The 109,191-nt window shown below is 54.9% G+C and carries 122 protein-coding genes and 1 rRNA gene; 87 read left to right on the top strand and 36 right to left on the bottom strand.

What is annotated here, in order from left to right; translation table 11 throughout:
- Positions 1-43 precede the first annotated feature (43 nt).
- Together glpG and ACLGE8_RS04655 are read left to right on the top strand one after the other, a co-directional pair.
- Entirely contained in the window at positions 44-874 is an 831-nt protein-coding gene (glpG, locus tag ACLGE8_RS04660) for a rhomboid family intramembrane serine protease GlpG (protein WP_410996813.1), read from the top strand.
- A gap of 17 nt (positions 875-891) precedes the next feature.
- On the top strand, positions 892-1,650 hold the full coding sequence (locus tag ACLGE8_RS04655) for a DeoR/GlpR family transcriptional regulator (RefSeq protein ID WP_333495563.1): 759 nt from the start codon (positions 892-894) through the stop codon (positions 1,648-1,650).
- A 77-nt stretch (positions 1,651-1,727) separates the two neighbouring features.
- Here the strand turns inward: ACLGE8_RS04655 and ACLGE8_RS04650 are convergent, their stop codons facing one another.
- Both ACLGE8_RS04650 and malT read right to left on the bottom strand, forming a co-directional pair.
- The gene (locus tag ACLGE8_RS04650) at positions 1,728-3,095 is read right to left on the bottom strand and encodes a glycoside-pentoside-hexuronide (GPH):cation symporter (RefSeq protein WP_410996811.1); all 1,368 of its coding nucleotides are present in this window, start codon (positions 3,093-3,095) and stop codon (positions 1,728-1,730) included.
- Between the two features lie 221 nt (positions 3,096-3,316).
- Positions 3,317-6,022 carry an HTH-type transcriptional regulator MalT gene (malT, locus tag ACLGE8_RS04645; RefSeq protein ID WP_368299612.1) on the bottom strand — a complete coding sequence of 902 codons (2,706 nt, stop codon included), beginning with the start codon at positions 6,020-6,022 and terminating at the stop codon, positions 3,317-3,319.
- A 622-nt stretch (positions 6,023-6,644) separates the two neighbouring features.
- Here malT and malP point away from each other — a divergent pair.
- Positions 6,645-9,035 carry a maltodextrin phosphorylase gene (gene malP, locus ACLGE8_RS04640; protein WP_410996809.1) on the top strand — a complete coding sequence of 797 codons (2,391 nt, stop codon included), beginning with the start codon at positions 6,645-6,647 and terminating at the stop codon, positions 9,033-9,035.
- 9 nt (positions 9,036-9,044) lie between these two features.
- Complete coding sequence (gene malQ, locus ACLGE8_RS04635; RefSeq protein ID WP_410996807.1) at positions 9,045-11,129, top strand: 4-alpha-glucanotransferase; 2,085 nt, start codon at positions 9,045-9,047, stop codon at positions 11,127-11,129.
- Positions 11,130-11,285: 156 nt separating this feature from the next.
- On the opposite strand, the gene gntT is transcribed toward malQ, so the two are convergent.
- The 3 genes from gntT to gntX form a co-directional block, all read right to left on the bottom strand.
- Complete coding sequence (gene gntT / locus ACLGE8_RS04630) at positions 11,286-12,602, bottom strand: gluconate transporter (protein WP_035892130.1); 1,317 nt, start codon at positions 12,600-12,602, stop codon at positions 11,286-11,288.
- Positions 12,603-13,051: 449 nt separating this feature from the next.
- The gene (nfuA, locus tag ACLGE8_RS04625) at positions 13,052-13,627 is read right to left on the bottom strand and encodes a Fe-S biogenesis protein NfuA (RefSeq protein WP_106925116.1); all 576 of its coding nucleotides are present in this window, start codon (positions 13,625-13,627) and stop codon (positions 13,052-13,054) included.
- Between the two features lie 58 nt (positions 13,628-13,685).
- Positions 13,686-14,360, bottom strand: a complete 675-nt coding sequence (gene gntX / locus ACLGE8_RS04620; RefSeq protein WP_410996805.1) for a DNA utilization protein GntX — start codon at positions 14,358-14,360, stop codon at positions 13,686-13,688.
- 38 nt (positions 14,361-14,398) lie between these two features.
- Between gntX and bioH the strand changes: the two genes are divergently transcribed.
- Together bioH and ACLGE8_RS04610 are read left to right on the top strand one after the other, a co-directional pair.
- Complete coding sequence (gene bioH, locus ACLGE8_RS04615) at positions 14,399-15,169, top strand: pimeloyl-ACP methyl ester esterase BioH (RefSeq protein ID WP_410996803.1); 771 nt, start codon at positions 14,399-14,401, stop codon at positions 15,167-15,169.
- Positions 15,170-15,290: 121 nt separating this feature from the next.
- Positions 15,291-15,560 (top strand): YdgH/BhsA/McbA-like domain containing protein, encoded by a 270-nt coding sequence (locus tag ACLGE8_RS04610; RefSeq protein ID WP_185669002.1) that lies wholly within the window; start codon positions 15,291-15,293, stop codon positions 15,558-15,560.
- Between the two features lie 51 nt (positions 15,561-15,611).
- Here ACLGE8_RS04610 and feoC read toward each other — a convergent pair whose 3' ends face one another.
- The 5 genes from feoC to greB all read right to left on the bottom strand — a co-directional run bounded on the left by feoC (position 15,612) and on the right by greB (position 21,775).
- On the bottom strand, positions 15,612-15,848 hold the full coding sequence (gene feoC / locus ACLGE8_RS04605; protein WP_410996800.1) for a [Fe-S]-dependent transcriptional repressor FeoC: 237 nt from the start codon (positions 15,846-15,848) through the stop codon (positions 15,612-15,614).
- A gap of 8 nt (positions 15,849-15,856) precedes the next feature.
- On the bottom strand, positions 15,857-18,175 hold the full coding sequence (gene feoB, locus ACLGE8_RS04600; protein ID WP_410996798.1) for a Fe(2+) transporter permease subunit FeoB: 2,319 nt from the start codon (positions 18,173-18,175) through the stop codon (positions 15,857-15,859).
- Between the two features lie 28 nt (positions 18,176-18,203).
- A complete protein-coding gene (gene feoA / locus ACLGE8_RS04595; RefSeq protein ID WP_052282977.1) occupies positions 18,204-18,431 on the bottom strand; it encodes a ferrous iron transporter A in 228 nt (75 codons plus the stop codon).
- A 437-nt stretch (positions 18,432-18,868) separates the two neighbouring features.
- Positions 18,869-21,202 carry a Tex family protein gene (locus ACLGE8_RS04590; protein WP_410996796.1) on the bottom strand — a complete coding sequence of 778 codons (2,334 nt, stop codon included), beginning with the start codon at positions 21,200-21,202 and terminating at the stop codon, positions 18,869-18,871.
- Positions 21,203-21,301: 99 nt separating this feature from the next.
- The gene (gene greB, locus ACLGE8_RS04585; protein WP_035892118.1) at positions 21,302-21,775 is read right to left on the bottom strand and encodes a transcription elongation factor GreB; all 474 of its coding nucleotides are present in this window, start codon (positions 21,773-21,775) and stop codon (positions 21,302-21,304) included.
- Positions 21,776-22,005: 230 nt separating this feature from the next.
- Here greB and ompR point away from each other — a divergent pair, with 230 nt between their 5' ends.
- Entirely contained in the window at positions 22,006-22,725 is a 720-nt protein-coding gene (ompR, locus tag ACLGE8_RS04580; RefSeq protein ID WP_001157751.1) for a two-component system response regulator OmpR, read from the top strand.
- Entirely contained in the window at positions 22,722-24,074 is a 1,353-nt protein-coding gene (gene envZ, locus ACLGE8_RS04575) for a two-component system sensor histidine kinase EnvZ (RefSeq protein ID WP_410996794.1), read from the top strand. Before ompR ends, envZ begins: the two co-directional genes overlap by 4 nt.
- 205 nt (positions 24,075-24,279) lie before the next feature.
- Here the strand turns inward: envZ and pckA are convergent, their stop codons facing one another.
- Complete coding sequence (pckA, locus tag ACLGE8_RS04570) at positions 24,280-25,896, bottom strand: phosphoenolpyruvate carboxykinase (ATP) (protein ID WP_410996792.1); 1,617 nt, start codon at positions 25,894-25,896, stop codon at positions 24,280-24,282.
- Between the two features lie 368 nt (positions 25,897-26,264).
- Here pckA and ACLGE8_RS04565 point away from each other — a divergent pair, with 368 nt between their 5' ends.
- Complete coding sequence (locus ACLGE8_RS04565) at positions 26,265-27,983, top strand: DUF4153 domain-containing protein (protein WP_410996790.1); 1,719 nt, start codon at positions 26,265-26,267, stop codon at positions 27,981-27,983.
- Between the two features lie 84 nt (positions 27,984-28,067).
- Here the strand turns inward: ACLGE8_RS04565 and hslO are convergent, their stop codons facing one another.
- The 4 genes from hslO to ACLGE8_RS04545 form a co-directional block, all read right to left on the bottom strand.
- The gene (hslO, locus tag ACLGE8_RS04560; RefSeq protein ID WP_185668993.1) at positions 28,068-28,946 is read right to left on the bottom strand and encodes an Hsp33 family molecular chaperone HslO; all 879 of its coding nucleotides are present in this window, start codon (positions 28,944-28,946) and stop codon (positions 28,068-28,070) included.
- A gap of 23 nt (positions 28,947-28,969) precedes the next feature.
- A complete protein-coding gene (gene hslR / locus ACLGE8_RS04555) occupies positions 28,970-29,371 on the bottom strand; it encodes a ribosome-associated heat shock protein Hsp15 (protein ID WP_185668992.1) in 402 nt (133 codons plus the stop codon).
- A gap of 10 nt (positions 29,372-29,381) precedes the next feature.
- Complete coding sequence (gene yrfG / locus ACLGE8_RS04550; protein ID WP_220440243.1) at positions 29,382-30,050, bottom strand: GMP/IMP nucleotidase; 669 nt, start codon at positions 30,048-30,050, stop codon at positions 29,382-29,384.
- A gap of 68 nt (positions 30,051-30,118) precedes the next feature.
- Positions 30,119-32,266: an intracellular growth attenuator family protein gene (locus ACLGE8_RS04545; protein WP_410996787.1), complete on the bottom strand. Its 2,148-nt coding sequence runs from the start codon at positions 32,264-32,266 to the stop codon at positions 30,119-30,121.
- 303 nt (positions 32,267-32,569) lie between these two features.
- Between ACLGE8_RS04545 and nudE the strand changes: the two genes are divergently transcribed.
- Complete coding sequence (nudE, locus tag ACLGE8_RS04540; RefSeq protein ID WP_333495579.1) at positions 32,570-33,133, top strand: ADP compounds hydrolase NudE; 564 nt, start codon at positions 32,570-32,572, stop codon at positions 33,131-33,133.
- 114 nt (positions 33,134-33,247) lie between these two features.
- Here the strand turns inward: nudE and mrcA are convergent, their stop codons facing one another.
- Entirely contained in the window at positions 33,248-35,800 is a 2,553-nt protein-coding gene (mrcA, locus tag ACLGE8_RS04535; protein WP_410996785.1) for a peptidoglycan glycosyltransferase/peptidoglycan DD-transpeptidase MrcA, read from the bottom strand.
- Between the two features lie 119 nt (positions 35,801-35,919).
- On the opposite strand from mrcA, the gene ACLGE8_RS04530 reads away from it, so the two are divergent.
- The 12 genes from ACLGE8_RS04530 to trpS all read left to right on the top strand — a co-directional run bounded on the left by ACLGE8_RS04530 (position 35,920) and on the right by trpS (position 45,961).
- Positions 35,920-36,699: a pilus assembly protein gene (locus tag ACLGE8_RS04530; RefSeq protein WP_410996783.1), complete on the top strand. Its 780-nt coding sequence runs from the start codon at positions 35,920-35,922 to the stop codon at positions 36,697-36,699.
- The gene (locus tag ACLGE8_RS04525; protein WP_410996781.1) at positions 36,696-37,235 is read left to right on the top strand and encodes a PilN domain-containing protein; all 540 of its coding nucleotides are present in this window, start codon (positions 36,696-36,698) and stop codon (positions 37,233-37,235) included. The genes ACLGE8_RS04530 and ACLGE8_RS04525 overlap by 4 nt, the downstream gene beginning before the upstream one ends.
- The gene (locus tag ACLGE8_RS04520; RefSeq protein WP_410996779.1) at positions 37,222-37,689 is read left to right on the top strand and encodes a hypothetical protein; all 468 of its coding nucleotides are present in this window, start codon (positions 37,222-37,224) and stop codon (positions 37,687-37,689) included. Before ACLGE8_RS04525 ends, ACLGE8_RS04520 begins: the two co-directional genes overlap by 14 nt.
- Positions 37,679-38,113: a HofP DNA utilization family protein gene (locus tag ACLGE8_RS04515; protein WP_410996777.1), complete on the top strand. Its 435-nt coding sequence runs from the start codon at positions 37,679-37,681 to the stop codon at positions 38,111-38,113. The genes ACLGE8_RS04520 and ACLGE8_RS04515 overlap by 11 nt, the downstream gene beginning before the upstream one ends.
- Positions 37,995-39,227 carry a DNA uptake porin HofQ gene (gene hofQ, locus ACLGE8_RS04510; protein WP_410996775.1) on the top strand — a complete coding sequence of 411 codons (1,233 nt, stop codon included), beginning with the start codon at positions 37,995-37,997 and terminating at the stop codon, positions 39,225-39,227. Before ACLGE8_RS04515 ends, hofQ begins: the two co-directional genes overlap by 119 nt.
- Positions 39,228-39,508: 281 nt before the next feature.
- The gene (gene aroK / locus ACLGE8_RS04505; protein WP_185668982.1) at positions 39,509-40,030 is read left to right on the top strand and encodes a shikimate kinase AroK; all 522 of its coding nucleotides are present in this window, start codon (positions 39,509-39,511) and stop codon (positions 40,028-40,030) included.
- A gap of 56 nt (positions 40,031-40,086) precedes the next feature.
- Positions 40,087-41,181, top strand: a complete 1,095-nt coding sequence (gene aroB / locus ACLGE8_RS04500; protein ID WP_220440252.1) for a 3-dehydroquinate synthase — start codon at positions 40,087-40,089, stop codon at positions 41,179-41,181.
- A gap of 84 nt (positions 41,182-41,265) precedes the next feature.
- Positions 41,266-42,555, top strand: a complete 1,290-nt coding sequence (gene damX / locus ACLGE8_RS04495) for a cell division protein DamX (RefSeq protein WP_410996772.1) — start codon at positions 41,266-41,268, stop codon at positions 42,553-42,555.
- A 109-nt stretch (positions 42,556-42,664) separates the two neighbouring features.
- The gene (gene dam, locus ACLGE8_RS04490) at positions 42,665-43,498 is read left to right on the top strand and encodes an adenine-specific DNA-methyltransferase (RefSeq protein ID WP_410996770.1); all 834 of its coding nucleotides are present in this window, start codon (positions 42,665-42,667) and stop codon (positions 43,496-43,498) included.
- Positions 43,499-43,532: 34 nt separating this feature from the next.
- Complete coding sequence (gene rpe, locus ACLGE8_RS04485) at positions 43,533-44,210, top strand: ribulose-phosphate 3-epimerase (RefSeq protein ID WP_410996768.1); 678 nt, start codon at positions 43,533-43,535, stop codon at positions 44,208-44,210.
- On the top strand, positions 44,203-44,964 hold the full coding sequence (gph, locus tag ACLGE8_RS04480; RefSeq protein WP_410996766.1) for a phosphoglycolate phosphatase: 762 nt from the start codon (positions 44,203-44,205) through the stop codon (positions 44,962-44,964). The genes rpe and gph overlap by 8 nt, the downstream gene beginning before the upstream one ends.
- On the top strand, positions 44,957-45,961 hold the full coding sequence (trpS, locus tag ACLGE8_RS04475) for a tryptophan--tRNA ligase (RefSeq protein ID WP_395596892.1): 1,005 nt from the start codon (positions 44,957-44,959) through the stop codon (positions 45,959-45,961). The genes gph and trpS overlap by 8 nt, the downstream gene beginning before the upstream one ends.
- Positions 45,962-46,031: 70 nt before the next feature.
- Here the strand turns inward: trpS and ACLGE8_RS04470 are convergent, their stop codons facing one another.
- From ACLGE8_RS04470 to tsgA, 5 genes are all read right to left on the bottom strand, one after another.
- Positions 46,032-46,205, bottom strand: coding sequence for a DUF4223 family protein (locus ACLGE8_RS04470; RefSeq protein WP_410996764.1), 174 nt, complete (start codon positions 46,203-46,205; stop codon positions 46,032-46,034).
- Between the two features lie 229 nt (positions 46,206-46,434).
- Positions 46,435-47,808, bottom strand: coding sequence for a siroheme synthase CysG (cysG, locus tag ACLGE8_RS04465; protein WP_410996762.1), 1,374 nt, complete (start codon positions 47,806-47,808; stop codon positions 46,435-46,437).
- Between the two features lie 127 nt (positions 47,809-47,935).
- Positions 47,936-48,262, bottom strand: coding sequence for a nitrite reductase small subunit NirD (gene nirD, locus ACLGE8_RS04460; protein ID WP_410996760.1), 327 nt, complete (start codon positions 48,260-48,262; stop codon positions 47,936-47,938).
- Positions 48,259-50,802 carry a nitrite reductase large subunit NirB gene (gene nirB / locus ACLGE8_RS04455; RefSeq protein WP_410996758.1) on the bottom strand — a complete coding sequence of 848 codons (2,544 nt, stop codon included), beginning with the start codon at positions 50,800-50,802 and terminating at the stop codon, positions 48,259-48,261. The genes nirD and nirB overlap by 4 nt, the downstream gene beginning before the upstream one ends.
- A gap of 403 nt (positions 50,803-51,205) precedes the next feature.
- The gene (gene tsgA, locus ACLGE8_RS04450) at positions 51,206-52,387 is read right to left on the bottom strand and encodes an MFS transporter TsgA (protein WP_410996756.1); all 1,182 of its coding nucleotides are present in this window, start codon (positions 52,385-52,387) and stop codon (positions 51,206-51,208) included.
- A 278-nt stretch (positions 52,388-52,665) separates the two neighbouring features.
- Here tsgA and ppiA point away from each other — a divergent pair, with 278 nt between their 5' ends.
- The 3 genes from ppiA to ACLGE8_RS04435 all read left to right on the top strand — a co-directional run bounded on the left by ppiA (position 52,666) and on the right by ACLGE8_RS04435 (position 55,190).
- A complete protein-coding gene (ppiA, locus tag ACLGE8_RS04445; RefSeq protein ID WP_185668972.1) occupies positions 52,666-53,238 on the top strand; it encodes a peptidylprolyl isomerase A in 573 nt (190 codons plus the stop codon).
- 86 nt (positions 53,239-53,324) lie between these two features.
- On the top strand, positions 53,325-53,888 hold the full coding sequence (gene pabA, locus ACLGE8_RS04440; RefSeq protein ID WP_410997121.1) for an aminodeoxychorismate synthase component 2: 564 nt from the start codon (positions 53,325-53,327) through the stop codon (positions 53,886-53,888).
- 84 nt (positions 53,889-53,972) lie between these two features.
- Positions 53,973-55,190, top strand: coding sequence for an aspartate aminotransferase family protein (locus tag ACLGE8_RS04435; protein WP_410996754.1), 1,218 nt, complete (start codon positions 53,973-53,975; stop codon positions 55,188-55,190).
- Here the strand turns inward: ACLGE8_RS04435 and ACLGE8_RS04430 are convergent.
- Both ACLGE8_RS04430 and crp read right to left on the bottom strand, forming a co-directional pair.
- The gene (locus ACLGE8_RS04430) at positions 55,183-57,258 is read right to left on the bottom strand and encodes a YccS/YhfK family putative transporter (RefSeq protein ID WP_410996752.1); all 2,076 of its coding nucleotides are present in this window, start codon (positions 57,256-57,258) and stop codon (positions 55,183-55,185) included. The genes ACLGE8_RS04435 and ACLGE8_RS04430 overlap by 8 nt on opposite strands.
- A 54-nt stretch (positions 57,259-57,312) precedes the next feature.
- Complete coding sequence (gene crp, locus ACLGE8_RS04425; protein WP_000242758.1) at positions 57,313-57,945, bottom strand: cAMP-activated global transcriptional regulator CRP; 633 nt, start codon at positions 57,943-57,945, stop codon at positions 57,313-57,315.
- Between the two features lie 304 nt (positions 57,946-58,249).
- On the opposite strand from crp, the gene ACLGE8_RS04420 reads away from it, so the two are divergent.
- Positions 58,250-58,654, top strand: coding sequence for an OsmC family protein (locus tag ACLGE8_RS04420; RefSeq protein WP_333495592.1), 405 nt, complete (start codon positions 58,250-58,252; stop codon positions 58,652-58,654).
- Positions 58,655-58,755: 101 nt separating this feature from the next.
- On the opposite strand, the gene ACLGE8_RS04415 is transcribed toward ACLGE8_RS04420, so the two are convergent.
- The 3 genes from ACLGE8_RS04415 to ACLGE8_RS04405 form a co-directional block, all read right to left on the bottom strand.
- On the bottom strand, positions 58,756-59,619 hold the full coding sequence (locus ACLGE8_RS04415; protein WP_410996743.1) for a phosphoribulokinase: 864 nt from the start codon (positions 59,617-59,619) through the stop codon (positions 58,756-58,758).
- A 66-nt stretch (positions 59,620-59,685) separates the two neighbouring features.
- On the bottom strand, positions 59,686-59,904 hold the full coding sequence (locus ACLGE8_RS04410; protein ID WP_185668968.1) for a YheU family protein: 219 nt from the start codon (positions 59,902-59,904) through the stop codon (positions 59,686-59,688).
- A complete protein-coding gene (locus ACLGE8_RS04405) occupies positions 59,901-60,923 on the bottom strand; it encodes a hydrolase (RefSeq protein WP_410996741.1) in 1,023 nt (340 codons plus the stop codon). The genes ACLGE8_RS04410 and ACLGE8_RS04405 overlap by 4 nt, the downstream gene beginning before the upstream one ends.
- A 248-nt stretch (positions 60,924-61,171) precedes the next feature.
- Between ACLGE8_RS04405 and mdcA the strand changes: the two genes are divergently transcribed.
- The 8 genes from mdcA to mdcH all read left to right on the top strand — a co-directional run bounded on the left by mdcA (position 61,172) and on the right by mdcH (position 68,222).
- Positions 61,172-62,827 carry a malonate decarboxylase subunit alpha gene (gene mdcA / locus ACLGE8_RS04400; RefSeq protein WP_000948510.1) on the top strand — a complete coding sequence of 552 codons (1,656 nt, stop codon included), beginning with the start codon at positions 61,172-61,174 and terminating at the stop codon, positions 62,825-62,827.
- Positions 62,827-63,684: a triphosphoribosyl-dephospho-CoA synthase gene (locus ACLGE8_RS04395; protein ID WP_410996738.1), complete on the top strand. Its 858-nt coding sequence runs from the start codon at positions 62,827-62,829 to the stop codon at positions 63,682-63,684. The genes mdcA and ACLGE8_RS04395 overlap by 1 nt, the downstream gene beginning before the upstream one ends.
- A gap of 9 nt (positions 63,685-63,693) precedes the next feature.
- Positions 63,694-63,993, top strand: a complete 300-nt coding sequence (gene mdcC, locus ACLGE8_RS04390) for a malonate decarboxylase acyl carrier protein (protein ID WP_410996736.1) — start codon at positions 63,694-63,696, stop codon at positions 63,991-63,993.
- Positions 63,986-64,819, top strand: coding sequence for a biotin-independent malonate decarboxylase subunit beta (locus ACLGE8_RS04385; RefSeq protein ID WP_185668963.1), 834 nt, complete (start codon positions 63,986-63,988; stop codon positions 64,817-64,819). The genes mdcC and ACLGE8_RS04385 overlap by 8 nt, the downstream gene beginning before the upstream one ends.
- Positions 64,819-65,619 (top strand): biotin-independent malonate decarboxylase subunit gamma, encoded by an 801-nt coding sequence (gene mdcE / locus ACLGE8_RS04380; protein WP_410997119.1) that lies wholly within the window; start codon positions 64,819-64,821, stop codon positions 65,617-65,619. The genes ACLGE8_RS04385 and mdcE overlap by 1 nt, the downstream gene beginning before the upstream one ends.
- Positions 65,620-65,745: 126 nt before the next feature.
- A complete protein-coding gene (locus tag ACLGE8_RS04375; protein WP_065356474.1) occupies positions 65,746-66,705 on the top strand; it encodes an AEC family transporter in 960 nt (319 codons plus the stop codon).
- 3 nt (positions 66,706-66,708) lie between these two features.
- Positions 66,709-67,329 (top strand): malonate decarboxylase holo-ACP synthase, encoded by a 621-nt coding sequence (locus ACLGE8_RS04370; protein ID WP_410996734.1) that lies wholly within the window; start codon positions 66,709-66,711, stop codon positions 67,327-67,329.
- Complete coding sequence (gene mdcH / locus ACLGE8_RS04365; RefSeq protein WP_410996732.1) at positions 67,326-68,222, top strand: malonate decarboxylase subunit epsilon; 897 nt, start codon at positions 67,326-67,328, stop codon at positions 68,220-68,222. The genes ACLGE8_RS04370 and mdcH overlap by 4 nt, the downstream gene beginning before the upstream one ends.
- A gap of 131 nt (positions 68,223-68,353) precedes the next feature.
- Here mdcH and ACLGE8_RS04360 read toward each other — a convergent pair whose 3' ends face one another.
- Both ACLGE8_RS04360 and ACLGE8_RS04355 read right to left on the bottom strand, forming a co-directional pair.
- Positions 68,354-69,292, bottom strand: coding sequence for a LysR family transcriptional regulator (locus ACLGE8_RS04360; protein WP_410996730.1), 939 nt, complete (start codon positions 69,290-69,292; stop codon positions 68,354-68,356).
- 16 nt (positions 69,293-69,308) lie between these two features.
- Positions 69,309-71,216 carry an ABC transporter ATP-binding protein gene (locus ACLGE8_RS04355; protein WP_410996728.1) on the bottom strand — a complete coding sequence of 636 codons (1,908 nt, stop codon included), beginning with the start codon at positions 71,214-71,216 and terminating at the stop codon, positions 69,309-69,311.
- A 171-nt stretch (positions 71,217-71,387) separates the two neighbouring features.
- On the opposite strand from ACLGE8_RS04355, the gene kefG reads away from it, so the two are divergent.
- From kefG to slyD, 4 genes are all read left to right on the top strand, one after another.
- On the top strand, positions 71,388-71,939 hold the full coding sequence (gene kefG / locus ACLGE8_RS04350; protein ID WP_410997117.1) for a glutathione-regulated potassium-efflux system ancillary protein KefG: 552 nt from the start codon (positions 71,388-71,390) through the stop codon (positions 71,937-71,939).
- A complete protein-coding gene (gene kefB, locus ACLGE8_RS04345) occupies positions 71,939-73,744 on the top strand; it encodes a glutathione-regulated potassium-efflux system protein KefB (RefSeq protein ID WP_410997115.1) in 1,806 nt (601 codons plus the stop codon). Before kefG ends, kefB begins: the two co-directional genes overlap by 1 nt.
- 9 nt (positions 73,745-73,753) lie before the next feature.
- Positions 73,754-73,954 carry a YheV family putative zinc ribbon protein gene (locus ACLGE8_RS04340; RefSeq protein ID WP_035894371.1) on the top strand — a complete coding sequence of 67 codons (201 nt, stop codon included), beginning with the start codon at positions 73,754-73,756 and terminating at the stop codon, positions 73,952-73,954.
- A 96-nt stretch (positions 73,955-74,050) separates the two neighbouring features.
- Entirely contained in the window at positions 74,051-74,653 is a 603-nt protein-coding gene (gene slyD / locus ACLGE8_RS04335; protein WP_035894370.1) for a peptidylprolyl isomerase, read from the top strand.
- 64 nt (positions 74,654-74,717) lie between these two features.
- On the opposite strand, the gene ACLGE8_RS04330 is transcribed toward slyD, so the two are convergent.
- Positions 74,718-74,936 carry a protein SlyX gene (locus ACLGE8_RS04330; RefSeq protein ID WP_035894369.1) on the bottom strand — a complete coding sequence of 73 codons (219 nt, stop codon included), beginning with the start codon at positions 74,934-74,936 and terminating at the stop codon, positions 74,718-74,720.
- 222 nt (positions 74,937-75,158) lie between these two features.
- Between ACLGE8_RS04330 and fkpA the strand changes: the two genes are divergently transcribed.
- From fkpA to bfr, 11 genes are all read left to right on the top strand, one after another.
- On the top strand, positions 75,159-76,001 hold the full coding sequence (gene fkpA, locus ACLGE8_RS04325) for an FKBP-type peptidyl-prolyl cis-trans isomerase (protein ID WP_410996725.1): 843 nt from the start codon (positions 75,159-75,161) through the stop codon (positions 75,999-76,001).
- A 165-nt stretch (positions 76,002-76,166) separates the two neighbouring features.
- Positions 76,167-76,889 carry a transcriptional regulator gene (locus tag ACLGE8_RS04320; protein WP_035894367.1) on the top strand — a complete coding sequence of 241 codons (723 nt, stop codon included), beginning with the start codon at positions 76,167-76,169 and terminating at the stop codon, positions 76,887-76,889.
- Positions 76,889-77,275 (top strand): sulfurtransferase complex subunit TusD, encoded by a 387-nt coding sequence (gene tusD / locus ACLGE8_RS04315; protein WP_410996723.1) that lies wholly within the window; start codon positions 76,889-76,891, stop codon positions 77,273-77,275. Before ACLGE8_RS04320 ends, tusD begins: the two co-directional genes overlap by 1 nt.
- Positions 77,275-77,634, top strand: coding sequence for a sulfurtransferase complex subunit TusC (gene tusC / locus ACLGE8_RS04310; protein ID WP_410996721.1), 360 nt, complete (start codon positions 77,275-77,277; stop codon positions 77,632-77,634). The genes tusD and tusC overlap by 1 nt, the downstream gene beginning before the upstream one ends.
- A gap of 7 nt (positions 77,635-77,641) precedes the next feature.
- A complete protein-coding gene (gene tusB, locus ACLGE8_RS04305) occupies positions 77,642-77,929 on the top strand; it encodes a sulfurtransferase complex subunit TusB (protein WP_410996719.1) in 288 nt (95 codons plus the stop codon).
- 124 nt (positions 77,930-78,053) lie between these two features.
- The gene (rpsL, locus tag ACLGE8_RS04300) at positions 78,054-78,428 is read left to right on the top strand and encodes a 30S ribosomal protein S12 (RefSeq protein WP_000246815.1); all 375 of its coding nucleotides are present in this window, start codon (positions 78,054-78,056) and stop codon (positions 78,426-78,428) included.
- 90 nt (positions 78,429-78,518) lie between these two features.
- Positions 78,519-78,989: a 30S ribosomal protein S7 gene (rpsG, locus tag ACLGE8_RS04295; protein ID WP_035894363.1), complete on the top strand. Its 471-nt coding sequence runs from the start codon at positions 78,519-78,521 to the stop codon at positions 78,987-78,989.
- 96 nt (positions 78,990-79,085) lie between these two features.
- Complete coding sequence (fusA, locus tag ACLGE8_RS04290) at positions 79,086-81,200, top strand: elongation factor G (protein WP_123650843.1); 2,115 nt, start codon at positions 79,086-79,088, stop codon at positions 81,198-81,200.
- A 69-nt stretch (positions 81,201-81,269) separates the two neighbouring features.
- A complete protein-coding gene (gene tuf / locus ACLGE8_RS04285) occupies positions 81,270-82,454 on the top strand; it encodes an elongation factor Tu (protein ID WP_046491013.1) in 1,185 nt (394 codons plus the stop codon).
- A gap of 185 nt (positions 82,455-82,639) precedes the next feature.
- Positions 82,640-82,834 carry a bacterioferritin-associated ferredoxin gene (gene bfd / locus ACLGE8_RS04280; RefSeq protein WP_035894970.1) on the top strand — a complete coding sequence of 65 codons (195 nt, stop codon included), beginning with the start codon at positions 82,640-82,642 and terminating at the stop codon, positions 82,832-82,834.
- 72 nt (positions 82,835-82,906) lie between these two features.
- Positions 82,907-83,383, top strand: a complete 477-nt coding sequence (bfr, locus tag ACLGE8_RS04275) for a bacterioferritin (RefSeq protein ID WP_185668953.1) — start codon at positions 82,907-82,909, stop codon at positions 83,381-83,383.
- Here the strand turns inward: bfr and ACLGE8_RS04270 are convergent.
- Complete coding sequence (locus tag ACLGE8_RS04270) at positions 83,367-83,840, bottom strand: prepilin peptidase (RefSeq protein WP_410997113.1); 474 nt, start codon at positions 83,838-83,840, stop codon at positions 83,367-83,369. The genes bfr and ACLGE8_RS04270 overlap by 17 nt on opposite strands.
- Positions 83,841-84,218: 378 nt before the next feature.
- On the opposite strand from ACLGE8_RS04270, the gene rpsJ reads away from it, so the two are divergent.
- The 31 genes from rpsJ to ACLGE8_RS04115 all read left to right on the top strand — a co-directional run bounded on the left by rpsJ (position 84,219) and on the right by ACLGE8_RS04115 (position 99,049).
- Positions 84,219-84,530, top strand: coding sequence for a 30S ribosomal protein S10 (gene rpsJ / locus ACLGE8_RS04265; protein ID WP_001181005.1), 312 nt, complete (start codon positions 84,219-84,221; stop codon positions 84,528-84,530).
- 32 nt (positions 84,531-84,562) lie between these two features.
- Positions 84,563-85,192 carry a 50S ribosomal protein L3 gene (gene rplC / locus ACLGE8_RS04260; RefSeq protein ID WP_035894971.1) on the top strand — a complete coding sequence of 210 codons (630 nt, stop codon included), beginning with the start codon at positions 84,563-84,565 and terminating at the stop codon, positions 85,190-85,192.
- Between the two features lie 10 nt (positions 85,193-85,202).
- Positions 85,203-85,808, top strand: a complete 606-nt coding sequence (gene rplD / locus ACLGE8_RS04255) for a 50S ribosomal protein L4 (RefSeq protein WP_003031119.1) — start codon at positions 85,203-85,205, stop codon at positions 85,806-85,808.
- Positions 85,805-86,107 (top strand): 50S ribosomal protein L23, encoded by a 303-nt coding sequence (gene rplW, locus ACLGE8_RS04250; RefSeq protein WP_000617546.1) that lies wholly within the window; start codon positions 85,805-85,807, stop codon positions 86,105-86,107. Before rplD ends, rplW begins: the two co-directional genes overlap by 4 nt.
- A 17-nt stretch (positions 86,108-86,124) precedes the next feature.
- Positions 86,125-86,946 carry a 50S ribosomal protein L2 gene (gene rplB, locus ACLGE8_RS04245; RefSeq protein ID WP_035894977.1) on the top strand — a complete coding sequence of 274 codons (822 nt, stop codon included), beginning with the start codon at positions 86,125-86,127 and terminating at the stop codon, positions 86,944-86,946.
- Between the two features lie 16 nt (positions 86,947-86,962).
- Positions 86,963-87,241, top strand: coding sequence for a 30S ribosomal protein S19 (gene rpsS / locus ACLGE8_RS04240; RefSeq protein ID WP_001138117.1), 279 nt, complete (start codon positions 86,963-86,965; stop codon positions 87,239-87,241).
- Between the two features lie 14 nt (positions 87,242-87,255).
- Entirely contained in the window at positions 87,256-87,588 is a 333-nt protein-coding gene (gene rplV / locus ACLGE8_RS04235) for a 50S ribosomal protein L22 (RefSeq protein WP_035894978.1), read from the top strand.
- Positions 87,589-87,605: 17 nt separating this feature from the next.
- Positions 87,606-88,304, top strand: coding sequence for a 30S ribosomal protein S3 (rpsC, locus tag ACLGE8_RS04230; RefSeq protein WP_006817277.1), 699 nt, complete (start codon positions 87,606-87,608; stop codon positions 88,302-88,304).
- A gap of 12 nt (positions 88,305-88,316) precedes the next feature.
- Positions 88,317-88,727, top strand: coding sequence for a 50S ribosomal protein L16 (gene rplP / locus ACLGE8_RS04225; RefSeq protein ID WP_035894979.1), 411 nt, complete (start codon positions 88,317-88,319; stop codon positions 88,725-88,727).
- A complete protein-coding gene (gene rpmC / locus ACLGE8_RS04220; RefSeq protein WP_002919754.1) occupies positions 88,727-88,918 on the top strand; it encodes a 50S ribosomal protein L29 in 192 nt (63 codons plus the stop codon). Before rplP ends, rpmC begins: the two co-directional genes overlap by 1 nt.
- Positions 88,918-89,172 carry a 30S ribosomal protein S17 gene (rpsQ, locus tag ACLGE8_RS04215; protein ID WP_035894980.1) on the top strand — a complete coding sequence of 85 codons (255 nt, stop codon included), beginning with the start codon at positions 88,918-88,920 and terminating at the stop codon, positions 89,170-89,172. The genes rpmC and rpsQ overlap by 1 nt, the downstream gene beginning before the upstream one ends.
- 163 nt (positions 89,173-89,335) lie before the next feature.
- Positions 89,336-89,707: a 50S ribosomal protein L14 gene (gene rplN, locus ACLGE8_RS04210; RefSeq protein WP_000613954.1), complete on the top strand. Its 372-nt coding sequence runs from the start codon at positions 89,336-89,338 to the stop codon at positions 89,705-89,707.
- Between the two features lie 10 nt (positions 89,708-89,717).
- Entirely contained in the window at positions 89,718-90,032 is a 315-nt protein-coding gene (gene rplX, locus ACLGE8_RS04205; protein ID WP_035894981.1) for a 50S ribosomal protein L24, read from the top strand.
- Between the two features lie 14 nt (positions 90,033-90,046).
- Positions 90,047-90,586, top strand: a complete 540-nt coding sequence (gene rplE / locus ACLGE8_RS04200) for a 50S ribosomal protein L5 (RefSeq protein ID WP_064541635.1) — start codon at positions 90,047-90,049, stop codon at positions 90,584-90,586.
- Positions 90,587-90,600: 14 nt separating this feature from the next.
- On the top strand, positions 90,601-90,906 hold the full coding sequence (rpsN, locus tag ACLGE8_RS04195; protein ID WP_035894983.1) for a 30S ribosomal protein S14: 306 nt from the start codon (positions 90,601-90,603) through the stop codon (positions 90,904-90,906).
- 30 nt (positions 90,907-90,936) lie between these two features.
- Positions 90,937-91,329, top strand: coding sequence for a 30S ribosomal protein S8 (rpsH, locus tag ACLGE8_RS04190; RefSeq protein WP_003031127.1), 393 nt, complete (start codon positions 90,937-90,939; stop codon positions 91,327-91,329).
- Positions 91,330-91,341: 12 nt separating this feature from the next.
- Entirely contained in the window at positions 91,342-91,875 is a 534-nt protein-coding gene (rplF, locus tag ACLGE8_RS04185; RefSeq protein ID WP_333495607.1) for a 50S ribosomal protein L6, read from the top strand.
- A gap of 9 nt (positions 91,876-91,884) precedes the next feature.
- A complete protein-coding gene (gene rplR / locus ACLGE8_RS04180) occupies positions 91,885-92,238 on the top strand; it encodes a 50S ribosomal protein L18 (RefSeq protein WP_000358960.1) in 354 nt (117 codons plus the stop codon).
- A gap of 14 nt (positions 92,239-92,252) precedes the next feature.
- Complete coding sequence (rpsE, locus tag ACLGE8_RS04175) at positions 92,253-92,756, top strand: 30S ribosomal protein S5 (RefSeq protein WP_015962744.1); 504 nt, start codon at positions 92,253-92,255, stop codon at positions 92,754-92,756.
- Positions 92,757-92,759: 3 nt separating this feature from the next.
- Positions 92,760-92,939 (top strand): 50S ribosomal protein L30, encoded by a 180-nt coding sequence (rpmD, locus tag ACLGE8_RS04170; protein ID WP_003863301.1) that lies wholly within the window; start codon positions 92,760-92,762, stop codon positions 92,937-92,939.
- A gap of 3 nt (positions 92,940-92,942) precedes the next feature.
- The gene (gene rplO / locus ACLGE8_RS04165; RefSeq protein WP_035894986.1) at positions 92,943-93,377 is read left to right on the top strand and encodes a 50S ribosomal protein L15; all 435 of its coding nucleotides are present in this window, start codon (positions 92,943-92,945) and stop codon (positions 93,375-93,377) included.
- 7 nt (positions 93,378-93,384) lie between these two features.
- Positions 93,385-94,716: a preprotein translocase subunit SecY gene (gene secY / locus ACLGE8_RS04160; protein WP_035894987.1), complete on the top strand. Its 1,332-nt coding sequence runs from the start codon at positions 93,385-93,387 to the stop codon at positions 94,714-94,716.
- Between the two features lie 31 nt (positions 94,717-94,747).
- Positions 94,748-94,864, top strand: coding sequence for a 50S ribosomal protein L36 (gene rpmJ / locus ACLGE8_RS04155; RefSeq protein WP_000868187.1), 117 nt, complete (start codon positions 94,748-94,750; stop codon positions 94,862-94,864).
- A 146-nt stretch (positions 94,865-95,010) separates the two neighbouring features.
- The gene (gene rpsM, locus ACLGE8_RS04150) at positions 95,011-95,367 is read left to right on the top strand and encodes a 30S ribosomal protein S13 (protein ID WP_013364454.1); all 357 of its coding nucleotides are present in this window, start codon (positions 95,011-95,013) and stop codon (positions 95,365-95,367) included.
- Positions 95,368-95,383: 16 nt separating this feature from the next.
- The gene (gene rpsK / locus ACLGE8_RS04145) at positions 95,384-95,773 is read left to right on the top strand and encodes a 30S ribosomal protein S11 (protein ID WP_001029758.1); all 390 of its coding nucleotides are present in this window, start codon (positions 95,384-95,386) and stop codon (positions 95,771-95,773) included.
- A gap of 33 nt (positions 95,774-95,806) precedes the next feature.
- Positions 95,807-96,427: a 30S ribosomal protein S4 gene (rpsD, locus tag ACLGE8_RS04140; RefSeq protein WP_185668950.1), complete on the top strand. Its 621-nt coding sequence runs from the start codon at positions 95,807-95,809 to the stop codon at positions 96,425-96,427.
- A 25-nt stretch (positions 96,428-96,452) separates the two neighbouring features.
- Positions 96,453-97,442, top strand: coding sequence for a DNA-directed RNA polymerase subunit alpha (locus tag ACLGE8_RS04135; RefSeq protein ID WP_002919219.1), 990 nt, complete (start codon positions 96,453-96,455; stop codon positions 97,440-97,442).
- Between the two features lie 40 nt (positions 97,443-97,482).
- Positions 97,483-97,869 carry a 50S ribosomal protein L17 gene (gene rplQ / locus ACLGE8_RS04130; RefSeq protein WP_035894993.1) on the top strand — a complete coding sequence of 129 codons (387 nt, stop codon included), beginning with the start codon at positions 97,483-97,485 and terminating at the stop codon, positions 97,867-97,869.
- A gap of 109 nt (positions 97,870-97,978) precedes the next feature.
- Positions 97,979-98,347: a DUF1992 domain-containing protein gene (locus tag ACLGE8_RS04125; RefSeq protein WP_410996664.1), complete on the top strand. Its 369-nt coding sequence runs from the start codon at positions 97,979-97,981 to the stop codon at positions 98,345-98,347.
- Between the two features lie 2 nt (positions 98,348-98,349).
- Positions 98,350-98,763 carry a Zn(2+)-responsive transcriptional regulator gene (gene zntR, locus ACLGE8_RS04120; RefSeq protein WP_410996662.1) on the top strand — a complete coding sequence of 138 codons (414 nt, stop codon included), beginning with the start codon at positions 98,350-98,352 and terminating at the stop codon, positions 98,761-98,763.
- A 70-nt stretch (positions 98,764-98,833) separates the two neighbouring features.
- Positions 98,834-99,049: an alternative ribosome-rescue factor A gene (locus ACLGE8_RS04115; RefSeq protein WP_410996660.1), complete on the top strand. Its 216-nt coding sequence runs from the start codon at positions 98,834-98,836 to the stop codon at positions 99,047-99,049.
- Here the strand turns inward: ACLGE8_RS04115 and mscL are convergent, their stop codons facing one another.
- From mscL to def, 5 genes are all read right to left on the bottom strand, one after another.
- Positions 99,050-99,460: a large-conductance mechanosensitive channel protein MscL gene (gene mscL, locus ACLGE8_RS04110; protein WP_185668947.1), complete on the bottom strand. Its 411-nt coding sequence runs from the start codon at positions 99,458-99,460 to the stop codon at positions 99,050-99,052.
- 148 nt (positions 99,461-99,608) lie between these two features.
- On the bottom strand, positions 99,609-100,985 hold the full coding sequence (trkA, locus tag ACLGE8_RS04105; protein ID WP_395597273.1) for a Trk system potassium transporter TrkA: 1,377 nt from the start codon (positions 100,983-100,985) through the stop codon (positions 99,609-99,611).
- A gap of 21 nt (positions 100,986-101,006) precedes the next feature.
- Positions 101,007-102,296: a 16S rRNA (cytosine(967)-C(5))-methyltransferase RsmB gene (rsmB, locus tag ACLGE8_RS04100; RefSeq protein WP_410996658.1), complete on the bottom strand. Its 1,290-nt coding sequence runs from the start codon at positions 102,294-102,296 to the stop codon at positions 101,007-101,009.
- A gap of 53 nt (positions 102,297-102,349) precedes the next feature.
- Complete coding sequence (gene fmt / locus ACLGE8_RS04095; protein ID WP_410996656.1) at positions 102,350-103,297, bottom strand: methionyl-tRNA formyltransferase; 948 nt, start codon at positions 103,295-103,297, stop codon at positions 102,350-102,352.
- 14 nt (positions 103,298-103,311) lie between these two features.
- The gene (gene def / locus ACLGE8_RS04090; RefSeq protein ID WP_410996654.1) at positions 103,312-103,821 is read right to left on the bottom strand and encodes a peptide deformylase; all 510 of its coding nucleotides are present in this window, start codon (positions 103,819-103,821) and stop codon (positions 103,312-103,314) included.
- A gap of 129 nt (positions 103,822-103,950) precedes the next feature.
- On the opposite strand from def, the gene dprA reads away from it, so the two are divergent.
- The 6 genes from dprA to ACLGE8_RS04060 are packed head-to-tail and all read left to right on the top strand — an operon-like array spanning position 103,951 to position 107,742.
- Positions 103,951-105,075 carry a DNA-protecting protein DprA gene (dprA, locus tag ACLGE8_RS04085; protein WP_410996652.1) on the top strand — a complete coding sequence of 375 codons (1,125 nt, stop codon included), beginning with the start codon at positions 103,951-103,953 and terminating at the stop codon, positions 105,073-105,075.
- Complete coding sequence (smg, locus tag ACLGE8_RS04080; RefSeq protein WP_123650834.1) at positions 105,047-105,520, top strand: DUF494 family protein Smg; 474 nt, start codon at positions 105,047-105,049, stop codon at positions 105,518-105,520. Before dprA ends, smg begins: the two co-directional genes overlap by 29 nt.
- A gap of 26 nt (positions 105,521-105,546) precedes the next feature.
- The gene (locus ACLGE8_RS04075) at positions 105,547-106,101 is read left to right on the top strand and encodes a type I DNA topoisomerase (RefSeq protein WP_185668942.1); all 555 of its coding nucleotides are present in this window, start codon (positions 105,547-105,549) and stop codon (positions 106,099-106,101) included.
- On the top strand, positions 106,094-106,666 hold the full coding sequence (gene tsaC / locus ACLGE8_RS04070; protein ID WP_410996649.1) for an L-threonylcarbamoyladenylate synthase type 1 TsaC: 573 nt from the start codon (positions 106,094-106,096) through the stop codon (positions 106,664-106,666). Before ACLGE8_RS04075 ends, tsaC begins: the two co-directional genes overlap by 8 nt.
- A gap of 3 nt (positions 106,667-106,669) precedes the next feature.
- Positions 106,670-107,488, top strand: coding sequence for a shikimate dehydrogenase (gene aroE, locus ACLGE8_RS04065; protein ID WP_410996647.1), 819 nt, complete (start codon positions 106,670-106,672; stop codon positions 107,486-107,488).
- Positions 107,485-107,742, top strand: coding sequence for a DUF1488 domain-containing protein (locus tag ACLGE8_RS04060; protein ID WP_410996645.1), 258 nt, complete (start codon positions 107,485-107,487; stop codon positions 107,740-107,742). The genes aroE and ACLGE8_RS04060 overlap by 4 nt, the downstream gene beginning before the upstream one ends.
- On the opposite strand, the gene ACLGE8_RS04055 is transcribed toward ACLGE8_RS04060, so the two are convergent.
- On the bottom strand, positions 107,718-108,272 hold the full coding sequence (locus ACLGE8_RS04055; protein ID WP_410996643.1) for a gamma carbonic anhydrase family protein: 555 nt from the start codon (positions 108,270-108,272) through the stop codon (positions 107,718-107,720). The genes ACLGE8_RS04060 and ACLGE8_RS04055 overlap by 25 nt on opposite strands.
- Before the next feature lie 467 nt (positions 108,273-108,739).
- On the opposite strand from ACLGE8_RS04055, the gene ACLGE8_RS04050 reads away from it, so the two are divergent.
- Positions 108,740-109,191 (top strand): 16S ribosomal RNA (locus ACLGE8_RS04050); the annotation flags it as partial.

Genomic DNA, 109,191 nt, shown 5'->3' with positions numbered 1-109,191 from the left:
GTATATACTGTCCCCTTTTGTGTGGAATAGAAGCGACCTGCTGATGTTGATGATCACCTCTTTTACTAACCCGCGCGTAGCCCAGGCTTTTGTTGACTATATGGCAACGCAGGGCGTTATTCTGACTATCCAGCAGCATACGCGTAGCGATGTCTGGCTTTCCGATGAGTCCCAGGAGACGCGCGTGCGCGACGAACTGGAACGCTTCCTGGCAAACCCGGCCGACCCCCGTTATCTGGCGGCTAGCTGGCAGTCCGGCCAGACTAACAGCGGCCTGCACTACCGTCGTTTCCCGTTCCTGGCCACGCTGAAAGCGGGCGCAGGGCCGGTGACGATGGCCATCATGGCGGCCTGTATTCTGGTCTTTATCCTGATGAGCGTGATTGGCGACCAGCCGGTGATGCTCTGGCTTGCCTGGCCGTACGATGATTCGCTGAAATTTGAGCTCTGGCGCTACTTTACCCATGCGTTAATGCATTTCTCATTCGTCCATATCCTCTTCAACCTGCTATGGTGGTGGTATCTCGGCGGCGCGGTAGAAAAGCGCATTGGCAGCGGCAAGCTGGTGGTGATTACCGTGATAAGCGCGCTGCTGAGCGGCTTTATTCAGCATCAGTTCAGCGGCCCGTGGTTCGGCGGACTGTCCGGCGTGGTGTATGCCTTAATGGGCTACGCGTGGCTGCGCGGCGAGCGCGACCCGCAGAGCGGCATCTTCCTGCCGCGCGGGCTGATTCTCTTTTCACTCATCTGGCTGGTGGCCGGGTGGTTTAACGTTTTTGGGATGTCAATTGCGAACGGCGCGCATGTCACCGGGCTGGTGATTGGTCTGGCAATGGCCTTTGTCGACACGCAAAATGTGCGCAATCGAGCATAATTTTCCAGGGATTCATCATGAAACAAACACAACGTCATGACGCGATAATCGAGCTGGTCAAACTTCAGGGCTACGTGAGTACGGAAGAGTTAGTGGAGCATTTTTCCGTTAGCCCTCAGACCATTCGTCGCGATTTGAATGACCTTGCGGAGCAGAAAAAAATTCTGCGTCACCACGGTGGGGCGGCGCTGCCGTCCAGCTCGGTGAACACCTCATGGCACGACCGTAAGGCCACCCAAGCGGAAGAAAAAGAGCGAATCGCCCAGAAGGTGGCAAGCCAGATCCCAAACGGCTCGGCGCTGTTTATCGATATCGGTACCACCCCGGAAGCGGTGGCCCATGCGCTGCTCAACCATAGCGATCTGCGAATCGTCACCAACAACCTGAACGTGGCGAACACGTTGATGGCGAAAGAGGACTTCCGCATTATCCTGGCAGGCGGCGAACTGCGCAGCCGGGATGGCGGCATCATTGGCGAAGCGACGCTCGACTTTATCTCCCAGTTCCGCCTTGATTTCGGCATCCTCGGGATCAGCGGCATCGACAGCGATGGTTCACTGCTGGAGTTTGATTATCATGAAGTGCGTACCAAGCGCGCGATTATCGACAACTCCCGCCACGTGATTCTGGTCGTCGACCATTCGAAGTTTGGCCGTAACGCGATGGTGAATATGGGCAGTATTAGCCTGGTGGATGCGGTCTTTACCGATGTTCTGCCGCCGCCGGGTGTGATGCAGGTGATTGCGGAAAACGATGTGCAGCTTGAGCTTTGCTAAATCAGGTAGCCCGGCCGAATGAAGTGACGCCGGGTTTCCCCGGAGTTGGCGCTCGCGCGCCTCGTCCGGGCTACAGGTTATGACATCTGCTGCTGGAATTTGCCCTGGCTTAGATCGGTGACGATATGGTTCATGCGATCCTCCGTCAGGCGGTAGTAGCGGATGGAAATAGCGGTAATCAGATAGAAGATAGCCGGCAGTACCGTAAACAGGATTAATACCCCGCGGACCGCTTCTGCTGACTGCTGTTCAACTCCCGCCTGATAGCCATAGAACGCCAGACCCCAGCCGGTGAGCGCACCGCCGATGGCGACGCCCAGTTTGATAATAAAGATATTCGCCGCCACGTTCATACCGGTGATACGGCGCTGGGTTTTCCATTCGCCATAGTTGTTGGCATCGGTAATCATTGACCACTGCAGCGGGGCGTTAATGCCCTGAAGAATATTAAGGACAACGTGGACGATAAACGCCGGCATCCAATATTCGGTTGGCAGAATCAGGAACAGTAAACCGAATAAGGCGCTGAGTACGTTTATCCACACCGAGGCGCGGATTTTACACATCCAGGAGCCGATATATTTCGCCATCAGGCTACCCACAACGGCAGCAATGGTGGTTGCCAGCATAAAGATGGAAATAACGCTGCTGCCCTGATGCAGAATATATTGTACGAAATAGACCAGTAGCCCGCCGCGAACCACCACGCCGCAGAGCATCGCCAGGTTATATACCGACAGCACGCGCCACTGATCGTTTTTCATCAAAATACGCACGTCGCGCAAAATGTTCAGGTTCTCCTCTTTCACCGGCGTAATACGTTCGCGGGTGGTCATAAAGCAGATCAGGAACATGATGCAGCCGATAGCGCCGAAAATCCCCATCGCCCACTGCATACCGGAGGCTCTATCGCCCGGTGCAATCAGATCTGCCAGCGGGAGAATCAGCGCGGTACCCATTGCACCGCCAATCGGTGCCACGGCAAAGCGCCAGGACTGCAGCGACAGGTTTTCCCGAGGGTCGGCGGTAATGGCCGCGCCCAGCGAGCAGTAAGGAATATTAATCGCGGTATACATTAATGTCATAAATATATACGCGACAACGGCGTAGACAATTTTCCCGGTTTGTTCAAAGTTCGGCGTGGAATATACCAATACGCAGCTGACGGCAAATGGAACGCAAATAATCAAAAGCCAGGGACGGAAGCGGCCCCAGCGGCTTTTGGTCTGGTCCGCAATCGCCCCCATAATAGGGTCGGTAATGGCATCCAATACCCTGACGACTAAAAATAACGTCCCCATTATCGCTGGGGGTAATCCATAGATGTTCGTATAGAAATAAGCAAGAATGGCAACGGAGGAATCAAAGACGATATGGCTGGCGGCATCGCCAAGGCCAAATCCGAACTTCTCTTTATTACTGATTTTTTCGGTTAATGCCGACATAGGGTCACCTTTTTATTATTACGTGCCAACATACGACATCATTTATAAAAGGTGGCTCTGAGCCTGAGTATTCTAATTTTTCACTTTAGGCTTATGTTAATTCTCTAATGTGACGCAGCTATCTCTTTGCTATTTGGCGTTGGCAATGCCGGATGGCGGCTATGACTTATCAGGCCTACAGCGTATGTAGGCCTGATAAGCGCAGCGCCATCAGGCATAAATTACACGCCGTACCCCATCATCTTCAGCAGTTTCTGGGCATGCTGTACCGCATCCTGACGATGCGCCACGCCGAGCTTCTGATAGAGGTTGCGGATATGCGTTTTGATGGTCGTGGCGGCCACGTCAAGCTCACCGGCAATCTGCTCGTTGCTGTAGCCCGAATAGATAAGCCCCAGCACCTGCCATTCACGCTGGGTGAGCGGGCTGGTGCGGATAAGCTCCGGTACTTCCGGATGGTTGAGCAGGCGCTCAACAAAGCTTTCGTCGAAGTGGGCAAACTTGTGACGATGGTGCTGGTTAATCTCGCGCAGAATGCGCTGGGCGCGGTGCTGATCGAGCTCTGGCAGCGTATTTAGCTGAATCAGCTGGCGCAACTGCTGCGCCATCGCTTCGCCCTCAATCACGAAGTGGCTGATAAAACCGGTGCGGTTGGCAAGTTGCAGCGCTTCCAGCAGTACGCGCTGGGCTTCATTCTTATTCCCCGCCTGCCAGTGGAGCTGGTTCAGCAGCAGCAGGTTGCGGTTGAGATCGCTCATCAGGCGCAGCCCGCGAGCGTTTTCGTTTAACTCTTCCAGCACCATTTCGGCAGAGTCGAACTCGCCGAGCAGGATCTGCGCGCGGGCAATGTTACGCCACTGGCCCTGCAGGAAGTGGTTATTGGCAAACTCTGGCTTCGGCGTATGGCGCAGCCAGTTAGCCGCCGCTTTTTTGTCGCCGACCATCTGCCAGTAAATGACCCGTACTTTATCGGCGTTGGAGACCCAATCGCTGTGGTATGTGCCGTTGCCGAGCAGGTTTTCCAGACGGTTCAGGTAGTTGCGGGCATTATCCAGATTGCCGCGCGCCAGCGAGCACTGCACCTGCAGCGTCAGGCACTGGAGCTGTTGCTGCGGCTGGAAGCCGCTCAGCACTTCAATGCCGGTGCGGGCGGCGGTTTCGGCCTCATCGAGGCGCGCCCATGCCCACAGCAGCTGCGCGCGGATGCGCAGCAGGAATTCGTGCATCGGTAGCTGTTCAAGATGCTGTTCGTGGATCAGCTGGAAGCCTTTCTCCTGGCACTCCCAGGCGGCCTGCAGGAAGCCCTGTGCGAACAGGATTTCACTTTGCTGGATCAGACTCCACAGCGCGTAGTGCCAGATATCGTGGCGACGCGCCATCTGTTCGGTTTGCTGCATCACGGCAATTGACTGACTCAACAGACCTTTGCAGTGCAGCACCTCACCGTGCACCGAGGTGGCAACGATGCGGCTGTAGAAGTTCGCCAGCGGCAGCTCTTCAAGCGCTACCGTTGAGAGACGTTCGGCTTCGTCCTGATCGCCGTCGTTAATCGCCACCTGGGCGCGCAGGGCGTTGAAATCGCCATGCAGGGAGGTATCCATTTCGAAGGTCATCTCCTGCTCGGCGCGGGCCAGCAGGGTGTTGACTTCGCTGTAGCGGTGCTGGCTTTGCATCAGCCAGGCCTGCAGCAGCACCAGACGCGGGTTCTCCAGCAAACTTTCCCACGGCAAGGCAGAGAGCGACTCTTCCAGCAGGGCAAGCTCGCTATGGTGGAACAGGCCCCAGGCATGGTTGAGCAGAATATCGCGCAGCATTTTCGGGTCGCCCGCCGCCAGCGCGTGATGGATAGCTTCACTTGGGAAGCCTTGCGCCATCCAGCTTTCCGCCGCGGCGCGGTGAATGTCCGGTAGTTCAGCCGCCAGTTCCCACTGGCAGCGCTGACGCAGGAAACTACAGAATAGCGGGTGGTAGTTAAACCATTCGCCGGAATTATCCATACGCTGCACGAACAGCCCCTGGCGCTCGATCTCTTCCAGACGCATTTGGCCGTTTTCTTCGCCGGTCACGCGGGCAATCAGTGAGTCGTTCATCGAACGCAGCAGCGAGCTTTTCAGCAGGAAGTTACGGGTGTCCGGGTCAACGTTATCCAGCACTTCATCAACCAGATAGTCGGACAAGTGGCTGGCGTTAATGCCCGCCAGGCGACGCGCGGAGTGCTGCGTAGCGTTGTTACGCTGACGCGCGGAGAGCGCAATCAGCTGAAGGGCGGTGGCCCAACCGGCAACGTCATCGCACAGACGGCTGCTTTCCGCGGCCTCAATCGGCGCGGCTAAGCGGCAGTCGAAGAACTGTTTGGTTTCCGCATGGGTAAACGACAGCTGTTGGCTGCCAATTTCCAGCAGTTGGTCACGCACGCGCAGGTTGGCAATGCCCAGCTGCGGCAGATTGCGCGACAGCACCACCAGCGTCAGATTCTCTGGCTGATGGCGCAGGAAAAAGCGCATCGCATCGTGGATGACAGGGTTCGTTATCAAGTGGTAGTCATCAATGACCAGGTATAGCGGGCGTTGCCATTCGCTTAATTCAATAAACAGCTGAGAGAATAGCGAACTCAGGCTAGCGTACTGGCGCTTTTGCACCATATTTTCGCTGGCCTCGCAGTGGCCTCCCGTTGCCTGCTGGATAGCGGCAATGAGGTAACTGGCAAAACGCTCCTGCTGGTTATCGCCTTCATCGAGAGAGTACCAGCCGAGGTCGCTCATCCCTGCTGCCCATTGTGAAATAAGCGTTGTCTTTCCATAGCCAGCCGGACTGGTAATCAGCGCCAGACGATAATTGTTCGCGCCTGAAAGTTTCGCCAACAGTCTGTCGCGCACCACGGTGTGATCGAGACGGACGGGTCGACTGAGTTTTGACGGAATCAACATAGCTAATCACTTCACTGTGAGGATTGGAAAACGAGATTTTTTTTGCGCTTCGTAATTAATCCATACAAAGGTCGGTCAAATGACTATGTATTGCAAGTTATGTCCTGTTTTGATGTCTGTGAATTTGCTATATGTCACACTTCTTTCTATTTAATACCATCCTCGTAGAATGCGGCCCAGAGCGCGTAAACGCTGGGTTACATAACTCCTTGTAGTTACGTACGAAATAATATTTGAGCAAGAACTCAAATAACCCACGTCTAAAGATGTTTCAGCAAACGTAAATTTCCGTAGAAACAATGCGTATTAATTTGTTGCTTATTTTCGCGATGAAACCATATCCTTATTTGCATATTTACTGCGAAACGCTATTTCATTTTATGACCTGGCGCGAAGATATCTCTGGCGAAATCCTCGACGCTGGCCTTCTGAACAAGGACGGTCTGGGCTGGATGAAAATCGAGCGAATTTGCCGCCAGCGGCTAACGTTATAGTGGCGGCGATCACACTTTTCGCTCATCCCTGCGACTCCTCCCTGTCTAATCCAGGACGGGATGAGGAAGTCCCTCATTCAGCCAGGCACACTAACGCCAATGTCTATGTAAAAGGATTCGAATTCGCTATGTCACAGCCTACCTTCAATCACGATTCATTCCAGGCTGCCCTGACGCGTCAGTGGCAGCGATTTGGCTTGCAGGCCGCTACCGAAATGACGTCTCACCAATGGTGGCAGGCTGTGAGCGGCGCGCTGGCAGAACAGCTCTCTGCACAGCCGGTAGCGAAACCGGCTAAGGATCAGCGTCATGTGAACTACATATCGATGGAGTTCCTGATTGGTCGTCTGACCGGCAACAACCTGCTCAACCTCGGCTGGTACGAAGGGGTGAGCGACGCGCTGAAAGCCTACAACATCAACCTGACTGACCTGCTGGAAGAAGAGACTGACCCGGCACTCGGTAACGGTGGTTTGGGCCGTCTGGCAGCCTGCTTCCTTGACTCGATGGCGACCGTTGGTCAGTCGGCGACCGGCTACGGTCTGAATTATCAGTACGGTCTGTTCCGTCAGTCCTTTGACGACGGCCATCAGATGGAAGCGCCGGACGACTGGCAGCGCGGCAGCTACCCGTGGTTCCGCCACAACGCGGCGCTGGATGTGCAGGTGGGCATCGGCGGTAAAGTGGTTAAAGGGGAGTGGCAGCCGGCGTTTACCATTACCGGTGAAGCCTGGGATCTGCCGGTGCTGGGCTACCGTAACGGCGTGGCACAGCCGCTGCGTCTGTGGCAGGCCAGGCACGCGCATCCGTTTAACCTGACCAAATTCAACGACGGCGATTTCCTGCGCGCTGAGCAGCAGGGTATCGACGCCGAAAAACTGACTAAAGTTCTCTACCCGAACGACAACCACACGGCGGGTAAAAAGCTGCGCCTGATGCAGCAGTACTTCCAGTGCGCCTGCTCCGTGGCCGATATTCTGCGCCGTCACCATCTGGCGGGCCGCAAGCTGCATGAGCTGGCTGACTATGAAGTTATCCAACTTAACGATACGCACCCGACCATCGCCATTCCTGAGCTGCTGCGCGTGCTTATTGATGAGCACCAGATGAGCTGGGACGACGCGTGGGCGATTACCAGCAAAACCTTCGCCTATACCAACCACACTCTGATGCCAGAAGCGCTGGAGTGCTGGGATGAGAAGCTGGTGAAAGCGCTGCTGCCGCGTCATATGCAGATTATCAAAGAGATTAACGACCGCTTTAAGAAGCTGGTTGATACCACCTGGCCAGGCGATGAAGCCGTCTGGGCGAAGCTTGCCGTGGTGCACAACAAGCAGGTACGCATGGCGAACATGTGCGTGGTGAGTGGTTTTGCGGTCAACGGCGTCGCGGCGCTGCACTCTGACCTGGTGGTGAAAGATCTGTTCCCGGAATATCACCAGCTGTGGCCGACCCGTTTCCATAACGTCACCAACGGCATTACCCCACGTCGCTGGATCAAACAGTGCAACCCAGCGCTTGCCGCGCTGCTGGATAAGTCGCTGAAGAAAGAGTGGGCCAACGATCTCGATCAGCTGATCAACCTGGAAAAATATGCGGACGACGCGAAATTCCGCAAGCAGTACCGCGACATCAAACTGGCGAACAAAGAGCGGCTGGTGAAGTTTGTCAAAGCGCGTACCGGCATTGAGATTTCCAGCCACGCGATTTTTGATATCCAAATCAAACGTCTGCACGAGTACAAACGCCAGCACCTGAACCTGCTGCACATTCTGGCGCTGTACAAAGAAATCCGTGAAAACCCGGAAGCTGACCGCGTCCCGCGCGTATTCCTGTTCGGGGCGAAGGCGGCACCGGGCTACTATCTGGCGAAGAACATCATCTTTGCTATCAACAAAGTGGCCGAAGCTGTCAACAACGACCCGAAAGTGGGCGACAAGCTGAAAGTGGTCTTCCTGCCGGATTACTGCGTGTCGGCGGCAGAGATGCTGATCCCGGCGGCGGATGTCTCTGAGCAGATCTCCACCGCAGGTAAAGAAGCCTCCGGCACCGGCAACATGAAGCTGGCGCTCAACGGCGCGCTGACCGTCGGTACGCTGGACGGTGCGAACGTCGAAATCGCCGAGCAGGTCGGTTCCGAAAACATCTTTATCTTCGGCCATACCGTCGAGCAGGTGAAAGAACTCAAGGCCAAAGGCTACGATCCGCTGAAATGGCGTAAAGCCGACAAGCTGCTGGACGCGGTGCTCAAAGAGCTGGAAAGCGGCAAATACAGCAACGGTGACAAGCACGCCTTCGACCAGATGCTGCACAGCATGGGCAAGCAGGGCGGTGACCCGTACCTGGTGATGGCGGACTTTGCCGCTTATGTCGAGGCGCAGAAGCAGGTCGATGTGCTCTATCGCGACCAGGAAGCGTGGACCCGTGCGGCGATCCTGAACACCGCTCGCTGCGGCATGTTCAGCTCCGACCGTTCTATCCGCGATTATCAGAAACGTATCTGGCAGGCAAAACGCTAAGGACAGGCCATGGAGAGCAAACGCCTCGATAATGCCGCGCTGGCGGCGGGTATCAGCCCAAACTACATCAATGCCCACGGCAAGCCGCAGTCTATTGTTGCCGACACCAAACGGCGTTTGCTTGACGCGATGCATCATACCGCCGCCACGGATGTGGCGGCCACGCCGGTGCCAAACGTCATGATCTGGACGTTTGGCAAGAAAATGACGCTGGCGGTGGAGGGGAAGGGTGAATTTAGCTGGCTCCTCACCACTGAAGAGGGCAAGCAGTATCACGGCCAGGCGACGGGCGGTAAAACGCTCAGCCTGCCAACCCGGCTGCCGGAAGGGTATCACTCGCTAACCCTGACTCAGGGCGACGAGCGCTGGCACTGCCGGGCGATTATCGCGCCCGAGCGCTGCTATGAGCCGCAGCCGCTGAAAGAGGCGAAGAAGCTGTGGGGCGCCTGCGTGCAGCTCTATACCCTGCGTTCGGAAAAAAACTGGGGTATCGGCGACTTCGGCGACCTGAAGTCGATGCTGCCGGAAGTGGCGAAGCGCGGCGGGTCGTTTATCGGCCTCAACCCGATTCATGCGCTCTATCCGGCGAACCCGGAAAGCGCCAGCCCATACAGCCCGTCCTCACGCCGCTGGATGAACGTTATCTATATCGACGTGAACGCGGTGGAAGACTTTGTGCTGAGCGACGAAGCGCAGGCGTGGTGGAAACTGCCAGCAACCCAGAAGAAGCTGCAAGCCGCCCGCGATGTCGAGCAGGTGGACTACACCGCGGTGACCGAGCTGAAAATGACGGCGCTGCGCATGGCATGGAAACGCTTTGCCCTGCGTAACGATGAGCAGATGACCACCTTCCGCTACTTTGTCGATAAAGAAGGGGAGAGCCTTTACTGGCAGGCGGCGTTTGACGCGCTGCACGCCCATCAGGTTAAAGAAGATAAACTGCGCTGGGGCTGGCCAGCCTGGCCGAAGGCGTATCAGACGATTGAAAGTCCGGACGTGCAGTCGTTTTGTAAAAAGCACGCCGACGACATCGATTTCTATCTGTGGCTACAGTGGCTAGCCTATACCCAGTTTGCCGAGTGCTGGGAGACCAGCCAGCGCGATGCGATGCCGATTGGACTCTATCGTGACCTGGCGGTGGGCGTGGCCGAAGGCGGCGCGGAAACCTGGTGCGACCGCGAACTGTACTGCCTGAAAGCTTCCGTAGGCGCGCCGCCGGATATCCTCGGCCCGCTGGGACAGAACTGGGGCCTGCCGCCGATGGACCCGCATATCATCGCCGCGCGTGCCTATGAGCCGTTTATTGAACTGCTGCGCGCTAATATGAAGCACTGCGGCGCGCTGCGTATCGACCACGTGATGTCGGTGCTGCGTCTGTGGTGGATCCCATACGGTGAAACCGCCGATCACGGCGCTTACGTGCAGTATCCGGTCGATGCGCTGCTGTCGATTCTGGCGCTGGAGAGTAAACGTCATCGCTGTATGGTGATTGGTGAAGACCTCGGCACCGTGCCGGTGGAGATTGTCGGTAAGCTGCGTAAGAGCGGGGTTTACTCGTACAAGGTGCTCTATTTCGAAAACGACAGCGAGAAGAACTTCCGCGCGCCGAAAGCCTATCCGGAGCAGTCGATGGCTGTGGCGACCACCCACGACCTGCCGACGTTGCGCGGTTACTGGGAGGGGGATGACCTGGCGCTCGGTAGCACCTTAGGGCTTTATCCCGATGCGGATGTGCTGCGTGGGCTGTATCAGGATCGCGCGCGTTCGAAACAGGGGCTGCTGGACGCGCTGCATAAGCACGGCACGCTGCCGAAGCGCACAGGGCGTAAGGCTTCACTGATGGCGATGACGGCAACGCTGAGTCGCGGGATGCAGCGCTATATTGCGGACAGCAACAGCGCCCTGCTGGGACTCCAGCCGGAAGACTGGTTGCAGATGTCCAGCCCGGTCAACATCCCAGGCACCAGCTCCGAGTACCCGAACTGGCGGCGCAAGCTCTCCACGTCGCTGGAAGCGATGTTTGCCGACGACGGTGTGAACAAGTTGATTAAAGATTTGGATAAGCGCCGAAAAGCGGCGAGTAAGAAGAAGTAACCTGTAATCCGGCCGAGCAACAATTTGTAGGCCGGATAAGGCAACGCCGCCATCCGGCGATGTGCGCCGTCATTGCCTGATGGCGATATGCTTATCAGGCCTACCAATAAAAATGCCGGGGCAAGCCCGGCATTTTTGTATTGAGAGTTCGTGGTGTTACACCACCATCCCCAGCAGCAAACAACCCACCAGACCGCAAACCGAGATAATGGTTTCCAGCATCGACCAGGACTTGATGGTCTCGCCGATAGTCAGGTTGAAGTACTCCTTGAACAGCCAGAAGCCTGGATCGTTCACGTGGGAGAAGATAACGGAGCCGGAACCGACCGCAATAACCATCAGCTCAGGGCTGACGCCGGTGGTGGCAATCAGCGGTGCGGCGATACCGCCTGCGGTAATAGCTGCAACGGTCGCGGAACCCAGCGCAATACGCAGTACGGCAGCGATAGACCAGGCCATAAACAGCGGAGAAACGTTGGATTCGTGCATGATAGACGCGATGTACTTATCAACGCCGGAGTCGACCAGTACCTGCTTGAAGGCACCGCCGCCGCCGATGATCAGCAGCATCATGGCAATAATTTTAATGGAGGAGATCAGCGTATCGTTGATGTCATCCATAGAGCGGCCACGGTTCAGACCGAAGGTGAAGATAGCAATCAGCACTGCAATCAGGGTCGCCATTACCGGGTCGCCGAAGAACTCAGCGGCAGGCAGCAGGGCGTGGCCTTTTGGCAGCACCATTTCCGCGATAGCGCGCAGCGCCATCAGGATGACCGGCACCAGAGAGGTCCAGACGCTCACGCCGAAGGATGGCATCTCTGCATCGGTGAAGGTTTTCGGGTTGTGCAGACCTTCCGGGATGGGCTTGTCGATGCTTTTCAGGCAGCGCGCATAAACCGGGCCCGCCAGAATAACGGTCGGGATAGCCAGCAGCGTACCGTACAGCAGGGTTTTACCCATGTCTGCGTGGAAGATAGTGGCGATAGCGGTTGGGCCCGGGTGCGGCGGCAGGAAGCCGTGGGTCACGGAGAGCGCCGCCGCCATTGGCACACCGACGTACAGCAGTGGAATACGGGCGTTTGCCGCGATGGTGAACACCAGCGGCAGCAGCAGCACGAAGCCCACTTCATAGAACAGCGCGAAGCCGACGGTGAAGCCGGTCAGTACGACGGCCCACTGAATGTGCTTGCGACCAAACTTGTCGATAAGCGTGGTGGCAATACGCTGCGCGCCGCCGCAGTCCGCCAGCATCTTACCGAGCATAGCGCCGAAGCCCATAATCAGCGCCAGGCTGCCGAGGGTGCCGCCAACGCCGTTTTTAATGGAGACGATAACTTTGTCCAGGGGCATGCCCTGCATTAATCCGACGGCGAGTGCCACCAGAACCAGAGCGATAAACCCGTTCATTTTGAAACGGATCATCAGCAGTAATAAGAGGATAACCCCGATAGCTACGATGATTAATGGCATAATTTATCCAGCCTTTAATTTGTTATGGGTAACGTCACTGTTGCTGCGACAACGTCCAATTGCCCCTACAGAGGGAATAGGTACTGACTTCTTAACACCACCGTATGTTTATGACTCAGACAAAGGATAGCTGGCTATTTATTTAACGCGGTGGTGTGTGTTGCGATGATACGGGTAACATGTAGAGGTTGAGAATAACCCCAGGCATGGAAATGTGAAATCTGCGACGGTAGTCAAATTATTGGTAGGGTTATTGCCGTGTTTCAAGCGGGAATGTGCGAGGGATGTTGCGCGGTAACATGGTAGCCCGGCCAAGCGAAGCGCCGCCGGGAAAGACTCCAGAGCCACCCCGGGGTCGGCGTAAACGCCTCGCCCGGGCTACCGGTGAGAGTCGCGCTTGTTTGTAGCCCGGCCAAGCGAAGCGCCGCCGGGACAAGCACGAAGCTAACTTAGTAGTAAGAGTGCTCGCCGCGCTGGTGCTCGGTCAGATCGCGCACGCCTTTGAGGTCAGGGAATTCAGCCAGCAGCTGCTTTTCGATCCCATCTTTCAGAGTGACGTCGATCATCGAGCAACCGTTACAGCCGCCGCCAAACTGCAGAATGGCATAGCCGTCGTCGGTGATTTCCATCAGCGACACACGTCCGCCGTGGCCGGCCAGCTGTGGGTTAACCTGCGACTGCAGCATGTATTCAACGCGCTCCATCAGCGGGGCATCATCAGACACTTTACGCATTTTCGCGTTTGGCGCTTTCAGGGTCAGTTGAGAACCCAGCTGATCGGTGACGAAATCGATTTCCGCATCTTCCAGATACGGAGCGCTCAGTTCGTCGACATAGGCGGTGAGCTGTTCAAATTTCAGTGCAGTATCACTTGCTTCCACCGCATCCGGCGGGCAATAAGAAACGCCGCATTCTGCGTTAGGCGTACCAGGGTTAATCACAAATACACGGATTTGTGTCCCTTCTTCCTGATTTTGCAGAAGTTTGGCAAAGTGCGCTTGCGCAGTATCGGAAATACGGATCATAGCTTTGACCTAATAGTTGACTACTTTAGTTGGTTATAATACGCCCATCGCTGGGGGTCTACAAGGTGCGACACAGACACCATACCTGAACGCTCGCCGCGCCATTTCGCAAAAGAAGCCGGGAAATCTCAGCAACGGTGCTGCCCGTGGTGACCACATCATCCACAATAACCATATGGCGACCCTGCACCGGTAATTCAAGCTGGAACGCATTTTTCAGGTTCTGCTTGCGCAGCCTGGCGCTCAACTGGTGCTGGGTGGCGGTAGGGCGTACGCGGACGATCGTTCGTGGGGTAAATTCACAGGGCAGCCATTTCGTCAGCACCCGACACAGCAGCTCGCTCTGATTATATCCGCGCCGCCAGTGACGGCGCTGCCACAATGGGACGCTGATAAGCTGCTGCGGCATCGGCCACGCACTGCTGCGTCGCACGGCTAACAGCAGCAGACGCGCCAGCGCGGGGGCTAGCTCCGGCTGGCCGCTGAACTTGAAGTGGTGGATCAACGTGCTGAGCGGCGGTTGATAGTCGTTCACGGTCACCAGACGCTGCCAGGGCGGCGGCTTTTGCAGGCAGCGCCCGCACGGCGCGTTGGCGAGCCCTGAAGGCAAACCGCACTGCGGGCAGCGACAAATCCCACTTTCCACCGCGCGAGTACAGCGCGAGCAGATGCCCCACGCGGGCAGCGCTAGCGGCATTTTGCATAGCCAGCACGAGCCGTGGGCTGTTAGCATAATCCCTCCTTGAACCAATAAAATGAGAACAATAGCTGATGAACGACATCTGGTGGCAAACCACGGGCGAAGGAGATTGTCATCTTGTGCTGCTGCACGGCTGGGGGCTGAATGCTCAGGTCTGGGATTGCATTACGCCGGAATTAAGCTCGCATTTTACGCTGCATCTGGTCGACCTGCCGGGCTATGGCCGCAGCGGTGGGTTTGGTGCACTTTCGCTGGAAGAGATGGCGGAGTGCGTGCTGGAAAAAGCGCCGGTAAAAGCTATCTGGCTTGGATGGAGTCTGGGGGGCCTGGTGGCAAGCGAAGTGGCATTACGCCACCCGGAACGCGTCGAGGCGTTGGTCACCGTCGCATCGTCTCCTTGCTTTAGCGCGCATGACGCGTGGCCCGGCATTAAGCCTGAGGTGCTAAGCGGGTTCCAGCAGCAGCTCAGCGAAGACTTCCAGCGCACCGTCGAGCGCTTCCTGGCGCTGCAAACGTTGGGCACCGAAAGTGCCCGTCAGGATGCGCGCGCGTTGAAACAGACGGTGCTGTCCTTGCCAATGCCCTCTTCCGAGGTGCTGAACGGTGGGCTGGAGATCCTCAAAACCGCTGACCTGCGCCAGTCACTCACCGCGCTGACGATGCCGTTCCTGCGACTTTACGGTCGACTTGATGGATTAGTTCCGCGCAAGATTGTGCCGCTGCTGGATGCCCAGTGGCCGCAGAGTGAATCGCTGGTGTTTGATAAGGCTGCCCATGCGCCATTTATTTCGCATCCACAGGCGTTTTGCGAGTCGTTGATTGCGCTAAAAAAGCATCTTTAAAATAATTTTTTACCCGACGTGGTAAATGGCAAATTTGTAGCAATACTTAACTTGTTGCAGTGGCTGACTCTTTCAGTAAGCCACCGTTACCTACAAAAATAACTGAATGGAGTGTAGGCCTATGAAACTTGTTACAGGTATTGTTGCATCTCTGGTTATTGGTTCTCTTTCATTTGGCGCATTTGCCGCCAAGGAAATTACTAAAGAAGACGTTGCGAAGATGAAGCTGACTAAAATCGGCAACATTACCACGTCAAAAACGACGTCGCCGATGGACGCGAAGCACGATCTGTCGAAAAAAGCGGATGAGCTGGGCGGCAAGTACTACGTGATTATCGCGGGTCAGAAAAACGAGAAAAACGTTCACGGTAACGCGGACGTCTATAAGTAAGTAGGGTCGAACATGTTATTCCCGGCGTTGTGTTAACGCCGGGAATACGTTTTAGCGTAGCGCCCACCACTGACGTAAGCAGGCTTTTCCTTCCGGGCAGCTTTTGCAGCTACCGGTCAGACACCCATCTGGTTCTTCGTCAATCTTCATGACTTTCCCCATGGCTTCCAGGCGGCTCAGCATGGCATCGATCATCGCCTGCGGCGTCTGCAGTTGGGCGCTGAGCTGTGAGGCTTCCATGCGTCCCTGCAGTGCCAGCATATCGCGTACTTCAATCAATGATGCCATGCTGACTCCTAGTGACAATCGCCAGCTGGGCTAGAGCAGCATGAGGTTGGCGTTTTACGCGCCGCCAGCAGTGAGACGTCCACCCGGCTACGAGCGCGGCGCAGCAGGCCGATAACCACCACGTTGAACAGAATTACCGCCAGGATGCACACCAGGCTGTAGCGCGGATGCTGGCTAAAGCTCACAGCCTGGTAGTACAGCGTCGAGAGCGAGTAGGCGACGTTCAGGCCCCACAGAACGGAGAAGGACATCCAGCCGCGGCTCGACTCACGGGCAATCGCCCCCATCACCGAGATGCAAGGAATGTAGAGCAGGACGAAAATCAGGTAGCTGTAGGCTGCCGCCGCGCTGCCAAACTTGCTGCTCATCACGCCCATCGCCCCGGTTTCCATCTCACCGTCGCCTTTGCTGGCTTCGATTGGGTTAGCCAGCACGCTCAGGCTAAAGGTGTCTTTCAGCCCCTGCCAGGTTTCATCAGCCGCTGCTAGCAGTTCTTCACCGAGGCTGAACTCCTGAGGGTTGAACTCTTCATTCTGAATGTTTTCGGCGGTATAGAGGGTGTTCAGCGTACCGACCACCACTTCTTTCGCCATCGCGCCGGTAAACAGACCCACGGTGGCCTGCCAGTTATCTTCGTGCACGCCAATCGGTTTGAAGATTGGGGTGATGACACGGCTGACGGAGGCCAGCGCCGAATCGTTGATGTTGTCGACGATTTTGCCGCTGAACGAGAAGCTGTTCAGCGCGCTCAGGAAGATACTGACGATAACGATAACTTTACCGGCGCGCAGCACGAAGCCTTTCAGGCGCTGCCAGGTCTGGATAATCAGGCTCTTAATGTGCGGTACGTGGTACACCGGCAGTTCCATCACGAACGGCGACGCTTCACCGCGCATGATGGTGTATTTGAGCATCAGGCCGGTCAGGATGGCGATAACGATACCCAGCACGTACAGAGAGAAGACCACCAGCGCGCCGCCCTGGCCGAAGAAGGCCGCAGCGAAGACGGCGAAGATAGCCAGACGCGCGCCGCAGGACATAAACGGCGCCATCATGATGGTCATCAGACGTTCACGCGGGGCATCCAGGGTACGTGCGCCCATCACCGAAGGCACGTTACAGCCGAAGCCGACGATCAGCGGCACAAAGGATTTACCCGGCAGACCCAGAGACTGCATCAGGCGGTCCATCACGAATGCCGCACGCGCCATGTAACCGGAGTCTTCAAGGAAGGAGAGGAACAGGTACATCATGCCGATTTGTGGCACTAACGGCAGCACGGTGTTGATACCACCGCCGATACCCTGCGCCAGGAAGACCGTCAGCCAGTCCGGGAAGTGTAGTTGGTAGCCAATCCACTGAATACCGTGGATAAAGATAGCAACAGAGCCGCCGTCAAAGATCGGCTGCAGCGCGCCGCCGATGTTGATAGCCAGCAAGAACATCAGGTACATGACGAACAGGAAAATCGGTAAACCCAGCACGCGGTTGAGGACGATTTTATCCAGCGCGGCGGTAAAGCGGCTTGGCTCGGCGGTCAGGGTGTTACTGACGGCGTCGCAAATCGCGGCAATGCTCTGATAGCGGGCGTCAGCGATATGCAGCGCCGGGTCGTCCATCTCTTCGCTCAGATGCGCCAGGGAAACATCCAGCTTGTGCGCGGCGTCGCCGGCGTAGGCGCGGCTATAGATATCGCCTTCGAGCATCTGCATGCCAAGCCAGCGGCGCTGACGTTCAGGGATCTCCTGAGCCATCTCTTTTGCCAGGTTATCGGCTTCACGCAGCAGCGGCTGCGGGTAGTGCACCAGCTCAATTGGCTGGTTGCCCTGATGGCGGTCAATCGCCATTTTCAGCGCTTCAATTCCGCGAGCGCGGGTGGAAACCAACGGCACAACCGGGCAGCCGAGGCGTGCCGAGAGTGCATCCACGTCGATGCGGATTTGCTGTTTCTCGGCAATGTCGAGCATGTTCAGCGCGACCACGCACGGAATGCCCAGTTCGAGCAGCTGCAGCGTCAGGTAGAGGTTACGTTCGAGGTTAGAGGCATCGACCACGTTAATCAGCAGGTCGGCATCACCGCTCAGAATATAGTGGCAGGCAATCTGCTCATCCAGCGAGGTTTGCGAGGAGATGGTGGTCAGCGAGTAGGTACCCGGCAGGTCGACGAGGGTGACCTGATGGTCGGTGGTGGCGAACGCGCCTTCTTTGCGCTCTACCGTTACCCCGGCCCAGTTGCCTACGCGCTGGCGCGCGCCGGTGAGCTGGTTGAATAAGGTTGTTTTGCCGGAATTAGGATTACCAATTAAACCGATGGTTAATTTTTTCATATTTCAGACTCTTAGTACCGGGCTGGGGTTATTGCGCGACGGCTTCTAATTCAATAAGCGCGAGATCTTTCTTACGCAATACCAGGCTAACGCGACGGGTTTCAATATGAATAGGGTCGCCGAGTGGCGCTACGCGAACCACATTAAAGGACGATCCCGGCAGCATGCCCAGGGACAGCAGTTTCTGACGATAAGCTGGGCTAATTTCGCGGGAAAAACCGACAATCTTCCACGCAGTATCAGGTGTAAATTGCATATAACCTACTTGTGTATCGCTAGCTGAACGAGGGGAGCACCGCGCGCTGCCTGGCGGCAACCGGGGCGTCGTCAACGAATAAAGAAATAAAGCCTACTGAAAATGATGATAATGAGAATGGTTTTTATCATCAATACATATTATGCGATCGGCGGGAATTTCGAGCGGAATTTGCACTTTTTTTGATATGACGCAAGCAACTCATTGTAGCCGTAAATGAATTAAATATTATTTTCGTCGCTTAATGTTTAATTAAAGTTTCATTGGTTAATAAAATAAAACATGATGACGCTTATTATTAAAAGCTGATAGGAAGATAATAATGACTGAGGCCTGCCAAATAAGCGGTAGCCCGGGCGGGGCGTTTTAACGCCGACGCCGGGGAGGCTCTGGAGCCTTCCCGGCGTCGCTAAGCTCGGCCGGGCTACTTTTTACGATTAGCGTTTTTTACCCATGGCGGCTGCCAGCGCGTCCATCATGGCGCTGTTGCCTGCCGGTTGCGCTTCGCGACCGCGAGGTTTTGCGGCTTTCGCGGCCGGGCGGCTGTTGCCCTGGCTGCGATCGTTACCGCCGCCGCGACGGGCGTTGGTTTCGCCCGGCTGCTCGTCAAGACGCATGGTCAGCGCGATGCGCTTACGTTGCAGATCCACTTCCAGCACCTTCACTTTGACGATATCGCCCGCTTTCACCACGGTGTGTGGGTCTTCGACGAACTTATCCGCCAGCGACGAGATATGGACCAGACCATCCTGATGCACGCCAATATCCACGAACGCGCCAAAGTTGGTGACGTTGGTGACGGCGCCTTCGAGGATCATCCCCGGCAGCAGGTCGTTCATGGTTTCCACACCGTCGGCAAACTTCGCGGTTTTGAACTCAGGACGCGGGTCGCGGCCCGGTTTTTCCAGCTCTTTGATGATGTCGGTAACGGTTGGCACACCAAAACGATCGTCGGTGAATTCAGAGGCTTTCAGATTTCTGAGCTCATTACTGTTGCCCATTAAATCCTTCAGCGCTTGCTGCGTCGCCGCCAGAATACGTTCGACCACCGGATACGCTTCCGGGTGAACGGTTGAAGCATCCAGCGGGTTATCACCGTGGTTAATACGCAGGAAGCCCGCGCACTGCTCAAACGCTTTTGGCCCCAGACGGCTCACCTTCAGCAGCTGCTGGCGGTTCTGGAATTGACCGTTCTCATCGCGCCAGGCGACGATGTTCTGCGCCATCATGCGCGTCAGGCCCGCCACGCGGGTCAGCAGCGCTACAGAAGCGGTGTTCAGGTCTACGCCGACGGCGTTAACGCAGTCTTCCACCACCGCATCCAGCTTACGCGCCAGTTGAGTCTGACTGACGTCGTGCTGATACTGGCCAACCCCGATAGATTTCGGGTCGATTTTCACCAGCTCTGCCAGCGGATCCTGTAGACGACGGGCGATAGATACCGCGCCGCGCAGAGAAACGTCGAGGTCCGGGAACTCCAGCGCAGCCAGTTCGGAGGCCGAGTAGACGGAAGCGCCCGCTTCGCTGACGATCACCTTCTGCGCGGTGACTTTCGGGAACTGCTGCTGCACGTCGAGGAAGAAGCGCTCGGTTTCACGAGATGCCGTCCCGTTACCGATAGCCACCAGTTCAACGTTGTGCTTTTCACACAGCGCGGCAACGGCAACCGCCGCTTTCGCCGCCTGACCGGTATGTGGATAAATGGTGTCGGTGGCGACCAGCTTGCCGGTGCCGTCAACCACCGCCACTTTTACGCCGGTACGCAGGCCCGGATCGAGACCCATGGTGGCGCGCAGGCCAGCCGGTGCCGCCATCAGCAGGTCGTGCAGGTTACGAGCGAAGACGTTGATGGCTTCATCTTCCGCGCGTTCGCGCACGGTGCCCATCAGCTCGGTTTCGAGGTGCATCAGCACCTTGATGCGCCAGGTCCAGCTCACCACGCCTTTACGCCAGCTGTCCGCCGGGGCGTTATTCAGGCGCAGGCCGAGGTGATCGATAATAATCTGTTCGCAGTAGCTCTCTTTCGGCGGCTCGTCGAACTGTGGGTCGGCGTTGAGAGAGAGCTGCAGCACGCCTTCGTTTCGCCCGCGGAACATGGCCAGCGCGCGGTGGGAAGGGGTGGTTGAAATCGGTTCGTGATGGTCGAAGTAGTCGCGGAATTTCGCGCCTTCCTCTTCTTTACCGCTGACCACTTTGGCGACCAGGTGGGCGTTCTTCCACAGATAGTCACGCACTTTAGCCAGCAGGCCTGCGTCTTCTGCGAAGCGTTCCATCAGGATGTAACGCGCGCCGTCGAGGGCCGCTTTGGTATCCGCGACGCCTTTATCGGCATCGATAAATTTGGCCGCTTCGGTTTCCGGGTCGTGAGACGGCTCGCTCCACAGCAGGTCTGCCAGCGGCTCAAGGCCCGCTTCAATGGCAATCTGCCCGCGGGTGCGGCGCTTCTGTTTATACGGTAAGTAGAGGTCTTCCAGCTCGGTTTTGTTGAGCGTGCCGTTGATGGCTTTTTCCAGCGCTTCGGTCAGCTTACCTTGCTCACCGATGGATTTCAGAATGACCTGACGGCGGTCTTCCAGCTCACGCAGATACCCGAGGCGGGTTTCCAGATTACGCAGCTGCGTATCATCCAGTCCGCCGGTGATTTCCTTACGATAACGTGCAATAAACGGCACGGTGTTCCCTTCATCAAGCAGGCGAACGGCGGCTTCCACCTGTTCGGCTCTGGCCTGAAGTTCACCCGCAATAATGCGGCAGAGCGAATCATTCATCATGGCTTGGTTTCACTGTTAGGTCATAAAATCAGGGGACAGTTATACGGATTGACTGGCAAAAATGCCAGTCATCAGCGGGGGCTTCGGATTGTTCCGGCCTTATTTTACGTATTCGATCTCATTCACGTACCAGCTTGCTTCGCCGGCTGGGGTGTTGACCACTGCCAGATCGCCAACCTCTTTTTTCAGCAGCGCGCGGGCCATCGGTGAGTCGATGGAGATATAGTCCTTGCGACCAAAAATCTCATCGTAGCCAACGATACGGAAACGCTTGGTGTCGCCGTCGTCGTTTTCAATCTCAACCCAGGCGCCGAAAAAGACTTTGCCTTCCTGCTGCGGCGAGTAATCGACAATGCGCAGATTTTCCAGGCACTTGGTTAAATAACGAACGCGTCGGTCAATCTCTCTTAAGCGTTTCTTATTATACTGATAGTCAGCATTCTCACTGCGATCGCCAAGGCTTGCGGCCCAGGTCACCTTCTTTGTGACCTCCGGGCGCTCTTCGCGCCAGAGATAATCCATCTCTTTTTTGAGCTTTTCGTACCCTTCACGGGTGATTAACTGTGTTTTCATGTTCCGTGCTTACCTGGCTGCCGAAGAAAGAATACGCACAATACGTATTACGTGAGTATGCCGACAGAATAAATAATGTGTATTAAGATTCATTGTATACTTAACTCGCTGTTAAATATGCTTTGTAACAATTTAGCCTGGAATTTATACCAGATTTAGCTGGTCGCAAGCGCAGGCTTTTTTGAGAATACATGCTGAATAATTGTTGCGAACCTTTGGGAGTAAAAACAATGCAAGAGAATTATAAGATTCTTGTTGTGGATGACGATATGCGCCTGCGCGCGCTGCTGGAACGTTATCTGACCGAGCAGGGTTTCCAGGTTCGAAGCGTAGCTAACGCCGAACAGATGGACCGATTGCTGACTCGTGAATCATTCCATCTGATGGTTCTGGATTTAATGCTGCCAGGCGAAGACGGTCTGTCGATTTGCCGTCGTCTGCGTAGCCAGAGCAACCCGATGCCGATCATCATGGTGACGGCGAAAGGGGAAGAAGTTGACCGTATCGTGGGCCTGGAAATTGGCGCCGACGATTACATTCCGAAACCGTTCAACCCGCGTGAACTGCTGGCCCGTATTCGTGCGGTGCTGCGTCGTCAGGCGAACGAACTGCCGGGCGCGCCTTCTCAGGAAGAAGCGGTTATCGCCTTCGGTAAGTTCAAGCTGAACCTCGGTACTCGCGAAATGTTCCGCGAAGACGAGCCGATGCCGCTCACCAGCGGTGAGTTTGCGGTGCTGAAAGCGCTGGTTAGCCACCCGCGTGAACCGCTGTCTCGCGACAAGCTGATGAACCTGGCCCGTGGTCGTGAATACTCGGCAATGGAGCGTTCTATCGACGTGCAGATTTCTCGCCTGCGCCGCATGGTGGAAGAAGATCCGGCTCACCCACGCTACATCCAGACCGTTTGGGGTCTGGGCTACGTGTTCGTCCCGGACGGCTCTAAAGCATGAGGCGACTGCGCTTCTCGCCTCGAAGTTCATTTGCCCGCACGTTACTGTTGATTGTCACCCTGCTGTTTGTCAGCCTGGTGACAACCTACCTTGTGGTGTTGAACTTCGCGATTTTGCCAAGCCTGCAGCAGTTTAATAAGGTCTTAGCTTATGAAGTCCGTATGCTGATGACCGATAAACTGCAGCTGGAGGACGGCACGCAGCTCGTCGTGCCGCCGGCATTTCGCCGCGAGATCTATCGTGAACTGGGTATCTCACTCTATTCCGATGAAGCCGCAGAAGAGGCCGGTTTACGCTGGGCTCAGCATTACGAGTTCTTAAGTCAGCAGATGGCCCAGCAGCTGGGCGGGCCGACTGAAGTTCGCGTTGAAGTCAATAAAAGCTCCCCGGTGGTCTGGTTGAAGACCTGGCTGTCGCCCAATATTTGGGTGCGCGTGCCGTTAACCGAGATCCATCAGGGAGACTTCTCTCCGCTCTTCCGCTATACCCTGGCAATTATGCTGCTGGCGATAGGCGGCGCATGGCTATTTATCCGTATCCAGAACCGACCCCTGGTCGACCTGGAGCACGCTGCGCTGCAGGTCGGTAAGGGCATCATTCCTCCGCCGCTGCGTGAATATGGTGCGTCAGAGGTGCGTTCGGTGACTCGAGCCTTTAACCATATGGCCGCGGGCGTGAAGCAGCTTTCCGACGACCGTACGTTACTGATGGCCGGTGTCAGCCATGACCTGCGCACGCCGCTAACGCGTATTCGTCTGGCGACGGAGATGATGGGCGAAGAAGATGGTTATCTTGCCGAATCAATCAATAAAGATATTGAAGAGTGCAACGCCATCATCGAGCAGTTTATTGACTATCTGCGTACCGGTCAGGAGATGCCGCTGGAGTTTATCGATCTCAACACGGTGCTGGGTGAAGTGATCGCAGCGGAAAGCGGCTATGAGCGCGAAATTGATACTGCATTGTTCGACGATGAGATCCCGGTTAGGGTGCATCCTCTGTCTATCAAGCGTGCGCTGGCCAATATGGTGGTGAACGCCGCGCGTTACGGCAACGGCTGGATTAAAGTCAGCAGCGGTCGTGAAGCGCATCGCGCCTGGTTCCAGGTGGAAGATGATGGCCCGGGCATTAAACCCGAGCAGCGTAAGCACCTGTTCCAGCCGTTTGTGCGTGGCGATAGCGCCCGTACCATCAGCGGAACGGGGCTGGGGCTGGCGATTGTGCAGCGTATTATCGATAACCACAACGGGATGCTGGAGTTGGATACCAGCGAACGCGGTGGCTTGCTGATACGCGCCTGGCTGCCGGTACCGGGAAGTCGTCCGCCAACGCCGACGAAAGAGAGCTAAAAAAACCGCTGGGGGAGACCCCGGCGGTTTTTGTTTGTGTGGTGCGGTGTGCTGTCGCGGCGGCGCTTCGCTTGGCCGGGCTACGATGCGGGTCTTGTAGGCCTGATAAGCGTAGCGCCATCAGGCAATTCGATGCCGATTGCCGGATGGCGGCGTAAACGCCTTATCCGGCCTACAAACGCCAGGTAGGTCAATTCAGCGTTAATTACAGCTTCGGCCCTGCGCTCACCAGCGCGGCGCCTGCCGGAGTATCGGTGTATTTCTCAAAGTTCTCAATGAACAGCTTCGCCAGCGCTTGCGCTTTTTCCTGCCACTGTTCCGGCGAACCGTAGGTGCTGCGCGGATCGAGGATGTGGGTGTCTACGCCCGGCAGTTCGGTTGGGATCTGCAGGTCGAACATAGGCAGGGTGAAGGTTTCAGCGTTGTCCAGAGAACCGTTGAGGATGGCATCGATAATCGCGCGCGTATTCTGGATTGAGATACGTTTGCCGGTGCCGTTCCAGCCGGTGTTGACCAGGTAAGCCTGTGCGCCAGCGGCCTGCATGCGTTTTACCAGCACTTCAGCGTACTGCGTTGGGTGCAGCGACAGGAAGGCTGCGCCGAAGCAGGCGGAGAAGGTTGGGGTTGGCTCGGTGACGCCGCGCTCGGTGCCCGCCAGCTTCGCGGTGAAGCCAGAGAGGAAGTGGTACTGCGTCTGATCGGCGGTGAGGCGCGATACCGGCGGCAGAACCCCGAATGCATCGGCGGTCAGGAAGATAACCTTGGTCGCGTGACCCGCTTTCGACACCGGCTTCACGATATTGTCGATGTGGTAAATCGGGTAGGAGACGCGGGTGTTTTCGGTTTTGGAACCATCGTCGAAGTCGATAGTGCCATCGGCCAGCACCACCACGTTTTCCAGCAGCGCATCGCGGCGAATCGCGTGATAGATATCAGGCTCTGCAGCTTCGGAGAGCTTGATAGTCTTCGCGTAGCAGCCGCCTTCAAAGTTAAATACGCCGTCATCGTCCCAGCCGTGTTCGTCATCGCCAATCAGACGACGTTTCGGATCGGTGGAGAGGGTGGTTTTACCGGTGCCGGATAGGCCGAAGAAGACCGCCACGTCACCTTTTTCGCCGACGTTAGCCGAGCAGTGCATGGATGCGATTCCCTGCAACGGCAGCAGGTAGTTCATGATAGAGAACATCCCTTTTTTCATTTCGCCGCCGTACCAGGTCCCGCCGATCAGCTGGATGCGCTCTGTCAGGTTAAACGCGACAAAGTTTTCCGAGTTGAGGCCCTGTTCTTTCCACTGTGGGTTGGTGCATTTTGCGCCGTTCATCACGATAAAGTCTGGCTTGAAGGTCTTCAGCTCTTCATCGGTTGGGCGGATAAACATGTTCTTCACGAAGTGCGCCTGCCAGGCGACTTCAGTAATAAAGCGGACGGACAGGCGAGTGTCTTCATTCGCGCCGCAGTAGGCATCGATGATGAACAGGCGCTTGCCGGACAGTTGCTGGGAGACCAGGCCTTTTAGATGTTGCCAGATTTCAGGCGACAGCGGTTTGTTGTCATTTTTGCCGTTACCCTTATCAGACCACCATACTGTGTCGCGCGTTGTGTCGTCGCGAACGATATATTTGTCCTTTGGAGAACGGCCGGTAAAGATACCGGTATCGACAGAAATTGCACCCAGGTTCGTTAAGACACCGCGCTCATAACCTTCCAGGTTAGGATCGAGTTCTTCTTGATACAATGTATCGTAGTCGGGGTTGTAGACGATATCCTGTGCGTCGTTAATACCATAAGCCTTGAGGTCCTGCGGGGTTATACCGTTGCGCATTTCACTGCTCCTTAGCCAATATGTACTGCTATAAATTCTATGGGTATTTTAGGGGTGTTGACCGCGACCAGGCTCATAGATTTACGTATCCCGACAAACGTCTTACTTACGAAAACATTGTGACTCCTGTCACGAAGCGACAGGGATTATGACAGGAAAAGCCCCGCAATTGGCACGAATGTTCTTAAATGGTTACAAAATGGTTTAATGAACGGCGTAAATGTGAAATTAATCGCATTTATGAAAGAAAATTACGTAATGCTTTCAGAGAAAAAATCGATTCACCACGCTGTACAAAATTTGACTTTTAGGTGCTGATCGGTACGCGAAACGCGTTTTTTCTTCACTTCTGGAACGGGAATATCGATATGGATGCTGTGACTCCTCTTTCTCCCCCCACGCGCTGGGGTATGGTGCTAACCGGCGTCATACAAGGGCTCTTGTGCTATTTACTAACAATGTATCTGATCCCTACAAACAGCGGCTGGATGTTTTACGCCTTGCCGGGAAGCCTGGCATTATCTTCTGTGCTGCTGTTTACTGTGGTCTCCTTCAAACAGCGCGCGCTGTGGTGCTGGCTAGCGGTGGTGCTGGTGGTGGTATTGGGGATGGGAGGCTGGCTTAAGTTCAACCTCAACGAGGAAGAACACTGGCGGCAGTACGATGCGCTATGGACCTACGGCTGGTGCCTGCTGCTGATGGCGCTGCTGGCCCTTCCGTGGATGCAGTTTCGCCTTCAACCTCCGCCCGGCGTGGCGCGTTATGCGCACTTTTATGCCCAGCAGTGGCAGAACGCACTGACGCTGCTGCTGATTGGTGTCGCCAACGGCCTGGTATGGCTGGTTTTGCTACTCTGGGGCGGGCTGTTTGAACTGGCCAATATTACCTTCTTTTCGCACCTGTTCTTCGATACGCAGTGGTTTGTCTTTATCTGCATTGGCCTGGTGACCTCGCTGGCGGTGATCCTTGCCCGCCAGAATGAACGACTGATTGCCGCTATCCACAAACTGCTGGCGCTGATTGCCACCGGACTACTACCGCTGGTATCGCTGCTGGCGCTGCTGTTTCTGGTTACGCTGCCGTTTGCGGGCGTGACGGTCATTTCCGAACGTTTTTCCGCCGCGGGGCTGCTCTCGGCGCTGGCCTTTGTGCAACTGCTGCTGACGGCGATGGTTTGGGAGCCAAACAAGACGCGCCTGGCTTATCCACGGCCACTGCGTGGCCTGATTCTGGCCGCTGTGATGCTCTCGCCGGTATACGTGCTGATTGCCGCCTGGGCGCTGTGGGTGCGCATTGGACAGTATGGCTGGACGTCAGACCGTCTTCACGGCGTGCTGGTGGTGGTGGTTCTGCTGGTCTGGTCGGTGGGCTATTTGCTGAGCCTGCTCCGTCGCCGCGACGATCCCTCCTCTGCACTCGGAAAGGTGCATCTGTCGGTATCATTGCTGGGACTGGTGCTGCTGGCGCTACTGTATACGCCGGTGCTGGACAGCTGGCGCATCAGCGTGAATAGCCACATGGCGCGTTACTACAGCGGGAAAATCAATGCCGACCAGGTCAGCCTGTACATGCTGTCGCACAGCGGCAAGCCGGGGCGCGAGGCGCTGCTTGAGCTTCAGAAAGATAACGAGTTCACCAAAGATGCGAAGCGTCAGCAGCAGCTTAAGCGCCTGCTGAGCGGCGATCTTAGCCCGACGGTAAAACTGACTGCCGCCGTGTTGGCGAAAAACGTGCTGGTGCTGCCGGGCAGTACACCACCGGATGATGCGCTATGGACGGCGGTGATTGAGCGTCGTTATCTGGTGGAATCTTGCGGTGAGCCTGATAGCTGCGTGCTGGCGAGCCAGGATCTGAACAGTGATGGCAAGGCGGAGCAGGTGCTGTATGCCTTTGGCGATCGTACCGTTCTGGTCTTTGGTCAGGGTGATAAGGGCTGGGAATATAAAGCGAGTGCGTCGCTGCCATCCGGCGTGAACAAGGCGAAACTGCTGCAGGCAGCGAATGATGGGACGTTAGGTTCGAAACCGAAGGCGTGGCAAGATATTACGCTGGGGGATGAGACGGTGGTGCTGGAGTATCGGCGCTGATTTTCCCCGGCGGCGCTGCGCTTGGTCGGGCTACGATGAGATGTAGCCCGGTCGAACGAAGTGACGCCGGGAAAGGCTCAGAACTTAATGAACCTGCGGGTCAGATGGTGCCGCGTTATTGCGGATTTCCGCAATATCCATCGCGTTGAACACATAGTGGCTACCGCAGTAATCACAATGCATATCAATTTCGCCTTCTTCTTCGAGGATGCTGTTAATTTCCTCGTCCGGCAGGGTTTTCAGCGCACCGGCGCAGCGTTCACGTGAACAGGTGCACTTGAACTCCACGTCCTGCGGATCGTACAGAGTGACTTCTTCTTCGTGGTACAGACGCCACAGTACATCGTTAGCCGGCAGCGTGAACAGCTCTTCGGCCTTGATGGTGTCGGTCAGTGCCGCCAGGTGTTCGAAATCTTCCGGCTGCGCGTTCTGTGCAGGCATAACCTGCAGCAGCATCCCGCCCGCCGCTGGCTTACCGTCTGATTCGCCGGTACGGATAATCAGACGGGTTGGCAACTGCTCAGAGCGCTGGAAGTAATCTTCCAGGCAGGCCGCCAGCGTATCACCTTCCAGACCCACGACGCCCTGATAGCGCTCGCCTTCGGCAGGCGTAATGGTGATCACCAGATAGCCGTTGCCGATAAGCGTTTTCAGGTCGGCGTCTGCCGGAATATCGCCCTGCACGCGCGCGACGCCGCGCAGCTGCTGGTGGTTGTTACCGTTGATCACCGCCAGCGTCATTGGGCCATCGCCCTGCAGCTGCACGGTGATATCGCCGTCAAATTTCAGCGTTGCGGTCAGCAGGCTGGTGGCGACCAGCAGCTCGGACAGCACATTTTTCACCGGCTGCGGATAGTTATGGCCTGCCAGGATCTGTTCGAGCGTTTCGGATACGGTGACCAGTTCGCCACGCACGGCGTAGTTTTCAAACAGATAGCGATGTAATTGATCGTGTTGAGTCATAATTTTCTCTCTTGGGGTGGCAGTTATTCACTGTCGCCGTATTTAAATCTCATCAGGTCGCGCCGCTCTTTTTTATCCGGCCGTCTGTCCGGATGCGGCATGGTCAGCGCATTTAGCTTGCGCGCCAGGGCGACTTTTTCGCGCTTCTCGATACTTTCCGCCGTCTCTTCATAAAGCGAGACCGCCTCCGTCGCCGGACGCCGCTGCTCGGTGATGCCTTTCACCACCACGGTGCGCTCATCGTTTCCCTGGCGAAGCGTCAGCTGGGCGTTCAGTTCAACCACTTTGCTGGGCTTGCTGCGCTGCCCGTTGTAGTGAACCTTACCGCCTTCAATCATCTCTCGGGCCACGGCGCGCGTTTTATAAAACCGCGCGGCCCAGAGCCACTTATCAAGCCTGACGCCTTCGGTAGACTTCTCTTTCATGGTCGCTCCTTCACTGCAGTGAGGGGATCAGACGACGGTAATCGTTAAGCGCGGGATGACGCAGGTACTGCTTTTCCGCAAGGCCGGAGTCGGGGTTGGTCACACCGAGGCAATAGCGGATCCCAAAGTGGGCGGCGGCATCCAGGATGGGTTCGCTATCGTCAATAAATAACGTGCGCTCGGCATCCAGACCCGTATGTTCCTCAACTGCCCGCCATAACCGCTGATCCTCTTTCGGATAACCAAATGTATGGGTGGAAAGTAATAAATCAAGGTGCTCGCCGAGACCGGTGTGTTCCAGCTTCACCGCCAGGTTGTGCGGATGGGCGTTGGTCAGCAGGATGCGGCGCTTGCCGCTGGCTTTCAGCGCGTTCAGGAACGGAATGGTATCTTCACGCAGCACCGCGCGCGGCCCTTGTTCGCTGGTCATCGAACAGATATCGAGGCCCAAACGATCGCTCCAGTAATCCAGACAGTACCAGTTTAGCGTATGTTGCACCGCATGGTACTCCTGGCGAATGGCTTCCTGCGCCGCTTGCGGCGTAATCCCAAGCTTGGCGCCGTAGGTTTCCGGCACCAGCTTTTGCCAGAAATAGTTATCGAAAGCGAGGTCGAGCAGCGTGCCATCCATGTCCAGAAGAACGGTATCTACCTCGCGCCAGGCGATATCAAAATGCATGGTGGGTCTCCAGACGGAAGAAATGCGCGACAGATTAACATAACCTGTCGCGATGATGACTATGAGGCTTAGTGCGTTGGAAAATCAGACTTGAACTCTTCAGGGGCGGAAAGCAGCACGGGGTTGGTGCAGCTCTCATAATATTTCTGAATGTCAGCCAGACGTTCACGATGGCGATGATAGCGGCGCAGCGCCTGTATACCGTTGTATACCGCACAAACAATCATTGCGAGCATCAGCAGCGTGGTGGCCAGATAATGCCACAGCCCGCTGCTGTCCGGCATCCGGTGCAGGTTGATGTGCTGCGTGCCGTTGGCGTCGGTATAGAGATTGGTGACGATCCCTTCGGCATGGAATGGCGTATGCATCAGCATCCCCGCCAGCCGTTGAAACTCTCCCCACTGCTCGCTGGCTGGATAGTCGTACAGCATGGTGTTGGGATAAGGCTGGCTGACGAAATCACTGCCTTCATCGCTGGTGATCAGGAAACCGCCCGGAGCCGGGCTGTTCAGCGCCTGCGCCGCGCGTGCGGTTTCGCGCAGAATAAACGGCGCGGTGGAGGTATCGACCAGGTTGTCCAGCGACTCGGCGCTGACCGGGCGCAGCAGAACGTTGACGCCGTCGAGCTTGCCGGAGTTGGCGCGCTTCACCAGCGCATCCCAGTCGCGGGTGTTGCCGAGGTTCACCAGCGCATTTTTCAGGCGCACACAGTCATCGGCGGCGGAACAGAGATCTTTGGTTTTCAGCACGATATCGGCGAAGTCGTCCAGCAGCACCATACCGGATTTCTGAATAGCCGAACGCAGCGCGGGGCTAACGCGCGAATCATCATCCGCCGTTGGGTGTAACTGACGGTTGACAGCCTGCACCAGCGCAGTCGCCTTATTGACGGTTTCTGATTCCGGCAGCGGCAGGCGAGGGGCATCGTTCCAGATAATTTGTGAACAGTCGAACGGCAGGAACGGTGAGCTCTCCTGTGCCGTCCAGGTTCCCGGCGAATGGATGTTACACATCCCCGTTCCGCTGATGTGCAGCGTATCGCCGACGCGGACGCCCGTCTGCTGCAGCTGGCGAACGTCTTTGGCCTCAATGGTTTGCGCACCTTTAAGCCAGGAAAGGGTAAATTTGAACGGCATGTTCAGCGGCACGCTGACCCACATCATGATGGCTACCAGCAGTGCGCCGCCGCCGATAACGACGCTGCGCAGCCAGTGCTGGAGCGGGAAGTTTTTGACTTCATCATGCAGGGAGAGAAAACGTCCCTGGCGCACCACGTGTCTATCCAGATAGATATCAATATCCGTTTTCTGTCCCAGATCCTGGGCCACAAACGGCTGCCAATGGCGAGGGTAGATTAAGTCGATGATCCCAAGAGAGATGTTATTGATCTGTTCCTGATCGTTCTCACCGAACAGACCCCAACGCTTTGGCGTACCGCGCAGGCAGTGGATCTCACGCAGCGATGACCTGGTCGGTGGCGCAAATAGCCCCCATAGCCCGGCGCACAGCAACAGAACCGCGATGCCGAAAATCCACGGCGTAAACACTGCCGGGGCGATCAGGCCGCAGTAGAAGAGAATGAAGGCGGCGACGATCAGCAGCGCTTCTCGCAGGCCGTCAGGGCGGCTAAGGGCGTGCTCTTCATGGGTTTCCTGGCGAATGTTGAGCAGCTCAATCTGCTCACTCTCTTCACCGCGGATAGAGGCCTGAGTCGAAGAGGATGGCTCCAGGGCAAAGCTTTTATTTTCAGGCGAGTAGCTCTTAAGCGAATGACCGTTCAGGCCAATGACCAGCGGCACGTCGTCGGTGGCGATAAGCTCAATACTGTTCTCATCGGTAATGTGCTGTTCCCAGAACGGCGGCAGATGCACTTCCACGGAGTCGAGGAAATAGCGCCACTTATTAGGATCATCGGTGGTGATGCCGTAGCGGGTAATGGCGCGCGTCAGCGTAAAAACGGTGTTGCTCTGCGGCGTGAGCGTCAGCGCCGCAGGGGCGATAGTCGCGCCGGACGCCGGCATCTGCTGATCCTGATTAAGATAGCTAAGGTAGTTTTCAACGCCCTGGCGCTCTTCATCGGTGAGTTTCCGCGTGGTGGCACCTGGAAATTGGTGCAGCCACGGCAGTTGAAGACGTTTCGTCCGTTTACGCAAGAGCCAACCGACCAGCACGGCGCAGACCAGTATCGCTACGGTAAAGATCATCAGTGTGCCCATGCTTTTCCCATCATACTTATTTTAGAGGTCTCTTCGTTGCCTGCTTTTCGTATAAACCATTGGCACGTATTACACATTTACAAAAAGAGTCGATAGACTCTCGCAAAACGTAAGCATAACAAACCCATCGGCCAGCGAGTATCAGTAAATTCTCAATTGTAATTCAACCTCTTGACATTTATCCATAAATGAGAGATGAGAAGCAATAGGTTGCAACAATGTAAATAAAACGCGTTATGCATTGCTGGAACGGCATCGCTATCGCACAATGATAAAAGTCATTACAGCAAAGACCCCGGCCCAATGAGCAAATCATTACAGAAACCTACCATTCTCCATGTTGAAACCGTCGCGCAGTCACGCCTTTTTAACGTGGAAAGCGTTGATTTAGAGTTCAGCAATGGCGTACGTCGCGTTTATGAACGTATGAAACCGTCCTCGCGCGAAGCGGTGATGATTGTGCCGATTGTCGACGACCACCTGATTTTAATCCGTGAGTATGCGGTGGGCACCGAGTCCTATGAGCTTGGCTTTTCGAAAGGGCTTATTGACCCAGGCGAAACGGTAATGGAAGCGGCGAACCGCGAGCTGAAAGAAGAGGTGGGTTTCGGTGCGCATGAGCTGACGTTCCTGAAAAAGCTCGGCATGGCGCCGTCCTATTTCTCTAGCAAAATGAATATTGTCGTGGCGGAAAATCTCTATCCGGAATCGTTACCGGGTGATGAGCCAGAGCCGCTGCCGCAGGTCCGCTGGCCGCTGGCGAACCTGATGGCGCTGCTGGACGAGCCGGACTTTAACGAAGCGCGCAACGTCAGTGCGCTGTTCCTGTTGCGCGAGTGGCTAAGAGAACAGGGCCGATTGCCATAGGAATGTTGTAGCCCGGCCAAGCGAAGCGCTGTCGGGAAGACCCCGGAGTCGGTGCTGCGCACCTCGTCCGGGCGACGAGCGAGCAATAAAAAAGGCGCCGATGGCGCCTTTTTCTTAGAACAACTCGTGGGTTTCCCCGTTATCTATCACTTCGGTTCCCACCTCGTGAACCGCCTGCTGCGTAGGCTGCGTTCCGTCGATGAAGTACTCCTCGCGGCTGCTGCCCCCGTTGGCTAACTGCCCGGTGCTGCGGTCGATGTTGACCGTGACCACGCCCGGCGGTGGCGTGAGCGGCTGCTCAGGTACGCCTGCCAGAACCTGCTTCATAAAGGCATCCCATGCAGGCTGCGCACTCTTCGCGCCACCCTCGTAGCCAGAGATCTGGTCTTTGATAGCACCAGATGCCGTCGTGCGTCCCAGATCGCGACGATGATCGTCAAAGCCAATCCACACTGACGTTACCACGCCCGGACCGTAGCCGGAGAACCAGGCATCTTTCGAGCTGTTGGTGGTACCGGTTTTACCGCCGATATCACGACGGCCCAGGTCACGCCCGGCGCGCCAGCCGGTACCCTGCCAGCCCGGTTCGCCGAAGATATTGGTGTTTAGCGCGCTCTTAATCAGGAACGACAGCGGCGTGTTGATCACGTGCGGTGCGTATTCCTGAGCGCCGGTCTGAGCAACCAACTGCTGATTAGCTTGTTCAAGTGCCGGCATCGGTACGGTGGAATTCTGCGGCATCTGGGAGACAGCGACATCTTCAACGTCATTGTTTTCCAGTACGTTAGACTTCTGCGTATCGCCATAGATAACCGGGATATTGCAATCAGGGCAGGCAATTTTCGGTTTCGCTTCGAACAGCACGCCGCCCTGGTCGTTTTCAATCTTGCTGATGTAGTACGGGTCCACCAGGAAGCCGCCGTTAGCCATCACCGCATAGCCGCGCGCGACCTGCAGCGGGGTAAAGGATGCAGAGCCCAGCGCCAGTGATTCGGTATGCACGATGTTGTTCGCCGGGAAGCCGAAACGCTGCAGATATTCTGCCGCGTAATCCACGCCCATCGCGCGCATCGCGCGTACCATCACCACGTTCTTCGACTGCCCCAGACCCTGACGCAGACGGATTGGACCGGCGTACTGTGCCGGGGAGTTTTTCGGCTGCCAGTCGGAACCCGCACCGGCATCCCAGCGGGAAATTGGCACGTCGTTAAGCATACTGGCGAGGGTCAAACCTTTGTCCATCGCGGCGGTGTAGAGGAACGGCTTAATGTTTGAGCCGACCTGACGCAGCGCCTGGGTGGCACGGTTAAACTTGCTCTGGTTGAAATCGAAGCCGCCAACCAGCGCAATAATGGCGCCGTTCTGCGGGTTGATGGATACCAGCGCGGAGTTTACGTCCGGCACCTGTGCCAGCCACCAGCTATCGCCATTCTGACGAACCCAGATCTGCTGGCCCGCTTGTACCACATCGGTCACTTTACGCGGGGTTGGGCCTTGTGCGGTGTCCGAACGGTACGGACGCGCCCAGCGCATCCCTTCCATGGCTAATGACACCGAAGTGCCATCTGCCAATTGAACGGTCGCTTCCTGAGGATTGGCGGCGGTGACGACGGCAGGTACTAACGGGCCATAGGACGGCAGTGGACGCAGCGACGCACGAATTTTTTGGCTATCCCACGGGGTTTCGCCTGCTTTCCACAGCACGTTTGATGGGCCGCGATAGCCGTGACGCATGTCGTAATCCATCACGTTATTGCGCAGCGCCTGCTGTGCCGCCTGCTGGTTCTTGCGGGTGATGGTGGTGTACACGCGATAGCCATCTTCATAGGCCTGCTCGCCGTACTGCTTAACCATATCCTGACGCACCATCTCCGTTAAGTACGGGGCTGAGAAGACAATCTCCGGGGCGTGATAGTCGGCATCAATCGCTTCGTTACGCGCCTGGTCGTACTGTGCCTGAGTGATATAGCCTTCGCTCAGCATGCGCGACAGCACCACGTTGCGGCGTGCGGTGGCGCGATCCAGCGAGTAGAGCGGGTTAAAAGTGGACGGTGCTTTCGGCAGACCGGCAATCACCGCCATCTCGCTCAGAGTGAGCTGATCGACAGGTTTCCCGAAATAGACCTGAGCGGCTGCACCCACGCCATACGCGCGGTAGCCGAGGTAAATCTTGTTCAGGTACAGCTCAAGAATTTCGTCCTTGCTCAGCATTTGCTCAATGCGAATGGCGAGGAACGCTTCCTTTACTTTACGCATCAACGTCTTTTCAGGGCTGAGGAAGAAGTTACGCGCGAGCTGCTGGGTAATGGTACTGGCACCCTGCGACGCATGGCCGGAGAACATCGCCACGCTTGCCGCACGGAAGATACCGATGGGGTCAATCCCGTGGTGCTCGTAGAAGCGGCTATCTTCGGTCGCAATAAACGCTTTCACCATTTCTGGTGGGATCTGGTTGAGGGTCATAGGAATACGGCGTTTTTCACCGTACTGCGCGATGAGTTCACCGTCCGCGCTATAGACCTGCATTGGCACCTGCAGGCGCACGTCTTTGAGCGTCGCCACGTCGGGCAACTGAGGCTCAATATATTTGTAGAGGCCGTAGACCGAGCCTGCTCCCAGCAGAATGCAACAGACTGCAAGGATGAATAAATACTTTACGAACTTCACCGGAGATTTCCCATTAAGTGTCATTTGGGCAGTTTATAAACAAACGCGCGGTAGTATAAAGGCAAGCCAGATGCATTGATATAGCCGTCACCGCGAGGTGACGTAAGGATGATCGTGAAATGGCTTTCAGATGCTGGCAAATGGGTCTTCATATTCAGCAGGATAACGTCTTTATCGTTGCGCTTCAGCGTACTCGCAGCGGCTGGTCCCTTCGCCGCTGGTGGCAACTGCCGCTACCGCCGTCTGCGCAGCAAGACGACGACGCGCTGCTGGCGGTACTCAAACCGTGGCGGCAGGCGTTGCCCTGGCAGCACGCGGTGAGCATGGCCTTTCCGGCCAATAGAACGTTACAAAAAAACCTCCCCCTTGCGGCGATGTCGCTACGCGAAAACGAACAAACTCAGTGGATTGCCAGCGCGATGTCGCAGCAACTTGAGATGAACGCGGCATCGCTCTGCTTTGACTATCACCTGGTGGAGCCACAAGGGCGATGGAACGTCACCGCAGCGCAGCAGCACGATGTCGCCCGCCTACAGCAGCTGGGGCAGGCGCTGCGTTTACAGATTGCGGCGATCACCCCCGATGCCTGCGCGCTCCAGACGCTAGTGCCGCATTTAGATTCGCAGGATGCCATGCTGGTCTGGCGCGATACCCGGCAGTGGCTTTGGGCGAGCCGGGAAGGCTGGGGGCACTGTGCATTTGATGACGCCCCCTCGCTGACGCAACTTGCCGCCCAACTGGGCGTCAGCCCACAGCGCCTGGTGTGCTGCACCGCACAGCCAACCGAATACAAAGGTTTCGATCCCTGGAGTGCTGTGGTGCAAAAATATCCACCGTTGCCTGTCAGAGGCGATGACTTTGCGGTGGCGCTGGCGCTGGCTATGGGGGCGGCATCGTGAACATCCCACCGGTGAATTTTCTTCCCTGGCGACAGCGCCGCATTCGGCGATTGCTTCAGCGCTGGCTCGGGTGGGTCGGTGTTGTCTGGCTGTTATGCGGCGTGCTGGCGTTTATCGGGCGTGGGTACTGGCTACCGATCATGGCGGTCAGCAATCTTAATGCCGAAGCAGAGCGGCAGCTGGTGCAGCACCTGGCGCAGCGGGAGCAAGCGCTTCAGGCGGGTTTACAGCAGCAGGCCGCTCTAAAAAAACGGCAGCGTACGCGACAGGTGACCGAAGCCTGGTCGCCCCGGCTGCTGGCGCTGGCAGCGCATTTTCCCGCTTCGGCGTGGCTGAGCGAGCTTAGCTACCGTGACGGCGTGCTGTCGCTATCGGGCGTGTTGACGCCGGTTTCCGCGCTGGCTGAGGTTGAACAAACGCTCCGAGCTATCCCTGGGTTTCGCCTGGGGCAGGCCGGCAAAATCCAGCGTGATAGCGCCGGCCGTTGGCAGTTCCAGTATGCATTACGCGAGGAGAATGGAAATGCGCCACCTTGAACGCCTATGGCCGCTCTCTCTCACGGCGAAGGTGGGGGCGGGAGCGCTACTGTTGATGCTGCTAGCGATGTACGGCGGCTACCGGGTCGAACATCAGGCTTATGTTGAGGCGGGAAAAAGCCGCGATGTATGGCAGAAACAGCACGAGCAATACCTGGCGCGCTGGCACCGTGTCGCTCATCTCAACGCTGATGCGCGCTCCGCACCATGGCTGGAAGAACAGGATATCCCACCATTCTCTCCGGTTGATTTTCAGCGGTCTGACGCCCGCCTTGCCCATTGGCAGCCTTCAGAGGCGGGCGGCGAAATCTCGCTGGATACGCCGTGGTATGCCGTTCCAGGCATCTTTTTGCGGCTGGCCGAGCGCGGAATGCGGGTTGTGGGTTTTACTCTGGCGACGCACGACGATGTACTCCGTTTTACCCTGCAGCTGGTACGCGACGATGAATCCTGAACGCGCGCTTCTTTTATTACTCGCCGTTCCGCTGCTATGCGGAATGCGGGATCCGTTCGCCCCGGTGATGGATGCCTGTCAGACAGCTCAGCTTGCTGACTGGCACTATCGCGGCGGGGCACAATCGGCGTCGCGGCTGATCGGCGTGGTGCAGGAGCGGGGTGAACGATGGCGGCGTGTAGAGATCGGGCAGACGCTGAATGCGGGCTGGCGGGTTACGGTGATCACGCTGGATAGCCTGACTGTGGAAACGGGTGATGGATGCGAGCCCCGTGTCTGGCAATGGAAAAGAGAAGGGACGCCAAATGATAAAAAGGATAGTGCTGTTGATGCTGACGCTGGTGTCAGCGATGGCTCCGGCGAAAAACGTCACGCTGATGGTGGACGACGTGCCGGTCGTACAGCTGCTCCAGAGCCTGGCTGATCTGGAGCAGAAGAATATCGTCATCTCCCCGGAGGTACAGGGAACCGTCTCGCTCCAGCTGCGCAACCTGCCGTGGCAGCTGGCGATGCAGACGGTGATCAACACAATGGAGCTGGTGCTCACGCAGGAAGGGGGCGTCTATTACGTGCACTCGCAGCGCTGGCGTGAAGAGAAGCAGGCGAAAGTGCAGCAGGAAAAGGAGAAACGCCAGCAGACGCTGCCGCTGATGAATCGCAGTCTGGTGTTGCACTATGCCGATGCCAGCGATCTGGCAAAAGCAGGGGACAAATTGCTCAGTGCGCGCGGGTCGCTCACCGTTGATAAACGAACTAACCGCTTGATTGTGCGTGATGACCGGGAGCACCTCCCGATGCTGGAAGCGTGGGCGAAGGAGATGGATATTCCGGTTGGGCAAGTTGAGCTGTCAGCCCATATTGTGACCATTACTGAAACCAGCCTACGAGAATTAGGGGTGAAGTGGAATCTTGCTGACGCTGCTGGGGCAACCGGTTCAGGCAAGATCACCACCTTAAATAGCGATCTCTCGGTTGCTGACGCCACGACGCGCGGTGGGTTTAACATCGGGAAAATCAACGGCCGGCTGCTTGAGCTGGAACTCTCGGCGCTGGAACAAAAGCAGAAGGTCGACATCATCGCGAGCCCACGGCTGCTGGCCTCGCACTTGCAGCCTGCCAGTATCAAACAGGGCAGCGAAATTCCTTATCAGGTCTCCAGCGGTGAGAGTGGCGCGACCTCAGTGGAGTTTAAAGAGGCGGTGCTCGGCATGGAGGTTACACCGACCGTGCTGCAAAACCAGCGCGTTCGCCTGAAACTGCGTATCAGCGAAAACATGCCCGGCCAGGTGCTACAGCAGGCGGACGGTGAAGTGCTGGCGATTGATAAACAGGAGATTGAAACCCAGGTGGAGGTCAAAAGCGGTGAAACGCTGGCGCTGGGCGGCATTTTTTCGCAGAAGAATAAAAATGCCAGCGATAGCGTCCCGTTCTTTGGGGATATCCCTTTGTTGGGCCATCTTTTTCGTCATGATGGTAAGGACAATGAGCGGCGCGAGCTGGTGGTGTTTATCACTCCGCGTATTATTTCTGCGCAGTAGCGACGGGGAAACGTGCTGATTTGGTGAATAAGGTGTTTCCCAGGTTTGACGTGGGGCCGGATTTAGCATACAAGGAGTACCGATTTGAGCGTCAGTGAATAACATTCCTTCCTCCTGAAGTCTGCTGATTTAATCTGTTGCCAAACCAGCCGGAGTATTGAGATAATTTTCAGTCTGACTCTCGCTCTATTGCATAAGAGGTTTCAGTTCATGTCCAGCGACGCGCGAACGACTGCGGCGCGGATTTATCATTAACGAATAGTCTTAGTAGTACCAAAAAAATGGCAGAGAAACGCAATATCTTTCTGGTTGGGCCTATGGGTGCCGGCAAAAGCACCATTGGGCGCCAGCTGGCTCAACAGCTCAATATGGAATTTTACGATTCTGATCAAGAGATTGAGAAACGAACAGGCGCTGACGTGGGCTGGGTCTTTGATGTCGAAGGCGAAGAAGGTTTCCGTGACCGCGAAGAAAAAATCATCAATGAGTTAACGGAAAAGCAGGGTATTGTTCTGGCAACAGGCGGTGGCTCTGTAAAATCACGTGAAACGCGCAATCGTCTCTCCGCTCGTGGTGTCGTCGTCTATCTGGAAACGACCATTGAAAAACAGCTGGCACGTACTCAGCGCGATAAAAAGCGCCCGCTGCTGCAGGTCGAAACTCCACCGCGCGAAGTGCTTGTAGCGCTGGCTGATGAACGTAATCCACTGTACGAAGAGATTGCGGATGTCACCATCCGTACTGACGATCAGAGCGCAAAAGTTGTCGCCAACCAGATTATCCATATGCTGGAAAGCAACTAATACTGGCCCAGAATAGAACGCCAGCGAATAAAAGTAACTAAGGTGGACGTCGCGTTATGGAGAGGCTTACTGTAACTCTCGGGGAACGTAGTTACCCGATAACCATCGCGGCTGGTTTGTTTAACGATCCAGCTTCCTTCTTACCGCTCAAGTCTGGCGATCAGGTTATGCTGGTCACCAACGAAACGCTGGCACCGCTCTATCTGGACCAGGTTCGTTCCGTGCTGGAGCAGGCTGGCGTGAAGGTTGATAGCGTCATTCTGCCGGACGGCGAACAGTATAAAAGCCTGGCCGTCATGGACACCGTCTTTACTGCGCTTTTGCAAAAACCGCACGGTCGCGATACGACTCTCGTTGCTTTAGGCGGCGGCGTTATTGGCGACTTGACCGGTTTTGCAGCGGCGAGCTATCAGCGCGGCGTGCGTTTTATTCAGGTTCCTACCACCTTGTTGTCTCAGGTGGACTCTTCGGTTGGCGGCAAAACCGCGGTCAACCACCCTCTCGGCAAAAACATGATCGGCGCATTCTGGCAGCCAGCCTCCGTGGTTGTTGACCTGAACTGCCTGAAAACGTTGCCGAAACGCGAACTCTCCTCCGGTCTTGCTGAAGTGATCAAATACGGCATCATTCTTGATGCGCCGTTCTTTGACTGGCTGGAAGAGAACATCGATGCGCTGATGGCGCTCGATGAAAAGGCGATGGCGTACTGTATCCGCCGTTGTTGTGAGCTGAAAGCGGATGTTGTGGCAGCCGACGAGCGCGAAACCGGGTTACGTGCTTTACTCAATCTTGGGCATACTTTCGGTCATGCGATCGAAGCCGAGATGGGTTACGGCAACTGGCTGCATGGTGAAGCCGTTGCGGCAGGTATGGTCATGGCCGCACATACATCAGAACGTCTGGGGCAGTTTGCTGCCGAAGATACGCAGCGTATCATCGCGCTGCTCAAGCGCGCAGGCCTGCCGGTTGCTGGCCCGCAGGAAATGTCGGCAGAGGCGTATCTGCCGCACATGATGCGAGATAAAAAGGTTCTTGCTGGCGAAATGCGGTTAGTGCTACCGCTGGCCATCGGGAAAAGTGAGGTGCGCGGTGGCGTATCCCACGACGTGGTTCTTGGCGCTATTGCTGATACTCAGCAAGCGCAACTATAAGAAAGGTCAAGCCGCGTTCGCGCGGTGTTTTAACTTCAGGTGATATGCAATTGTCGTGGCATAAGCCTTTTAGTGGGGTGTTAAATGGATGAATTTAAACCAGAAGACGAGCTGAAACCCGATCCCAGCGATCGTCGTACTGGTCGCTCTCGTCAGTCTTCCGATCGTGACAACGAGCCACAGATCAACTTTGATGATGTGGATCTCGATGCTGATGAGCGTCGTCCGTCCCGTAGTCGCAAAGCGCGTGAAGAAGCTGAGCCGGAAGACGAATACTATGAATCTGATGATGCCGAAGAGGGCGATGCAGAGGAAGTGGTAGAGCGCCGCCCGCGTAAACGTAAAGCTGCTGCGCCGCGTAAACCGGCCTCCCGCCAGTATGTCATGATGGGGCTTGGCGTTGTCGTGCTGCTGGTGCTGATCGTCGGCATCGGTTCAGCCCTGAAAGCACCATCCTCTAACGACCAGAGCGCCTCTTCCGAGAAGAGTATTTCGCTGTCTGGCGATGCCAACACCGACCAGGCAAATAATGCTGCCCAGCCTGCGCAGCAGAACACTCCGTCGCAGCAGCAGGACGTCTCCCTGCCACCGATTTCCACTACCCCAACCCAGGGCCAGGAAAACGCTGCACCGGACGGACAGCAGCGCGTTGAGGTTCAGGGCGACCTGAACAGTGCGCTGACGCAGCAGCAGGGTCAGATTGATAGCGCGGTAGTAAACTCTACGCTGCCAACTGAACCTGCAACCGTCGCGCCAATCCGCAACGGTGCCCGCCCGGCAGTGACCGCACCGGAAGCGCCTCGCCAGACGGCGACCGCCCCGCGTCCGGAACGCAAGCACACGGTTATCGAAACCAAACCGCAGCCGATGGCAACGGTGAAAACGCCTGCGCCAACCGCGCAGACCAAGCCTGTTGAAACTAAGCCAGCGGTGACTGCGCCGAAGCATACCGAAACCGCAGCGACCGCGGCGCCGGTTAAAGCGCCGGTGACGGCAACCGCAGCGGCGAAACCAGCAGCGACCACTACCGCGCCAACCGCAACGGCGGCTACAGCAGCACCTGCTGCGGCGGCAACCGGTAAATCTGCGGGCGATGTGAACGCGCTGAAAACCGCTTCTGGCTCGCACTATACGCTGCAGCTCAGCTCCTCTTCCAACTACGACAACCTGAACGGTTGGGCGAAGAAAGAGAACCTGAAAAACTACGTGGTGTATGAAACGTCCCGTAACGGTCAACCGTGGTACGTGCTGGTCAGCGGCATCTACGCCTCTAAAGATGATGCGAAACATGCTGTCACCACGCTGCCAGCTGACGTCCAGGCGAAAAATCCGTGGGCGAAGCCGCTGCATCAGGTACAGACTGACCTGAAATAATCGTTACCAAGATAACCCTATCCGCGTCGCCGTGTGCGGATAGGGGAGAAGCGCAGGATGCTGTCGGAGCTTTCTCCACAGCCGGAGAAAGTGTAATTAGTCAGGCCGCATGAAAAAAAATCGCGCTTTTCTGAAATGGGCGGGAGGCAAGTACCCTCTGCTCGACGATATTAGAGATCATCTGCCTGCTGGCGATTGTCTGGTTGAACCCTTCGTTGGTGCTGGATCGGTATTCCTGAATACCGATTTTTCGCGTTATATTCTGGCTGACATTAACAGCGACCTCATCGAGCTCTATAAAATCGTCAAAACCCGCTCGGATGAGTACATCGACCAGGCGCGCACGATGTTTGTGCCTGAGAACAATGACGCCGATCGCTACTACCAGCTGCGCGAAGAGTTTAACCGTAGTACCGACCTGTTCCATCGCGCAGTGCTGTTTTTATACCTCAACCGCCACGGCTATAACGGTCTGTGCCGCTACAACCTGCGCGGTGAGTTTAACGTCCCGTTTGGGCGCTATAAGAAGCCCTATTTCCCGGAAGCCGAACTGCGCCACTTTGCTGAAAAGGCGCAGAATGCTGAGTTCTACTGCGAATCGTATGAAACCTGTATGACTCGTGCAGATGCGCGTTCCGTGGTGTATTGCGATCCGCCGTATGCTCCGCTGTCGGCGACGGCGAACTTCACGGCGTATCACACCAACAGCTTTAGCCTGGAGCAACAGGCATTTCTGGCGAATAAGGCCGAAGAGCTGGTGGCGAAGCGAATTCCCGTGCTGATTTCCAACCATCGCACGCCGCTGACGCTGGAGTGGTACAAAAATGCGGCGGAAACGTATACCGTAAAGGTTCGTCGCAGCATTAGCCGCAACGGCGGCACACGTAAAAAGGTGGACGAACTGCTGGCCCTATATCGCCCGCCTGGAAAAAAACAACGTTAAAAGACCCTAATGGATAGGCTCTGAGGAGATGCGGATGAAACAGTACCTGATTGCCCCTTCAATTTTGTCGGCCGATTTTGCCCGTTTAGGCGAAGATACTGCCCGCGCGATGGCTGCCGGGGCGGATGTGGTTCATTTCGATGTTATGGATAACCATTACGTGCCGAACCTGACCATCGGCCCGATGGTGCTGAAAGCGCTGCGTAACTACGGCATCACCGCGCCAATCGACGTTCACCTGATGGTGAAGCCAGTTGACCGTCTGGTTCCGGATTTTGCCGCCGCAGGCGCCAGCATCATCACTTTCCACCCTGAAGCTTCCGAACACGTAGACCGTACGTTGCAGCTGATTAAAGAGCACGGCTGTAAAGCAGGACTGGTGTTTAATCCGGCAACCCCGCTGACCTACCTTGACTACGTGATGGATAAGCTCGACGTCATCCTGCTGATGTCGGTTAACCCGGGCTTTGGTGGGCAATCCTTTATCCCTCATACCCTCGATAAACTGCGCGAAGTCCGTCGCCGTATCGATGAGTCCGGCTATGACATTCGTCTGGAAGTGGATGGCGGTGTGAAGGTGAACAATATTAGCGAAATCGCGGCGGCCGGAGCGGACATGTTTGTCGCGGGCTCGGCGATTTTTGACCAACCAGACTACAAAAAAGTCATTGATGAAATGCGCAGTGAACTGGCAAAGGTAAGTCATGGATAAATTGCAGACCATTCGCGGCGTCGCGTTTGACCTCGATGGCACGCTGGTAGACAGCGCGCCGGGGCTGACCGCCGCCGTTGATAGCGCGCTTTATGCGCTTGAGCTTCCGGTTGCAGGTGAAGACCGCGTCGTCACCTGGATTGGTAACGGTGCCGATGTTCTGATGGAACGTGCCCTCATCTGGGCCCGCCAGGAACGTGCGAGCCAGCGTGCCACTCAGGGTAAACCGTCGGTGGATAGCCACGATATTCCTCAGGACGAGCAGCTTCGCGTGCTGCGTCGCCTGTTCGATCGCTACTACGCCGAGTTCGCCGAAGAGGGCAGCTTCCTGTTCCCTCACGTCGCCGATACATTGGCGGCGCTGCACGCCAATGGCCTGCCGCTAGCGCTGGTAACCAATAAGCCGACGCCGTTTGTGGCACCGATTCTCGAATCTTTGGGCATTGCGGACTACTTCACCGTGGTGATTGGCGGGGATGACGTGCAGAACAAAAAGCCACATCCGGAACCGCTGCTGAAAGTGGCGGAGAAGCTGGCGTTAGCGCCGGAAGCGCTGCTGTTCGTCGGCGACTCCCGTAACGATATTCAAGCCGCTAAAGCGGCGGGCTGCGCCTCCGTCGGCCTGACCTACGGCTATAACTATGGTGAAGCCATCGCGCTCAGCGAGCCGGATATTATCTTCGACCATTTTAATGAACTGCTGCCCGCTCTCGGGTTTGCGCACAGTGAACATCAGGAATCAGAACATGACTAAGCCCATCGTATTTAGCGGCGCACAGCCGTCAGGTGAACTGACCATCGGTAACTACATGGGTGCACTGCGTCAGTGGGTCAACATGCAGGACGACTATCACTGCATCTACTGTATCGTCGACCAGCATGCGATTACCGTCCGCCAGGACCCGCAGGCGCTGCGTAAAGCGACGCTCGACACGCTGGCGCTGTATCTGGCCTGCGGTATCGACCCGGAAAAAAGCACCATCTTCGTACAGTCTCATGTGCCGGAACACGCACAGCTGGGCTGGGCGCTGAACTGCTACACCTATTTCGGTGAGCTGAGCCGCATGACCCAGTTCAAAGATAAATCCGCCCGCTACGCGGAAAACATCAACGCCGGTCTGTTTGACTATCCGGTGCTGATGGCGGCAGATATTCTGCTGTATCAGACCAATCAGGTGCCGGTAGGCGAAGATCAGAAGCAGCACCTTGAACTGAGCCGCGATATTGCCCAGCGTTTCAACGCCATTTATGGTGACGTGTTCAAAGTGCCTGAGCCGTTTATCCCTAAGTCCGGCGCGCGCGTGATGTCGCTGCTCGAACCGACGAAGAAGATGTCCAAGTCTGACGATAACCGTAACAACGTGATTGGCCTGCTGGAAGACCCGAAATCCGTGGTCAAGAAGATCAAACGCGCCATGACCGACTCCGAAGAGCCGCCTGTTATCCGTTACGATCTGAAAGAGAAAGCGGGCGTCTCTAACCTGCTGGATATTCTCTCTGGCGTGACTGGTCAGAGCATTCCAGAGCTGGAAAAACACTTCGAAGGCAAGATGTATGGCCACCTGAAGGGCGAAGTGGCAGAAGCCGTTTCCGGTATGCTGACCGAGCTGCAGGAGCGTTATAACCGCTTCCGCAACGACGAAGCGTTCCTGCAGAAGATCATGAAAGACGGGGCCGATAAAGCCAGCGCACGTGCTTCACAAACGCTGAAAGCGGTGTACGAAGCGATTGGTTTCGTGGCTAAGCCATAATAGTCGCCTCGATAAATAAAAAACCGGGATATTTCCCGGTTTTTTATTTTCTATATAAATAGATTTTTAATTATTTTACTGCTGCCGTATCGCCACAACCGCCAATCATTTTAGAAATAGAAATGGCTGGGTGTAATAAATAGTCGTACGAACAGTTGTTGTTTTTGTTCTGGATGCTGCCGGTGCAGGCGGTCATGGTGGATACTGCGAGCAGCAACGCCGCGACTTTAAGCATGTTTTTCATTTTATAATCCCTATAAATTAAATGATTTTATATATGCATAATTCCATATGCTTTATAAACACGTTTGAATTAGGCCGTGGATATATAACGCGAAATGCAATAAGTAAGTCAATTGACTCAATCGTGTAATTAACTAAATGAAGATTTAAGAATGGCTAATTATTACGGGGAAAGCGATTTAAGGTGTTATAAAAAGGCGCTATCCAGAGCGGAATAGCGCCCAATGAACTTAATGGTTTGAGAACCAGTTCAGCTTGCTGCGCAGACCCACTACGCGGCCGACGATAATCAGCGCCGGGCTTGCCATCTGCTCAGCCAGTTCGCCAAGCTGGGACAGTTGCCCATCCACTACGCGCTGGTTAATCGCGGTACCGTTCTCGACGATAGCCACCGGCATGTCTGCCTGCATACCGTGTTCAATCAGCTTTTGCTGGATGGTAGCGGCCTGATTCAGCCCCATGTAAAACACCAGCGTCTGCTTTTCAGCCGCCAGGTTTTCCCAGTCCAACTCGCCGCCGGTTTTCAAGTGCCCGGTAACCAGGCGCACGCTCTGGGCGTAATCGCGGTGGGTCAGCGGAATACCGGAATAGGCGGAACAGCCAGAGGCGGCGGTAATGCCCGGTACGACGGAGAAGGGAATGCCGGCGTGGCACAGCGTTTCCAGCTCTTCGCCGCCGCGGCCAAAAATGAACGGGTCGCCGCCTTTCAGACGCACTACTCGCTTGCCCTGCTGGGCTTCGCGCAGCAGGATCTGGTTAATCTCTTCCTGAGGTACGCAGTGGTAGCCTGCACGTTTACCCACAAATACGCGGTCCGCGTCGCGGCGAACCAGATTCATAATATCGTCGGAGACCAGGCGGTCATAAACCACCACGTCTGCCTGTTGGATCTGCTGCAGACCTTTTAGCGTCAGCAGCCCGGCATCGCCCGGACCGGCGCCAACCAGCACCACTTCGCCGCGGTGATCCAGCGGCGTGTTCAGCAGCTGTTCTGTGGTGTCATCAATGGCCTGCTGATCCTGGTTGGCTAGCGATTGTGCCAGACGGTCATTCTCAAACAGCTTTTCCCAGAAACGACGACGCTCGCCCATCGTTGCGAACTTTTTCTTCACCTGTGTGCGCAGTTGTCCGGCATAGGAGGCAACCTGTCCCAGATGCTGCGGCAGCAGCGCTTCCAGCTTCTCGCGTAGCAGACGCGCCAGCACCGGTGAGGTGCCGCCGGAAGAGACTGCGACCATCAGCGGTGAGCGGTCGATAATCGACGGCATGATAAAGCTCGCCGCTTTCGGCGCATCGACCACGTTGCAGAAGATGCGCCGCGCTTCGGCCGCATCGCTGACCTGCTGGTTCACCACGTCATCATCGGTTGCGGCAATCGCCAGCCAGCATGGGTCGAGCAGCGCGGGTTGGAAATCACCCTGCACCAGCGTCAACATGCCAGCCTCCGACCAGACGTGGAACTGCGGAACGTAATCCCGTGCGTTTACCGTCAGGCGAGCGCCTGCGTCCAGTAACAGCCGCGCTTTACGCTCGGCGACATCACCGCCGCCGACCAGCAAACAGTCGCGATCGCGCAGTTGGCAAAAAATGGGTAAGTGATCCAAGGGGTAACCTCACGGAATAGGTAAATGTGGGTAAGGATAACAGCAGTTATTGTATGTAATATACGATTTTTCCCGCTGTTACCCCCCCTAAGGTCATAGTTTTTAATATTACTTATGCCGAGAACGATCAGGCCTTGATCTGTACCTGGCCGTCTTTGACGCGAACCTCGTAATGAGCGACGGAATGATTTTCGTCTTCCATGCACAGGCCGTCACGCAGGCGGAAGCGCTGTTTTTTCAGCGGACTTGCCACCCATAGTTCGCCCTGATGTTCAGCAATCAGGCCGCGTGACAGCACGCTCGACTCGAAGAATGGGTCGATGTTGCTGATGGCGAAGACCTGGTTGTCGGCATACGGACGGAACACGGCAACTTGCTGGTTACCCAGCAGTGCACAGACGCCTGTTGCTGGCAGGATCGCGTCAATCTTGCAGATATTTACCCACTGGCTCATGCGTTTTCCTCCACCAGAGTGACCGGAATACGTTCATACGGCGTAGCAGGGCGGTGCTGGGCACGTTCTGCCACGATTTGAACGTTCGGGTCACGTTGTTCGCTGTTGATAAAGTGTTTGAAGCGTACCTGGGCGGCCGGGTCGTTTACGGTCTCGGTCCATTCGCAGGCAAATGCTTCGCGCAGACGGGCGATCTCTTCTTCCAGGTGCTGGTTCAGCCCCAGTTTGTCGTCGATGATAACGGAACGCAGGTAGTCAATACCGCCTTCCAGGTTATCCAGCCACGGCGCGGTACGCGTCAGCTTATCGGCGGTGCGGATGTAGAACATCATGAAGCGGTCGAGGTATTTCACCAGCGTATCGCGATCGAGGTCAGCGGCCAGCAGGTCTGCATGGCGCGGTTTCATCCCGCCGTTACCGCAAACGTAGAGGTTCCAGCCTTTCTCGGTGGCGATAATACCGACATCTTTACCCTGAGCTTCCGCACATTCGCGGGTACAGCCGGAGACGCCAAACTTCATCTTATGCGGCGTACGGATGCCCTTGTAGCGGTTTTCCAGCTCTACGCCGAAGCCTACGCTGTCACCCACGCCATAACGGCACCAGGTGCTCCCTACGCAGGTTTTCGCCATACGCAGCGCCTTGGCATAGGCATGACCGGTTTCAAAGCCAGCTTCAATCAGCTGACGCCAGATTTCCGGCAGGTCATCTTTCTGCGCACCGAACAGGCCAATACGCTGGGAACCGGTGATTTTGGTGTACAGGTTGAACTCACTCGCGATACGGCCTACGGCCACCAGACCTTCCGGGGTGATTTCACCGCCCGCAGAACGTGGGATCACGGAGTAGGTGCCGTCTTTCTGGATGTTTGCCAGGAAGTTGTCGTTGCTGTCCTGCAGCGGCGTATGCTGCGGCTTCAGGATGTATTCGTTCCAGCAGGAGGCCAGCAGAGAACCGACGGTTGGTTTACAGACTTCACAACCGTAGCCTTTGCCGTATTTTGCCAGCAGCTCGTCGAAGGTTTTGATGCCTTCTACGCGGATCAGGTGATACAGCTCCTGACGGGTAAAGGCGAAGTGTTCACACAGGCTGTGGTTCACTTCGATGCCCTGTTTCGCCAGCTCGGCGTTCAGCACCTGGGTCACCAGCGGAATACAGCCGCCGCAGCCGGTCCCGGCTTTGGTTTCGGCTTTCAGTGCTGCAACGGTGTGGCAGCCTTTGTTGATAGCGGCAATCAGGTCGCCTTTGGAGACGTCAAAGCAGGAGCAAATTTGCGCGCTGTCCGGCAGTTTATCGACGCCGATAGACGGTTTACCGCCGCTGGCGTGAGCTGGCAGGATCAGTGAATCCGGGTTTTCCGGCAGTTCGATAGCGTTCAGCGCCAGTTGCAACAGGTTGCCATAGTCGCTGGTATCACCAACCAGTACCGCGCCGAGCAGGGTTTTGTTGTCTGCGCTTACGATCAGGCGTTTATAGACTTCTTTGCTTTCGTCGAGGTAGACATAGCTGCGCGCGCCCGGTGTGCGGCCGTGGGCATCGCCGATACCACCGACGTCTACGCCCAGCAGCTTCAGCTTGGCGCTCATGTCCGCGCCCTGGAAGGCGTTTGGTGTACCAAGGATATGGTCAACGGCGACCTGCGCCATTTTATAACCCGGCGCGACCAGGCCGTAGACGCGGTTTTTCCAGCTGGCGCATTCGCCGATTGCGTAGATATCCGGGTCAGAGGTCTGGCAGCTGTCGTTAATCAGGATACCGCCGCGCTGGCCGACTTCCAGGCCACACTGGGTAGCCAGCTTGTCGCGTGGGCGAATACCGGTGGAGAAGACGATAAAGTCGATTTCCAGCTGGCTGCCGTCGGCAAAGCGCATGGTCTTACGGCCGTTTTCGCCTTCCTGGACAATCTCTTTGGTGTTTTTGCTGGTGTGAACTTTCACACCCATGCTTTCAATTTTACGCTTGAGCTGTTCGCCGCCCATCTGATCGAGCTGTTCAGCCATCAGCATTGGGGCGAATTCAATCACGTGGGTTTCCACGCCGAGGTTTTTCAGCGCGCCTGCTGCTTCGAGGCCGAGCAGGCCGCCGCCGACTACCGCACCGCGTTTGCTACGGCGAGCACAGGCTTCAATGGCGTTTAGATCTTCAATGGTACGGTAAACGAAGCAGTCCTGAGTTTCAGACCCTTTGATTGGCGGGATCCACGGATAGGAGCCGGTCGCCATAATCAGCTTGTCATAAAAGACGGTACGGCCTGCGCTGGAGTGGATCACCTTCTCTTTACGGTTGATGGTTATAGCGCGTTCGCCGACCAGTACCTTCACGCCGTGCTTCTCATAGAAGCCTTCGCGCACCAGTGACAGCTCTTCTGCCGTGTGGTGAGAGAAGTAGGAGGAGAGGTGGACGCGGTCGTAGGCGATGCGGGGTTCTTCACAGAAGACGGTGATATCGAACTGGCCTGCGTCGGACTTATCGAGAAGATCCTCGATAAAGCGGTGGCCGACCATGCCGTTACCGATAATTGCGAGTCTGACTTTGCTCATTTTTGCCTCGATTTCTATTCTAATACTGCCTACCTTAACGATTCAGCTATTGGGATTATTGATACAAATCAATTTAGCCTTTACCTACCCCTTAATGAGTAGAGTTATGATTTTTAAGTGTTTTTGTAAGTTGCGGAAAATACTCAACTTTATGTGGTGTTTATTTTTTGAGCGAAAAGAGTGAAAAATCGGCGAAAGGAGAGGGGGGATGTTTGTTAGCTTTGAAAGAGGTTTTAGGCATCCTCAGTCCACCTCCTGTAGGCCGGATAAGCGAAGCGCCATCCGGCGCTCTGCGGCACATTGCCGGATGGCGCTTCGCTTATCCGGCCTACAACGGAAAGGTGGCGCAGCATCTGGAGGAAGGAAATGCGCCCCTTTTCACGGCGAAAAGGGGCGAGGCAGATTAGTGAGACGCGCTCGCCGCATGCTGGCGATGACGGCTCACAAAGCCGAGGATAAGACACATCACAAACACCACGGCGTACAGACCATTTGCCGTTGTCAGCGCCGCCAGAGGGCCGCTATGGGCAACGATAGGGCCGGTGACCACGAAGGTCAGCATGGTGCCGATGGTGCCGCAGGTCAGGACAAAGTTAACCAGTTTTGGTGAGGCGATTTTAGTTTGCAGCGAACCCAGTGTAATGATGGAGGTATAGATAGCGCTGGAGAAGAAGCCCAGAGTCAGGATGAACCAGACCAGATGCTGCGGCTCGCCGTGGTTGAACAGGTACATCATCACGGTCGCGATACCGGCCAGAACGGTCAGAATACGCTGCAGGTCGAAGAAGCGCAGAATAAAGCTGAAGGCCCACATACCGAACATATAGGACATCCAGAAATCGCTGACCAGCTGGCCCGCGTCGTTCAGGCTCATGCCCAGACCTTTAGCGTATTCCGGTACCCAGGAGATGAAGCCCAGCTGGCCGAGGATGTAGCACAGTGCAGCGATGGACAGGAACAGCACGCCGATGCCCCATTTTTCTTTCACTACCGGCTGGTCGCTGGTTTGCGCTTTTTTACCCAGAACCGGGAATTCACAGCCGAGGGTCAGTACGAAGATAGCAACATAGATGAGGCCGATGCAGGCGTAAACCCAGTACCACTCAATGGTACGTGCCAGCAGCCAGGCGGCGAGCATCGGGAAGATCATCCCGGCCATGCTGAAGAAGGAGTCGGTAAACAGCAGACGCGCGCCGCGCTGGCGACCTTCATACATATGGGTGATCAGGAAGGTACCAATCGACATGGTGATCCCGCTGACCAGGCCAAGCACGAACATTGCCGCAGAGAACAGCGCCAGGCTATGGCTGGTCATCAGCCCGATAACCGCCAGCACCATCAAAATAAAGCCGAAGCGCAGCTGGGTTTTCAGCGGCACAATTTCCATCAGCCAGGCATTGAGGAAGATAGAGATCAGGATCCCTGCGTTCAGGAAGGTAAAGGTGTTACTCATGCTGGAAACGGGCAGATTAAAGTAATCGGCGATATTTCCCATCACCATCCCGGTGACAATTACCAACGCGCCGGTAAGGGCGTAGGAGAAAAAGCTGATCCATGTGAGCTTGGTACGGTTGCTGTTAGTCATGACTGGCCTGTGAATAGTTGTGTAAAGCGCATTGACTCTGCGCTGAGCGAGCAGATTTTAGTCATTGGCGTGACGTATTAATAGTTTTATTACGCAAGTGCTCTCTTATTACATTTTTCAATGTGATCTAGATCACATAATGAAATCAGCACATTCTTACCCTGATCATTATTAACCGTTTCAGCCGCGTAAACTTTAGTAAAGCACTGGCCTGAGGGGCTATCCCTCTTTAGAATCAAGCCACTTGCTTTCTCTACTGCACCGTTAAAGGAATTCTCATGCTCAAATCCACTCTGGCGGCCATGGCGGCTGTGTTTGCACTCTCTGCGGTTGCGCCTGCGGCGTTAGCGGCGAAAAACGATCCGCACGTGCTGCTGACCACTTCTGCTGGCAACATCGAGTTGCAGCTGGATAGCCAGAAGGCGCCGGTCTCCGTTGAAAACTTCCTGAAATACGTTAATAGCGGCTTTTATAACAACACCACGTTCCACCGCGTGATCCCGGGCTTTATGGTTCAGGGCGGCGGTTTCAACGAACAGATGCAGCAGAAGCAGCCGAATCCACCGATCAAAAACGAAGCTGACAATGGCCTGCGCAACACCCGCGGCACCATTGCAATGGCGCGTACCGCTGACAAGGACAGCGCAACCAGCCAGTTCTTTATCAACGTCGCGGATAACGCCTTCCTGGATCACGGCCAGCGTGACTTTGGCTACGCGGTATTTGGTAAGGTTGTGAAAGGGATGGACGTGGCAGACAAAATTGCCCAGGTGCCGACTCACAACGTTGGGCCGTACCAGAATGTGCCGTCCAAGCCGATTGTGATCCTCTCTGCGAAAGTCCTGCCGTAATCAGTACGGGGCGGCATCTGGCATGAGGCTGCCGCCCCGTCACTAAAGTTGGTAGAATGGCGGCAGATTGAATGACCGGAGCCGCCATGATCCTGCTGATTGATAACTACGATTCCTTTACCTGGAACCTCTACCAGTATTTCTGTGAGCTAGGTACCAGCGTTACGGTCAAACGTAATGATGACATCACCCTTGATGACATCGACGCGCTCTCCCCAGACAAAATCGTGATTTCCCCGGGCCCCTGCACGCCGGATGAAGCCGGTATCTCCCTTGATGCTATTCGCCGCTATGCGGGTAAAACACCGCTGCTGGGCGTCTGCTTGGGCCATCAGGCGATTGCTCAGGCATTCGGTGCGCGAATTGTTCGTGCCGAGAAAGTGATGCACGGCAAAACCTCGCCGATTACCCATCAGCAGCAGGGCGTGTTCCGCGGCCTGAATAATCCACTTACCGTGACACGCTACCATTCACTGCTGATCGATCCCGCAACGTTGCCCGACTGCTTTGAGGTAACGGCCCGCAGCGAAACGGGGGAAATTATGGGTATTCGCCACCGTGAATGGGATCTGGAAGGGGTGCAGTTCCACCCGGAAAGCATTCTCAGCGAGCAGGGCCACGCGCTACTGGCAAACTTCCTCACGCGATAGTAGTTGCCATGACGTGATTTTTTATGCATATTTTGTGGATAAATTCTCACAATCATTGCTTCATCGTTTGCAGAAGGGCATGACATGGAAACCAAACAACCTGCTATTAGCCGCGCGACCTTCGATCAGGTCATTTTGCCAATCTATGCACCGGCGGAATTTATTCCGGTGAAAGGTAAAGGGAGCCGCGTGTGGGATCAGCAAGGCAAAGAGTACGTTGATTTCGCGGGCGGTATCGCGGTGACTGCGTTAGGCCACTGTCATCCGGCACTGGTTGAAGCGCTGAAAACCCAGGGCGAAACGCTGTGGCACACCAGTAACGTTTTCACCAACGAGCCGGCGCTGCGTCTGGGCCAGAAGCTGGTAGACGCGACCTTCGCCGAGCGCGTGGTGTTTATGAACTCCGGGACGGAAGCGAACGAAACGGCTTTTAAGCTGGCGCGCTACTACGCCTCTACCCGTCATAGCCCGTACAAAACTAAAATCATCGCTTTCCATAATGCCTTCCACGGCCGTTCGCTGTTTACCGTCTCCGTTGGCGGGCAGCCGAAGTACTCCGACGGCTTTGGCCCGAAACCCGCCGATATCGTCCACGTACCGTTTAACGACCTGCATGCGGTGGAAGCGGTAATCGATGATCATACCTGCGCCATCGTAGTTGAGCCGATTCAGGGCGAAGGTGGCGTGCTGGCGGCGACCCCTGAGTTCTTACAGGGCCTGCGCGCGCTGTGCGATAAGCATCAGGCGCTGCTGGTATTTGATGAAGTGCAAAGCGGCATGGGGCGTACCGGCTCGCTGTTTGCCTATATGCACTATGGCGTGACGCCAGATATTCTCACCAGCGCCAAAGCGTTGGGCGGTGGCTTCCCGGTGAGCGCGATGCTGACCACCAATGAGATTGCCAGCGCGTTCCACGTCGGCTCACACGGCTCCACCTACGGCGGTAACCCGCTGGCCTGCGCGGTAGCCGGTGCGGCATTCGATATTATCAACACCCCGGAAGTGCTGAACGGCGTGAACGCCAAGCGCGAGCGCTTTGTGCAGCATCTGCAGCACATCAACGCGAAGTACGATGTCTTTAGCGACGTGCGCGGTATGGGTCTGCTGATTGGCGCGGCGCTGAACGAGAAATATAAAGGCCGGGCGCGTGATTTCCTCTACGCAGCGGCGGACGTTGGCGTGATGGTTCTGAACGCAGGGCCGGACGTGATGCGCTTTGCGCCATCGCTGGTGGTGGAAGAGGTGGATATCGACGAAGGGATGCAGCGCTTCGCTCAGGCGGTCGCTAAAATCGTTAGCTAGTCCGTCGTTTTAACCAGCCTCCATGACGGGGGCGCTGCCGCCAGGCCACCGACGAGATGGTGTGCATAGTGCTCAGATGCCCCAGAATACGCTGAAGATGCTGTTCCATGGTGCTTAACGGCCCGTGGGACAGCGCATCCGGCGACTCCATAATATTCACCTCACCGCTGCTTCCCGCTTCATCGTACTCCAGACGCTGCTGACAGCGCTGAAGGGCAACCTCACAGGACTCCAGATACTGCTGCGCAAGGTCCGGCGTCAGCATGTTGTGCTCGCGCGCCAGCGTAGTCATGGCGTTGATGTGCTCGACGATAAACTGACTATGGGTGACCCACAGCTTCATGTCTTCCAGATAGCGCGGGTTGAAGCCCGGCTCCTGCATGGCCTGATTCAGCGTGTTGAAGAGCGTGTTGTGTGCCTGGTTGACGCGCATCCGCTGGTAGGCAAGCTTTGGTGCCTGCGGGTCGGGGCTCAGGATAAGACGAATAGCTTCCTGGTCGGCCTCCAGCGCCGCCTGGGCATTTTGCCGCAGCTGGCCGCTCTGCCACTGCGGCCACAGCCAGATCATGCCGCCAAAGGCAATCAGGCAGCCGATGATGGTATCGATAAAGCGCGCGACGATAAACTGCTCGCCGTTCAGCGTCAGAATTTGCAGGGTATATACCGCGGTGATGGTAAAGCCAACGGTGGCCCAGCCGTAGTGACGACGGATAATCAGGTAGCTCCCCAGCGTGACGATCAGCATGCCCGTTAACGCCAGCCCTTCTGAGGTGTGGAAGTGCAGAACCACGGCGGCAATTACTAACCCCGCCAGCGTACCTGCCGCGCGGTGGAAAATACGTACGCGGGTCGCGCCATAGCCGTTTTGCGTGACCAGTAGCACCGTCATCAGGATCCAGTAAGGCTTTGGCAGATGCAGCGCGGCACCCATCAGGCTGGCGATGCTGAGCATCACGCTGAGCCGGGCGGCATTACGCAGCGCCGGGGATTTCAGCGACAGGTAGTTTTTAAGCGCCGGGAGCAGAGGCAGGCGGCGCTCTTTATCGGCCATCAGGTTGCGCGGGTAGAGTGGGCGCTGGGAGCGCAGCACGCGGGCGATGCGGCTAAAGTGCCAGGCGCAGAACTGGCCGACCGGGTTGTCCGGGTGCTGGTCGGCAATTTTTTCCAGCGCGCCAATCTGCTTATCCATGTTGAAGCGAGTCGGGTAGCGGTGATAAAGGATGTCATCCGCCAGCACGCGCAGACGCGCGGCGACGGTCTGCGCATTCCAGCGGATCACCGCTTCGGCGTGGCTGCGTTCAACCAGCTTTTGCACCTCTTCCGGTTGGTGCAGGCTGACGGAGATGTGCTCCTGTAAATCGAGCCCCACCTGGAAGGCGCGCAGCAGGCGCTTGTAATCGTTATGCTGATTCGCCGCAAGCATGTGCAACTGCTGGTAGCACTGGGAGATCAGATCCACCACTTTTTGCTGGCGAGTCAGCAACGGCGGTAGCGCGGTGCTCGGGTCGGTGTGCTGCGTCAGCAGGCTATATTTCGCTTCACAGTATTCGGCGAGCTGGCGATAGAGCAGGCTCAGCGATTCCCGCAGCGGCTGTTCGCGCCACATCCAGAACCACCACCAGTTAAACAGCCCGTACCACAGCGTGCCTAGCGCGTAGAGCAGCAACGGCTCCCAGATGGGCATATTACCCGCCAGGCTTAGCGTAAAGATGGAGGCAATTAGCGAGGCGGGCAGTAGCCGCCCGTGTAGCGCGCTGATTTCTGCCGTGACGCCAAGTAGCAGCGCCAGCCCGGTGAGAATCAACGGTAAGGGAATATCGTCCGCCAGCAGCAGTTGCACGGCAAGGCTACAGCCGGCAAACAGGCAGCCGCCGATAATCAGGCGCTTAAAGAAGCGTTTATGCGGCGTGTCGAGGCCAGCGATATTGCAGCAGGCGGGCACTAAGGAGAACAGCAAACCTTGCTGGAGGTGGCCGAGAAGCAGCCCGATGGCAACCGGCAGGCATAACACCAGCGTTTGCCGCAGTGCATAGTTGACTTCCGGGTGGTAAATCAGCCTGCGCCACATAGGGGGAAAACAAAAATGGCGTATTGCTTTCACAATACGCCATTTTGGGCCGGATTAGCGGGTACCGTAAACGACAATGGTTTTGCCGTGAGCGGAGATCAGGTTCTGATCTTCCAGCATTTTCAGAATACGGCCCACGGTTTCGCGGGAGCAGCCAACGATCTGACCGATTTCCTGACGGGTGATTTTGATCTGCATACCGTCTGGGTGGGTCATGGCATCAGGCTGTTTTGCCAGGTTCAGCAGGGTCTGTGCGATACGACCGGTAACGTCCAGGAAGGCCAGGTTACCGACTTTTTCGGAAGTGACCTGCAGACGACGCGCCATCTGAGAAGAGAGACGCATCAGAATGTCCGGGTTAACCTGGATCAGCTGACGGAATTTTTTATAAGAGATTTCAGCAACTTCACAAGCGGTTTTTGCTCGTACCCATGCGCTGCGTTCCTGGCCTTCTTCGAACAGGCCCAGCTCGCCGATAAAATCGCCCTGGTTAAGGTAAGAGAGGATCATCTCTTTGCCTTCTTCATCCTTGATGAGTACGGCCACGGAGCCTTTTACGATGTAATACAGCGTCTCTGCTTTTTCACCCTGGTGAATCAGCGTGCTCTTCGATGGGTACTTATGAATATGGCAATGAGACAAGAACCATTCGAGAGTAGGGTCTGTTTGCGGTTTGCCAAGCACCATGCGCGGTTATCCTCTGTTATAAGCTCTTCCCAGCGGCAAAAACATTGCAGCCACTGGTTGCAATAGTATCCTTCCCGTTACCTGGGAAGTCGGCTGTCGAATCAGGTCGCAGCCTGTAATGTGATGTCCTCTGCATACATGCAGTACGTTTATGTATTACCGTAGCATCCCGACTGTTTTAGCATAGCTTTTGCCGTGTGTCTCCTGGTGTCTCGCTTCAGCATGACGCCGATCGCCTTCCATTGCGAGAATTGTTATGTGCGCGTAATCTGAGAAGAAAATTGCAACCTGGGAGTTAAATATTATGCAAGCGCGTGTGAAATGGGTTGAGGGGTTAACCTTCCTCGGTGAGTCAGCTTCAGGCCACCAAATTTTGATGGACGGCAACTCTGGCGATAAAGCGCCAAGCCCAATGGAAGTGGTGCTGATGGCCGCCGGTGGTTGCAGCGCGATTGACGTTGTCTCCATCCTGCAAAAAGGTCGCAATAACGTGACCGACTGCGAAGTGAAGCTCACCTCCGAGCGTCGTGAAGAAGCTCCGCGTCTGTTTACGCACATCAACCTGCACTTTATTGTCACCGGTAAAGAGTTGAAGGATGCTGCGGTATCGCGTGCGGTCGATCTCTCTGCTGAGAAATACTGCTCGGTGGCGCTGATGCTCGAAAAAGCGGTGAACATCACCCACTCTTACGAAGTGATCGAAGGCTGATTACATGCCAGACGTAGCCCGGCCGAACGTAGTGACGCCGGGGCTATTCCCGGAGTCGGTGCTAGCGCACCTCGTCCGGGCTACCTGGCTTGGTCTTGATGCTAGTTTCTGCCTTCCATCAGCCGCTGCACCAGCGGCATCATGATTAATTCCATCGCCAGCCCCATCTTCCCGCCGGGAACGACCAGCGTATTCATATGCGAGATAAATGACCCCTGCAACATGGCCAGTAGCCACGGGTAGTCGATGTGGTCGAGATTACGGAAGTGAATCACCACAAAACTCTCGTCCAGTGACGGAATGCTTTTCGCCGCAAACGGGTTAGAGGTGTCGACCGTCGGCACGCGCTGGAAGTTGATATGGGTGCGGGAGAACTGCGGGGTAATGAAGTTGATATAGTCTTCCATCGACCTCACCACCGAATCCATCACCGCCTCGCGGGAGTGGCCACGCTCGCTGGTGTCGCGGATCATCTTCTGGATCCACTCCAGGTTAACAATCGGTACTACGCCAACCAGCAGGTCAACATGGCGAGCCACGTCGTGCTGCGGGGTGACGACGCCGCCGTGCAACCCTTCATAAAACAGCACATCGGTCGGTTCTGGCAGCGGCTGCCACGGCGTAAATGTGCCGGGCACCTGGTTCCACGGTACGGCTTCGTCGTAGGTATGCAGGTATTTACGCGATTTCCCTTGCCCGTTCAGGCCGTAGTCGCGAAAGGTCTGTTCCAGCAGGCCAAAGTCGTTGGCATCCGGGCCGAAGTAGCTGATATGGCGGCCAAGGTCACGGGCCTTGCGAATCGCCATATCCATTTCAGGGCGGGTATAGCGGTGAAAGCTGTCGCCTTCGACTTCTGCCGCGCGCAGGTTGAGTTGAGCAAAGATTTTACGAAACGCGAGGCTGGTGGTGGTGGTTCCCGCTCCGCTGGAGCCGGTAACGGCAATGACCGGATGTTTGGCTGACATGCGAATAACTCCCTGAACAGACGACAACGGAAGCGGGGTAAAACGCTTCCTGTCGTTAGAGTATAGTTAACCGCGAAATTGGTTACGGGGCATGATGTTGACGGTCTCGTGAAGCTCAGACCAGACCAGCACCGCTTCGCCTGTTTGTAGCTGGTGTTTGACGTCGGCGACCTTTTGCGCAAGTGAACGTTCATATTCACCATAATCAGTGCCTTCGCGCAAGACAAAGCTTTCAATCAGATTATCCAGGGTCTCCGGGTCGATATCCTGCCAGGGAATCATCATGCTTTCGCTCCTAGCCACGGCATCAGCCAGGCGGGGATGCGCTTTTCCAGCCACATTTCCGGGTGGCGCAGGGTGCCGCCAATAAACCCGACGTGGCCGCCGTATTCGGTGAGTTGATAAACGACGTTATCCGGCAGCTCTTCCTGGGCAGGAATAGAGTGATGGTCCATAAACGGATCGTCTTTGGAATGGATGATCAGCGTCGGCTTGGTAATTTTGCTTAAGATAGGCATTGCGCTGCATTGACGGTAGTAATCAATAGCGTCAGCGAAGCCGTGGATCTTCGAGGTGATCGAATCGTCGAATTCACGGATGCGACGCATACTTTTCAACTGACGCAGATCCACCGGCAGCGAGCCAGGGTAGGCTTTGAGCTTACGCGCGGCGTTACCTTTCAACAGGTTCAGCAGATAGCGCTGATAGACCCGTGAGAAGCCTTTATCCATATGGTAGCTGCAGGCTTCCAGCATAAACGGCGCGGAGACAATCACTGCCGCATCGATCGGCACGTCATCACCTTCTTTTGCCAGCAGGCAGGCCAGCATATTGCCGCCAAGCGAGTAGCCGACCGCTGCCGTCGGCGCTTTACCGTATTCACGCTGTAGCCAGTTCAGGAACCAGGTGCCGTCTTCCGTTTCACCTGAGTGATAAATACGGTTCAGGCGGTTCGGCTCGCCGCTGCAACCGCGAAAATGCATCACCACGCCCAGCCAGCCTTGCGCTTTCGCCGCGTTAATCAGGCCATGCGCGTATGGGCTATGCAGGCTGCCCTCCAGGCCATGAAACACCACCAGACGAGGCTTATGCAGCGCACCCGCCGGGTCTTCACTCCACGCTAAATCGACGAAGTCGCCGTCCGGCAGCTCAAGGCGTTGCCAGTGCGGGGTGAATTGCAGTTTGCGACGAAGCAGGCGTGGCAGCATGGTCTGAAGATGACGATTGCTGATACCGCGCATGGGGACGAAGTCCGCGCTGCCTGGGGTGTCGATACTGAGATCGTGGTGGGTTGTTTCAGTCATAACTCGGCGATGTTTACCTGGAATCTGCGCCTACTATACCGTCACTTTGCCATCGTGTTTATGAAAATGAGGCATCGATAGTCGTTTTTATCCCGTCAGGATCTGATCCTAATCACAATTTGTTACTTCAATTATTACTCTCAGGCTAATGATTCTCTCCTACGCTTAATTGATGACTTTCTCGCCAGGGTGCACAATCTTTTCAGTGTTAAGCAATCAAAATGATTAGCTGAATCAGGAGGTTAATAATGTTATCTGGGCAAACACCAGCACGCGTCTGGAACACACGTCGCACCGAAAAACAGCGACGTCTGGCTTCCGTACCGGTGCAGGGTAAGGTTCTGCCGACCGCAGACCTGACCGCAATGCTGGAAAAACTGATCGCGCCGGGTGACCGCGTGGTATTAGAAGGGAATAACCAAAAGCAGGCAGACTTCTTATCTCGCATGCTGGCCGAGGTTAACCCGCAGATTGTGCACGACCTGCACATGATTATGCCGAGCGTCGGCCGCAGCGAGCATCTGGACATCTTCGAAAAAGGGATCGCCCGCAAGCTGGACTTCTCCTTCTCCGGTACCCAGAGCCTGCGTATTTCGCAGCTGCTGGAAGATGGCCTGCTGGAAATCGGCGCCATCCATACCTACATCGAACTCTATTCCCGTCTCTACGTTGACCTGTCGCCGAACGTGGCGCTGATTGCCGGTTTTAAAGCTGACCGCAAAGGTAACCTCTATACCGGAGCGAGCACCGAAGATACTCCAGCGCTGGTTGAAGCCGCCGCGTTCCACGACGGCATCGTCATCGCACAGGTGAACGAGCTGGTGGACGATGAGTGTGACCTGCCGCGCGTCGATATCCCTGGCTCCTGGGTTGACTTCGTTGTCGTAGCCGACAAGCCGTTCTTTATCGAACCGCTGTTTACCCGCGACCCGCGCCTCATCAAACAGGAACACATCCTGATGGCGATGATGGCGATTAAAGGCATCTACGCGGAACATCAGGTTCAGTCGCTGAACCACGGTATCGGCTTTAACACCGCGGCGATTGAACTGCTGCTGCCAACCTACGGCGAACAGCTCGGCCTGAAAGGCAAAATCTGTAAACACTGGACGCTGAACCCGCATCCAACGCTAATCCCAGCGATTGAGAGCGGCTGGGTAGAAAGCGTGCACTGCTTCGGCGGTGAGCTGGGGATGGAAGAGTACATCCGCGCTCGTCCAGACATCTTCTTTACCGGTTCCGACGGCTCGATGCGTTCTAACCGCGCCTTCTGCCAGCTGGCAGGTCAGTACGCGGTGGATATGTTTATCGGCTCTACCCTGCAGGTTGATGGCTACGCCAACTCCTCTACCGTGACCCGCGGCCGTCTTTCCGGCTTCGGCGGCGCGCCAAACATGGGCCATGACCCACACGGTCGTCGTCATGCAACGCCTGCCTGGCTGAACATGATCACCGAACCAGACCCAATGCAGCGCGGTAAAAAACTGGTGGTGCAGATGGTCGAAACCTTCCAGGCGGGTGTGAAACCAACCTTCGTTGAAAAACTGGACGCGGTTGACGTTGCGAAAGCCTCCGGCATGCCGCTGGCACCGGTAATGATCTATGGCGACGACGTGACGCACGTGCTGACAGAAGAAGGTATCGCCTACCTCTATCGCGCGAAAGATCTTGAAGAGCGTCGGGCGATGGTGGCTGCGGTCGCGGGTATCACCGATATCGGCCTGGGCGTTGACGCTAAACGCGTTGCCGAACTGCGTCAGAGCGGCAAGGTGGTCTATCCGGAAGATATGGGCATTCGTCGTACCGATGCCACCCGTTCGCTGCTGGCGGCCGGTAGCGTCGCTGACCTGGTGGAATGGTCCGGCGGTCTTTACAACCCACCTGCGAAATTCCGGAGCTGGTAATGAAACTTCTGCCCCAGATTCAGGTTGAAGGCGGTGCCGAATGGCTGGCGCGAACCGCCACGCAGTGTCTGATTGACGAAGCACGATTAAGCCCGAAACCCGGTCTGGTGGACAGTCGGGGGAACGGCGCGCACCACGATTTATCGTTGGCGCTGATGGAGCGCTCCGCGCACAGCCTGACCTCCACGTTTCAGGCGCTGGCGCAACAAAGCTGGCAGCGTCCAGCGGATATTGCGCTCAGACAAACCATAGGGCGACTCGGCCGTGAGGGCGAGCAGCAGATGATGGCCGCGACCCACGGCGTGAATACCCACCGCGGCGCGATTTGGGCGCTGGGGTTGCTGGTGAGCGCCGTCGCGATGCACGGCGGTACCGGTGGCGCGCAGCAAATAGCCGCCACCGCCGCGGAGCTGGCGAAGCTGCCGGACGATGCGGCGCCGAAAGTCTTCAGTAAGGGGCTTCGCGCCACACACCGTTACCGCGTACCGGGCGCTCGCGAAGAAGCCCAGCAGGCGTTTCCGCACGTGATGCAGCGTGCGCTGCCGCAGCTGCGTTTAAGCCGCCTGCACGGCAGTAGCGAAACGCACGCGAGGCTGGATGCGCTGATGGCCATCATGACCTCGCTGACCGATACCTGCGTGCTGTCTCGTGCAGGGCTGGAAGGGCTTGATGCCATGCAGGACGGTGCCCGTGCGGTGCTGAATGCTGGCGGTAGTGCTCATCCGGCGGGTCAGGCGGCATTAGCGGAACTCGATAGCCAGATGCTGGCGCTGAACGCTTCACCGGGCGGCGCCGCTGACCTGCTTGCCGCCACGCTGTTTCTCGATCGCGTCGAATCGCCTTATTTAAAGCATTAAGAGGATGTTATGGAACACATTACGTTAACCGTACCGGCCAGCCGCACCTTAAGCGGCAAAGCGCTGGCAGGCGTTGTGGGCTCCGGGGATATGGAGGTGTTATTCACCGCCGACCAGAGCCAGACGTTAACCATTGATATCACCACTTCTGTCGATAACAGCACCAGCCGTTGGGAAGCGCTGTTCAACCGTCTGCAAACGGTCAGCAACCTGCCGGCTGGCAAACTGACTATCCACGACTTCGGCGCGACGCCGGGCGTGGCGCGCATCCGTATCGAACAGGTTTTTGAAGAGGTGAGCTATGCGTGATGACCGCAGTTTTATCGAATTAAAAGCACGCCAGCGTGCGCATGCGCTGCTGGATGAAGGCAGCTACCGTGAACTTCTCGACCCGTTTGAAGGCGTGATGTCTCCATGGCTGGGCGCGCAGGGCATTGTCCCGCAGGCCGATGACGGCATGGTGGTAGCCAAAGGCACTATCAATGGCAAACCGGCCGTTGTTGTGGCGATTGAAGGCGCATTCCAGGGCGGCAGTATGGGCGAAGTGTCCGGTGCAAAAATGGCGGCGGCGCTGGAGCTGGCGGCGGAAGATAACCGTAACGGCATCCCAACGCAGGCGGTACTGAGCCTGGAAACCGGCGGCGTGCGTTTACAGGAAGCCAACCTCGGCCTGGCGGCGATTGCCGACATTCACGCGGCGATTGTTGACCTGCGTCGTTATACCCCGGTGGTCGGCATTGTGGCCGGTACCGTGGGCTGCTTCGGTGGGATGTCTATCGCCGCGGCGCTGTGTAGCTATCTGATTGTGACCCGCGAAGCGCGTCTCGGCCTGAACGGCCCGCAGGTAATCGAACAGGAAGCCGGGATTGAAGAGTATGACTCCCGCGACCGTCCGTTTATCTGGAGCATGACCGGCGGTGAAGTTCGTTACCAAAGCGGGCTGGTTGAAGCGTTGGTGAACGACGGCGTGAACGCGGTGAAAGCCGCCATGAACGAGGCGCTGGCAAAAGGCGTTCCGGCAAAACATCGCACCGATAACTACGACTGGTATCTCGATCGTCTGAGCCATTTCGACACCCGTAAACAGGCCGATTCAGAACAGATTAAAGCGCTCTTCGCCCGGGAGGTGAAATGATGAGTAACGTAATTAGCCGTGGCGAATTATGGCTGGAAACGTTGGTTCCAGGTGCCAAACGTATTGCTGGGCTGTGCCCGTCCGTACAGGCTGCTGATGGCGAACTGAACGGCGAAACCGTGCGTTTTATTGCCGTTGTTCCGGATGCCCATAACCACTACCCGCGCGCCACCAAAGGCGAAGTGGGTCTGCTGGAAGGCTGGACGTTGGCAAAAGTGGTGAGCGAAACCGTCGCCGCCGATGCCAACAGCGCCGTGAAACGCCCGATTGTGGCGGTGATTGACGTCGCCAGCCAGGCCTATGGTCGTCGTGAAGAAGGTTTTGGTATTCACCAGGCGCTGGCCGGTGCCGCAGCGGCGTATGCCAATGCGCGTCTGGCAGGTCATCCGGTGATTGGCCTTATCGTCGGTAAAGCGATGTCCGGTGCGTTTCTGGCGCACGGCTACCAGGCAAACCGCCTGATCGCGTTTAACGACAAAGGCGTACTGATCCACGCGATGGGCAAAGAGTCCGCGGCGCGCATTACCCTGCGTACCGTTGAAGCGCTGGAAAAACTGGCGGCAACCATTCCGCCGATGGCGTATGACATCAGCAACTACGCCACCCTGGGGCTGCTGGAAAATCTGCTGGATATCAGCAACCCGGATGCTCCATCTGCACAAGATCTGGCGCTGGTGAAAAACACCCTGCAACAGGCCATCAACGACGCTCGTCAGGACCCGACGCTGAAAAGCCGTCTGGGTGCCGACAATCGCCGCAGCTCTGCCCTCGTACGCGAACGCATGCGAGCAAGCTGGTAAGTAAAAAAAGAGACCTGCCGGATGTACGGCTCCGCGGGTGCAGTGACTGCACCCGCGCGGGTTGATGCATCTGAAAAATAATAATCATCGCGTCAGTGCTACTTCTTTTTAGATTACAGGTGAAATATGACTTACGTAATTGTTCATGCTCTTGCTCCGATTTTCGTCATCATGCTGCTGGGATTCTGGGCCGGTAAGGCCAAAATGGTCGACAATAAAAACGTCTCCCTGCTCAATATCTTCGTGATGGACTTTGCTTTACCCGCTGCGCTGTTTAGCGCGACCGTACAAACCCCATGGGCCGGTATCGTGGCTCAGTCGCCGCTGATTGTGGTGCTGACGCTGGCGATGTGGATTACCTACGCCGCCATCTACTTTATGGCGACCAAAGTCTTCAAAAAATCCCCGCAGGATGCCGCCGTGCTGACCCTGACCGTGGCGCTGCCAAACTACGCCGCGCTGGGCCTGCCGATTCTTGGCAGCGTGCTGGGTGAAACGTCTTCGACTTCGCTGTCCGTTGCGGTTTCCATTGCCTGCGGTTCCGTACTGATGACGCCGTTCTGCCTGCTGATCCTCGAACGTGAAAAAGCGCGCGCTGAAGGCGGTAACACCGGTTCTACGCTCTCCATGCTGCCGGTACTGATGTGGCGTTCGATTAAAAAACCTATCGTAATGGGCCCGCTGCTGGGGGTTATCCTCTCCGCGATTGGCATCAAAATGCCGGAACTGGTGCTGGCGGCGATCAAACCGCTGGGTCTGTCTGCTACCGCAGCAGCGCTGTTCCTGACCGGTGTGATCCTCTCTGCGCGTAAACTGCAGATCAACACCGTGGTCATTACCTCGACCATCGCCAAGCTGCTGATTCAACCGGCTATTGCCTGGGGTATCGTACTGATTTTCGGCCTGCATGGTTCCGTGGCGATCACCGCTATCCTGATGATTGCGCTGTCCGCTGGTTTCTTCGGTGTGGTATTCGGTAACCGCTTTGGCGTGCAGTCGCCGGATGCAGAAGCCGTGCTGCTGTTGAGCTCCGTACTGTGTATCCTGTCGCTGCCGCTGTTTATCTCGCTGACTTCAGGAATCTAAATCATGAGCACAACATTACGTCCACACGACCTTATCTGGCTGAATGCGCGCGACGCGCTTGAAGATGTCACGGAATCCTGGGTGGATACCGTCTGGCATAGCGGCCTGCCGGTGGTGGTGCGACGTGATGTTGATGCGCAGGGGCGCATTCCCGTGGGCATCCGCGGGATGAAGCGCGAGCAGCGCGCCGCCGGTTGGGTGAAGGCAGAAGCGGTTGTTCGCGTCTGCACGCCGGAATCGCTGGTGGACCCGCTGTCGTTGCTGCGCTCGCCCTTTATCTCTCAGCCACCGCTTCAGATGGCTTTGTTATTGGCGCAGCAGGCGTGGCCGTGGACGTGGGGCATTACCGGCAGTACCGGCTATGCGCTGGCAACCGGGATCCCGGTTATCCACGCGGCAAGCGATTTGGACCTGCTGCTCCGCGCGCCGCAGCCGCTCTCCCGAGAAGCGCTGGAGAAGTGGCAGCAGCAGCTGGCGGGCGGGCTGTGCCGGGCAGATACCCAGGTGGATACCCAACGCGGCGGCTTTGCCCTCAATGAATGGCTGCGCGATGGAAAAGCATTACTGAAAACCTCGCAGGGGCCGCAGTTGGTTCGCGATCCGTGGGGCAGGGAGGAGTCATGAAAATTCTGTTTACCTTCCCGGGGCAGGGGACGCAGCACGAAGGTATGCTGCAAAACCTTCCGGGGACGGAGTTCGCTCAGGCTCGTGAAGTGCTGGGCGCTGAGGTTGATACGCTTGATACCCCTGAAGCGCTCAAGCATACCCGAGCCGTTCAGCTGTCTCTGCTGATTGCCGGCGTTGCGTGGGCGCGTGAGCTGGAACGTCGTGGCGTGGCACCCGATATCGTCAGCGGGCTGTCCATTGGCGCCTACCCGGCGGCGGTGGTTGCCGGCGCGCTCGATTTTGCCGACGCGCTGACGCTGGTGGCGCTGCGCGGTGACTTAATGGAGCAAGCCTATCCGCACGGCTACGGCCTGACGGCGATTATGGGGCTGACCCTCGCTCAGGTGGAAAGTCTGGTGGCGGGCAGCGGGACGTATATCGCTAACCTGAATGCCGAAACGCAGATTGTGATTGCCGGGCCCGATGACGCGATGGCCGAGGTGGCGAAGCGCGCGATGGCCAAAGGCGCCAGTAAAGCGCCTCGGCTGGCGGTGAGCGTGCCGTCGCACTGTGAGCTATTGGCAGAGCCCGCGCAAAAGCTGGTTGAGGCGTTCAGCCGTGTAACGCTTTCCCGCCCGCGCTACGCTTACCTGAGCGGTAGCACCGGGCGCGTGCTGTGGCAGCCTGAGCGGATTGCTGACGATCTGGCGATGAATATGGCGCGTACGGTGCGCTGGCAGGAGGCGGTTATCTCCGCTAACGAACGTGAAGCACGGCTGGCGATTGAAATGCCGCCCGGTGGCATCCTGACCTGCTTAACGCGGCAGGCGGCGTGGGAAGGGGAGTCAATTTCTCTGGAGCGCAGCGGCGTGGATGTGGCCGTGCACCTGGCGAAACGCCTGCGGGCGTAGCAAGAAGTGCCCGATGGCGCTGCGCTTATCGGGCCTACGGATCGCACTAGTGTAGCCCGGCCGAGCGAAGCGACGCCGGGAGTTCTCCGGATTGTAGGCCGGATAAGACGCAGAGCGTCGCCATCCGGCAATCAGGCATTCTGGTTCTGGGTCAGCGTCCTTGCATACATGCGCCCTTCGGCGGCCAGCGCCAGCAGGCTTGGGTCGCGCTCGCGATTGCGGGCAAAGACAATCGCGATAAGCTGCTGCATCTGATAGGGCTCAGCAAGCTTTTGCAGCTTCACGGTATTCTCATACATCTTCTTCATTCGCCCCGGCATCAAACAGAAACCTACTCCTGCCTGTACCAGACTGAGCATCGAGAAGATGTCGTTTACGCGAGTCACGATTTCCGGCTCAAACCCGGCGATATGAAACGCCTCCTGGAAACCGGCGTAGGTGGCAAACCCTTCTGCCAGCGAGACAAACTTCTCGTTACGATAGTGGCGCAGGTCCGCCTTCATAGTGGCGTCTAGCGTGGCGGACATCGGTGCGGCGAGATAGATATCGTCGTGGAACAGGGGGAGTACTTCGAGGCTGTTACGGTCGATTTCGCTTTCGGAAATGGAGATGAGGATGGCGTCCAGCACGCCGTCTTCCAGCATCTTCAGCAGCGCTTCGTTGGAGCCCATGGTGAGATCCAGTTCCAGGTCCGGGCGGCGCAGCTTCATGCCCATAATCAAGTGCGGCACCGTCTCCAGCGTCAGCGAGTAAAGCGTACCGACGCGTAAACGGCCCTGGCCGACGCCTGCCGTTTTGCGCGTCTCTTCCAGACCGCGCTCCATCAACTGGCTGACTTCCTGGCAGTACTCCAGCAGCGTCCATGCCGCGGGCTGGGCGATAAGATTACGCCCTTTGTGCACGAACAGCGGACAACGAACGTTCTCTTCCAGCGTGTGCAGCGCCCGGTGCACGCTGACGCCGCTGATGTTCAGCGCCTCGGCGGTGCGGGCGATATTGCCCTTCTCCATAAAGGTCATGAAGATGGTCAGTTTGCGGAAGGTAATATCGTCGGTGATTGACAGGTTCATCGCCCGCTCCCGTGGCTTAGTCGTTTTGCATCATCTGCTCAAGCTGTTCCTGCGCCTCAAGCCATGCCATTTCGCATTCTTCCAGCCCGGACTTGGCGCTGGCCTGAAGCTGCAAGCATTCGGTCATTTCGGCTTTACGACCAGGTTCATACAGGCCGCTGTCGCCGAGCTTCTCTTCTGCTTTTGCCAGTTGGGCGTTGAGCTTCTCCATCTCTTTTTCCAGACGGGTAATCTCTTTACGCAGCGGCTGCGTTAGGGTGCGCAGTTCTGCTTCGCGGCGCTTCTGGTCTTTACGTGATTGAGCGCTGTTGGCGTTATTCTCTTTCGGCGTGTCGTCGGCCTGGTTTTCCAGCTTCTGCACGTCGCTCAGCCACTGCTGATAATCTTCCAGGTCGCCGTCGAACGGTTCGACCTTCTTATCATGCACCAGATAGAGATCGTCGGTGGTGGAGCGAATCAGGTGACGGTCGTGCGAGACCACAACCAGCGCGCCTTCGAAGTCGATTAATGCTTCGGTCAGCGCCTGACGCATGTCGAGGTCAAGGTGGTTGGTCGGTTCATCGAGCAGCAGCAGGTTCGGACGCTGCCAGACGATCAGCGCCAGCACCAGACGCGCTTTCTCGCCGCCGGAGAAGCGGGCGGTCTGCTCGGTGACTTTATCGCCCTGGAAGCCGAAGCCGCCGAGGTAGTCACGCAGCTTCTGTTCGAGCTCCTGCGGTGCCATACGTGCCAGATGCTGCAACGGGGATTCATCCGCGCGCAGGAATTCCAGCTGATGCTGGGCGAAGTAGCCGAGCTTGATGCCTTTGGCGAGGCCGATTTCACCGTGCAGCGGCTCAAGTTCGCCCGCCAGTAGTTTAATCAGCGTCGACTTACCCGCGCCGTTACGGCCCAACAGGCCGATGCGCGAGCCCGGTACCAGGTTCAGCTTAATAGATTCCAGAATCGTGCGGTCACCGTAGCCGGCACTCACCTTTTCCATCTTCAGCAGCGGGTTCGGCAGGCTTTCTGGCGCGCGGAAGCTGAAGTGGAACGGGTTATCGACGTGGGCTGGGGCAATCAGCTCCATGCGCTCAAGCATCTTGATACGGCTCTGCGCCTGTTTGGCCTTGGTAGCCTTGGCACGGAAACGGTCGATATAGCTTTGCAGATGCGCCACGCGCTCCTGCTGGCTTTCGTACATCGCCTGCTGCTGAGCCAGGCGGGTGGCACGCTGCACTTCAAACGAGCTGTAGTTGCCGGTGTACTCGAACATGGTTTCCTGTTCGATATGAATAATTTTGTCGATAACCGGGTCAAGGAAGTCGCGGTCGTGGGAAATCAGAATCAGCGTGCCCTGATAGCTTTTGAGCCATCTTTCCAGCCAAATAACCGCATCGAGGTCGAGGTGGTTTGTCGGTTCATCGAGCAGCAGCAGGTCGGAGCGGCAAATCAGCGCCTGCGCCAGGTTAAGACGCATACGCCAGCCGCCTGAGAAGTCGCTGACCGGGCGATCGAGTTGTTCGTTGCTGAAGCCGAGGCCGTGCAGCAGGCTGGAGGCACGAGAGCGGATAGTCCACGCATCAATCGCGTCCAGCTTGCCGTGAACGGTGGCGATGGCGTGGCCATCATCGCGCTCGTTGGCGTCATTAAGCTGAGCTTCGAGCTGGCGGTATTCGCGGTCACCGTCAATGACATACTCCAGAGCAGGCTGCGGCAGCGCAGGGGTTTCCTGGTTTACCCACGCCAGCTGCCAGCTGCTCGGATAGGTAAAGTTGCCGCCGTCGGCGCTTATCTCGTTTTTCAGCAGCGCGAGCAGCGTGGATTTGCCGCAGCCGTTTTTGCCCACCAGGCCGACTTTCTGCCCTGGGTTGATGGTGGCCGATGCGTTATCCAGCAGGACACGCACGCCGCGACGAATTTGTAACGAGGAGAAAACAATCATAAGGCGCCGTATGTTCTGAATATGTTAAATTGTCATTGTGGTAATGTAGTGTGGTAAGCGAATCGCAGACCGGGCCGCAATGGTAGCCCAAAACGATGACTATACACAAAATCATTCAGGTTGCGTCCCGCTACCAGAAAGAGGATGTGATTGACGCCCGGGAGGGGAATGATGTCACAGACGGCGAAAGTCCTGCTTGTCTATGCCCATCCGGAATCACAGGACTCGGTGGCTAACCGGGTTTTGCTCAAACCGGCTTCGCAGTTAAGCAACGTAACCGTGCACGATCTCTACGCGCACTACCCTGATTTTTTTATCGATATCCCTCGCGAGCAGGCGCTGCTGCGCGAGCATGATGTTATCGTGTTTCAGCACCCTCTCTATACCTACAGCTGCCCGTCGCTCTTGAAAGAGTGGCTGGACCGCGTGCTTAGCCGTGGTTTTGCCAGCGGCATCGGGGGAAACCATCTGGAAGGGAAGTACTGGCGTAGCGTGATTACCACCGGGGAACCGGAAAGCGCTTACCGCCATGACGGGCTCAATCGCTACCCGATGAGCGATATCCTGCGTCCGTTCGAACTGACGGCCGCCATGTGCCATATGCACTGGCTGAGCCCAATCATCATCTACTGGGCGCGGCGTCAGCCGCCCGATGAGCTGGCAAACCATGCGAAAGCCTATGCCGACTGGCTAGCAGCGCCGATAACGGCAGGGGGGCGATGATGGAAGGTTCTGATTTATTACTGGCTGGAGTGCTATTTCTTTTCGCGGCGGTGGCCGCGGTGCCACTGGCAGCGCGGCTGGGTATCGGCGCGGTATTAGGTTATCTGCTGGCGGGGATCGCCATCGGCCCGTGGGGGCTCGGCTTTATCAGCGACGTGGATGAAATTCTCCACTTCTCTGAACTGGGCGTGGTGTTCCTGATGTTTATCATCGGCCTGGAACTGAACCCGGCCAAACTGTGGCAGCTACGGCGCCCCATCTTTGGCATCGGTGCGGCGCAGGTGATTTTCAGCGCGGCGATCCTCGGCGGGCTATTGATGCTCACCCACTTCTCCTGGCAGGCGGCGGTGATTGGCGGGATTGGCCTTGCCATGTCATCGACCGCAATGGCGCTGCAGCTGATGCGTGAGAAGGGAATGAACCGCAGCGAATCCGGGCAGCTTGGCTTCTCGGTGCTGTTGTTCCAGGACCTGGCGGTGATCCCAGCGCTGGCGCTGGTGCCGCTGCTGGCCGGTGCCGGTGACGAACATTTTGACTGGCAGACCGTCGGCTTAAAGGTGCTGGCCTTCGGCGGCATGCTGATTGGCGGGCGCTACCTGCTGCGCCCGGTATTTCGTTTTATCGCCAGCTCCGGGGTGCGCGAAGTCTTTACCGCCGCCACGCTGTTGCTGGTGCTGGGATCGGCGCTGTTTATGGACGCGCTGGGGCTGTCGATGGCGCTGGGCACCTTTATCGCTGGCGTCCTGCTGGCGGAAAGTGAATATCGCCACGAGCTGGAAATTGCCATCGAACCGTTTAAAGGGCTGCTGCTGGGGCTATTCTTTATCTCGGTGGGAATGTCACTCAATCTCGGCGTGCTCTACACCCATCTGCTGGTGGTGATTGGTTGCGTGGCGCTGCTGGTGGCGGTGAAAACGCTGGTGCTGTATCTGCTGGCGCATCTGCACGGTATGCGCAGCTCCGAGCGGATGCAGTTTGCCGGCGTGTTGAGCCAGGGCGGTGAGTTTGCCTTTGTGCTTTTCTCTGCTGCCTCGTCGTTCAAAGTCTTTAAGGGCGACCAGATGTCGCTGTTGCTGGTGGTGGTGACGCTGTCGATGATGACCACGCCGCTGCTAATGAAGCTCGTCGACCTCACGCTGTCGCGCCGCTTTAACGGGCCGGAAGAGGAAGACGAAGCGCCGTGGGTGGATGACGATAAGCCGCAGGTGATTGTGGTGGGCTTCGGTCGCTTTGGGCAGGTGATTGGTCGCTTATTGATGGCTAACAAGCTACGAATCACCGTACTGGAGCGTGACATCAGCGCGGTTAATCTGATGCGCAAATACGGCTATAAGGTTTACTACGGCGATGCAACCCAGGTTGAATTGCTGCGTTCGGCAGGTGCCGAGCAGGCGCAGTCTATAGTGATCACCTGCAACGAGCCGGAAGATACCATGAAGCTGGTGGAAATCTGCCAGCAGAACTTCCCGCATCTGAACATTATGGCCCGTGCGCGAGGACGTGTGGAGGCGCACGAACTGCTGCAGGCGGGCGTGGTACAGTTTTCCCGTGAGACCTTTTCCAGTGCGCTGGAACTGGGGCGCAAGGCGCTTATCTCCACCGGTATGCACCCGCATCAGGCGCAGCGCGCGCAGCTGCACTTCAAGCGGCTGGATATGCGTATGCTGCGAGAGCTGATGCCGGTCCATAGCGATACTCAACAAATTTCTCGCGTGCGGGAAGCGCGACGAGAGCTGGAGGAGATCTTCCAGCGCGAAATGCAACAAGAGCGGCGGCAGCTGGATGGCTGGGACGAATTTGAATAGAAGGTGAGTATGGCGGTACGTAAACGTTTTATCGCGGGCGCGAAGTGCCCGTCGTGTCAGGCCCAGGATTCAATGGCGATGTGGCGCGAGAATAATATCGATGTGGTTGAGTGCGTTAAGTGCGGACACCAGATGCGGGAGGCTGATAAAGAAGCCCGCGAACACGTTCGCAAAGAGGAACAAGTGATCGGTATTTTTCATCCGGAGTAGCGATCCGTGCTGTCTTTTTTTAAGCTTATGGGTACACGGGTGTAGAATTCCGCTACAATCTGCGCCACTAAAATATTCCCATGCTCAGGAGATATCATGAAAGTAGCAAAAGACCTGGTGGTCAGCCTGGCCTATCAGGTACGTACAGAAGACGGTGTATTGGTTGATGAGTCTCCGGTAAGTGCACCGCTTGACTACCTGCATGGTCACGGTTCCCTGATCTCCGGCCTGGAAAACGCGCTGGATGGTCACGAAGTTGGTGATAAATTCGACGTTGCTGTTCAAGCTAACGACGCTTACGGTCAGTACGACGAAAACCTGGTGCAGCGTGTTCCTAAAGACGTCTTCATGGGCGTTGACGAACTGCAGGTTGGCATGCGCTTCCTGGCTGAAACTGACCAGGGTCCAGTACCGGTTGAAATCACCGAAGTTGAAGACGACCACGTTGTGGTTGACGGCAACCACATGCTGGCTGGCCAGAACCTGAAGTTCAACGTTGAAGTTGTTGCTATCCGCGAAGCGACCGAAGAAGAACTGGCTCACGGCCACGTTCACGGTGCGAATGGTCACGACCACGATCATGATCATGACCACGACGGTTGCTGCGGCGGTCACGGCCATGACCACGGTCACGACCACGGCGGCGAAGGCTGCTGCGGCGGTGGCGGTAAAGGCCACGGCGGCTGCGGCTGCCACTAATCCCTCTCGTTCTTTAGAACGATGGAGACAAAAAAAGCGGGGAATACCCGCTTTTTTTTACGCCTCAATAATGAGGTGGTGGCGTCTCTTCAGACTGTGACGCCATGTTTGACGGCTGGCTGGCCTTGAGCTTTTCGGTCAGCAGGCGTAGATGCTCGCGCAGCTTCGCCATCTCCATCTCGTGCGCTGTGACCGTCATGTTAAGGTCATCAATGGTGATCTCCTGAAAGGCCAGACGGCTTTCAAGCTCAGCCAGACGCGCTTCGATAGTCGTTTCCTGCATGATGTCCTCTCTACTGTTATCACCGCAATCGCGGCGGATTCTACGCAACTTTGCCCGACCGCGCAGCCTCTCATTGCGACGCTGGAAACTAATTTAAACAAAAAGAGTCTGAAAAGAGTCGATATGAGAAGCGTTCATATGTAGATTTCCTCTACAACGTTCTATAGTACGCTTCTCATTTAGTTAACATTGGGGCGAGAGGCCCCGGCCCTGGAGAGATGGATGAAATCACTGTTTAAAGTAACGCTTCTGGCAACCACAATGGCCGTTGCACTGAATGCACCTCTGACCTTCGCAGCAGACGCTGCTAAAGCTGCTCCAGCTGCGGACGCGAAAGCGGCTCCGGCAGCAGACAGCAAAGCTGCATTCAAAAATGACGACCAAAAATCTGCCTATGCACTGGGCGCATCGCTGGGTCGTTACATGGAAAACTCTCTGAAAGAACAGGAAAAACTGGGCATCAAACTGGATAAAGACCAGCTGATCGCCGGTGTTCAGGACGCGTTTGCTGATAAGAGCAAGCTGTCCGATCAAGAGATCGAACAAACTCTGCAGGCGTTTGAAACTCGCGTGAAGACCTCCGCTCAGGCGAAGATGGAAAAAGACGCGGCTGATAATGAAGCAAAAGGTAAGGCTTTCCGCGACAAGTTCGCCAAAGAGAAAGGCGTGAAAACCGCTAAATCCGGCCTGCTGTACAAGGTAGAGAAAGAAGGTACCGGCGACGCGCCGAAAGACAGCGACACCGTTGTGGTTAACTACAAAGGTACCCTGATCGACGGTAAAGAGTTCGATAACTCTTACACCCGCGGTGAACCTCTCTCCTTCCGTCTGGACGGCGTTATCCCAGGCTGGACCGAAGGTCTGAAAAACATCAAGAAGGGCGGTAAAATCCAGCTGGTTATCCCACCGGATCTGGCTTACGGCAAAACCGGCGTTCCGGGTATTCCGGCTAACTCCACCCTGGTCTTCGATGTTGAACTGTTAGACATCAAACCGGCACCGAAAGCCGATGCGCAGCCAGACGCTGCACCGGCTGATAAAGCGGCCGAAGCCAGCAAAAAATAAGATAGCGAAAGCCGCCGCCCAATGGGCGGCGGCTTTTTATTATCTACAGGATATAATTAATGCTGGAAAGCGCCTTATGCGCTGTATTACTTTAGATGCCCCTAATAGTGATGAGCCTGCCCTGACAACATAACGACAGGCTCCTGAAAAGGAGTGCTTTTTTTCATGTCCAGGTCGCTTTTAACCAACGAAACCAGTGAACTTGATTTACTGGATCAACGTCCTTTCGATCAAACTGACTTCGATATTCTAAAATCCTACGAAGCGGTTGTGGACGGGTTGGCGATGCTCATTGGTTCCCACTGCGAAATCGTGTTGCATTCACTTCAGGATCTAAAATGCTCGGCAATACGCATCGCGAACGGCGAACATACCGGGCGTAAAATCGGTTCTCCGATTACCGATCTTGCGCTGCGCATGCTGCATGATATGACCGGGGCAGATAGCAGCGTTTCCAAATGCTATTTTACTCGCGCCAAAAGCGGCGTATTGATGAAGTCCGTCACCATCGCAATCCGTAACCGCGATCACCGGGTTATCGGCTTACTGTGCATTAACATGAACCTCGATGTCCCGTTCTCGCAGATCATGAACACCTTTATTCCGCCGGAAACGCCGGAAGTCGGTTCTGCGGTTAACTTCGCTTCCTCCGTTGAGGACCTGGTCACCCAGACGCTGGAGTTCACTATCGAAGAGGTGAATGCCGATCGCAACGTTTCCAATAACGCCAAGAATCGCCAGATCGTGCTTAATCTTTATGAGAAAGGCATCTTTGACATCAAGGATGCGATTAACCAGGTAGCCGATCGTCTGAACATCTCCAAACACACCGTCTATCTCTACATTCGTCAGTTCAAGAGCGGTGATTTCCTGGGGCAAGATAAGTAATGCGTTTTGCTCTGATGGTGACCGGCCCCGCCTATGGCACTCAGCAGGCCAGCAGCGCGCTGCAGTTTGCTAAAGCCGCGCTGGCGGAAGGTCACGAGATAGCCTGCGTATTTTTCTATCGGGAAGGGGTCTATAACGCCAATCAGCTGACCTCACCCGCCAGCGATGAATTCGATTTGGTCCGCGCATGGCAGTCACTACACGACGAAAATGGCGTAGCGCTTCACATCTGCGTGGCCGCTGCGCTGCGTCGTGGCGTTACTGATGAAACCGAGGCCCGACAGCTTGGTCTGGCAACGTTCAATCTCCAGCCCGGTTTTTCGCTGAGTGGATTAGGCTCACTGGCCGAAGCCGCGCTGACCTGCGATCGAATGGTACAGTTCTGATGAAACGAGTTGCGTTTGTTTTTTCCTCCGCTCCGCACGGCAGTAGCGCCGGCAGGGAAGGGCTGGATGCGCTACTGGCGACATCAGCCCTGAGCGAAGACCTTGGCGTGTTTTTTGTGGGCGATGGCGTGTTTCAGCTACTCAGCCAGCAGCAGCCGGGCGTTATTCTCGCTCGCGACTACATTGCCACCTTCAAGCTGCTCTCGCTCTACGATATCGAAAATTGCTGGATCTGCGCGGCATCCCTGCGTGAGCGCGGACTGACGGCAGAGACGACGTTTGTCACCGACGTTGAACCGCTGGAAGCCGATGCGCTGCGCCAGTGTCTTAACGACTACGATGTGATCCTGCGCTTTTGAGGCCCTCATGCTGCATACGCTACGCACCTCTCCCTGGCATGCCGACATTAGCGGAATGACCCGCCTGATGGACGACGGCGATGACCTGTTGCTGATCGCCGATGGCGTGCTGGCCGCAGTTGAAAACAGCCGCTTTCTTGAAATTCTCCGCGCCGCCCCCATATCCATCTACGTGTTGAATGACGATGTGCAAGCACGCGGTCTTTGTGCTCAAATTTCGAGCGATGTCATCATGGTCAGCTATACTGACTTCGTCAGGTTAACGGTAAAACACGCCGCTCAGATCGCCTGGTAGCATCTTTGCCGTTGTATATTTCTTGACACCCTTTCGGCATGGCCCTAAAATTTCGCGTCCTCATATTATATGAGGCGATTTATTACGTGTTTACGAAGCAAAAGCTAAAACCAGGAGCTATTTAATGGCAACAGTTAACCAGCTGGTTCGCAAACCACGTGCTCGCAAAGTTGCAAAAAGCAACGTGCCTGCACTGGAAGCCTGCCCGCAGAAACGTGGTGTATGTACCCGTGTATATACCACCACTCCTAAGAAACCAAACTCCGCACTGCGTAAAGTATGCCGTGTGCGTTTGACTAACGGTTTTGAAGTTACCTCCTACATCGGTGGTGAAGGTCACAACCTGCAGGAACACTCCGTGATCCTGATCCGTGGCGGTCGTGTAAAAGACCTTCCGGGTGTTCGTTACCACACCGTTCGTGGTGCGCTTGACTGCTCCGGCGTTAAAGACCGTAAGCAAGCTCGCTCCAAGTACGGCGTGAAGCGTCCTAAGGCTTAATGGTTCTCCGTTAAGTAAGGCCAAACGTTTTATATTAATGTCAAACTCTTTGAGTTTTGGACAATCCTGAATTAACAACGGAGTATTTCCATGCCACGTCGTCGCGTCATTGGTCAGCGTAAAATCCTGCCAGATCCTAAGTTCGGATCAGAACTGCTGGCTAAATTTGTCAACATTCTGATGGTAGATGGTAAAAAATCTACTGCAGAATCAATCGTATACAGCGCGCTGGAGACCCTGGCTCAGCGTTCTGGTAAAAATGAACTGGAAGCATTCGAAGTTGCGCTCGAAAACGTGCGCCCAACTGTCGAAGTTAAGTCCCGCCGCGTAGGTGGTTCTACTTATCAGGTTCCAGTTGAAGTTCGTCCGGTCCGTCGTAATGCTCTGGCAATGCGTTGGATCGTTGAAGCTGCTCGTAAACGCGGTGATAAATCCATGGCTCTGCGCCTGGCGAACGAACTTTCTGACGCTGCAGACAACAAAGGTACTGCAGTTAAGAAACGTGAAGACGTTCACCGTATGGCAGAAGCCAACAAGGCGTTCGCACACTACCGTTGGTAATCCCTTCGGAGTATTAGTCACCAGGCGGGCGCTTCAGCGAAGCTGCCCGCTTTGGGTTACTTAACTGAACGCCTAAAAAGATAAACGAGGAATCAAATGGCTCGTACAACACCCATCGCACGCTACCGTAATATCGGTATCAGTGCGCACATCGACGCCGGTAAAACCACTACTACCGAACGTATTCTGTTCTACACCGGTGTAAACCACAAAATCGGTGAAGTTCACGACGGCGCCGCTACCATGGACTGGATGGAGCAGGAGCAGGAACGTGGTATTACCATCACTTCCGCAGCAACTACTGCATTCTGGTCTGGTATGGCTAAGCAGTATGAACCGCACCGCGTAAACATCATCGACACCCCGGGGCACGTTGACTTCACTATCGAAGTAGAACGTTCCATGCGTGTTCTTGACGGTGCGGTAATGGTTTACTGCGCAGTTGGTGGTGTTCAGCCACAGTCTGAAACCGTATGGCGTCAGGCTAACAAATATAAAGTTCCACGTATTGCGTTCGTTAACAAAATGGACCGTATGGGTGCGAACTTCCTGAAAGTTGTTGGTCAGATCAAAACCCGTCTGGGCGCGAACCCTGTTCCGCTGCAGCTGGCAATTGGTGCTGAAGAAGGTTTCACCGGTGTTGTTGACCTGGTGAAAATGAAAGCCATCAACTGGAACGAAGAAGACGCAGGCGTTACCTTCACTTATGAAGATATCCCAGCAGACATGCAGGACCTGGCTGACGAATGGCACCAGAACCTGATCGAGTCCGCTGCAGAAGCTTCAGAAGAGCTGATGGAGAAATACCTGGGTGGTGAAGAACTGACTGAAGAAGAGATCAAAAAAGCTCTGCGTCAGCGCGTTCTGAACAACGAAATCATCCTGGTAACCTGTGGTTCTGCGTTCAAGAACAAAGGTGTTCAGGCGATGCTGGATGCGGTAATTGATTACCTGCCATCCCCAATCGACGTACCTGCGATCAATGGTATCCTGGACGACGGTAAAGACACTCCGGCAGAACGTCACGCAAGCGACGATGAGCCGTTCTCTGCACTGGCGTTCAAAATTGCTACCGACCCGTTTGTTGGTAACTTGACCTTCTTCCGTGTGTATTCTGGTGTGGTTAACTCTGGTGATACCGTACTGAACTCCGTGAAAACTGCACGTGAGCGTTTCGGCCGTATCGTACAGATGCACGCTAACAAACGTGAAGAGATCAAAGAAGTTCGCGCGGGCGACATCGCTGCTGCAATCGGTCTGAAAGACGTAACTACCGGTGACACTCTGTGTGACCCAGATGCGCCTATCATTCTGGAACGTATGGAATTCCCAGAGCCGGTAATCTCCATCGCAGTAGAACCAAAAACCAAAGCTGACCAGGAAAAAATGGGTCTGGCTCTGGGCCGTCTGGCTAAAGAAGACCCATCATTCCGCGTATGGACTGATGAAGAATCTAACCAGACCATTATCGCCGGTATGGGTGAACTGCACCTCGACATCATCGTTGACCGTATGAAACGTGAATTCAACGTTGAAGCGAACGTCGGTAAACCTCAGGTTGCTTACCGCGAAGCGATTCGCGCGAAAGTTACCGATATCGAAGGTAAGCACGCTAAGCAGTCTGGTGGTCGCGGTCAGTACGGTCATGTTGTTATCGACATGTACCCACTGGAGCCGGGTTCTAACCCGAAAGGCTACGAATTCATCAACGACATTAAAGGTGGTGTAATCCCTGGTGAATACATCCCAGCCGTTGATAAAGGTATCCAGGAACAGCTGAAATCTGGCCCGCTGGCTGGTTACCCGGTTGTTGACATGGGTGTTCGTCTGCACTTCGGTTCTTACCATGACGTTGACTCCTCTGAACTGGCGTTTAAACTGGCAGCTTCTCTGGCGTTTAAAGACGGCTTTAAGAAAGCGAAACCAGTTCTGCTTGAGCCTATCATGAAGGTTGAAGTAGAGACTCCTGAAGAGAACACTGGTGACGTTATCGGTGACTTGAGCCGCCGTCGTGGTATGCTCAAAGGTCAGGAATCCAACGTGACTGGCGTTGTGATCCACGCTGAAGTTCCGCTGTCCGAAATGTTCGGTTATGCAACTCAGCTGCGTTCACTGACCAAAGGCCGTGCTTCTTACTCCATGGAGTTCCTGAAGTACGACGATGCGCCGAACAACGTTGCTCAGGCCGTTATTGAAGCCCGTGGTAAATAATCCACAGGATTAAAACCTAAGTCCCGTGCTCTCTCCAAAGGGGAGAGCACTATAGTAAGGAATATAGCCGTGTCTAAAGAAAAATTTGAACGTACAAAACCGCACGTTAACGTCGGCACCATCGGCCACGTTGACCACGGTAAAACTACCCTGACTGCTGCAATCACTACCGTACTGGCTAAAACCTACGGCGGTGCTGCTCGTGCTTTCGACCAGATCGATAACGCACCAGAAGAAAAAGCTCGTGGTATCACCATCAACACTTCCCACGTTGAATATGACACCCCGACTCGCCACTACGCACACGTAGACTGCCCAGGCCACGCCGACTATGTTAAAAACATGATCACCGGTGCTGCGCAGATGGACGGCGCGATCCTGGTTGTTGCTGCGACTGATGGCCCTATGCCACAGACTCGTGAGCACATCCTGCTGGGTCGTCAGGTAGGCGTTCCTTACATCATCGTGTTCCTGAACAAATGTGACATGGTTGATGACGAAGAGCTGCTGGAACTGGTTGAAATGGAAGTTCGTGAACTTCTGTCCCAGTACGACTTCCCAGGTGATGACACCCCAATCATCCGTGGTTCTGCTCTGAAAGCGCTGGAAGGCGAAGCAGAGTGGGAAGCGAAAATCATCGAACTGGCTGGCTTCCTGGATTCTTACATCCCAGAACCAGAACGTGCTATCGACAAGCCGTTCCTGCTGCCAATCGAAGACGTATTCTCCATCTCCGGTCGTGGTACCGTTGTTACCGGTCGTGTAGAACGCGGTATCATCAAAGTTGGTGAAGAAGTTGAAATCGTTGGTATCAAAGAGACTGCTAAGTCTACCTGTACCGGCGTTGAAATGTTCCGCAAACTGCTGGACGAAGGCCGTGCTGGTGAGAACGTTGGTGTTCTGCTGCGTGGTATCAAACGTGAAGAAATCGAACGTGGTCAGGTTCTGGCTAAGCCAGGCTCTATCAAGCCGCACACCAAGTTCGAATCTGAAGTGTACATTCTGTCCAAAGACGAAGGCGGCCGTCATACTCCGTTCTTCAAAGGCTACCGTCCACAGTTCTACTTCCGTACTACTGACGTGACCGGTACCATCGAACTGCCAGAAGGCGTTGAGATGGTAATGCCAGGCGACAACATCAAGATGGTTGTGACTCTGATCCACCCAATCGCGATGGACGACGGTCTGCGTTTCGCAATCCGTGAAGGCGGCCGTACTGTAGGTGCGGGCGTTGTTGCTAAAGTAATGAGCTAATTATTTATTAATTAGTTTTGCACTTGAAAAGGGCACTTCGGTGCCCTTTTTGCTTTTTTGGTATTTGTCCCGGCAATATTTTCCGCACGATTTGATCCCTTATTTCACGTGACTTCCCGCGTCTGGCTATTGTAATCATAATTATTCTCACTTACACTTTGTTCAGAAATTGAACGGGAGTGGTTATGTACGTTTGTTTGTGTAATGGCGTCAGCGATAAAAAAATTCGCCAGGCAGTACGCCAGTTTCATCCGCAGTCTTTCCAGCAATTAAGAAAATGCATTCCTATTGGAAATCAATGTGGTAAGTGCGTCCGCGCTGCGCGAGAGGTGATGGAAGACGAATTAATGCAAATGCCAGAGTTCAAAGAGATCGCCTAAGCTCGGATTTCTTTTTTGACATCCCTGTAGCCCGTTCTACGCTTCAATAAGTGGAAGCGGAGGGTCTATATAATGAAAGGTGATGTTAAGATAATAAATTATCTCAATAAATTATTGGGAAACGAGCTTGTCGCAATCAACCAATACTTTCTCCATGCGAGAATGTTCAAAAACTGGGGCCTGATGCGCCTCAACGATATTGAATACCACGAATCCATTGATGAAATGAAACACGCCGATCAGTACATCGAGCGTATTCTGTTTCTTGAAGGGATCCCTAATCTGCAGGACCTTGGCAAGCTGCATATCGGCGAAGATGTCGAAGAGATGCTGCAGTCTGACTTAAAGCTTGAACTGGACGGCGCGAAGGATCTGCGTGAAGCCATTGCCTACGCTGATAGTGTCCATGACTACGTCAGCCGCGATATGTTGATTACTATCCTCACCGAGGAAGAGCATCACATTGACTGGCTGGAGACCGAACTGGATCTGATCGGCAAAATTGGTCTGCAGAACTACTTACAGTCGCAAATCAAGGTTGAAGGCTAAAAGCCGATACGCCTGCCATAATAAAACCCGCCGCTCCCAGAAATGGTCCAAATGGCAGCGGGTTTTTTATATTCTCCGCCTGATGTAGCCACAGCGCTTTCCCCACAATAAAGGCACACGCCAGCAGTGTAGCTACCAACACAAGCAGCGGTAGAGATTGCCAGCCGTGCCAGGCGCCGAGTGCCGCCACATACTTCACGTCACCATACCCTAAGCCTTCACGGTGCCGCAGTGCGCGGTATCCCCAGTAAAAGAGTGCCATCGTGCAATAGCCTGCAATCGCTCCCCATAACGCTTCGTTACTTCTTGTTGGGTTCAGGCAGAGCTGGCTCAAGAGCCCGCCCCAAAGAAGAGGGCAGGTGAAGGCGTCACGTAAAAAACCGGTGCGGTAGTCTTGCCAACACAGGATGACGTTGAGTACGGCATAGAGAAGATAGAAGGGGAGGGCCGGAAGCATCATTTTGGTTTCCATAAGGGGCTATGCCGGCAGTGTGCGAGGTGAAGGGAAGAGCGGCAACAGCTGATGTGCCTTTTCACGATACGCTATCCAGACGAACACGCACCGTTGCCCTTTGTGCAGCAATTATGCGAACTGCCTTCCGGGCTTTGCTGACTAATTTATAAACGCGACTTGCTTAGTATGGGTATACGTGTATAATGCGCGGGCTTGTCTAATATAGACAGCGGTTCAATATGAACCACCGGTACTGCGTAAGCGATACCAGACAATGTTCCCAATTGGGGAACTCTGTAAGAACGGTTACACTCTCCCATCAATCGTAATGGGTTTGAGGAGTAACTATTTCGTCTATAAAATAATTGGAGCTCTGGTCTCATGCAGAACCAAAGAATCCGTATCCGCCTGAAAGCGTTTGATCATCGTCTGATCGATCAATCAACCGCGGAAATCGTCGAGACTGCTAAGCGCACTGGTGCGCAAGTCCGTGGTCCGATCCCGCTGCCGACCCGCAAAGAGCGCTTTACCGTTCTGATCTCCCCGCACGTCAACAAAGACGCGCGTGATCAGTACGAAATTCGCACTCACAAGCGTCTGGTTGACATCGTTGAGCCAACTGAAAAAACCGTTGATGCTCTGATGCGTCTGGACCTGGCTGCCGGTGTAGACGTGCAGATCAGCCTGGGTTAATCAGGTCATCGAGCGATTGAGAGGTTGATACAATGATTGGTTTAGTCGGTAAAAAAGTGGGTATGACCCGCATCTTCACTGAAGATGGCGTTTCTATCCCAGTAACCGTTATCGAAGTTGAAGCAAACCGCGTTACTCAGATCAAAGATCTGGCTAACGATGGCTATCGCGCTGTTCAGGTTACCACTGGTGCTAAAAAAGCTAACCGTGTAACCAAGCCGGAAGCTGGTCACTTCGCTAAAGCTGGCGTAGAAGCTGGCCGCGGCCTGTGGGAGTTCCGTCTGGCAGATGGTGAAGAATACACCGTTGGTCAGGACATTAGCGTTGAACTGTTTGCTGACGTTAAAAAAGTTGACGTAACCGGTACCTCTAAAGGTAAAGGTTTCGCTGGTACCGTTAAGCGCTGGAACTTCCGTACCCAGGACGCTACTCACGGTAACTCCTTGTCTCACCGCGTTCCGGGTTCTATCGGTCAGAACCAGACTCCGGGCAAAGTGTTCAAAGGCAAGAAAATGGCAGGTCAGATGGGTAACGAACGTGTCACCGTTCAGAGCCTTGACGTAGTACGCGTTGACGCTGAGCGCAACCTGCTGCTGGTTAAAGGTGGTGTTCCGGGTGCGACCGGTTGCGACCTGATCGTTAAACCAGCTGTGAAGGCGTAAGGGGATAGCAATGGAATTAGTATTGAAAGACGCGCAGAGCGCGCTGACTGTTTCCGAAACTACCTTCGGTCGTGATTTCAACGAAGCGCTGGTTCACCAGGTTGTTGTTGCTTATGCAGCTGGTGCTCGTCAGGGTACTCGTGCTCAGAAGACTCGTGCTGAAGTAACTGGTTCAGGCAAAAAGCCATGGCGCCAGAAAGGTACCGGCCGTGCGCGTTCAGGTTCTATCAAGAGCCCGATCTGGCGTTCAGGTGGCGTGACCTTCGCTGCTCGTCCACAGGACCACAGTCAAAAAGTTAACAAAAAGATGTACCGCGGCGCGCTGAAAAGCATCCTGTCCGAACTGGTACGTCAGGATCGTCTGATCGTTGTCGAATCATTCTCTGTTGAAGCGCCTAAAACTAAGCTGCTGGCACAGAAACTGAAAGACATGGCTCTGGAAGATGTGCTGATCATCACCGGTGAGCTGGACGAAAACCTGTTCCTGGCTGCGCGCAACCTGCACAAGGTTGACGTACGCGATGCAACTGGTATCGACCCGGTTAGCCTGATCGCCTTCGACAAAGTCGTAATGACTGCTGATGCTGTTAAGCAAGTTGAGGAGATGCTGGCATGATTCGTGAAGAACGTCTGCTGAAGGTGCTGCGCGCACCGCACGTTTCTGAAAAAGCGTCTACTGCGATGGAAAAAACCAATACCATCGTTCTCAAAGTTGCCAAAGACGCGACCAAAGCAGAAATCAAAGCTGCTGTGCAGAAACTGTTTGAAGTCGAAGTCGAAGTCGTTAACACCCTGGTAGTTAAAGGGAAAGTTAAACGTCACGGACAGCGTATCGGTCGTCGTAGCGACTGGAAAAAAGCTTACGTCACCCTGAAGGAAGGCCAGAATCTGGACTTCGTCGGCGGCGCTGAGTAAGTCGGAGGAGTAATACAATGGCAGTTGTTAAATGTAAACCGACATCTCCGGGTCGTCGCCACGTCGTTAAAGTGGTCAACCCAGAGCTGCACAAGGGCAAACCTTTTGCTCCGCTGGTTGAAAAAAACAGCAAATCCGGTGGTCGTAACAACAATGGCCGCATCACCACTCGTCACATCGGTGGTGGTCACAAGCAGGCTTACCGTATTGTTGACTTCAAACGCAACAAAGACGGTATCCCGGCAATTGTTGAACGTCTTGAGTACGATCCGAACCGCTCCGCGAACATCGCGCTGGTTCTGTACAAAGACGGCGAACGTCGTTACATCCTGGCCCCTAAAGGCCTGAAAGCTGGCGACCAGATTCAGTCTGGCGTTGATGCTGCAATCAAAGCAGGTAACACCCTGCCGATGCGCAATATCCCGGTTGGTTCTACCGTTCATAACGTAGAAATGAAACCAGGTAAAGGCGGTCAGCTGGCACGTTCCGCTGGTACTTACGTTCAGATCGTTGCTCGCGATGGTGCTTATGTCACCCTGCGTCTGCGTTCTGGTGAAATGCGTAAAGTCGAAGCAGAATGCCGTGCAACTCTGGGCGAAGTTGGCAATGCTGAGCATATGCTGCGCGTTCTGGGTAAAGCAGGTGCTGCACGCTGGCGTGGTGTTCGTCCTACCGTTCGCGGTACTGCGATGAACCCAGTCGACCACCCACATGGTGGTGGTGAAGGTCGTAACTTTGGTAAGCACCCGGTATCCCCGTGGGGCCTCCAGACCAAAGGTAAGAAGACCCGCAGCAACAAGCGTACTGATAAATTCATCGTACGTCGCCGTAGCAAATAATTTTAGAGGATAAGCCATGCCACGTTCTCTCAAGAAAGGTCCTTTTATTGACCTGCACTTGCTGAAGAAGGTAGAGAAAGCGGTGGAAAGCGGAGACAAGAAGCCCCTGCGCACTTGGTCCCGTCGTTCAACGATCTTTCCTAACATGATCGGTTTGACCATCGCTGTCCATAATGGTCGTCAGCACGTTCCGGTATTTGTAACCGACGAAATGGTTGGTCACAAACTGGGTGAATTCGCACCGACTCGTACTTATCGCGGCCACGCTGCTGATAAAAAAGCGAAGAAGAAATAAGGTAGGAGGAAGAGATGGAAACTTTAGCTCAACATCGCCATGCTCGTTCTTCTGCTCAGAAGGTTCGCCTTGTTGCTGACCTGATTCGCGGTAAGAAAGTGTCGCAGGCGCTGGAAATTCTGACCTACACCAATAAGAAAGCGGCTGTACTGGTCAAGAAAGTTCTGGAATCTGCCATTGCTAACGCTGAACACAACGATGGCGCTGACATTGATGATCTGAAAGTTACGAAAATTTTCGTAGACGAAGGCCCAAGCATGAAGCGCATTATGCCGCGTGCTAAAGGTCGTGCAGATCGCATCCTGAAGCGCACCAGCCACATCACTGTGGTTGTGTCCGATCGCTGAGACTCTGGAGACTAGCAATGGGTCAGAAAGTACATCCTAATGGTATTCGCCTGGGTATTGTAAAACCATGGAACTCTACTTGGTTTGCGAACACCAAAGAATTCGCTGACAACCTGGACAGCGATTTTAAAGTACGTCAGTACCTGACTAAGGAACTGGCTAAGGCGTCCGTATCTCGTATCGTTATCGAGCGTCCGGCTAAGAGCATCCGTGTGACCATTCACACTGCTCGCCCGGGCATCGTAATCGGTAAGAAAGGCGAAGACGTAGAAAAACTGCGCAAGGTCGTAGCGGATATCGCTGGCGTTCCTGCACAGATCAATATCGCTGAAGTTCGTAAGCCTGAACTGGACGCTAAATTGGTTGCTGACAGCATCACTTCACAGCTGGAACGTCGCGTTATGTTCCGTCGTGCTATGAAGCGTGCTGTACAGAACGCAATGCGTCTGGGCGCGAAGGGTATTAAAGTTGAAGTTAGCGGCCGTCTGGGCGGCGCGGAAATCGCACGTACCGAATGGTACCGCGAAGGTCGCGTACCTCTGCACACTCTGCGTGCTGACATCGACTACAACACCTCTGAAGCGCACACCACTTACGGTGTAATCGGCGTTAAGGTATGGATCTTCAAAGGTGAGATCCTGGGTGGTATGGCTGCTGTTGAACAACCGGAACCGGCTGCTCAACCTAAAAAGCAGCAGCGTAAAGGCCGTAAATAAGGAGCGTCGCTGATGTTACAACCAAAGCGTACAAAATTCCGTAAAGTGCACAAAGGCCGTAACCGCGGTCTGGCGCAGGGTACGGATGTTAGCTTCGGCAGCTTCGGCCTGAAAGCTGTTGGCCGTGGTCGTCTGACTGCACGTCAGATCGAAGCAGCACGTCGTGCAATGACCCGTGCAGTTAAGCGTCAAGGTAAGATCTGGATCCGTGTATTCCCGGACAAACCGATCACCGAGAAACCGCTGGCAGTGCGTATGGGTAAAGGTAAAGGTAACGTGGAGTATTGGGTTGCCTTGATCCAGCCGGGTAAAGTCCTGTATGAAATGGACGGTGTCCCGGAAGAGCTGGCCCGTGAAGCATTCGGCCTCGCTGCAGCGAAACTGCCGATCAAAACCACCTTTGTAACTAAGACGGTGATGTAATGAAAGCAAAAGAGCTGCGTGAAAAAAGCGTTGAAGAGCTGAACGCTGAGCTGCTGAACCTGCTGCGTGAGCAGTTCAACCTGCGCATGCAGGCTGCCAGTGGCCAGCTGCAACAGACTCACCTGCTGAAGCAGGTTCGTCGTGATGTTGCACGCGTTAAGACTTTACTGACTCAGAAGGCGGGTGCGTAATGACCGATAAAATCCGTACTCTGCAAGGTCGCGTAGTTAGCGCAAAAATGGAGAAATCCATTGTTGTTGCTATCGAACGTATGGTGAAACACCCGGTATACGGCAAATTCATCAAACGTACGACCAAACTGCACGTACATGACGAGAACAACGAATGCGGTATGGGCGACGTGGTTGAAATCCGCGAATGCCGTCCGCTGTCCAAGACTAAGTCCTGGACGCTGGTTCGCGTTGTAGAGAAAGCGGTTCTGTAATACAGTACTCGTTCTCGATACGAATAAACGGCTCAGCGATGAGCCGTTTATTTTTTCTACCCTTATCGTTGAAGCGGTGTTATAATGCTGCGCCCTCGATATGGGGCTTTTTAACGACCTGAATTCGGGTCTCAGTAGTAGTTGACATTAGCGGAGCACTAAAATGATCCAAGAACAGACTATGCTGAACGTCGCCGACAACTCCGGTGCACGTCGCGTAATGTGTATCAAGGTTCTGGGTGGCTCGCACCGTCGCTACGCAGGCGTAGGCGACATCATCAAGATCACCATCAAGGAAGCAATTCCACGTGGTAAGGTCAAAAAAGGTGATGTGCTGAAGGCGGTAGTGGTGCGCACCAAGAAGGGTGTTCGTCGCCCGGACGGTTCTGTCATTCGCTTCGATGGTAATGCATGCGTTATTTTAAACAATAACAGCGAGCAACCTATCGGTACGCGTATTTTTGGGCCGGTAACTCGTGAACTTCGTAACGAGAAGTTCATGAAAATTATCTCTCTGGCACCAGAAGTACTCTAAGGAGCGAATCATGGCAGCGAAAATCCGTCGTGATGACGAAGTTATCGTGTTAACCGGTAAAGATAAAGGTAAACGCGGTAAAGTTAAGAATGTCTTGTCTTCCGGCAAGGTTATCGTTGAAGGTATCAACCTGGTTAAGAAACACCAGAAGCCGGTTCCGGCTCTGAACCAACCAGGCGGCATTGTAGAGAAAGAAGCAGCTATTCAGATCTCTAACATTGCACTGTTCAACGCGGCTACCGGCAAGGCTGACCGTGTAGGCTTTAGATTCGAAGACGGCAAAAAAGTCCGTTTCTTCAAGTCTAACAGCGAAACTATCAAGTAATTTGGAGTAGTACGATGGCGAAACTGCATGATTACTACAAAGACGAAGTAGTCGCTAAACTCATGTCTGAGTTTAACTACAATTCTGTCATGCAAGTCCCTCGGGTCGAGAAGATCACCCTGAACATGGGTGTTGGTGAAGCGATCGCTGACAAGAAACTGCTGGATAACGCAGCAGCTGATCTGACAGCAATCTCCGGTCAAAAGCCGTTGATCACCAAAGCACGCAAATCAGTTGCAGGCTTCAAAATCCGTCAGGGCTATCCGATCGGCTGTAAAGTAACTCTGCGTGGCGAACGCATGTGGGAGTTCTTTGAGCGCCTGATCACTATTGCTGTACCACGTATCCGTGACTTCCGTGGCTTGTCCGCTAAGTCATTCGACGGCCGTGGTAACTACAGCATGGGTGTCCGTGAGCAGATCATCTTCCCAGAAATCGACTACGATAAAGTCGACCGCGTACGTGGTTTGGATATTACCATCACCACTACTGCGAAATCTGACGAAGAAGGCCGTGCTCTGCTGGCTGCCTTTGACTTCCCGTTCCGCAAGTAAGGTAGGGTTACTGAATGGCTAAGCAATCAATGAAAGCACGCGAAGTAAAGCGCGTAGCTTTAGCTGATAAATTCTTCGCTAAACGCGCTGAACTCAAAGCTATCATCTCTGATGTGAACGCAACCGACGAAGATCGTTGGAATGCTGTTCTGAAGCTGCAGTCTCTGCCGCGTGATTCCAGCCCGTCTCGTCAGCGTAAACGCTGCCGTCAAACTGGTCGTCCGCATGGCTATGTGGGCAAGTTCGGGTTGAGCCGTATCAAGCTTCGTGAAGCCGCTATGCGCGGTGAAGTACCAGGCTTGAAAAAGGCTAGCTGGTAATTACCAATTGAATCACGGGAGTAAAGACAGATGAGCATGCAAGATCCGATCGCGGATATGCTGACCCGTATCCGTAACGGTCAGGCCGCGAATAAAGCTGCGGTCACCATGCCTTCCTCCAAGCTGAAAGTGGCAATTGCCAACGTGCTGAAGGAAGAAGGTTTTATTGAAGATTTTAAAGTTGAAGGCGACACCAAGCCGGAACTGGAACTTACTCTTAAGTATTTCCAGGGTAAAGCTGTTGTAGAAAGCATTCAGCGTGTTAGTCGCCCAGGTCTGCGTATTTATAAGCGCAAAGACGAGCTGCCAAAAGTTATGGCTGGCATGGGTATCGCGGTTGTTTCTACCTCTAAAGGTGTTATGACTGATCGTGCAGCGCGCCAGGCTGGTCTTGGTGGCGAAATTATCTGCTACGTAGCCTAATCGGAGGAAAAAATGTCTCGTGTTGCTAAAGCACCGGTCGTTGTTCCTGCCGGCGTTGATGTAAAAATCAACGGTCAGGTTATTACGATCAAAGGTAAGAACGGCGAGCTGACTCGTACTCTCAACGATGCTGTTGAAGTTAAACATGCAGATAATGCTCTGACTTTCGGTCCACGTGATGGTTACGTAGACGGTTGGGCTCAGGCTGGTACCGCGCGTGCCCTGCTTAACGCAATGGTTGTCGGTGTTACCGAAGGCTTCACTAAGAAGTTACAGCTGGTTGGTGTAGGTTATCGTGCAGCGATCAAAGGGAATGCAGTAAGCCTGTCTTTAGGCTTCTCTCACCCTGTTGAGCATCAGCTGCCTGCAGGTATTACTGCTGAATGTCCGACTCAAACTGAAATCGTGCTGAAAGGCGCTGATAAGCAGGTGATCGGCCAGGTAGCAGCGGATCTGCGCGCCTACCGTCGTCCTGAGCCTTATAAAGGCAAGGGTGTTCGTTACGCCGACGAAGTCGTGCGTACCAAAGAGGCTAAGAAGAAGTAAGGTAACACTATGGATAAGAAATCTGCTCGTATCCGTCGTGCGACCCGCGCACGCCGCAAGCTCCAGGAGCTGGGTGCAACTCGCCTGGTGGTACATCGTACCCCGCGTCATATTTACGCACAGGTCATTGCACCAAACGGTTCCGAAGTTCTGGTAGCTGCTTCTACTGTAGAAAAAGCTATCGCTGAACAACTGAAGTACACCGGTAACAAAGACGCTGCAGCAGCTGTGGGTAAAGCTGTCGCTGAACGCGCTCTGGAAAAAGGCATCAAAGATGTGTCCTTTGACCGTTCCGGGTTCCAATATCATGGTCGTGTCCAGGCACTGGCAGATGCTGCCCGTGAAGCTGGCCTTCAGTTCTAAGGTAGAGGTGTAAGATGGCTCACATCGAAAAACAAGCTGGCGAACTGCAGGAAAAGCTGATCGCGGTAAACCGCGTATCTAAAACCGTTAAAGGTGGTCGTATTTTCTCCTTCACAGCTCTGACTGTAGTTGGTGATGGTAACGGTCGCGTTGGTTTTGGTTACGGTAAAGCGCGTGAAGTTCCAGCAGCGATCCAGAAAGCGATGGAAAAAGCCCGTCGCAATATGATTAACGTCGCGCTGAATACCGGCACCCTGCAGCACCCAGTTAAGGGTACTCACACGGGTTCTCGTGTATTCATGCAGCCGGCTTCTGAAGGTACCGGTATCATCGCCGGTGGTGCAATGCGCGCCGTCCTGGAAGTCGCTGGGGTTCGTAACGTTCTGGCTAAAGCGTATGGTTCCACCAACCCGATTAACGTGGTTCGTGCAACTATCGACGGTCTGGAAAATATGAAATCTCCGGAAATGGTCGCTGCCAAGCGTGGTAAATCCGTTGAAGAAATTCTGGGGAAATAAACCATGGCAAAGACTATTAAAATTACTCAAACCCGCAGTGCAATCGGTCGTCTGCCGAAACACAAGGCAACGCTGCTTGGCCTGGGTCTGCGTCGTATTGGTCACACCGTAGAACGCGAGGATACTCCTGCTGTTCGTGGTATGGTCAACGCGGTTTACTTCATGGTTAAAGTTGAGGAGTAAGAGATGCGTTTAAATACTCTGTCTCCGGCCGAAGGCTCTAAAAAGGCGGGTCGCCGTCTGGGTCGTGGTATCGGTTCTGGCCTCGGTAAAACCGGCGGTCGTGGTCACAAAGGTCAGAAATCTCGTTCTGGCGGTGGCGTACGTCGTGGTTTCGAGGGTGGCCAGATGCCACTGTACCGTCGTCTGCCGAAGTTCGGCTTCACTTCTCGCAAATCAGCGATTACAGCGGAAGTCCGTCTGTCTGACCTGGCGAAAGTGGAAGGCGGTATTGTTGACCTGAACACGCTGAAAGCAGCTAACATTATCGGTATTCAGATCGAGTTCGCGAAAGTGATCCTGTCTGGTGAGGTTTCTACCCCGGTAACTGTTCGTGGCCTGCGTGTTACTAAAGGCGCTCGTGCTGCTATCGAAGCTGCTGGCGGTAAAATCGAGGAATAAGTAGCAGATGGCTAAACAACCGGGATTAGATTTTCAAAGTGCCAAAGGTGGCTTAGGCGAGCTGAAACGCAGACTGTTGTTTGTAATCGGTGCGCTTATTGTGTTCCGTATTGGCTCTTTTATTCCGATCCCTGGTATTGATGCCGCTGTACTTGCCAAACTGCTTGAGCAACAGCGAGGCACCATCATTGAAATGTTCAACATGTTCTCTGGTGGTGCTCTCAGCCGTGCTTCTATCTTTGCCCTGGGTATCATGCCGTATATTTCGGCATCGATTATTATCCAGCTGCTGACGGTGGTTCATCCAACGCTGGCAGAAATCAAGAAAGAAGGGGAGTCTGGTCGTCGTAAGATCAGCCAGTACACCCGTTACGGCACTCTGGTGCTGGCAATATTCCAGTCAATCGGTATTGCTACCGGTTTACCGAATATGCCTGGTATGCAGGGCCTGGTAATCAATCCAGGCTTTGCATTCTATTTCACCGCTGTTGTGAGTCTGGTTACAGGGACTATGTTCCTGATGTGGCTCGGCGAACAGATTACTGAGCGTGGTATCGGCAACGGTATCTCAATCATTATCTTCGCTGGTATCGTTGCGGGACTCCCGCCAGCCATTGCCCATACTATCGAGCAAGCGCGTCAAGGCGACCTGCACTTCCTCCTGTTGCTGTTGGTTGCAGTATTAGTGTTTGCAGTGACGTTCTTTGTTGTATTTGTTGAGCGTGGTCAACGCCGCATTGTGGTAAACTACGCGAAACGTCAGCAAGGTCGTCGTGTCTATGCTGCACAGAGCACACATTTACCGCTGAAAGTGAATATGGCCGGGGTAATCCCAGCAATCTTTGCTTCCAGTATTATTCTGTTCCCTGCGACCATCGCGTCATGGTTCGGGGGCGGTACCGGTTGGAACTGGCTGACAACAATTTCGCTGTATTTGCAGCCTGGGCAACCGCTTTATGTGTTACTCTATGCGTCTGCAATCATCTTCTTCTGTTTCTTCTACACGGCGTTGGTTTTCAACCCGCGTGAAACAGCAGATAACCTGAAGAAGTCCGGTGCATTTGTACCAGGAATTCGTCCGGGAGAGCAAACGGCGAAGTATATCGATAAAGTAATGACTCGCCTGACTCTCGTTGGTGCGTTGTATATTACTTTTATCTGCCTGATCCCGGAGTTCATGCGTGATGCAATGAAAGTGCCGTTCTACTTCGGTGGGACATCGCTACTGATCGTTGTTGTCGTGATTATGGACTTTATGGCTCAAGTGCAAACTCTGATGATGTCAAGTCAGTACGAGTCTGCATTGAAGAAGGCGAACCTCAAAGGCTATAGCCGCTAAAAGGTCGCCCGAGAAGTTACGGAGAGTAAAAATGAAAGTTCGTGCTTCCGTCAAGAAATTATGCCGTAACTGCAAAATCGTTAAGCGTGATGGTGTCATCCGTGTGATTTGCAGCGCCGAGCCGAAGCATAAACAGCGCCAAGGCTGATTTATTCGCATATTTTTCTTGCAAAGTTGGGTTGAGCTGGCTAGATTAGCCAGCCAATCTTTTGTATGTCTGTACGTTTCCATTTGAGTATCCTGAAAACGGGCTTTTCAGCATGGTGCGTACATATTAAATAGTAGGAGTGCATAGTGGCCCGTATAGCAGGCATTAACATTCCTGATCAGAAACATGCTGTGATCGCGTTAACCTCGATCTATGGCGTCGGCAAGACCCGTTCTAAAGCCATCCTGGCTGCTGCGGGTATCGCTGAAAATGTTAAGATCAGTGAGCTGTCTGAAGGACAAATCGACACGCTGCGTGACGAAGTTGCCAAATTTGTCGTTGAAGGTGATCTGCGCCGTGAAATTAGCATGAGCATCAAGCGCCTGATGGATCTTGGTTGCTATCGCGGTTTGCGTCATCGTCGTGGTCTCCCGGTTCGCGGCCAGCGTACCAAGACCAACGCACGTACCCGTAAGGGTCCGCGCAAACCGATCAAGAAATAATCGGGGTGATTGAATAATGGCAAAGGCACCAGTTCGTGCACGTAAGCGTGTAAGAAAACAAGTCTCTGATGGCGTGGCTCATATCCATGCTTCTTTTAACAACACCATCGTAACTATTACCGATCGTCAGGGTAATGCGCTGGGTTGGGCAACAGCCGGTGGTTCCGGTTTCCGTGGTTCGCGTAAATCCACTCCGTTTGCAGCTCAGGTTGCAGCAGAGCGTTGCGCTGACGCCGTTAAAGAATACGGCATCAAGAATCTGGAAGTTATGGTTAAAGGTCCGGGTCCAGGCCGCGAATCTACTATTCGTGCTCTGAACGCCGCTGGTTTCCGCATCACTAATATTACTGATGTGACTCCGATCCCTCATAACGGTTGTCGTCCGCCGAAGAAACGTCGCGTATAACGCTTCGTTTTCCAGGTTTGTTGGAGAAAGAAAATGGCAAGATATTTGGGTCCTAAGCTCAAGCTGAGCCGTCGTGAGGGCACCGACTTATTCCTTAAGTCTGGCGTTCGCGCGATCGATACCAAGTGTAAAATTGAACAAGCTCCTGGCCAGCACGGTGCGCGTAAACCGCGTCTGTCTGACTATGGTGTGCAGTTGCGTGAAAAGCAAAAAGTTCGTCGTACCTACGGCGTGCTGGAGCGTCAGTTCCGTAACTATTACAAAGAAGCAGCACGTCTGAAAGGCAACACCGGTGAAAACCTGTTGGCTCTGCTGGAAGGTCGTCTGGACAACGTAGTATACCGTATGGGCTTTGGCGCCACTCGTGCAGAAGCACGTCAGCTGGTTAGCCATAAAGCAGTCATGGTAAACGGTCGTGTTGTTAACATCGCTTCTTATCAGGTTAAAGCGAATGACGTTGTTAGCATCCGTGAGAAAGCGAAAAAGCAATCTCGCGTTAAAGCCGCTCTGGAGCTGGCTGAACAGCGTGAAAAGCCAACCTGGCTGGAAGTTGATGCTGGCAAGATGGAAGGCACGTTCAAGCGTCAGCCTGAGCGTTCTGATCTGTCTGCGGACATTAACGAACACCTGATCGTCGAGCTTTACTCCAAGTAAAGCTTAGTACCAAAGAGAGGACACAATGCAGGGTTCTGTGACAGAGTTTCTAAAACCGCGCCTGGTAGATATCGAGCAAGTGAGTTCGACGCACGCCAAGGTGACCCTTGAGCCTTTAGAGCGTGGCTTTGGCCATACTCTGGGTAACGCACTGCGCCGTATTCTGCTCTCATCGATGCCGGGTTGCGCGGTGACCGAGGTTGAGATTGATGGTGTACTTCATGAGTACAGCACCAAAGAAGGCGTTCAGGAAGATATCCTTGAAATCCTGCTCAACCTGAAAGGGCTGGCGGTGAGAGTTCAGGGTAAAGATGAAGTTATTCTTACCTTGAATAAATCTGGCATTGGCCCTGTGACCGCAGCCGATATCACCCATGATGGTGATGTCGAAATCGTCAAGCCGCAGCACGTGATCTGCCACCTGACCGATGAGAACGCAGCTATCAGCATGCGTATCAAAGTTCAGCGCGGTCGCGGTTATGTGCCGGCTTCTGCCCGAATTCATTCGGAAGAAGATGAGCGCCCGATCGGCCGTCTGTTGGTCGACGCATGCTACAGCCCTGTAGAGCGTATTGCCTACAATGTTGAAGCAGCGCGTGTAGAACAGCGTACCGACCTGGACAAGCTGGTCATCGAAATGGAAACCAACGGCACAATCGATCCTGAAGAGGCGATTCGTCGTGCGGCAACCATCCTGGCAGAACAACTGGAAGCTTTCGTTGACTTACGTGATGTACGTCAACCGGAAGTGAAAGAAGAGAAACCAGAATTCGATCCGATCCTGCTGCGCCCTGTTGACGATCTGGAATTGACTGTCCGCTCTGCTAACTGCCTCAAGGCAGAAGCTATCCACTATATCGGTGATCTGGTACAGCGTACCGAGGTTGAGCTTCTTAAGACGCCTAACCTGGGTAAAAAATCTCTTACCGAGATTAAAGACGTGCTGGCCTCACGTGGTCTTTCTCTGGGCATGCGCCTGGAAAATTGGCCGCCGGCAAGCATTGCTGACGAGTAACCGGATCACAGGTTAAGGTTTTACTGAGAAGGATAAGGTCATGCGCCATCGTAAGAGTGGTCGTCAACTGAACCGCAACAGCAGCCATCGCCAGGCTATGTTCCGCAACATGGCAGGTTCACTGGTTCGTCATGAAATCATCAAGACGACCCTGCCTAAAGCGAAAGAACTGCGTCGCGTAGTTGAGCCGCTGATTACTCTTGCCAAGACTGATAGCGTTGCTAATCGTCGTCTGGCATTCGCCCGTACTCGTGATAACGAGATCGTGGCAAAACTGTTTAACGAACTGGGCCCGCGTTTCGCGAGCCGTACCGGTGGTTACACTCGTATTCTGAAGTGTGGCTTCCGTGCAGGCGACAACGCGCCGATGGCTTACATCGAGCTGGTTGATCGTTCAGAATCGAAAGCAGAAGCAGCTGCAGAGTAATCTGTAGTAAAGTAAAAAAACCCGCCTCGGCGGGTTTTTTTATATCCCCGTCCCCCCCACCCTTCTACAATAGTCGTATCTTTTCTGTTCATTTCTCCGGAGTAGGCGCATGTGGTTACTGGATCAATGGGCCGAACGCCATATTACCGACGCGCAGCGTAAAGGTGAGTTTGATAACCTGCCTGGTCAGGGTGAACCACTGGTGCTAGATGATGATTCAGCCGTACCCGAAGAGTTGCGTTCTGGCTATCGATTGCTGAAGAATGCAGGGTGTTTGCCTCCAGAACTTGAGCAGCGTAAGCAGGCCGTTGAATTAGCCGATTTGCTGAAAGGTATTCGTCGGGAAGACGCGCGCTATCAGGAACTAAGTCGCCGGCTGGCGCTGATGGAACTGAAGTTGCAGCAAGCAGGATTAAGCACTGATTTTCTGCGCGGTGACTATGCCGATAAGCTGATGAGTAAAATTAACGAGGAGTAGCTATGTACCGCATTGGCGAACTGTCAAAACTTGCCGGCGTGACGCCGGATACCGTGCGCTATTATGAAAAACAGCAGATGATGAATCATGATATTCGCACTGAAGGCGGCTTTCGCCTTTATACTGCAGACGATCTTCAACGACTGAAGTTTATTCGCTATGCCCGACAACTGGGGTTCACTCTTGAGTCGATCCGCGAATTGCTATCGATCCGCGTGGATCCAGCTCATCACACCTGTCAGGAGTCAAAAGGGATCGTGCAGGCTCGTTTGAGCGAAGTAGAATCACGAATTGAAGAATTGCAGGCGATGCAGCGGGCGCTGAAACAACTTAATGATGCTTGCTGTGGGACTGCGCATAGCAGCCAACACTGTTCTATCCTTGGGATCCTGGAAGAGGGTGCGGGTGCATCATAAAATGCGAGTTGAGTGTTTGCATAATTAGATCTACACTCGCCGCGTAATAAACAGACAATCAGGAGATGTTATGAGCCGCTATCAACATACGAAGGGGCAGATTAAAGACAATGCCATTGAAGCCCTATTACATGATCCGCTGTTTCGTCAGCGCGTAGAGAAAAATAAGAAAGGCAAAGGCAGTTATCTACGGAAAGAAAAACACTGTAAAGGATACGGGCGGGAGGCCAGTGGCAAGCAAGCGATGTGCTTTTTTACCACTGGCTTTCTGCTTTCTGCGGCCTGATTAAGAACGGTTGTTCTGTTCTTTCAGCAGGTCACGAATTTCAGACAGCAGCACTTCTTCTTTGGTTGGTGCAGGAGCGGCGGCTGGCTCTTCTTTCTTACGGTTAAGCTTGTTGATAAGTTTTATCGCCATAAAGATGGCGAAGGCAACAATCACAAAATCGAAGATGTTCTGAATGAATACGCCATAATGCATGACGACTGCCGGTACATCACCTTGCGCGTCGCGCAGTGTTACCGCGAACTGTTTGAAATCAATACCACCAATTAGCAGTCCCAGCGGCGGCATGATGATGTCCGCAACTAAAGACGATACAATCTTGCCAAACGCTGCACCAATAATGACACCCACTGCCAAATCGACAACATTTCCTCGCATCGCGAATTCGCGAAACTCTTTAATAATGCTCATTTTATTCTCCCTTGTGCTAGCTGACGTTTATAAGTTTAACAAATGTTTATCTATTTTCCATTGGTGATAATAAATATGGCAGTATTAATTAACCCATAAATAATAGCGGGTTAATAAAAAAGGCGCCCTATTGAGCGCCTTTGGGAAATTAAAGGAAGAAGGGACTTGGCTGGAACAGGCGTTCCACGTCCGAAATATATTTTTTATCGGTCAGGAACATAATCACGTGGTCGCCTTGCTCAATGCGTAAATTGTCATTAGCAATCATCACGTCATTTCCGCGTACCACCGCACCAATAATAGTACCCGGCGGCAGTTTAATTTCATCGATGACGCGGCCCACTACTCGTGAAGTACTTTCATCACCGTGCGCGACTGCCTCAATGGCTTCGGCAACACCACGGCGCAGAGATGAGACGCCCACGATATCCGCTTTACGCACGTGGCTCAACAGCGCGGAGATCGTTGCCTGCTGCGGGGAGATCGCAATATCGATAACGCTACCCTGCACCAGATCAACGTAGGCTTTGCGCTGAATGAGCACCATTACTTTCTTGGCGCCCATTCGCTTGGCCAGCATCGCTGACATGATATTGGCTTCGTCATCGTTGGTGACGGCTATAAACAGATCAACTTGATCGATATGTTCTTCCGCCAACAGTTCTTGATCCGATGCATCGCCAAAGAAGACGATCGTATTCTGCAGCTTTTCAGCAAGCTCTGCCGCACGCTGTTGATTACGTTCAATCAACTTCACGCTGTAATCTTTTTCCAACTGACGCGCCAGGCCTGCACCGATGTTCCCGCCCCCGACCAGCATAATGCGCTTGTACGGCTTCTCCAGACGTTGGAGCTCGCTCATTACCGCTCGAATATGCTGCGATGCGGCAATAAAGAAGACTTCATCCCCAGCCTCAACGATAGTTGAGCCCTGCGGACGAATAGGTCGATCGTGACGGAAAATGGCGGCTACTCGGGTATCGATATGCGGCATATGTTCGCGCATAGTCGAAAGCGCATTACCCACCAAAGGCCCGCCGTAGTAGGCTTTAACGACTGCAAGACTCACCTTACCTTCGGCAAAGTTCACCACCTGCAACGCCCCCGGGTACTCAATCAGGCGGTAGATGTTGTCGATAACCAGTTGCTCTGGCGCAATTAGGTGATCGATAGGTACGGCATCGCTGTGGAACAGTTTGTCCGCATCGCGTACGTAGTCCGGGGAACGGATACGGGCGATACGGTTTGGCGTGTTGAACAGTGAGTAGGCGACCTGGCAGGCAACCATGTTGGTTTCATCCGAACTGGTCACCGCGACGAGCATATCGGCATCATCGGCGCCCGCTTCGCGCAGTACCCGGGGATGAGAGGCGTGACCCTGGACAACGCGCAGGTCGAATTTGTCCTGCAGGCTGCGCAGACGCTCGCCGTTGGTATCGACAATTGTGATGTCGTTATTTTCCCCAACCAGGTTTTCCGCCAGTGTGCCGCCAACCTGCCCGGCACCCAGAATGATAATTTTCATCAGTTGCGACCCGTTATCTCATCACTTTTTGATTAGCTTAGCGTAGAAGAAACCATCGCCTTCTTCTGCACCCGGTAAATTCTGTTGTCCCGGACGTTCAGGCGTTCCCGTATCACTGAGCACGGCATCCGGTGTACGCGCCAGGAACGCGGCAATCTGCTGCTGATTCTCTTCTGGCAGGATAGAGCAAGTTGCATAAACTAACGTACCGCCTGGCTTGAGGTGAGCCCAGGTGGCGTTGAGAATTTCAGCCTGCAACTGAGCCAGCTCAGGGATATCGCGGTCGCGGCGCAGCCACTTGATGTCCGGGTGACGACGGATTACCCCGGTGGCGGAGCATGGCGCATCCAGCAGGATGCGATCGAACAGTTTCTCGCCACACCATTGTTCTGGATAGCGGCCATCTCCCTGCTTAACGTTCGCCTTCATGCCAAGACGCTTAAGGTTGTCGTAGACGCGTGACAGGCGCTTTTCATCAACATCAATGGCCAGCACATCAGCCTGCGGTGCGACTTCCAGAATATGCGTGGTTTTACCCCCTGGAGCGCAGCACAGGTCGAGGATCTGCTCACCGTTTTCTGGTTGCAGATAACGCATGCAACCCTGAGCGGACGCATCCTGTACGGTAACCCAACCCTGTTCGAAGCCTGGCAACGCTAATACCGACGCCGGCGTTTCCAGACGCACGGCATCTGGATAATCCGGGTGCGGGAGACCGGTCATGCCTGCTTCCGTCAGTAAGTCTAACCAGGCATCGCGGGTATGGTGGTTACGGTTGATGCGTAGCCACATTGGCGGGCGCTGGTTGTTGGCCTCAAGAATGGCTTCCCACCGCTGCGGATAGGCATTCTTGATACGTTTCACCAGCCAGGACGGGTGCAGAAAACGCAGTTCGCTTTGGGAGAATTCAGATAGTAGCTCTTCCTGACGGCGTTGAAACTGGCGTAATACTCCGTTGATAAGCCCTTTGAGCTGTGGACGCTTGATGACCACGGCGCCTTCAACGGTTTCGGCCAGCGCAGCATGCGGGGGAATACGGGTATGCAGCAGCTGATAGAAGCCCACCATGATCAGGTAGTGAACGGTACGCTGTTTGCCCGTCATCGGGCGCGCCATCAGCTGCTGGATCATCCATTCCAGCTGAGAGAGTGTGCGCAGCACGCCGAAGCACAACTCTTGCAGTAGCGCTTTATCTTTATCGGCCACTTTTTGCTGCAATGTAGGCAGCACGTTACTTAACGACTGGCCCTTTTCGACGACCTGCTCCACGGCCTGCGCCGCCATACTGCGTAAATTAAGATGTTTTTTCATAACCGCAAAAATAAAAATGCCCGGAGACTCCGGGCTTTAAAAGGTATGAACCGTCAAAGCAGACGGTTACCGGGAATGAACCACTCCCGACGTGAATTCAGCAGATCCTGTGCACTCATCGCTTTCTTACCCGCTGGCTGCAGCGAAATAAGGTTGAGGATGCCGTCACCGGTAGCGACCTGAATCCCCTGGCGAGTTGCTTCCAGCACCGTACCTGGTTCAGCGCCAGCAGGTTTATCAATCACCGTTGCCTGCCAGATTTTTACTGGTTGCTCATCAATGACGATGTAGCTCATTGGCCACGGGTTGAAGGCGCGGATGCAGCGCTCAAGTTGTGCTGCGCTGAGCGTCCAGTCAACAAGCGCTTCTTCTTTGCTGAGTTTCTCGGCGTAACTGACCAATGCTTCATCCTGAACTTCAGGCTTAGCATTGCCGGTCGCCAGCAGATGCAGCGTATGCAGTAGCCCCTGTGGGCCCAGTTCGGCCAGTTTCTCGTAGAGACTGGCGCTGGTATCTTCAGCGGTAATAGGACAGGAGAGCTTATGCAGCATATCGCCCGTATCCAGACCGACGTCCATCTGCATGATAGTGACGCCGGTTTCGCTGTCACCCGCCCACAGCGAACGCTGAATCGGTGCGGCACCGCGCCAGCGTGGCAGTAAGGAACCGTGAACGTTGATGCAGCCGAGGCGTGGCATAGCCAGCACGGCTTTCGGCAGGATGAGCCCGTAGGCGACCACGACCATCACATCGGCCTGTAGGTCAGCGACCAGCTTCTGGTTTTCTTCAGGGCGCAGTGAAACCGGCTGAAAGACCGGAATACCTTTCTCTTCTGCCAGCACCTTGACCGGGCTTGGCATCAGTTTCTTACCGCGACCGGCAGGACGGTCTGGCTGGGTAAATACGCCAACGACCTGGTGCTCAGACGACAACAGCGCGTCAAGATGACGCGCTGCAAAGTCAGGGGTACCCGCAAAAATAATACGTAGTGAATCTGACACGTTAATCCTTATCCTTAGGCACGCGCGTTCAGGCGATCCAGTTTCTCAACTTTCTGGCGAATACGTTGCTGTTTTAACGGAGAAAGATAATCGATAAACAGTTTACCGACTAAGTGGTCCATTTCATGCTGAATGCAGATAGCCAGCAGACCATCGGCTTCAAGCTCGAACGGGTTACCGTTACGATCGAGAGCGCGGATTTTCACGCGTTCGGCGCGAGGAACCAGCGCACGCTGTTCAGGAATGGACAGGCAACCTTCTTCAATACCGGTGTCACCGTCTTTTTCCAACAGCTCAGGGTTGATCAGCACCAGTTGGTCGGCGCGATCCTCTGACACATCGATAACGATAATGCGTTGATGAATATCGACCTGCGTTGCGGCCAGGCCAATACCTTCCTCGGCGTACATCGTCTCGAACATATCGTCGACAATTCGCTGAATTTCTTCATTCACTTCTTTTACCGGTGCGGCGACTTTGCGAAGACGCTCGTCCGGGATATGTAATACTTGCAAAACTGCCATAAATATCCAGAGTTCTGTTCAGGAGTAGGAAAGATTATTAGCTCTATTCTAGACAAAACCCCCTCTAATTGACAGCATCAGTGACCAATCGCAAGGATTGCTGATGCCGCATGTGGCAAGGGGGAAAGGATGTCGCCAGAAGATATAGCCTTCCGGCTGGTGAAGGTAAATGATTTGTATGGCGATGAGATGCTGCATGCGCTTTGCACGCTTCGCCGGGAAAGCAATATCACTCGCCAGACGCTCTTTGCGTTAGGCTTTAGCGTTAAGCAGGCCGAACGATTTTTCGCGCTAACGCAGGCCGAGATAGAGGCTAATCAGCGCTGGCTGAACATGCCGGGCAACCACCTCTTACTTGCCGACTCTCCTGACTACCCTGAGCCGCTTCGTGCTATCCGCGATTATCCCGCCGTACTGTGCGTGCGTGGCAATCTCTCATTATTAAACTCCTCGCAGCTTGCGGTTGTCGGTAGTCGCCATCACTCACACTATGGTGAACGGTGGGGGCGATACTTTTGTGAGGCGTTGGCTCGGCACGGAGTGACCATCACCAGCGGTTTGGCCTTGGGCATCGACGGTGTAGCGCATCGTAGCGCCTTGCAGGTGGAGGGAAAAACCATCGCCATTTTGGGCAGCGGCCTGGATCGTATTTACCCTCATCGACACCGATCGCTAGCTGAGCAGATTGTTGAACATGGCGGGGCGCTGATTTCCGAGTTTCCGTTAAGTGCCGCGCCTGCGCCGTATAACTTCCCCCGTCGTAACCGCATCATCAGCGGTCTGAGTCGTGGCGTCCTGGTGGTGGAGGCCGCGCTGCGTAGCGGTTCATTAGTCACGGCACGTTGTGCGCTTGAACAAGGGCGAGAAGTGTTTGCGATTCCTGGCCCTCTCGGAAATCCAGGTATGGAAGGGCCGCACTGGCTTATCAAGCAGGGGGCGATGATGGTGACGGAACCTGAGGATATTCTGGCGCTTTTTCCTGGATTAAACAGACATTTGTCCGAACCGCCCGAAATGACAAATAATTGTGCAGATAAGGAATGTGTAGCATTGCCATTTCCTGAGCTCCTGGCTAACGTAGGAGATGAGGTAACACCTGTTGACGTCGTCGCTGAACGTGCCGGCCAACCTGTGCCAGTGACCGTGGCTCAGCTACTTGAACTGGAGTTAGCAGGGTGGATCGCAGCTGTACCCGGCGGCTATGTCCGATTAAGGAGGGCAGGCCATGTTCGACGTACTAATGTATTTGTTTGAGACCTACATCCATACAGAAACAGACATGCGCGTGGATCAGGACAAACTGACTCGGGATCTTACCGATGCAGGGTTCGAACGTGAAGATATCTTCAACGCGCTTATATGGCTGGAAAAGCTCGCCGACTATCAGGAAGGCCTCGTAGAACCGATGCAACTTGCGTCCGACCCTCTCTCCGTGCGTATTTTTACCGAGGAAGAGAGTCAACGACTGGATGCCAGCTGCCGGGGGTTCCTGTTATTCCTTGAGCAGATTCAGGTGCTGAACCTCGAAACGCGGGAAATGGTGATTGAACGCGTTATGGCGTTGGATACCGCAGAGTTTGAGCTGGAAGAGCTGAAGTGGGTCATTTTAATGGTTCTGTTCAACCTTCCTGGCTGCGAAAACGCTTATCAACAAATGGAAGAATTACTCTTCGAGACGAATGAAGGTATGCTGCATTAATTCATTTTGTGGCATCAAGAGTTGTTATGGCCAAATCTGCACTGTTTTCAGTGTCTAAAAACGAGCCCTGCCCGCAGTGCGGGGCTGAACTGGTTATACGGTCCGGTAAACACGGGCCGTTTCTGGGCTGTTCCCATTATCCGGAATGCGATTACGTTCGTCCCCTGAAAAGCCAGGCGGACGGACATATCGTTAAAATTCTGGAGGGGCAGTCGTGTCCAGAGTGTGGTGCCGTACTGGTGTTGCGCCAGGGGCGCTTTGGCATGTTCATTGGATGCAGCCAGTATCCTGAATGTGAACACACTGAGGTTATTGATAAACCGGATGAAACGGCAATCGTCTGTCCCGCGTGTCAGCAAGGGCACCTGGTGCAGCGCCGTTCTCGCTTTGGTAAAAACTTCCATTCCTGCGATCGCTATCCGGAATGCCAGTTCGTCATTAACTTCACTCCGGTAGCGGGGGAGTGCCCCGAGTGCCATTACCCGCTGCTTATCGAAAAGAAAACGGCGCAGGGCGTAAAACGCTTTTGTGCCAGCAAACAATGTGGAAAGCCGGTACCGGCGAAACAAATCAGTGAATAAAAACCTGCCATCAGAGGCCGTACAGCGTGCGGTTGTCGCTCTGAACAATAAAGAAGTCATCGCTTACCCAACCGAAGCCGTATTTGGCGTTGGTTGCGATCCCGACAGTGAAGAAGCCGTCATGAACCTGCTGGCGCTGAAACAGCGCCCGGTAGAGAAAGGATTAATCCTGATTGCCGCAAGCTTCGAACAGCTTAAACCTTATATTGACGACAGCATGCTGACCGAAGCGCAACGCGCCACCGTGTTCGCACGTTGGCCGGGCCCGGTGACTTTCGTCTTCCCAGCGAAATCAACCACGCCAGGCTGGTTAACCGGTCGTTTTAGTTCGTTGGCCGTTCGTGTTACTGATCACCCAGTAGTGATTGCGCTCTGTGAGGCCTACGGTAAACCGTTGGTTTCTACCAGCGCAAACCTGACCGGTCTGCCGCCATGTCGGACAACTGCCGAAGTGCTTGCGCAGTTTGGTGATGATTTCCCGGTGGTTGATGCGCTGACCGGTGGGCGACTGAATCCATCTGAAATTCTTGATGCCCTGACGGGCGAGCGTTTTCGCCAGGGGTAAATCGTGGAAAGCTACGTAGTTTTTGGTAACCCTATAGCGCACAGCAAGTCGCCATTCATTCACCAGCAGTTTGCCGAGCAGCTGAATATCGCTCATCCCTATGGGCGTATGCTGGCGCCGCTGGACGGCTTTGTCGATACACTAAACGCTTTCTTCCAGCAGGGTGGAAAAGGGGCCAATGTCACTGTGCCCTTTAAAGAAGAGGCGTTTGCCCGTGCGGATGAACTAACGGAACGCGCTGCACTGGCGGGAGCGGTCAACACGCTTAAGCGTCTTGATGACGGGCGAATTCTCGGTGATAACACCGATGGCATTGGTTTGCTGAGCGACCTGGAACGTCTCGGGCTGATTAAGCCTGGCTATCGTGTGTTGCTGATTGGCGCGGGCGGCGCAGCTCGTGGTGTGCTGCTGCCTTTACTCTCTCTGGATTGTAACGTGACGCTGACCAACCGTACGCATACTCGTGCCCAGACATTAGCTGAATTGTTCCGCCATACTGGAAGCGTCAACGCAATCCCAATGTCCGAGCTTTCCGGACATGAATTCGATCTCATCATTAATGCAACCTCCAGTGGTATTGCCGGTGAAACGCCGCCGATCCCCGAGTCGCTGATTAACCATCATGTTTGCTGTTATGACATGTTCTATCAGAAAGGTAATACTGCATTTCTCGCATGGTGTGCCGAGCACGGTGCCAAACGCTATGCTGATGGGCTCGGTATGCTGGTGGGCCAGGCTGCTCATGCGGTACTGTTGTGGCACGGGATTCTGCCGGATGTCGAACCGGTGATTGCATCGCTAAAACGTGAGCTGGGTGTATGAATCAGGCGATCCAGTTCCCCGAACGTGAAGAGTGGCGTGAGGATGTGGAGGCGGTTTGTTTCCCAGCGCTGGTGAATGGCATGCGGTTAACATGTGCGCTCAGGGCTGAGGTTATGGCGCGCCGCTTTGGTGGCGAGACATCTCAGCAGTGGCTCTCGCTGTTTTGCGAAAATCGCTGGGATCTGGAAGAGGAAGCCAGCGATCTTATCCGCGAACAGCAGGAAGATAATCAGGGTTGGGTTTGGCTGCCCTGATCCAGATAGTCGTTTTTCCACTTCACATAGTTATTGGCCGAATAGCGTAACCCTTCCCGTTCGGCCTCTTTCAACGGGCGAATCTGTTTCACCGGACTGCCAAGATAAAGATAACCACTTTCCAGACGCTTATGTTGCGGGACCAGGCTCCCGGCACCAATCATCACATCGTCTTCTACGACGACACCGTCCAGTAATATCGAACCCATACCGACCAGTACGCGATTGCCTATGGTGCAGCCGTGCAGCATAACCTTATGTCCGACCGTCACGTCCTCACCGACGATCAGCGGATTGCCATCCGGGTTTTTCGTCGATTTATGCGTGACGTGAAGAACGCTGCCATCCTGGATATTGCTGCGGGCGCCAATCTGAATGTAGTTCACGTCACCGCGGGCAGCTACCAGTGGCCAGATGCTTACATCATCGGCCAGACGGACGTCGCCAACGATCACGCAGGTGTCGTCGATCATCACGCGATCGCCGATGATGGGGAATAAATCTTTATAGCGGCGTAAAACGGCAGACATGTTTACCTCTTTAAAACGGTGTCATGGTGAGATTTCTTCCCATTATCGGCCCAATTTGGTTGTTTCTCATCTCAAAAATTAAGCAAATTGCACACTTACGACGCAAAAAGCGTGAAAAAGCGACACTTGGAAAAAAAAGTGAGAAAAGGGGTTGTGTGAAAAACAAAGTTCCCTATAATGCGCACCCACTGAGACGGCAAACGTGAATCACTTCACACTAACTAGCCGGTTCGGTTGAAGAGAAAAACCTGAAAATGAGGGTTGACTCTGAAAGAGGAAAGCGTAATATACGCCACCTCGCAACAGTGAGCGAAAGCCGTGTTGCACTGCTCTTTAACAATTTATCAGACAATCTGTGTGGGCACTCGAAGATACGGATTCTTAACGTCGCAAGACGATAAATGAATACCAAGTCTCTGAGTGAACACGTAATTCATTACGAAGTTTAATTCACGAGCATCAAACTTAAATTGAAGAGTTTGATCATGGCTCAGATTGAACGCTGGCGGCAGGCCTAACACATGCAAGTCGAACGGTAGCACAGAGAGCTTGCTCTTGGGTGACGAGTGGCGGACGGGTGAGTAATGTCTGGGAAACTGCCCGATGGAGGGGGATAACTACTGGAAACGGTAGCTAATACCGCATAACGTCGCAAGACCAAAGTGGGGGACCTTCGGGCCTCACACCATCGGATGTGCCCAGATGGGATTAGCTAGTAGGTGAGGTAATGGCTCACCTAGGCGACGATCCCTAGCTGGTCTGAGAGGATGACCAGCCACACTGGAACTGAGACACGGTCCAGACTCCTACGGGAGGCAGCAGTGGGGAATATTGCACAATGGGCGCAAGCCTGATGCAGCCATGCCGCGTGTATGAAGAAGGCCTTCGGGTTGTAAAGTACTTTCAGCGAGGAGGAAGG

The sequence above is a fragment of the Kluyvera sp. 142486 genome (assembly GCF_046569695.1).
Taxonomy (GTDB): domain Bacteria; phylum Pseudomonadota; class Gammaproteobacteria; order Enterobacterales; family Enterobacteriaceae; genus Kluyvera.
Note: the sequence above shows the minus strand (reverse complement) of the source record. Positions and strands in the feature narration are given on the sequence as shown.

What these genes read in the sequence shown, in the direction of transcription:
- glpG (WP_410996813.1), top strand. Translation starts at nt 44, where the DNA reads ATGTTGATGATCACCTCTTTTACTAACCCGCGCGTAGCCCAGGCTTTT.
- ACLGE8_RS04655 (WP_333495563.1), top strand. Translation starts at nt 892, where the DNA reads ATGAAACAAACACAACGTCATGACGCGATAATCGAGCTGGTCAAACTT.
- ACLGE8_RS04650 (WP_410996811.1), bottom strand. Translation starts at nt 3,095, where the DNA reads ATGTCGGCATTAACCGAAAAAATCAGTAATAAAGAGAAGTTCGGATTT.
- malT (WP_368299612.1), bottom strand. Translation starts at nt 6,022, where the DNA reads ATGTTGATTCCGTCAAAACTCAGTCGACCCGTCCGTCTCGATCACACC.
- malP (WP_410996809.1), top strand. Translation starts at nt 6,645, where the DNA reads ATGTCACAGCCTACCTTCAATCACGATTCATTCCAGGCTGCCCTGACG.
- malQ (WP_410996807.1), top strand. Translation starts at nt 9,045, where the DNA reads ATGGAGAGCAAACGCCTCGATAATGCCGCGCTGGCGGCGGGTATCAGC.
- gntT (WP_035892130.1), bottom strand. Translation starts at nt 12,602, where the DNA reads ATGCCATTAATCATCGTAGCTATCGGGGTTATCCTCTTATTACTGCTG.
- nfuA (WP_106925116.1), bottom strand. Translation starts at nt 13,627, where the DNA reads ATGATCCGTATTTCCGATACTGCGCAAGCGCACTTTGCCAAACTTCTG.
- gntX (WP_410996805.1), bottom strand. Translation starts at nt 14,360, where the DNA reads ATGCTAACAGCCCACGGCTCGTGCTGGCTATGCAAAATGCCGCTAGCG.
- bioH (WP_410996803.1), top strand. Translation starts at nt 14,399, where the DNA reads ATGAACGACATCTGGTGGCAAACCACGGGCGAAGGAGATTGTCATCTT.
- ACLGE8_RS04610 (WP_185669002.1), top strand. Translation starts at nt 15,291, where the DNA reads ATGAAACTTGTTACAGGTATTGTTGCATCTCTGGTTATTGGTTCTCTT.
- feoC (WP_410996800.1), bottom strand. Translation starts at nt 15,848, where the DNA reads ATGGCATCATTGATTGAAGTACGCGATATGCTGGCACTGCAGGGACGC.
- feoB (WP_410996798.1), bottom strand. Translation starts at nt 18,175, where the DNA reads ATGAAAAAATTAACCATCGGTTTAATTGGTAATCCTAATTCCGGCAAA.
- feoA (WP_052282977.1), bottom strand. Translation starts at nt 18,431, where the DNA reads ATGCAATTTACACCTGATACTGCGTGGAAGATTGTCGGTTTTTCCCGC.
- ACLGE8_RS04590 (WP_410996796.1), bottom strand. Translation starts at nt 21,202, where the DNA reads ATGATGAATGATTCGCTCTGCCGCATTATTGCGGGTGAACTTCAGGCC.
- greB (WP_035892118.1), bottom strand. Translation starts at nt 21,775, where the DNA reads ATGAAAACACAGTTAATCACCCGTGAAGGGTACGAAAAGCTCAAAAAA.
- ompR (WP_001157751.1), top strand. Translation starts at nt 22,006, where the DNA reads ATGCAAGAGAATTATAAGATTCTTGTTGTGGATGACGATATGCGCCTG.
- envZ (WP_410996794.1), top strand. Translation starts at nt 22,722, where the DNA reads ATGAGGCGACTGCGCTTCTCGCCTCGAAGTTCATTTGCCCGCACGTTA.
- pckA (WP_410996792.1), bottom strand. Translation starts at nt 25,896, where the DNA reads ATGCGCAACGGTATAACCCCGCAGGACCTCAAGGCTTATGGTATTAAC.
- ACLGE8_RS04565 (WP_410996790.1), top strand. Translation starts at nt 26,265, where the DNA reads ATGGATGCTGTGACTCCTCTTTCTCCCCCCACGCGCTGGGGTATGGTG.
- hslO (WP_185668993.1), bottom strand. Translation starts at nt 28,946, where the DNA reads ATGACTCAACACGATCAATTACATCGCTATCTGTTTGAAAACTACGCC.
- hslR (WP_185668992.1), bottom strand. Translation starts at nt 29,371, where the DNA reads ATGAAAGAGAAGTCTACCGAAGGCGTCAGGCTTGATAAGTGGCTCTGG.
- yrfG (WP_220440243.1), bottom strand. Translation starts at nt 30,050, where the DNA reads ATGCATTTTGATATCGCCTGGCGCGAGGTAGATACCGTTCTTCTGGAC.
- ACLGE8_RS04545 (WP_410996787.1), bottom strand. Translation starts at nt 32,266, where the DNA reads ATGGGCACACTGATGATCTTTACCGTAGCGATACTGGTCTGCGCCGTG.
- nudE (WP_333495579.1), top strand. Translation starts at nt 32,570, where the DNA reads ATGAGCAAATCATTACAGAAACCTACCATTCTCCATGTTGAAACCGTC.
- ACLGE8_RS04530 (WP_410996783.1), top strand. Translation starts at nt 35,920, where the DNA reads ATGGCTTTCAGATGCTGGCAAATGGGTCTTCATATTCAGCAGGATAAC.
- ACLGE8_RS04520 (WP_410996779.1), top strand. Translation starts at nt 37,222, where the DNA reads ATGCGCCACCTTGAACGCCTATGGCCGCTCTCTCTCACGGCGAAGGTG.
- ACLGE8_RS04515 (WP_410996777.1), top strand. Translation starts at nt 37,679, where the DNA reads ATGAATCCTGAACGCGCGCTTCTTTTATTACTCGCCGTTCCGCTGCTA.
- hofQ (WP_410996775.1), top strand. Translation starts at nt 37,995, where the DNA reads ATGATAAAAAGGATAGTGCTGTTGATGCTGACGCTGGTGTCAGCGATG.
- aroK (WP_185668982.1), top strand. Translation starts at nt 39,509, where the DNA reads ATGGCAGAGAAACGCAATATCTTTCTGGTTGGGCCTATGGGTGCCGGC.
- aroB (WP_220440252.1), top strand. Translation starts at nt 40,087, where the DNA reads ATGGAGAGGCTTACTGTAACTCTCGGGGAACGTAGTTACCCGATAACC.
- damX (WP_410996772.1), top strand. Translation starts at nt 41,266, where the DNA reads ATGGATGAATTTAAACCAGAAGACGAGCTGAAACCCGATCCCAGCGAT.
- dam (WP_410996770.1), top strand. Translation starts at nt 42,665, where the DNA reads ATGAAAAAAAATCGCGCTTTTCTGAAATGGGCGGGAGGCAAGTACCCT.
- rpe (WP_410996768.1), top strand. Translation starts at nt 43,533, where the DNA reads ATGAAACAGTACCTGATTGCCCCTTCAATTTTGTCGGCCGATTTTGCC.
- gph (WP_410996766.1), top strand. Translation starts at nt 44,203, where the DNA reads ATGGATAAATTGCAGACCATTCGCGGCGTCGCGTTTGACCTCGATGGC.
- trpS (WP_395596892.1), top strand. Translation starts at nt 44,957, where the DNA reads ATGACTAAGCCCATCGTATTTAGCGGCGCACAGCCGTCAGGTGAACTG.
- ACLGE8_RS04470 (WP_410996764.1), bottom strand. Translation starts at nt 46,205, where the DNA reads ATGAAAAACATGCTTAAAGTCGCGGCGTTGCTGCTCGCAGTATCCACC.
- nirD (WP_410996760.1), bottom strand. Translation starts at nt 48,262, where the DNA reads ATGAGCCAGTGGGTAAATATCTGCAAGATTGACGCGATCCTGCCAGCA.
- nirB (WP_410996758.1), bottom strand. Translation starts at nt 50,802, where the DNA reads ATGAGCAAAGTCAGACTCGCAATTATCGGTAACGGCATGGTCGGCCAC.
- tsgA (WP_410996756.1), bottom strand. Translation starts at nt 52,387, where the DNA reads ATGACTAACAGCAACCGTACCAAGCTCACATGGATCAGCTTTTTCTCC.
- ppiA (WP_185668972.1), top strand. Translation starts at nt 52,666, where the DNA reads ATGCTCAAATCCACTCTGGCGGCCATGGCGGCTGTGTTTGCACTCTCT.
- pabA (WP_410997121.1), top strand. Translation starts at nt 53,325, where the DNA reads ATGATCCTGCTGATTGATAACTACGATTCCTTTACCTGGAACCTCTAC.
- ACLGE8_RS04435 (WP_410996754.1), top strand. Translation starts at nt 53,973, where the DNA reads ATGGAAACCAAACAACCTGCTATTAGCCGCGCGACCTTCGATCAGGTC.
- ACLGE8_RS04430 (WP_410996752.1), bottom strand. Translation starts at nt 57,258, where the DNA reads ATGTGGCGCAGGCTGATTTACCACCCGGAAGTCAACTATGCACTGCGG.
- crp (WP_000242758.1), bottom strand. Translation starts at nt 57,945, where the DNA reads ATGGTGCTTGGCAAACCGCAAACAGACCCTACTCTCGAATGGTTCTTG.
- ACLGE8_RS04420 (WP_333495592.1), top strand. Translation starts at nt 58,250, where the DNA reads ATGCAAGCGCGTGTGAAATGGGTTGAGGGGTTAACCTTCCTCGGTGAG.
- ACLGE8_RS04415 (WP_410996743.1), bottom strand. Translation starts at nt 59,619, where the DNA reads ATGTCAGCCAAACATCCGGTCATTGCCGTTACCGGCTCCAGCGGAGCG.
- ACLGE8_RS04410 (WP_185668968.1), bottom strand. Translation starts at nt 59,904, where the DNA reads ATGATGATTCCCTGGCAGGATATCGACCCGGAGACCCTGGATAATCTG.
- ACLGE8_RS04405 (WP_410996741.1), bottom strand. Translation starts at nt 60,923, where the DNA reads ATGACTGAAACAACCCACCACGATCTCAGTATCGACACCCCAGGCAGC.
- mdcA (WP_000948510.1), top strand. Translation starts at nt 61,172, where the DNA reads ATGTTATCTGGGCAAACACCAGCACGCGTCTGGAACACACGTCGCACC.
- ACLGE8_RS04395 (WP_410996738.1), top strand. Translation starts at nt 62,827, where the DNA reads ATGAAACTTCTGCCCCAGATTCAGGTTGAAGGCGGTGCCGAATGGCTG.
- mdcC (WP_410996736.1), top strand. Translation starts at nt 63,694, where the DNA reads ATGGAACACATTACGTTAACCGTACCGGCCAGCCGCACCTTAAGCGGC.
- ACLGE8_RS04385 (WP_185668963.1), top strand. Translation starts at nt 63,986, where the DNA reads ATGCGTGATGACCGCAGTTTTATCGAATTAAAAGCACGCCAGCGTGCG.
- mdcE (WP_410997119.1), top strand. Translation starts at nt 64,819, where the DNA reads ATGAGTAACGTAATTAGCCGTGGCGAATTATGGCTGGAAACGTTGGTT.
- ACLGE8_RS04375 (WP_065356474.1), top strand. Translation starts at nt 65,746, where the DNA reads ATGACTTACGTAATTGTTCATGCTCTTGCTCCGATTTTCGTCATCATG.
- ACLGE8_RS04370 (WP_410996734.1), top strand. Translation starts at nt 66,709, where the DNA reads ATGAGCACAACATTACGTCCACACGACCTTATCTGGCTGAATGCGCGC.
- mdcH (WP_410996732.1), top strand. Translation starts at nt 67,326, where the DNA reads ATGAAAATTCTGTTTACCTTCCCGGGGCAGGGGACGCAGCACGAAGGT.
- ACLGE8_RS04360 (WP_410996730.1), bottom strand. Translation starts at nt 69,292, where the DNA reads ATGAACCTGTCAATCACCGACGATATTACCTTCCGCAAACTGACCATC.
- ACLGE8_RS04355 (WP_410996728.1), bottom strand. Translation starts at nt 71,216, where the DNA reads ATGATTGTTTTCTCCTCGTTACAAATTCGTCGCGGCGTGCGTGTCCTG.
- kefG (WP_410997117.1), top strand. Translation starts at nt 71,388, where the DNA reads ATGTCACAGACGGCGAAAGTCCTGCTTGTCTATGCCCATCCGGAATCA.
- kefB (WP_410997115.1), top strand. Translation starts at nt 71,939, where the DNA reads ATGGAAGGTTCTGATTTATTACTGGCTGGAGTGCTATTTCTTTTCGCG.
- ACLGE8_RS04340 (WP_035894371.1), top strand. Translation starts at nt 73,754, where the DNA reads ATGGCGGTACGTAAACGTTTTATCGCGGGCGCGAAGTGCCCGTCGTGT.
- slyD (WP_035894370.1), top strand. Translation starts at nt 74,051, where the DNA reads ATGAAAGTAGCAAAAGACCTGGTGGTCAGCCTGGCCTATCAGGTACGT.
- ACLGE8_RS04330 (WP_035894369.1), bottom strand. Translation starts at nt 74,936, where the DNA reads ATGCAGGAAACGACTATCGAAGCGCGTCTGGCTGAGCTTGAAAGCCGT.
- fkpA (WP_410996725.1), top strand. Translation starts at nt 75,159, where the DNA reads ATGAAATCACTGTTTAAAGTAACGCTTCTGGCAACCACAATGGCCGTT.
- ACLGE8_RS04320 (WP_035894367.1), top strand. Translation starts at nt 76,167, where the DNA reads ATGTCCAGGTCGCTTTTAACCAACGAAACCAGTGAACTTGATTTACTG.
- tusD (WP_410996723.1), top strand. Translation starts at nt 76,889, where the DNA reads ATGCGTTTTGCTCTGATGGTGACCGGCCCCGCCTATGGCACTCAGCAG.
- tusC (WP_410996721.1), top strand. Translation starts at nt 77,275, where the DNA reads ATGAAACGAGTTGCGTTTGTTTTTTCCTCCGCTCCGCACGGCAGTAGC.
- tusB (WP_410996719.1), top strand. Translation starts at nt 77,642, where the DNA reads ATGCTGCATACGCTACGCACCTCTCCCTGGCATGCCGACATTAGCGGA.
- rpsL (WP_000246815.1), top strand. Translation starts at nt 78,054, where the DNA reads ATGGCAACAGTTAACCAGCTGGTTCGCAAACCACGTGCTCGCAAAGTT.
- rpsG (WP_035894363.1), top strand. Translation starts at nt 78,519, where the DNA reads ATGCCACGTCGTCGCGTCATTGGTCAGCGTAAAATCCTGCCAGATCCT.
- fusA (WP_123650843.1), top strand. Translation starts at nt 79,086, where the DNA reads ATGGCTCGTACAACACCCATCGCACGCTACCGTAATATCGGTATCAGT.
- bfd (WP_035894970.1), top strand. Translation starts at nt 82,640, where the DNA reads ATGTACGTTTGTTTGTGTAATGGCGTCAGCGATAAAAAAATTCGCCAG.
- bfr (WP_185668953.1), top strand. Translation starts at nt 82,907, where the DNA reads ATGAAAGGTGATGTTAAGATAATAAATTATCTCAATAAATTATTGGGA.
- ACLGE8_RS04270 (WP_410997113.1), bottom strand. Translation starts at nt 83,840, where the DNA reads ATGCTTCCGGCCCTCCCCTTCTATCTTCTCTATGCCGTACTCAACGTC.
- rpsJ (WP_001181005.1), top strand. Translation starts at nt 84,219, where the DNA reads ATGCAGAACCAAAGAATCCGTATCCGCCTGAAAGCGTTTGATCATCGT.
- rplC (WP_035894971.1), top strand. Translation starts at nt 84,563, where the DNA reads ATGATTGGTTTAGTCGGTAAAAAAGTGGGTATGACCCGCATCTTCACT.
- rplD (WP_003031119.1), top strand. Translation starts at nt 85,203, where the DNA reads ATGGAATTAGTATTGAAAGACGCGCAGAGCGCGCTGACTGTTTCCGAA.
- rplW (WP_000617546.1), top strand. Translation starts at nt 85,805, where the DNA reads ATGATTCGTGAAGAACGTCTGCTGAAGGTGCTGCGCGCACCGCACGTT.
- rplB (WP_035894977.1), top strand. Translation starts at nt 86,125, where the DNA reads ATGGCAGTTGTTAAATGTAAACCGACATCTCCGGGTCGTCGCCACGTC.
- rpsS (WP_001138117.1), top strand. Translation starts at nt 86,963, where the DNA reads ATGCCACGTTCTCTCAAGAAAGGTCCTTTTATTGACCTGCACTTGCTG.
- rplV (WP_035894978.1), top strand. Translation starts at nt 87,256, where the DNA reads ATGGAAACTTTAGCTCAACATCGCCATGCTCGTTCTTCTGCTCAGAAG.
- rpsC (WP_006817277.1), top strand. Translation starts at nt 87,606, where the DNA reads ATGGGTCAGAAAGTACATCCTAATGGTATTCGCCTGGGTATTGTAAAA.
- rplP (WP_035894979.1), top strand. Translation starts at nt 88,317, where the DNA reads ATGTTACAACCAAAGCGTACAAAATTCCGTAAAGTGCACAAAGGCCGT.
- rpmC (WP_002919754.1), top strand. Translation starts at nt 88,727, where the DNA reads ATGAAAGCAAAAGAGCTGCGTGAAAAAAGCGTTGAAGAGCTGAACGCT.
- rpsQ (WP_035894980.1), top strand. Translation starts at nt 88,918, where the DNA reads ATGACCGATAAAATCCGTACTCTGCAAGGTCGCGTAGTTAGCGCAAAA.
- rplN (WP_000613954.1), top strand. Translation starts at nt 89,336, where the DNA reads ATGATCCAAGAACAGACTATGCTGAACGTCGCCGACAACTCCGGTGCA.
- rplX (WP_035894981.1), top strand. Translation starts at nt 89,718, where the DNA reads ATGGCAGCGAAAATCCGTCGTGATGACGAAGTTATCGTGTTAACCGGT.
- rplE (WP_064541635.1), top strand. Translation starts at nt 90,047, where the DNA reads ATGGCGAAACTGCATGATTACTACAAAGACGAAGTAGTCGCTAAACTC.
- rpsN (WP_035894983.1), top strand. Translation starts at nt 90,601, where the DNA reads ATGGCTAAGCAATCAATGAAAGCACGCGAAGTAAAGCGCGTAGCTTTA.
- rpsH (WP_003031127.1), top strand. Translation starts at nt 90,937, where the DNA reads ATGAGCATGCAAGATCCGATCGCGGATATGCTGACCCGTATCCGTAAC.
- rplF (WP_333495607.1), top strand. Translation starts at nt 91,342, where the DNA reads ATGTCTCGTGTTGCTAAAGCACCGGTCGTTGTTCCTGCCGGCGTTGAT.
- rplR (WP_000358960.1), top strand. Translation starts at nt 91,885, where the DNA reads ATGGATAAGAAATCTGCTCGTATCCGTCGTGCGACCCGCGCACGCCGC.
- rpsE (WP_015962744.1), top strand. Translation starts at nt 92,253, where the DNA reads ATGGCTCACATCGAAAAACAAGCTGGCGAACTGCAGGAAAAGCTGATC.
- rpmD (WP_003863301.1), top strand. Translation starts at nt 92,760, where the DNA reads ATGGCAAAGACTATTAAAATTACTCAAACCCGCAGTGCAATCGGTCGT.
- rplO (WP_035894986.1), top strand. Translation starts at nt 92,943, where the DNA reads ATGCGTTTAAATACTCTGTCTCCGGCCGAAGGCTCTAAAAAGGCGGGT.
- secY (WP_035894987.1), top strand. Translation starts at nt 93,385, where the DNA reads ATGGCTAAACAACCGGGATTAGATTTTCAAAGTGCCAAAGGTGGCTTA.
- rpmJ (WP_000868187.1), top strand. Translation starts at nt 94,748, where the DNA reads ATGAAAGTTCGTGCTTCCGTCAAGAAATTATGCCGTAACTGCAAAATC.
- rpsK (WP_001029758.1), top strand. Translation starts at nt 95,384, where the DNA reads ATGGCAAAGGCACCAGTTCGTGCACGTAAGCGTGTAAGAAAACAAGTC.
- rpsD (WP_185668950.1), top strand. Translation starts at nt 95,807, where the DNA reads ATGGCAAGATATTTGGGTCCTAAGCTCAAGCTGAGCCGTCGTGAGGGC.
- ACLGE8_RS04135 (WP_002919219.1), top strand. Translation starts at nt 96,453, where the DNA reads ATGCAGGGTTCTGTGACAGAGTTTCTAAAACCGCGCCTGGTAGATATC.
- rplQ (WP_035894993.1), top strand. Translation starts at nt 97,483, where the DNA reads ATGCGCCATCGTAAGAGTGGTCGTCAACTGAACCGCAACAGCAGCCAT.
- ACLGE8_RS04125 (WP_410996664.1), top strand. Translation starts at nt 97,979, where the DNA reads ATGTGGTTACTGGATCAATGGGCCGAACGCCATATTACCGACGCGCAG.
- zntR (WP_410996662.1), top strand. Translation starts at nt 98,350, where the DNA reads ATGTACCGCATTGGCGAACTGTCAAAACTTGCCGGCGTGACGCCGGAT.
- ACLGE8_RS04115 (WP_410996660.1), top strand. Translation starts at nt 98,834, where the DNA reads ATGAGCCGCTATCAACATACGAAGGGGCAGATTAAAGACAATGCCATT.
- mscL (WP_185668947.1), bottom strand. Translation starts at nt 99,460, where the DNA reads ATGAGCATTATTAAAGAGTTTCGCGAATTCGCGATGCGAGGAAATGTT.
- trkA (WP_395597273.1), bottom strand. Translation starts at nt 100,985, where the DNA reads ATGAAAATTATCATTCTGGGTGCCGGGCAGGTTGGCGGCACACTGGCG.
- rsmB (WP_410996658.1), bottom strand. Translation starts at nt 102,296, where the DNA reads ATGAAAAAACATCTTAATTTACGCAGTATGGCGGCGCAGGCCGTGGAG.
- def (WP_410996654.1), bottom strand. Translation starts at nt 103,821, where the DNA reads ATGGCAGTTTTGCAAGTATTACATATCCCGGACGAGCGTCTTCGCAAA.
- dprA (WP_410996652.1), top strand. Translation starts at nt 103,951, where the DNA reads ATGTCGCCAGAAGATATAGCCTTCCGGCTGGTGAAGGTAAATGATTTG.
- smg (WP_123650834.1), top strand. Translation starts at nt 105,047, where the DNA reads ATGTTCGACGTACTAATGTATTTGTTTGAGACCTACATCCATACAGAA.
- ACLGE8_RS04075 (WP_185668942.1), top strand. Translation starts at nt 105,547, where the DNA reads ATGGCCAAATCTGCACTGTTTTCAGTGTCTAAAAACGAGCCCTGCCCG.
- ACLGE8_RS04060 (WP_410996645.1), top strand. Translation starts at nt 107,485, where the DNA reads ATGAATCAGGCGATCCAGTTCCCCGAACGTGAAGAGTGGCGTGAGGAT.
- ACLGE8_RS04055 (WP_410996643.1), bottom strand. Translation starts at nt 108,272, where the DNA reads ATGTCTGCCGTTTTACGCCGCTATAAAGATTTATTCCCCATCATCGGC.